Source organism: Candidatus Zixiibacteriota bacterium (assembly GCA_029860345.1).
GTDB lineage: Bacteria > Zixibacteria > MSB-5A5 > GN15 > FEB-12 > JAJRTA01.
In genome coordinates this window covers 1-115,343 of sequence record JAOUBJ010000004.1, presented here as the reverse complement: position 1 = coordinate 115,343, position 115,343 = coordinate 1, and the positions used below count along the sequence as shown (strand labels likewise).

Sequence of the window (115,343 nt, the reverse complement as noted above, 5' to 3'; positions counted from 1 at the left end):
TGATTAGAAAAACCGATAGCATCGCCGGTTCTTGCTGTGTTCAAGGGGGGGACTGATGGCCGACCGGAAGAAGGATGCTGCCAAAAGAAAGGAGTTTGAGGCCGAGGCGGTGCCTCACATGGATGCTCTGTATCGTACGGCTTTGCGACTGGCAAAGAATCAAAGCGATGCCGAGGATCTTGTACAGGAAGCATTTGCCAAGGCGTACCGGTTCTGGGATAAATTCGAGACGGGCTCCAATTGTCGAGCCTGGTTGTTCAAGATCATGACCAATATCTTTATCAACCAGTATCGCTCCAAGTCCCGCTCTCCAATGGCGGCCAATATTGACGATATAGATGAAAACTACCTTTATGGGCAGTTGGCCGGATTCGAACAGAGTGATAATCCCGAACAGGCTCTATTCTCAAAGATATTTGACGACGATGTTAAGAAAGCAATTGAAAACCTTCCCGATGACTTCAGAATGGTCGCTGTCCTATCGTTCCTTGAGGGCTTTTCCTATCAGGAGATTGCTGCTATCGCCGACCTCCAACTCGGCACGGTTAAAAGCAGGCTCCATCGAGGACGAAAGATACTGCAAAAGCAACTTTTTGACTATGCTGTGAAGAATGGGTACATCAAGGAAAAAGCATAATGAATTGCCAGGAAGCTCTGGACCTTCTTTATGACATAATCGACAAAGAGGCTAACGAAATTGATGCCGCCGAAGTCCAGCGGCATGTCAATAGCTGTCGTGATTGTTTAAAGATCTACCGCCTGGAAACAAGCGTTCATGATTTGATCGCCGAACGCCTGAAAAACAACGGTGCCGAGGGAAACATCGAAGGCCTCAAAGCCAAAGTCATAATGCAACTTGACGCCATCGACAAAGAGAGTGTACCCGGTGCGCCACCGCGCTCTTACAGTTTGATTGCCAAAACGATGGTTGCCGTGGCTTCAGTTGTAATCGTTATCGGCGCCGTGTCGCTGGCTTCTGATTACTATCGGCACGTGAATCTGTATGTACCGTTTGAGGCCTCACATTATCAGGTTCTGGAGCCGGACTTTCAGCCCGGTATTGTGCCTGATGGCAGCTACCTCGGCCTTGACTTTTCCAGCCTGGGTAAGGAGTTGGGCTTTCAGTTGATCTCCAACTTCACCGAGGATTTTGATGGTGTTCAGATGGCTCACTTTGTCTTTCATAATGGTGAGCAATCGGTCTCGGTGTTCGCCGCCCCCAGTAGCGAGTTTACTATTCCGGACGATCTGTCCGATGCCGCGGTAACACGCGATGGTACCGTGTTCTTCGATCACACTTGCCACGACTGCCGTCTGCTTTTTCATCAAGTTGGCAATGCTGTGATAATAGCCGCTTCCGAGCGGGAGGGTCTCGATCTTTTCGATTTCACGCCGGTCGAGGAAATGGTTCTTACTAAGTTATTGTTGCCCTGACCGCCGACCAAAACTAACCTGACCGGGATGAGTTTCTTCCCGGTTTTTTTGTGCCCGACACCGTGGCTTCGGGGTCTGATTCGGGGCTGGTGTGGGGCGACCTGGTCGGACGTCTCAGGCACTGTCACCGCAAGCGACCAAAGCCGGCGCAGCAATCTCTTCCGAAAACCACTCTTGGACTCGGCTCAGGGTGAGGTCAGGCCAACCGTTAATCGTAGCCGTGCTATCTCGTATTCTCTTTCAATACTGTTGTTCCTTGTGTCGGTGCCCTCGGTGAGTGCGGCCGATAGCTATCTCGACAACCACAAGAAGAGTCTGGCCGTTCAAGTGCAGCATGCAATCTACAACGACAATTTCATGGCGGCTGATTCTATGGGTCGGCAAATGCTCGATCTATACCCCGGCGATCCGCTGGGTCCGTTCTGTCTTGCAGCAACCTTGCTGGGGAGAATGTTTGATCAGGAACAGGCCGAACCGCGCGATTCGTTGTTTGCCTGGTTGGATATGACTGACCAACTGGCCGCACAGATTATGGATACCTGCAACACCAACAGCGCTGCGTGGATGAGCTTTTTTCGCGGACATGTCCGCTCCTACCGTGCCATGTGGGAGTCCAAATTCGGGTCCAAGTTTCGGGCCTTGCGTTTGGGCTTTGATGCCCGTTCCCAGTACGAACAAGGTTGGAAGCTCGACAGCGGTTGTTATGATCTGTGCTTGGGCCTCGGTCTGTATCATTACTGGAAGTCAGCCAAAGGGGGATTGCTGAGACGACTGCGAATTCTGAAAGACGAGACGGAGCGCGGCATAGACGAACTGCGTCTGGCAGCCGATTCATCATCGATCTCGTGTGAGGCTGCTCGCAATTCGCTTATATGGATATGGCTGGACAGCAATCAGTACGATTCTGCGCTGGTCCTCACCGAGCAAATGACCCGACAGTTTCCTAAAGGCAAGTTGTTCCTGTGGCCGTTGGCTGAAACTCATTTTCGGATGAAGCGATACGGCCGGGCGGTCGAAGTCTACACAGATATACGCGGCAGACTCGAACGAGACGTTGGGAACTACTACAACCTGATCGAGTGCGACCATCAACTCTACCTCTGCTTTGATGAATTGGGCATGCAAGAAAAAGCGCGCAAGGTCGCCCTCCGTTTTGGTGAGTACCGCGAACAAATTCCGAAAGAGACGAATCGTCGTCAGCGTCATAAACTGAAACTTCTCAGCCGGGCATCGAGGCCATAAATGGCTTTTGCGCTTCGCGGCGATAAATCGCTCTTTCGTGCAAGTCCACGCTCAGGTACCACGTGGCGAAGCCACAAAAACACGGCTTGACCGTGTCACACTGAGCGGAGTCGAAGGGTGAACCCGCCCCAAACAAGGTTTGAGGCGGCCACCCGACGCCCTACGGTTCTGTCATTCTGGCGAAGGCCAGAATCCAGGCTATGCTCACCTGCCTGGATTTCTGCTTTTGTAGGAATGACTCTTGCCGAGCTACGCGCGTAGTAGCAATTTATCGCCTGGTTGCCGGATCAAGGTCCGGCAGGACAATATCTGTGAGATTGCCGCGGCGCGTAAGACGCACCTCGCAATGACGGTCCGGGCGGGCAGCGCAAGAGAGCCATTTATGGCTGACATATCACCGCGCAGCGCAAGAAACAGGCTTGCCTGTTTATCGGTCGATTACCGATTCCATAACTTTGGTGAGAAAGGTCGTAGTACTCCAGTCATTCCGTCCGGTGGTCGGATCGTTGCCGACACGCACGATGACCATTCTCTCTTCGGGTATGACAATGATCTGTTGCGTGTAAATCCCCCAGGCGATGAAAGTGCTGTCGGGTACGATTGAATTCTGATGCTCGGACAAGACCGGTTTGAGCCACCAATGATATCCGTAGTGACTCAAATCGTTCGAGATCGGTTGCACCGACTCATTGACCCATTGGGCCGAGACAATCTGCACTTTGTCCCAGCGCCCTTTGTTGAGATAAAGATACCCGAACTTGGCAAACTCACGCACTGTTGCCCGGACACCCGAGCCGGTGTGGGTTTGTCCGGTGGCATCGTGGTCCCAGCCGATCTCCTCGATCCCCAAAGGTTCAAGCAAATTTGGCCGGGCGTATTCGTACACAGTCTGGTCGGTAGCGCCCTGGACCACTCCGGACAGAAGTTGAGAGTTGCCCGTCGAATAATACCACACTTCACCCGGCGTATCTTTCATCGGCTTGTCCAGCACATACTGATTCATGTCCGACCGGCGATGCATGATGAAAGCATCGTTTTGGGATGGGTCCGAGTAGTAGTCGTCCTCGTTCCATTCGATCCCCGACATCATGGTTAAGAGATGCCGAATGGTAATCTGCTGTTTGCGCGGATCAGTGTTCGGCAGTTGCCACTGCGGGTAGTATTGAAAAACCTTTTCATCGATCCCGGTGATGAATCCATTGTCAATGGCCATCCCGACCACGGCCGAGGTAAAACTCTTGGCTACCGAGTAGCTGTAGTGACGGTCGTCAATGCTGAAATCTCTGAAGTATCCTTCACCTACTATGTAACCCTCCTTAACAATCACCAGTCCCTCGGTATTGAACTCAGGGTCTGCGGCGTAGGCATGAACCAGAAGTAGCGCCGCAGAATTCATGCCGACTTCCTCCGGACGACACTCACGCCATCCGTCGGTCGGCCAGTACTCACCCAGATACTCCCCCTCACCGAGAAACTCGTGCCTGAGAGTGCCCGGACCAGGCTGCTGCGAACTGTCGCGACAGGCGAGACAGATCAGCACTGCCGACGTTAACCACGGAGCGATTCGTCGAATCAAACGGCGTCGTCTTGTTTTCGTCAAAAACTCCATACACTTTTATGGACGTAACCGGATGCTCTCAGGTCTAAACATTTTTGCATAAGATATCCAGATCACCGGCCACTCAAATGTCGCTACTCAAATGTCAGCCAGTCCAACCTTGACCGAGAGCCGGATGAAGCTAATTTGTATACAGACTTGAGATTCAAACGGATAAGGAACCTGCTTGTCACTTGATGAACTGTTGTTGGTCACGGCCGGAGGGATCGTGGTTGGTTTTCTGGGTGGATACTCAGGTATCGGCGCCGCACCCGTTCTGGTGTTTGTGTATGGATACTTTTTGGGTTACACACAGCACATGGCGCAGGGGACGGTGGCAGCAATTATGTTGGGACCGTTGAGTCTGCCCGCCGTGATCGTAATGTGGGACCGGGTGCGGTGCAACTTAGTGTTCATCACGATTGGCCTTCTCACATACGCCATCTTCTCGTATCCGGGCGCACTGTTGGCGTATGGCTTGTCGCATGAGACTCTACGGTTGGCTTTCGCTGCCTTCTTGCTGATCCTGGGGGTGAGATCGGTGGCCATGGAACTGGTGAACGGTTTGTCAACAGCGGGTGTGGGCACGCCGGACGGACGTATTCGGTTGAACAGGTTTTCGATGACGCTGCTTGGAATCGTGGTCGGTGTGGCCGGCGGGTTCTTTGGTATTGGCGCCGGTGTTTTGATGGTGCCGGTGATGATCTGGTTGTTCGGAGTGAACAAAGACGACGCCCGCGCTATCTCGCTGGGTATTTTGCTTCCGCCGTTGAGTGTTGGGTCGGTGATCAAGTATCAGGCGCACGGCGACATTGTCTGGCCGGCTATGTTGGTGGGACTGCTTGCATACATGGCCAGCAATTACTTCGGCGCTCGACTGGGACGCAAACATTCCACGCGTCGGTTCAACATCGTGCTGGGCGTACTATTGTTACTCATGGGGCTTGTCTACGGTAAGGATTTGTTGTTTTAGTTAGTAGGGTGGGTCCGTCTTCGCCTGCACGCCACGGCGTGGACCCGCCGATTCTGTTCTGTGGGCGGCAGATGTCCACATCTGCCGTTTGTGCTCATACCTCGACTCCGCACGGCATGACATACGGTCAAGCCGTGTTTCTTGCGCTTCGCGCGTTGCAGGCTTGCTTGACAATACGGAGAGGAGCGGCTATTTTCACGACCAATAGCGAAGGCATAACGTGACAAGGGACCTGCGAGGACTATTGCATGAGTGACGACAAGCCAGCCATTGGAATGTTGAGGAAGCACAGGAATGGGTTCATTGAGGTCATCAATTCCGGACCATTAGATCTGGGCAGGTTCGAAACGGAGGAACGCAAGATAGGCCCCAGACACTGCTTCATTCTTGGATACAAGGCGACACCCTTTGAATTCGCAATCGCAAGAATGGGACATAGCTTCGACTCTTATCAGTGGAATTACACTCGCTTCGTTCCGGACTTCCGTGAGGGTGCTTGGAATCCGACAAATGGCGGATCAATTGACACGGCATATTCAGTATTCAAGAAGTGGATGATAGACCATGTAAAGCGATATATTGATGAACTTCAGGAACCTGACCTCTGGGCACAAATCCAATCACAGACACCTGTCGTTTCCGATGAACCCGTTGGAAGTGACGACCGCGAGCCTTTCACGCAACCAGAGCAAGTACAACTGCGAATGGCCATTAAGGAGTTCAGGCAACTCGTTATCGATAGGTTCGAGACTACAGATGAGCATATTTCGCTGGTCGATGATCGGCTTGATTATCTAGCTGAGCAGGTTGGACTGCTCAACCGTATCAACTGGCGGAGCCTTGCTTTTTCAACTCTCGTATCGATAACTATTGCGCTGAGTCTTAACAACGAACAAGGCAAGGAGTTGTTCGAACTGTTTAAGCAGGTCTTCTCAAATATCGTGCTGTTGTTGCAGCAATAGCCGCAGAGAATCCGCCCACAACAAAACCCCCTGAATCAAATCAGGGGGTCTGGTTTTTGTGCACCCACCTCCGAATCGCTAACCAAAAGATCCTCCGCCCAGTTAGCTCAGATCGGGTGACCCTGCAACACACAACAGTAACTACTTACGGCTGCTACCTTCCGGTCCTGACCGGGTTCATAGGCTCTTGTTGTACAGGACCCGACCATCAACACCACTTAAGCATCGAATACAATCGGTCGCATAACCCTCGGGTGGGAATTCAATCCCGGTATAGCGGGTTCCGGGTTACAGGGCACCGCTAACTCCCCATCTAGCACACACTGATAAATCAGTTCTTGCGCCTTCGGCGCGGCGATAAATCGCTTTCTCGCGCTTCGCGGCCATAAATGGCTTTTTTCGCGGCGCGCGCCTGCGAGTTTTCGCAGATACTAGATAACCCAATTGCCTTTTGCGCTCAACTGTTCGTCGAGTCGATCACTCAAGAGGTGCGAAGCGCAAAAAGCAAGCTTGTCTTGCTGTCAAAGAGCCAAAAAATGACGGCCGCAAAAGCCGCCAGAATCGAAAACCAGTTGGTCAGGACCCTAGTGGTCCCGACGATTCCCACAGTCCCGCTGGAGACGGGATAGGTCACTCGACACCGATGTCGAAACCGCAGGGGTATCGACCTACGAAGAGTGGATTCCCGCCTGCGCGGGAATGACAGACAATAGGGTGGCCCGGACCATGGGGCTTGTTGATAAACCCCTGGATCGCGGGGTGGTGTTGGGCGACCCCGCCCGACACCTGCCGTCAAACCCACCGGCTGTCAGGCGAGTCGCCTGACAGCACCGACACCGCAACGCGCGGCATCTGGCGACACAAAACAGACAATAAGGTGGCCCGGACCTTGGTCCGGGTCTCAGTCTTATTTCAAATGGAGCAGATGGGGATCGAACCCACGACCTCCACGTTGCGAACGTGGCGCTCTCCCAACTGAGCTACTGCCCCAAGACATAAATGTCTTTCGTCCCGGTCCGAGCAGGCTTCTACCCACACCCGGAGCGGACTAACGATAATATAATATGATCGGACGGCCAAGCGAATTCTCGCAGGCGAGCCTGTCTTTGAACGCCGCGTACTCGGTCCAGGCACCCAATTCGTAATCGCAAGTCACGCGCTGGGCGTAGCTCGGAAATTTCATTCGAGCCCGCCCCCCGACAAAGCCCGTGATGATGAGTATGGAGCGCGCCTTCGCGGTTCTCCACCTATGGGAGTGTTGAAAAAGTGCCTTTTGCCCGTTGCGGTGGGTCCTGTCCGCCGCGGCGGACGCCGGCGAATCCGTGTGACCCGCCGCCCATGTCTGACAAGCAGTTGCGTGTCGGGTCACAACCACGCCTTTGGCGCGTTCAGGACCCGACACAACGTAATCAGGGTTTGTCAACAAGCCCCTATGGGCAGGGTGGTGGTGTCGGACCGCCCCTGAAAGCATAATCGATCAAGTACACCAGGTCCGAGATATCAAGCAGCGGATTGCCGTCACCATTTACATCACCCTCGACGTGGCAGACCGGTGGCGGACCTTCGATAAACAAGTAACTAACCAGGTATATTATATCGCTGATGTCGATCGGCGGCGAGTCAACATGGTTGATATCCCCGCGCAACAGGCAGCAAGTCGAAGGTGCGTTCAGATTCTCTTTCATGTTCGTGATCGAAGCCAGCCGGTCCTCTCCCTGTCCGACTGCGAGCTTTATCAGGAAGTACTGACTATCGTTGGCTGGGAAATCAAACGGTCCTGTGCTCCCCAGCATCCTGCGATCAGACGGATAGTGATCCAAATCACCTGTTCCCGTGACTGGATCACCGGGGACCATGTACCGAGTGCCGTTGGGCAGAGGGTCGCCGAATCTGTCCAGTCCCTGCAAATAGTTATAGGCTTCCGGGGGATTGTTGGGGTCGGTGCCGCCAAACAAATTGATGAACGATGTCAGCCCCAGGTTGTGATAGTCCGGCCACCAGGTATCTCCGAAAACAGCTGTCGATCCGGCCGCCGGAACTAATGGCCCGGCAAGTATTTTGAAGCCGACAGCCGGTGGTTTATCCAGGTAATAACCGGCGTCGTCGTTGTCGTTGTTGTAGCAGAAGAACAGATTACTTAGAGTGTCGCAACCAACCAAATCGTCGCCGGCGTCGCCCAGGTCCGGGTCCGACCAAATCGACAGATAGCAGTCTTCGATGTCGTTGCCGCCTTTGTTGTACAGCTTGTATTCCATGTAGATCGACAATCCCTCGCCACCGCAAGTCAGGGTGTCAGGTGCGGCGGCCACCAAAGAGAAAGTGTCCATCGGCGTGTTGCTGTACTCATGCCGAGGGATGATCAGGAATTCATCCTCATCATTCCAGCCTTCGTCCATGCGACGTGCCCAGGTAGCCCAGTACATGATCGGCATGGAATCCTCAATTGCATCCCCTTGAAATGCAGGGTTGGCTGTTTCGCTGTAGTCATCAAGATAGACCCACAGCCATTCGCGCGGACCGTCACCGGCTGTATTGTCCGCATCGTCAAAGTACGGCGGCCAATATTCGCCGTCCACCATTCCGAATTCGGCGTTGTTTTCGAGATAACCCAAAGTCAAGCGCTGAGGTGGGTCAACATCGACATTCCAAGCCGAAATCGGCATACTCTTGACAAAATCCTGGAATGTGTAGCCGCCGTTGGCGGTGTTAATGATGTACGGAGCGAATTCGGGTTGGGCCGGTGGAGAAGAGAAGCCGCGTCCATACCGATAGGCGAAAGACAGATCGGGGTGCGACGGGTCGACGTTACCCTCGGCGTCGGTCGGAGCCAGTTTCAAAAGCACTGTCGGAAGATCATAGTATGGGACCGGATCGTTGAGACCGAAGCCATGGGTATCACCGGGACCGCCCCAACCCAGGGCTCCATTTAATCCCTCCCAACCAAGATTCCCGGCTCCACCAGCCCAGGTGAATCGACGAATACCGTTAGGGATTACCCACCCGCCTACGCCGAGCGGACCACCATTGACGGCTATGCTCATGCCGACCGGCGTCGGCACCGATGTGCCATTTTGGTCGGTTTGATTGTGAAGAATCACCGCACCCGACACAGCATCGATAAGACTCCAGGTTGACCCAAGAGTGTCGTCCGGCTCGAATACCACCAGGAGACTATCTCCGGTCAGTGCTCCATAGTCAGTTATAGCCACATCCACACTGCCCGGCGAACTCCCGGCAGTATGGACAGCCGACCATCGGTCCTTTGTCGGTGTGACAATCTCCCCCGGTTCATCGACCGCCCAACAGGTCATCTGGACCTCCAGGCCAAGGGGGACCGTCTGTCCGGCATCGTGGGTGTGTTGGGACGGATCGGCGTCATTGAACACCGCCCACAACATCTGATCACCTTTCATGAGAGGACTGCCCGCACTATCCACCGGAGCACCCTGATCGACGGGCCAGTTCAGAAAGTCGTCATTAGGGTTGTCCCCAAGACTGTCGCGGTACAGCTTGTACACCCTGAAGGCCGGATCATCCGGCTGAAAGGTACCTCCGGCCATTGGTCCGGGGACGTACTCGTCAATGTATTCGCTGATGGCAACTCGTGTTTGTCCATTGACCTTGCCGCCGACCCAAAGCCCCGCGGCGTAAATCAGGAAGTCATTGCGCAACCCGCTATGGATATCCTGGATAGTCGAGTAAGGATAGAATGTGCCTGCATAAAGATCGAAGACGCCGGCCAGGTCACGGCCGAAGTTGCCGTGGTTGGTAACAAACATCAAGACCTTATTGGCGTCGATATACGTGTCATCGTCAATGGTTCGGCTGTCTCTCAGTGCACTCTGTAGAATGGGATCGGACTTCTCTGGTGGCTTTGATGCAACCGTTCCGACCATACAGATCAATCCCATGAGCACGAGGAGTTTTGATTGTGTTTTCACGTTGACCTACTCTGTCGACTGGTTTGACCGTTGCGACTTTGTCTATAAACTACCGAATTATCTACATCTGTCAAGGCCAGGTTGGCTATTGTCGACTAAAACGTCTGTGCATCCGCCTGTGGTACGCGGCCCGAGCAAAAAAGAATTGTCGGCCTGACCACCGCCGTCTATATTGCCTGCATGGATCAACTCAGGCAACAGCAGTTCATGGAAATGGCCTTGCATGAAGCATCACTTGCTTTCGAGGCCGGTGAGATTCCGGTAGGCGCCCTGGTTGTCTTCGAAGATCGTGTTATCGGACGCGGCCACAACCGAACTCGACAGCTTCATGATGCGTCCGCCCACGCCGAGATGATCGCTCTGTCGGCTGCTTATAATCACTTCGGCGACTGGCGGCTGGAGAACTGTGTCCTGATCTCAACTTTGGAACCGTGTCCGATGTGCGCCGGGGCGGCGATGTTGTCACGAATAAAAACGATCATCTACGGCGCAGCCGATCCGAAGTTCGGCGCCTGCGGTTCAATAATCGACATCCCTGCCGAAGACCAATTCAACCATCGCATGGAAGTCGTTGCAGGGGTCAGAGAGGATGAAGTTTCGGCTCTAATGAAATCGTTCTTCAAGAAACTGCGCGACGATAAGGAGAGGGTCAATTGATGGATGTGGGTAAACTTCTTGGCAATAGGTGGTGGTTAATACCTCTAATGTCGGTAAACATCCTCGGCCTGGCGCCGTGCATGTATCTATGGATCGCATTCTTTCAAAGCGAATCCGCCGCCGCCCGCTTTCCAGACGGTGGCCACAACGACATTATGTTCTACATCTTGCTCATAATCGCTGTAATACTGCCTTTCTATATAACGTTGTTTGAACGCCTTCTGATTTCTGCCTATCGTAAAGGCAAAACCAAGGATATGTCCCGAGACCACCTGGCATACACCATGCTCATCACCAGGCTGGCTGTAATTCACGTGACTTTCATACTGGGGTTCGTCAATTTCCTGGTTGAAGGTGGTCTGTGGCGGCTGCTGGCGTTCTACCCGATCGGCGCGGCATGGTCGATTATCTATTGGCCGTCACGAATAAAGTTCACACGGCTCCTTCAACGCCTGGAGGCTCCATGAGTTTGTTTTCCGATGACTTCGGTGTCGATCTGCACCGCATACTGGCCAAGTCTCTGTACTTCGCACTGGTGGTCAACGTTCTCCTGCCGGCCGTCGGGCTGTATCTATGCCACTACCTGGCCACCAACCACTTCCCCCCGAACCGCATCGGCGACTCGGCCAATCCACTCTTCTATGTCTTCGCCGTGCTGACAGTGGCTCAAGGTGGATTGGCCTGGTGGTACCGTCGCAAACTGCTCGACCGACCGATGATCAAAAGCATGGACACGATTCAGGAAGACTTGAGGATGGGTCTATTGCGTGCTTCTCGTCCGATATCGCTGCTGGTGGCGGCGATATCACTGTATGGCTACATCTATTTTGCCCTGACCGGACGGTTTCGCGCGACACTTATTCTGGTCGTGTTTTCATTTGTTGCCTATCAAGTTGTTCGCCCTCGCTTGGGATCACTTGGGAAACTGGTCAAACGCCAGAAGCAGATGGCCGAGTTGGGCGAACCCAAACAGGACTAGACAAATCTGTCATTCCCGCGTAGGCGGGAATCTATCTTCGGAGTCTCCGTCATACTGGCGCAGGCCAGTATCCAGTCTTGGAATACAGAACTGGATTCCGGCCTTCGCCGGAATGACAGAAGGGGAGCGGTCTTCAAAAGTAGGTCGACACCCCTGCGGTTTCGACATCACGCCCTTGGCGTGATACTTTATTGGTGCCCCACCCAGAGCGGCAGCGTCGGGAGGGACCTAAGTTTTCACAGAGGGACCCACCTGTCGCAAGGCTTTAGGTGGGGTACCGAAGCGATAAATCGCCCTGTTGCGCTTCGCGCGTTTGTAACCTCACCCTGAGCGGAGTCGAAGGGTGAATTACTGCAGGTTTGGCCCATGCTTCGACTGCGCTCAGCATGACATAAGTTTGACTCCGAGTATCCTCACCGCCGGAACTTGCGACGTAGCGCCAACAGAAACAACGGCACGAGGATGACATGCGCGAAGCACAAGAACCCCTTTATGGAACTAATCCTTGAACAAGTCGTCGAAGCCTTTCTTGCGGTCGTCTTTCATGTCCTGGCCCTGATGGATACCACCGGGACGTTTCACCGCATCGCGCATCTGGAAAAAATCACAGAAATTGTTCTTCTCTTTGTTGACCACGTTCGTCTCGACCGACTCCATACATTGAAACCGTCGCCCCGGTGCATAGTGCCGACATCCATGACAACATCGCAAATCGGCCAGACAATTTTCGCACGAATCGGAACGCATCACCCGCCCGGTGATCCCGGTAGCGCGGCCGCAGTTCCAGCACAGTAATCCTTCGTCTGCCATATCATTCTCCCGCAGTTTTGTTGCAGCAATATAACACTCAGATAGCGGTCCGCAACCGGTTGGTTGGATATCGCGGGGTCACAATTCCGATTTCGTCGAAATCAGGACCTGCGAAAGTGGCAGATGTACGTTGTGGTGGTCGAGTCTTCAGACTCAGCCACAATCCCACGCGATCTGAAGATCACGTGGGCACAACACAGGCAAGCCTGTTTCTCGCGCTGCGCGCGTTGTCTGTATAAACGGCAGATGTGGACATCTGCCGCTCACGAGAAGAGAGTTCTGAAGTAGGGTGGGTCCGTCTTTGCCTGCGCGCCGCGGCGTGGACCCGCCGTGATTGGCAGGTCTTCAAGAGAAGAGAGACCTGCCCTACGAAGAATGGATGCCGAGGGTCCTGATACCCCGGACGAACGTCCGGGCCACGTCGGCCGTAATCCCACAGCAAGCTGATGGGCTACCCAATAGGACCGGGCCCGGTACGTGACACAAAAAAAGCGGAGAAGGCTTGGCACCTTCTCCGCTTTGTAAGAATCGTAATAATCAGTACGTGCAACGTTCGGAACTAAATGCTGCCGAGCGCCTTCTCGACACTTTCCGCAAGAGCCGCACCGCGGCAATCTTCACCGGTCGCGAGCAGCGAACCATCGGGGCCCACCAGGAAAGCGGCCGGAATCGAACTGACAAAATACTTTTTGACCAGGGGTGTATCCCATCCCTCGCCGTCGTAAGAGTGACGCCAGTTCATATCATGCTCATCGATCCATTTGGTGTAAGCCTCTTTGTCGACGCGGTCAGCATAGTCCAGCGATATCGACACAATCTCGAGTCCCTTATCGTGATAGTCATTGTACACCTGCACCAGGTTGGGCAGTTCAGCGCGGCAGGGACCGCACCAGGTCGCCCAGAAATCGATCAGGACCACTTTTCCCTTGTAGTCATCCAGAGAGATCGCCTTATCGACAAGGTCGGGTTTATCCAGGGCCAAAGGCCAGAGTGTCTCGACAGCTCCGGGCCCGAACTGGGTAGAGATAACACGGTAGGCGAACTTTTCATCCATGTACTTGTCGGCAACCATTGTGAGCTCGGCTGCAAGCTTCACCTGGTCGGCGTCTGGTTGGCGCAGTTGATTAACCACCGTCAATGCTTGCGCGGCACCATAATAGTCGGTCCCGTCCTCGACTTTGGCCAGATAGGCATTGGCCTGAGTAAAGGCTCCGTTTCTTTCAGGATCATCCTCGCCATACTTCATGGATAAAGCCAGGCCGGCGCGAAAATCCACTTCGCTTTGGTTGGGACCCTTATAATTCCCGACCTCTTTCATGGTCAGATCGGTCACCGGTCCCCATGCTTCATACATGGATGACAGAGCGGCCGCCTCGCGCACGCGCTCCAGGAGGTAGTCATACTCCGGATCGCCTGCTTTGAGTTGGCGCAGGGCAGCGAGTTTCCGCGCAGCCAGATCGATCCTTGCTTTGGTGTAGTCGGTCGATGTCCAGAACATACTATGTTTGCGTATCCGACCGCTCTGCGATTTAGCCCATGCCTCGTATTCTTCTTCCGTGGTAAAAGTCGTCTCGGCCTTGGCATATTCGGGCATACCGGCCGCCAAAGCAGCGCTCAGAGTAGCGGCATTACTTTTGGCGTCTTCGTATACTTTATCGAAACGAGGATCCTCTTGCAGCGATTCCAAATCGGAATCATACTTCAGATTCTCGGCTTTGTCATAACCGTTCGCAACCAACTTATCCAACCAGACAAAGGCATTGTCCTTGTCTCCCGTTCGACCGTAGACACAAGCGGTATGATATTCCTGAATCAGACCGCACTTTGTCAGTTCGCTGATCCTGGCAAACTCGGCCACGGCACTTTCGGTATTGCCGGAATCCAGAAACTCATACCCCTGATTGACATGATTGCGTACCTGTTCGACAATAGTATCCGCATAGTAGGTCGGCGCTTCGAGAACGGCCGCCTCTTGTTGTGAACAGGACAGAGCACCTAACAGCAGGGCGACCGCCCCCAGGACTATCAGTGTGCGTGTGACAATGTGTATACTCATCAGTATACCTCCGATGTTTGGCCGGGCGGCGCCAGAGCGCTACCACAAGAGTAATTTCCTAATGACCAAGGTACTCCAAAACCGGCCTTTAATCAACGTAAATTCAGGCTTTCGCATTCAGAATACAGGGATCAAACCTTAGGGGGTGGCTTGCCTTCTATCTGCGCTTGGACCGATTCTTCCGACCGGAGCCCTGGCCCGCAGATTTCTTCCGAGCGGGACGGTGTTTCTTGAAATTAGTCCAGAAAGGGCTTTCACCTTTGGTGTCATCTTGGTTGAGTTTGGCCGGCTGTGATCTTTGAGGAGTGGAGACTCTGCGCTTTGAGCCCCCCGGATGCGAATCTTCTCTTTTGGACTCTTTCTGTTTTGACCCAGTCCGCTTCGCCGAGAGTTTTCGGGGACCTCTTTTGTTGAAACTCCGACGAGCTGATGGGGAGTCTTTTTGAGAATCTCGCTTCGAGCTTTTCTCACCTTTTGAAGGCTCGCTTCCAAAACCCGGTTGATCGGCTTTCGCCGGGAGACGCATCTCGGAAGGCAGTGTCGGTGGCGCTGATATGGCCAGCTCGGTCTTTATGAATCTCTCGATGTTTCTGATCGACCCTTCTTGATCAGCAGTCGCAAAAGAAACAGCGTGGCCTGTTTTCCCGGCCCGCCCGGTGCGACCGATCCGGTGCACATAATCTTCTGAATTGGCCGGCATATCGTAGTTGACCACCAGTTCGATTCCCGAAACATCGATTCCGCGGGCGGCAATGTCAGTAGCTATCAGGATCTGATATCTTCCCCGTCTAAAACCCTCCAGGGCGCTACGCCTTTGCTCCTGGCTTCGATTGGAATGAATCTGGGCCGTGGCAAAACCCATGTTATTCACTTTGGCCGTGAGTTTCTTGGCCATCCACTTGGTCTTGGTAAAGACCAGTACCGGACCGGAACACTGCTTGAGCTGGAGGGCCAAAAGCCGGCTCTTGTCCTGCTTATTAATGATAAACATCTCATGACTTACCTCCGCCGGAGTCGCGCCGGAACGGTCAATCTCGATGCGGGTCGGAGCCCGCATGAGCTTCTCGGCAATAGCTTCGATTTCTTTCGGCATGGTTGCTGAGAACAACATTGTTTGGCGCTGATCGGGAATCGACTTCATTATCTTTTTGATGTCAGGGATGAAGCCCATATCGAGCATCCGGTCTGCTTCATCCAGCACAAAAACTTCAACCCTGGATAGGTCCACGGTTTTTTTCTCGAGATGATCCATTAAACGTCCGGGCGTGGCTATGATAACCCGTGGGTTCTTTTTGAGGACATTCCGTTGGACCGACATCGATGCGCCGCCGATTAAAACCGCCGAACGAATATTCACAGAACCGCTGACAGCATGGATTGATTCTTCCACCTGCAAGGCCAATTCGCGGGTTGGGACAACAACCAGCCCGGTGCCTCTTTTGCTTTTTGACAAACGCTGCAACATCGGAATACCGAAGGCCAAAGTTTTGCCTGAGCCTGTTTGGGCGACGGCTATAATATCGTCGCCGCGAATACCGATCGGTATCGATTCCTTTTGAATAGGCGTCGGACGTTCAAAGTTCAGTCGGTCGATTGCCTTCATCAAGCTCGGTGCTATACCCAGGTTATCGAATCCGCTGTTGGATCGTCTGGTTGTTGGGACACTTTTTCTGTTTCGGCTTGCTAAGGCAGTGTCGTTTAGTATTTGGTTCAAGTTCAACTGATTCTCTCTAATGTAATAAGTTTACCGGGTCTCTCGATTCGATTGAAACGATAGTTTTCTACGTCGGTGACATACCTGCCGGACTCTACGCGGAAAGTCTTGAGCGTAATCCATTGGTGCTCTCATCCAAAGCGAGCAGTTTTTTCTCGCCGCGCTTTCGTTCATCGAAATCCAGAACCTGTTTTCTGATCCGAATAGACTTTGGAGTTACTTCCACCAGCTCGCTGTCTCTGATCCACTCCATCGCCTGCTCCAGCGTCATCTTGCGGGGGACATCAAGTTTGACACCCATGTCTTTATTGGACGCACGGTGATTGGTCAATTGTTTTCGTTTGGTCGGGTTGCAGGTCATATCCATATTGCGTGAATTCTCACCGACAATCTGACCGGTATAGACTCTATCTGTAGGTTCGATAAAGATGACCGACCGTTCCTGAAACCCTTCCAGAGCATAGGCGGTGGCCGTACCTGTTTCCATGCTAATGACAGACCCTTTGCTTCGTGACACTATGTCACCACGCCACGGTCCGTAACCGACAAAACGGGAAGCCATGACGCCCAGACCACGGGTATCCGTCAAAAACTCCGACCGGTATCCGAACAGACCACGGGTAGGGATTTCAAATTCGATGCGAATAGTCTTGGTACCGGCGTTTTCAACCGATGTCAATTCGCCTTTTCGTTTGGCCAGTTTCTCAATGATGATCCCCTGATGTTCTTCGGGGACATCGATGATAAGCGTCTCCATGGGCTCCAGAACATTATCATCTTCATCGAGATGGGTGATAACCTCGGGGCGGGAGATGCAGAACTCGAGGCCCTCACGTCGCATCTCCTCGATCAAGATAGCCAGGTGAAGTTCGCCGCGTCCGGAAACCTTTACACCGTCCGGACGACCGACATCTTCCATTCGAAGGGCGACATTCACACGAAGCTCTCTTTCCAGCCGGTCCTTTAACTGGCGGAGCATAATGGCGGTGCCGTCCTGGCCCGAGAATGGTCCGTTGTTGACCAGGAAGAACATTGAAAGAGTAGGTTCTTCTATCTCAAGCGGCTCCAGTGCTTGGTTGGTATCTTCGTTTTTGGTAAAAGTATCGCCAATGCCAATCTCCGGCGGTCCGGCTATCCAGACAATATCACCGGCTGATATCTCATCGGTTTCCACCCGGGTCAGGCCGCGAGTAATCCACATGTGGATGCCCTTCGCTTTTGAAGAGGAACCTAACACCCACCCTTTATCCTGCGATAATGGATCGTTCAGCTTTGTAACCATGCGAGTAAATTCTTCGCCCTTCTTCAGGTTGCCCCGAAGAACCCTTCCGCAACCGATCTGACCGATATAGTCATTCCAGTCAAGAGAACTCACCTGCATCAAAAAGTCTCCGTCATGATTGACCTGGGGCGGCGGGACTTCGTCAATGATTGTCTGAAAGAGTGGACCCATTCCCTTATGCTCTTCTTTGTCCAGGTCATTGACAAACCATCCGTCCAAACCGGAGCCATACAGTACCGGGAAGGCCGCTTGTTCATCGGTGGCCCCCAACTCTATGAAGAGATCGAATGTTTTGTTCAGGGCATAATCCGGGCGGGAGTTGGGACGGTCAACTTTATTGACTATGACAATCGGGCGAAGACCGAGCTTCAAGGCACGCATAAGCACATACCTGGTCTGTGGCATCGGTCCTTCGTTGGCATCGACCAACAAGAGAACCGAGTCAACCATCGAGAGTACGCGTTCTACTTCGCCGGAAAAGTCGGCGTGACCGGGCGTGTCTATGATGTTTATCAGGTAGTCATCCCATGACACGGTGCAGTGTTTGGAACGAATGGTAATACCGCGCTCACGTTCGAGAACGTTGTTGTCCATGAGCCGTTCGGCCACTTCCTGGTTTTCACGGAAAGTCTGAGTGGCTTTGAACACAGAGTCTATCAGGGTAGTCTTGCCATGGTCGATATGGGCGACAATGGCGAGATTCCGGATGTGAGCAATATCTGTCATTTATCAATACACCTTTCAAGCACAGAACCATTCAAGACGTAACCTGGTTCACCAAATCTACCGATTAAACTTTCAGGGAATAATCACGCAGAAAAAACCCGACCAGCTTTTTGGCTGCCCGGGGGGTTACACAACCCGATGATTATACTGTTTTATTTCGTTTTGTCAATGAATTGTTTTCTGTTTGGTAAGTTTGGCGGATGGCTTGTCTCCGGGGGAATCGACAGATGGCGGGTTCACGCCGCGGCGCGCAGGCGAAGACAGACCCGCCCTGCCCCTCAAACAGGATTTACCCCCTCGCCACGACCGTGCCGACTCCTATTCACCAATTCTGATCGGAATCGACAACGGTATTGAATCGGGCGGAAAACAAGTCCGATCGTTGCAACTTTGAAAAACAATCTGACCCTCAAGAGCCCCCTGCCACGAGCCGGCGCCTGAGCTCACAGAAAGATTCAGAGTCGTTGCCACATCCCCGGAATAAACTCGCCACGGACTGTCACTGCCGACAAAATCAAAAGGTTCGCTTTCAGGATAGGTCAACTCGTCAATAGTGACATACTGATTCGGAGCCAGGTCGATTCGAAGCGGTATGAGTGTCTTCTCTGTACCGCCGTCGGCCAGCACGTGGAAACCATCCTTTACCGTAATCACAATTGTGGTGACAGCGTCGCCGCCCTTTTTGAGCGTAACGGATTCAGGTTTGTTCAGAGAGATCGCCTTTGTGACCACCTGCGCCCCATCGGTTGACAGTTTGGGGCTTTCGGCTGCGATAAGCGCATAGAGCTTTGCTCTCAGCGCAACCAGCTTGGAATCAAAGTTCTTCGTGTCCAGCAGTGAATAAAACTGAATCTTCCCATCAGGATCGATTAAAAGGTTGGAGCCTATCGGTATCTGGTCACGGGGTAACTCAGGCAATAACCCTTCGGGCGCGAAACTTGCCGACACCTTACCATCGGTGTCCAACAATACCGGGAAGGTCAGGCCATGTCCAGCCGCCCAAGGTCCACCGACCGACTTATCTTCATTAACATCTATGATAAATACGCGCACTTCATTGCCGGGATGTTTCCGGTGTAACGCTTCCAAATGCGGAGCCTCCGCATTACAGAACGGTCACCACGAAGCAGCGACGTGGATGACCAGATAGGAACCTCGCAGGTCATCGGAGGAGATTCTCTGATCGTCCAGGTCCAGCAGAGAAAATGATGGCGCCGGTTGGCCGATCATGGGTTGATCCGATTCCTCAGCCGCGATGGGTACGTTTGCCCACAGACTGCCGATAACGAACAAGAATCCAGCCAGCCACCAAGCCCTTTTCGATGCGTTAACTCTGTTCATAACAACTCGCTCACTTGAAGGAGGAATACTACCGAGAGAACCGGCATAACGGTTCTCGCTTTCTATTACAGACTATATGGGTCCAATATCGACCAACATAGACACGCTGTCAAGTGGTTTGTGGTTGGCTTTGCTGGGACAAGCGGCTCAGGAAGGAGCGGTAGTCGTAAGTTATGTGGCTGCGTAACTTGGGGAAAAGCGGCCGGAAATGTATGGTCCCCGACTTTCACTTGACATCGACCATCGCATTCGCGATATAATGGCGGGTTTCGATCTGCTAGTTTTCATTGTCTCTCATCATAGCCTGTCTATGAAGCCATCTAAGTACGCACACCTCTTCGCCATCGAAGATGGGAAGGCTCTGTTGTTCAACGGGGCCAACGGCGCTCTGGCCGAAATCGACTGCGAATCTTATCCGCAAATCAAACAGTATCTCTCATGCGACCGGCCTTCGCAGGCTGCCGGCGACCTGAAGTTATGGCCGGCTCTGATTGAGAACGGTTTCCTGGTCGATGACGACACCGATGAACTGTCCGCTATCGAATCCCAGAGCCTTTCCGAGCGGCTGGGCGGTGATTGTCTGTCCCTGACCATCGCACCCACGCTGGCCTGCAATTTTGGCTGCGATTATTGTTTTGAGAGCCAGTCGGCCCTTCGCATGACCGGCGAGACCGAAGAGGCACTGATGGATTTCGCCGTACGCCGTCTGGAGAAAGCCGATAGCCTGATGATAACCTGGTTCGGCGGCGAACCAACTCTGTGTCTGCCCACGATAGAACGGTTGCAAGCCGGTTTTTCCGCCCTGGCGGCTCGGCTTGGCGTTACGGTCGAGCCGAGTTCGATCATTACCAACGGTTACCTGCTCGACCGCGAACGAGCTGCGCGCCTTAAAGCGGCCGGGATCACTACCGCCCAGGTGACACTCGACGGTCCCCGCCGGACGCACGACCAACGGCGGCGATTGAAAAACGGCCGAGGGACGTTCGACCGCATAGTTGACAACATCGCTCAATCGTGCCAAACACTCGACATCGTGGTACGGATCAATATTGACCGGGACAATCTCGATACGGCCGTGGAGGTTCTCTGTGAACTGAAGGATCGCTCGATACTCGACCGGTTGGGTGTTCACTTTGCCCAGGTCACAGCCTCGGGTGCCGCTTGTGCTTCGGTCAGAGACCGATGTTTCACCGACCGGGAGTTTTCCCGGTACCTCGTAAAACTCTATCAGAGACTTTTCGCAATGGGCATACCGATGGTGGATTATCCCGAGGTTTTCTCCGGCGGACACTGCGGCGCCGTGACAGAGAATTCCTTTGTGGTCTCTCCCACCGGCCGGTTGTTCCGATGCTGGGAGGAACTCTCCACAGAGGCTACCGAATCCACGGGGAACCTCTTCACCGAACAGATCGACAGCGTACAACAAGCCAACCTTGAAAAGTACCGCGCCTGGGACCCCTTTGCCATGATCGAATGCCGAAAGTGCGACATCCTCCCGCTCTGCATGGGCGGATGTCCTCTCCACGGACTGAAGAACAACGATGCCGACAAAGGCGCTTGTTCACCCTTCAAGCATAACCTTGAGGATATGCTTGTTCTAAGATACCTTTACGACGCACGAAAGGAGGTGATTGCATGAAGTTGATCGAGAACCCAAAAGGCATTACGCCCCGCAAGCCATGTCCTTGCTACCGGAGACTATTTTTGATTCTGCCGCCGGGACCTAAGTGATGGCTATAACGAAGGCGTCGGCACCAACTGCCGACGCCTTCGGCAACAATTGGATTAACGCATTGGAAAGTGACCAGCGATGACCGACACCGAACCGAGACAACCGATGATGTTGGGTTGGGAGATTACCAACTCCTGCAACCTGCATTGTCCTCACTGCTACAACCCCGAAGCACGTCAAACTGAAGCGGAACTGACCAGCCTGGAATGCCGCCGAGTCCTCGACGCCGCCGCCGAACTGGGCGTAAAGATGATCGGATGGACCGGGGGTGAGCCGCTTTTGCGGGCCGACCTTGCTGAATTGATAGAATACGCTATGACAGAACATCAGATCAACTCAGGCATCACCACCAATGGCGTACTTCTCGACCATGAGCGGGCTGTAGAGTTCAAAAAAGTAGGGGTGGCCATGATCCAGATTAGTCTGGACGGCACCTCTCCCGCCAGAAGCCGGCGGATCAGGGGTACCAGCGACGAGGAGTTCCTCAAAGTCATCAACGCCATCCGGGTTTGTAAGGAGCTTGAGATCGAAACTCACATTGCCATGCTATTGGGCGCTGAAAACCTCGATGACGGACTTGAGATGGTCAAACTGGCCAAGCGCGAAGGCGTGGCCGGGATCAGGTTCTGTGGCTTCACGCCCGAGGGGCGAAGCAAAAGCGACGCCATTAGACGCCGGTTCCAGTTTGGAGAGGACCTGTCGCGGTTGCATGATTTTATCGAACAAGTGAGTAGTGACGACAGTCTCCAGACGGTTTTCGATCCCGGCTTCGGACCGGTACCGCCGGATTATTGGTTTCACGAATGTGTCGCCGGTGTCGCGACATGCTATATCAAGGCCAACGGCGATGTCTATCCCTGCACGGCCATGCTGTATGATAGATTCGTGGTCGGTAACGTCAAGAGGCGCTCGTTGGTCGAACTCTGGCACGATCCGGCTATGACGGTTATGCAGTCGTTTCCACATGATCAGATCGAGGGTGTCTGCTCGGTCTGCGATAATGCCGATAACTGTCACGGAGCCTGCCGCTGTCTCTCTTATGCCCACACCGGCAGCCTCAACGAGTCGTTCCCGGTCTGTCTATATCAGATGGCGAGTGCTACGTCTTCCTGAGCTTCACTAAAACCTCACCCTGAGCGGAGTCGAAGGGTGCATGGTCAAGCGTTCATGGTTCGACTCCGCTCACCATGAGGTGATAAATCACTTTCTTGCGCTCCGCGCCGGTGACGTTTTCAAGCAGGTTTAAGTGGAGGGCGCGAAGCGCGAAGAACAGGCTTGCCTGTGGTTCGACTCCGCTCACCATGAGGTGATAAATCACTTTCTTGCGCTCCGCGCCGGTGACGTTTTCAAGCAGGTTTAAGTGGAGGGCGCGAAGCGCGAAGAACAGGCTTGCCTGTGGTTCGACTCCGCTCACCATGAGGTGGTTGGAGGAGTCTGTTAGCAGACTCTCCAATTGGTGGGCGGGATGCTTAGTGATCCAGGCTGTGATCCCAGTTGCGGACCAGAACGACTTTTGATTTCGATACGGCCTGCACATTCTGATTCACCAGGAATCGTTGACCGTCTTTGGTGACGTCGTAAACGGTACCGGGCCGGGACCCATTGATCTCAAACAGCTTGTTGACTTTCCCAACCCTGAACGAGGCCGTACTTCCGTCGACCTCTGCGACCATAATTTCTTCTTTGTTGTTCAGGTAGTACAGTTCCTTGCCGTCGCCACGCCAAATCGGACGATCCCCTTCATTGGTAGATACCTGCCACTTGCTGCCCGGACCGGGGAAAGGTGTCACATAGATTTCTTCCTTACCGGTTTCATCCGACACATACGCCAGCCATCGACCGTCGGGCGATATTTCAGGGTACCACTCATCAAAGTTAGTACTGACGGCAGCGAACGCTTCCTTTTCTCCGTCAACTGGAACAGCCCAGATATCGGTTCCCTTGTCGGTTACATCCTTCATTACGATGATACTCTGACCATCCGGCGTCCAGCTATAAGGCCACACTTCCTTATCACCCTCCAGAATCTTCTCAATCTCGCCGAGTCCGGAGACATTCTTAACAAATATGCCTGGCTTGCCTGATCTATCGGAGCGGAATACAATTTGTTCGCCGTCAGGAGACCAAATCGGCATCGCATCCATGGTGGAGTCGAAAGTGAATCGTGTTTTGATCCCTCGCTCAATGTCGAATGTCCAGATATCCTCGTTGGAGTTCGCCTGGTCGTCGACGCTAATGGCAATGAACCGTTCGTCCGGGGAGAGTCGCTGAGAGAACTGAACCAGCTGATCACCTATGGTATCCAGCACTTCACCGTTTCTGTCAAAGAGCATCAGTTGCGAGCCGATGTTCAGTTTGCCGGAGCGATACACCAGTGTCCCGTTGTTCGAGACGGTAAAGATAGACCGGCTCCAGTTCTGTAGGTATGACACATCCTCCACCAGTGGAAAAGCATCTGAAGTTAGTTCAAGCGAAGCAGCATCGAACGGATGAGCCATAAGAGAAGACTCCCGTTGGTAGATTATATGTCCATTGGCATAATCCAGAGTTGAACTGGCATGAATGATGCGATCAACCCTGTCTGAATCCAACGAGCCGATGCAGATAGCATCCTTCTCACCCCCGGAGCCGGAACCGGTGCGAGCGTAGAAAAGAAAGTGATTCCCATCCGGCAGGAAGCGCACCCAGCGGTGGGTCTTGTCACCAAAACTGCTGTCCAAAGTCGTGACCGGTGTGGACTCACCTCCTGCTGCCGAAACCCGGTGAATAGGTCCGATGTGGCTCGGCGTAAACAGGATGACGTCTTCTGAATTCCAGCTCCCGCTACGTCCGTTAGGTGCGTTGCAAATAGTCAAAGTGGGTCCGCCGGCAGCCAGTATCTTTTTCAACTTAGCATTCTTGAAGAACGCGATGTACTTGCTGTCCGGTGACCAAAACGGCAGGAAGGCGTTCTCGGTACCGGGCAGCGGCAGGGCGGCCAGTGAGTTGAGCGGCCTGACCCAGATCTGAGTCTTGTTCGTTACCGTGTCCGACGCACTATAGGCGAGCTTCTCACCGTCCGGCGACAAAGCGAAACTCCCTCCGGCAAAATCGCCGTACTCGTTGTCCTCCGGCGCCAGCAGATGCGCCTTGACGACCGGTTTAGGTTCGTTGGTCTTCTGCCAGTACAGGTAACCGGCCACCGATGTTGCGATGATAAAGAAAATCATGCCGATCATGGTGATCGTCTCACGAGTCGATCTGTTTTGCGGAATGAGGCTTGATGTTCTCGTACCCATCTTGCCGTCGGCTATCCACTGGAGCGAGCGTTTCAGATCTCCGGCGGTTTGCCAGCGCTGGTCGGGGTCCTTCTCCATGCACTGGCTGATTGTCTGCTCCAAGATTGGTGGCAGCATCGGCTGGACTTCCGACACCGAACGGGGCTCTTCTTTTAAGATAGAGGCAATCAACGACGCCTGTGAGCCGCCGGAAAAGGCACGACTACCGGTAGCCATTTCATACATAACTGCACCGAAGGCAAAAATATCCGAGCGGGCATCGGCTTCCTCACCTTCGAGTTGTTCGGGCGCCATGTACTGCATGGTCCCCAGGAGTGTTCCCACGCCGGTCAGTGGGGTGGTTTGAGTGATGCTCTTTACCTCGGGACCAGAACCGTCTATTTGTAGTTTAGCCAGTCCGAAGTCCAACAGTTTGGCGCCTGTCTTGGTCAGCATAATGTTGCCCGGTTTCAAATCCCGATGGACAAGTCCCTGGCGGTGGGCTTTATCGAGGGCGTCGGCGATCTGAACAGCTATTTCCAGCAGCTCTTTCATCGGCAAGGGACCTCTCATGATTCGCTCAGTGAGCGTCTCGCCTTCGATGAACTCCATCACCAGGTAGTCGATGCCGTTCTCCTGGCCAACATCGTAGAGCGTGCAGATACACGGATGGTTGAGACTCGATATGGATTTTGCTTCGCGCTCAAAGCGCGATTTGACATCCTGATTCAGGGCAAAGGTCGACGGCAGCACTTTAACCGCCACTGTTCGTTCAAGACGGGTATCGATCGCTTTATAAACTTCACCCATCCCACCGGCGCCGGCTTGCTCGATGATTTCATAGGGGCCGAGTTTCTGGCTCTTAACTAAGGTCATTGAATATCTCTTCGTTTGGTTTTGGCTAAAAACATATACGCATGTTATACACATCCTGCTGGGCCAACATAGACCATTTAGGTCGATTTGGCAAGAATTGGTTTTCGAGGAACCATGCAAGCTTCCAAGCGCTGTCAGGCGACTTGCCTGACAACCGATAAGTTGAACTGCAGGTGTCGGGCGGGGTCGACCAACACCACCTGAATGGCGCGCAGTGCGAAAAACAGATTTGCCTGCCGCCCCAAACGAGGTATGAGGCGGCCACCCGATGCTCGTGCCTCGACTCCGCTCGTGCATGAGGTTGGCAGGGGCATGTTCGGGGTGCCCCACCCAGAGGCTTGGCGTCGGGTGGGATTGTTGGTGATCACAGGGAAACCCACCTGTCGCTTCGCTTTAGGTGGGGTACCGAAGAAAGAATGCTCGTGCCTCGACTGCCCTCGGCATGACGTGGGTGTCATCTTAGAAGGCAGAGTAATAAAAGCCACTGGCACGGCGGGCTTGACAAAACCGGACAATCAGGTATATTTGCCAACACGGGCAATGTAGGTGGAGATAGACCATCTTGCTGTGCTCCACTGCGATTCTGCCCTGAATATGTACTTGCCAGAGCCACGAAAATCATGTGCTTGTTTTTTGAAGGAGAGTCCTATGTTCCGTCCAATCGTAATCTGCGGAGTTGCTGTTTTCTTGTTGGCCGTTGCAGCCCTTGCTATCAGCCCGACCGCTATCAACTACCAGGGTCGACTGACCGATGCCGTCGGTGATCCGGTGGCCGATGACAAGTATTCTGTTACCTTTACTATTTACGACGCCGATGCCGATGGAAACTCCAAGTGGACGGAGACACAGAGCGTGGATGTCGTCGACGGTCTGTTTTCAGTATTGCTGGGATCGGGCAATCCGATATTGGATACCGTGTTCAACGGCACCGAGCGTTATCTGGGTATACAGGTCGGTGCCAACCCGGAGGGAACTCCGCGAGTTAAACTGGTAACGGTGCCGTATGCATTTCATGCCAACAAGGCCGACAGCGCCCGCTACGCAGACAACGCCGTCTTCGCCAACAACGCCGATCTTCTTGACGGAATGAATTCAACAGATTTTCTAACCGGTGCGCACGATCACGATGAAGATTATGTCAATGTCACTGGCGATGAGATGACCGGACCGCTTGGGTTCCACAATGGTACTACGCCGATGACGTATATATATCATGCAGGCGTCACCAATCCTCCCCGAGCTGTCGTGGCGCATTCTCCCGGTTTCCCTGACTGGGGATTGATGTATGACGATGTCGGCGATGAGTTTGTTTTCACCGGTAACGGCGACACGAACATGGTGGTCAAACCAAACGGTGACGGTGACAACGCTGTGCGCCTGGGCGAAAGTTCTATCAACGCGCTGGAGATGTTCAACGAACCGGGTCTGTCGGGAGACTCGGCGGTTTTCGTGACACTCCCCTACAGAGGTGTGGGGTTTCGTTTCGATACCGTTATAACTTCGACGACAATAGTAGCGCCCAGCGACGGGTTTGTTTTTGTGATTGGCAGTGGACAGGTTACAGTGGAACATACGACGTCAGGTGTGACGGAAAGCTGGGCAAGAATAAGCGTGGGGAAGAATGGTCCGGGAGACCCCATTGATCAGACCAATCTCGCTTTCTTCAAAATAGGATTTAGAACTGCAAACGGGAGTTTCCAGTCCCCGTTTAGTGTCACGGCAGTAGACGCCGTCACAGCCGGATCGCACACCTATTACCTTCGTGGCGCCAGAGAAGACAACACGGTTTCGTCGGTGGGTCATACAAAGATCACGGCGATGTTTTTTCCAACCGCTTATGGGACCGTGAATACAACGATGGCGCCACCTGCGCAGACAGGCGGGTCGCAAGAGGCCACGAACTAATGAGATTGTGGGATTGTGCGTGGTGTACGTCCTCGTGCGCCACGTGGATTCTGGGCAGACGAGGACGGCCACAAGCGGCTTCTACTTGGTACCCCACCTAAAGCGTAGCGACAGGTGGGTTGCTCTTAACGTTTTCAATCCCACCCGGCGCGAAGCGCTCTGGGTGGGGTACCAAGGAAGGACGTTCATGCTTTGACTCCGCTCAGCATGAGGTGATAATTCGCTATCGCGCGCTCCGCGCCGGTAAAGTTTCCAACGAGGGTTATATGGAGGGCGCGAAGCGCGAAGAACAGGCTTGCCTGTGTCGGCCGGGGTCGCCCTACACCACCCTACACAAAGGTAAACTTGGTTTGACAATGGAGTCCAGAGTGGCCTGGGTCACTGCGATACCGAACTTATCTTCGCCGAAGGCAAGTATTCCGGTTCCACTCCATCGACGAGCCAGGCTACAGCTCTTGATTCCCAATCGGGGTACTTCCTGGCATCGATCACTCGATCCTGGTTGGCCATTTCCGGTTTGTCGCAGCCCTGTTCGGCCATGTTTCTTGCGATAGGCGACTCAACAATGATAGCCACCCGCCGACAACTCATGCGCCAGACAATCTCATGCAGTTGAGCAAACACTTCCAGAACGTCACGGGTTGGCAATACTAACCTGCGAGAGTCCAACACAAGCGAGAACGGTTGATCGTGCCGAGCGAGGGTGCGCACGACATCCGCCTTGTAACGTTCAACCTCGTCCATGCCGAACCGGCCAACCTGAGTGATCCTGAATCCGTAAAATGTTTTCTCTATGCTGTACATTAGTGCTGTCGATCCGGTTCTTATTGCTTACTCAAATATATCGACAAGTCTGGTATTCTTTTGAGTTTCCGCGATTAACTACTGGTGCTGTGATCTCCCCGGATCGCTGGGGTAGTAGACCAATCTGGATGGCCGAGCCTCCCCCCTCCTCATTAGCCACCCGATTGATCTTTAGGTGGCGCGGAAGGACTCTACTATCTTCATGCGTGAGGCTCTCACGGCCGGCAAGAAGCCTCCGACGATTCCCATGGCAAGCGAAAATATCATTGCTGCTATAACGATGTCGTTTGAAATCTCGAAGTTGAAGGCGATTTCCGAGAAGGTATCCCAGTTGGTTGTCGAAACTCGGACGAATCTCAAAAAGAAAGCGCCGAAAACGCCGAGCGTTCCACCCAACAGCGAGATGATCAGCGACTCCAACAAGAATGAAAGCAGAATGTTCATCCGTTTGAAACCCAGCGCCCTGAGTGTGCCGATCTCTTTGGTACGATTGGCCACGGCGGCATACATAGTGATCATGGCCCCGATAATCGCACCAAGGCTGAAGATTACGCTGATAACGTTTCCGGTAATGCCAATGAAAGTGCTGAAAGTTTTCGACTGACGCTCATAGTACTCTTTCTCCCATAGTATCTCAAGCGGCAAGCGACGGTCATCCTCGATCTTGGTCTTCATTCCTTCAAACTGCAAGCTGTCGGCGATCCGGAAAGTCAGCGAAGAATAAACCGGGCGGCGAAAAGCATCAGCCGCTTGTTCGACATCGCACCAGATTTCAGAATCATTGCCGGACTCCTGGGCGTCAAAGATACCCACCACCGTCCAGTCGCGGGCGCCGAATCTGATCCGGCCGCCGATGGTACACTGCTCGAACCTCTCAGAGAGCGATCGCCCGACTATGATCTCCGACCCTTCGTTTTCACACATGCGCCCTTCGACCAATGTGATCATCGGCCTTAGTGTCATGGAGTTGTCGGACACGCCGCGCACAACCACGTTGCCTTCTTCACCGCTGTCCAACTTTTTCAGGGTGATCAACACGTAAATCTCGTTGGTGATTATCGGCAATCCCTCATCATCCTGAGCGATTTCTGGAAAGGTACCAACGATGCGAGCCTGTTCACGGCCAATAATCGATTGCACCTCGGTTTGCGATGCTTGCCGAATGACGGTGACGTTGCCGTCGGTGCCCGACGATACCAGAGTCTCGGTGAGTCCGTGGGTGAGCATCATCGAAGCGCAAAAAACGAAAACCACCAGCCCGATACCGAGTATTGTTAAAGTCGAAGTTATCCGATACTTCAAGATGTTTCTAAGGGTGTAACTTGCCGGAATCATATTTCACTCCACTAATCGACCACTCTAAGTCCATCGACGATTTTGATTCTCAAGGCCCGGCTGATAGGAAAGAGGGCAGCCAAAAGGCCGACGATGACGGCCGTCCCGAATGAGAACATGAAGGTCAGGCTATCAGGCTGAAAACCCGGGAAAAACTGGCTCAAGGCCACACTAACTCCGTTGGCCACCAGCACCAGCAGACCCATACCGACCAGTCCGCCCAGGACAGCGATGAACAACGATTCGCCCAGTATCAGTCCGATCAGATGATATCCCTGGAAGCCGATCGTTCGCATGAACGCATTCTCGGATACTCGTTCGCGAGCCGTCATGGCCATGGTGTTGGCCAGTACCATGAGGATGATTCCGATGATCAGGTAAGAGACAATTCTGAGGCCGAGGATGATAGCACTCGACATCTGGATGAAGCTCATCTGGAATTCTTTTTCGGTTTCGGTTCGAGTCTCCGCCCAGGAGTTGTTGAACCGTTCGTCTACCGTGTTGCTGATAGCGGCTGCTTGACCCGGATCGGAGATTTTCAGTCCGTACCAGCCCGTTTGTCCAGCCCGCCCCGGTGACTCAGTTTTCATCCGTTCATCGAGGCAGTCGAATCTGAAGATGAACAAGGTTTCATCGGTTGACTCTTCTTTGCCGGTGTAAATCCCGCGAATGATAAACTCCCAATCGCCGGGGTAGATCGTTCCGATCAGGGGTACTTTGTCGCCGATCCGCCAACCGAACCGATCAGCCAGCCCTTGTCCCACAATGGCCGCGTTGCGTTCTTTGTTGAAGTTCTCCAGTTGATCAGCGGAAATAACTATCTCCGGGTAGATATCAAAATAGTTGGAGTGATCAACGGCGAAATTGGCGAAGAAGTTACTGGGGTCCACATAGTACCCGCCGAACCAGGTGGCGTAGGTGACATCCTCGACTCCTTCGATCTTCAAAAGCTGCTCACGGTAGGCGATCGGTAACTGAAAGATAATCGACACCGCGTGACGGGTGATCAGGCGGTCCGGCGCCGCCGCTCGGGCTCCGGCATACCAGGCGTTAATGAAAGTGCGAATCAATCCGAAGGCCATCACAGCCAGAGCCAATCCCAGGATAGTGAGGAAAGTTCGCAGTTTGCGCCGGAACGCATTTTTACCGATCAGCTTCAACGCTTTCACGCCAGCAGTTCCCCTTTGTCGAGGTTGCGGATAACGCCTGCTTTTTCGGCCGCGGCCGGATCGTGGGTTACCATCAGGATAGTCTTGTTAAACTCTTTGTTCAGGCGGCTAAGCAAAACCATGATCTCTTCGGCCGACTGTCTATCGAGATCACCGGTCGGTTCATCGGCCAATATCAAAGTTGGATCGGAGACAATCGCCCTGGCAATCGCCACCCGCTGTTCCTGCCCGCCGGAAAGCTGGCGTGGATAGTGTTTCATGCGATCGGCGAGACCGACAATGGACAGAGCCGTTTCGACATGGTGGCGTCGTTCCTTCTTGGACAGGCTGGTCAACAGAAGCGGCAGTTCCACGTTTTCAAAAGCGGTCAGAACAGGCATCAGATTGTAAAACTGAAACACGAAACCGATATGTTGCGACCGCCATTTGGCCAGTTTCCCGTCGTTGAGGATGCCGATGTCCTCCCCGGCTACTTTCAATGTCCCGGCCGTCGGCTGGTCAATGCCGGCAATCAGATTGAGCAGGGTGGTTTTTCCGGAACCGGACGGACCCATCAGAGCCAGGAACCAGCCGGTCTCCACACTCAGATCGATCTCGTGCAATACCGGGATTTCCATATCATCTCTAAAGTACGATTTACTTACTTTCTTTACCTCTACAACGGAGTCACTCATGTCAATTCCCTGATACTATTTGCTCACACTTACTTTATCACCATCCACCAGCGCACCGGGCGGGTTGAGGATCACGCTTGTGCCCGAGGCCGGCCCACTCAGGACTTCCGTCACCGAGCCGAGTTTACGGCCAAGCGACACCTCGGTAAGGCGGGCGTATTCATTGTCCAGCCGAAACAGTACCCCTCGTCCCTGGCGCATCACCACGGCGTCGTTATCAACCACCAACACCGGTTCCGGTTCAAGCGTTGCATCGTTGTCATCCGGCGGCATGAAGTTAACACGCGCCGACATTTCCGGAAGTACGCGGTCATCTTTGTCGACGAAGGCCACTTTGACCATGACCGTGGCGCGACTGCGGTCGGCCGTGGGTACTATCTTCTTTACAAAACCTGTGTATTTCTGAGAGGGATAGGCGTCGAGGATTATCTCGCACGGTTGGCCGACGATTACTTTTTGAATGTTGGACTCGGAGACATCGGCCTCAACTTCCAGCGACGACATATCCGCGATGGTCACCACGGCGCCGCGCGATGATGCCGAAGCCGCCATTGGTGCGACCATCTCGCCCACATCGGCATCCTTGGTCAACACGGTGCCATCGAACGGTGCTCTGATGATGGTGTTTTCCACGGCCACTTCAGCTGCTCTCACCTGTGCCAGACCTGCTTCCACATTGGCCAACGCTCGGTGGTAATCGGCGGTCGCACGTTCCAGGATTTCGTCGGTGGCGCCACCGGTCTGGTGTAGTCTGCTCTGACGCTTGTGGTTCAGCCCGGCAGCCAGTGAATCGGCTTGATGCTGTTTCAGGTAAGCTTCATAGAGACTCAAATTGGCAATCATGTCTTCGTTTTCGAGCCGGGCTATTACCTGGCCGGCCACGACCGTGTCTCCCTCTTCGACTTTCAGAGTCGCCAAGCGGCCGGTGCCTTTGGATGACACCGCAGCTTTGATCTGAGCAACCACGTAGCCGGTCGCGACAAGTTCGGCCGCGGCATCGGAACCGGCCAGGTAACGTATGGTGGTCAGTTTCACTTTCTGGGCGGGCGTGACTTCTTTGAGTGTGTACTGATAACCAAAATACACAACTACCGGCACCAACAACCAGAGAAGATGCAGCCATCGCTTCCACCGCCCGGGGACGCCGGACTTCCGACTGCGATCTATTTTTAGCGCGGACAAATCTGCATTGTGCGCATTCGATTCCGACATTCCAACAACCTACTGTACTTTCGCTTTTCTCAACTCACATTATTCACGGCTTTTGCCGATGCTCGTCAATATCCAGACTACGACGAAAACTGCTGCCAAAAGTTTCTAAATCTATCCACAAAACCTGTCAAAGGTAAGGGAAAATCAAAGTGAAGGCCAGCCAAAAAGGATCGAGCTGTCATACTTCGGGTGCTCTCTACTGCGCTTTGGTAACCGTGAGCCAAGGTATCCAGAGAATAAATCGGTGTCAACTATGAACCCTGATCTTCACACTGTCGCAGGCAAAGACTCGGTTGACGTAGTTCGCCCGAATTGTTACTGTTAGGCAAGAGGTGGGGGCAACACGTTGATCTTGAATGAAAGGAACGAGCCCCGATGGACCTTTTCCACATTACAGACCCTTCCTTTACCGATCAGCGCTGGCAGGCATATTATGCACTGATGGAAACATTGCACGAAAAGTACGATTCCTCCATGGCCAAGGTGGGGTGGGTGCAGACCAAGGAGAGGTTCCTTTCGCTTATGGACTCGGATCCGGATTACTACCGGTTTGTCCTGTTCGACCAGCAAACGGCCGTTGGATGGGCCGACTTAAACGTTATGTCGCCAAACACACCTGACCAGTGCGTATCGGTGCGGGTCGACTCTGTTTATGAGGATGCTTCCGGCGAGTTCGAACGGATTGTAGCTGCCGAGTTTTTGCGTCTTCTGCATGAGTGCAAGTCGCACAGCGCCCATATCATGGCTACCACCCGGCGGATATCCAATATCGCGCGGCGATGGTCGGGGACAGAGCTCAACCGGCTTGATCGGTTTCGGCTGATTCGCAAGAAAGCCAACACCTCGCTTATGAAATCATGGCTCGATGACATTCCCCGGCAGAACCCTGCTTTGCGGCTTGAGTTTTATCCGGAGATACCAGATCAACACCTCATCACTCACACCAATCTGTTTATCAGGTACATGCACGAGATGCCGACCGAGCGGGAGTCCGACAAGCAGTTCAAGATGACCATCGATGAAGTCAGGCAGGATAGAGAGTGGCGGCGGCAGAACAACGCCTACGTTTATGTCTATGCTCTTTTCGATACCGACGGCGAAATGATCGGTCACAGCAACGCCTTTGTTACCGGTGCCGACTCAAGCGATGTTTACCAGGCCATGACCGGGTTGAATAGCGAGTACCGCGGACGAGGTTTGTCACGATGGTTGAAAGCCGCCCTCTTTTTCAAAGTAGGTGAGGATTTTCCCGACAACAAAACAATGACCACCGACATGCGGGCGGCTAACGCACCCATCCAAAAGGTCAACGCCGAGATGGGTTACAAACTTCTGAGTTCCGGCCACGAGTTTGAGCTTTCGGTTGAAGGTCTGGGGAAGTTTATAAGCCGCTAAGGGTCTATTTGCGGTCTGGTGGTGTGGGTCCATCTTCGCCTGTGCGCCGCGCCGTGGACCCGCCTTTGTGAATGTCATCCTGGCGCAGGCCAGAATCCAGGGTTCTCTTGTTTGTGATGGTTGAGTCTTCAGACTCGGCCATTCTAACCCACGCGATCTGAAGATCACGCGGGCACAACGAAATGTCATTCTGGCGAAGGCCAGAATCCAGTCTTCTCTTGTAGGTCGAGACCCCTGCGGTTTCGACAATGCGTCAGGAGCACAAGGCTCCTGACCTACTTCTGCGGGCAGGTCTGCGGAGAGACCTGCCTTACTGAAGGCTGGATGCTGGATCAAGTCCAGCATGATAGAAACGGGGCAGCGCGTGAAAATGGGTTTGTTTAGGTGGTGGGGCATTAATCCGTGTGGTCGGGGTTGTCGGTGTTGGGTATGGGGTTAGGTGGAGCGGGACTGGTGGAGGAAATGGTTTCGTTCGGTTGGATTTCACGAGTGTCTGTTAAATCTTGCAGTGTTTTTGAGGACTGGGCGAGTTGCAGTTGATAAAGAAGGCGGAAGGCACGGGTGAGCTGCCGATCAAGGCGCATCTCATAGGTCATGAGGGAGTCGCGAAAGGATTGGTCGGGGACGGAGTTGACGCCGACGAGATTGGTTTCGTGGCGAGCGAGGATTCTGTCATCGGCGTCGTCCGGATCGGTCACAAAGCGGAGGTGGTCGCCGCGTTCGATGTCGTACGCGGCAGATTCGAGTTGGCGGTTGATCTTTGAAGTTTCGGCGTCAATGACACGGCGGTAGCGCCACATGATGTTAACGATTTTGAGGACGAGGTGTTCCTGGATGATGCCCTGCGGTTTGAGTTCATCGTACAGGGTATCGAGGAGGCGTTTGTACTCTTCGGGGTTCTCGTTGAGGTGGGGGGATTTGAGGATGGGGTCACGGGCGCGGAGGCCGTGCTTGACGGCGTTGCGACTGGCGACTGCTTTGCCTTCGGGCGTTCGCGGACCGGTTGACTTTTTGGCGTTGCGCCGGTTAGCAGCTATCTGTTTCTCACTCGTAGACATACGACTGTCCTTTTACAGACTGTCCCGCACAGTTTTTTGCGGTGATGTTGTGGGGAAAGTGTGTGGGGACCTACCAAACAGTGCTGTGGGCCTGGAGACCCACCCCGACCCGGCGGGGATGGGCCACGCGGCAAACTTTGGGTCATGATTGGATTCTTGGCAAGAAAACACAATTAAGGTGTCCATTTTTGAAACAAAAACCTTGACACGCCGTTCAAATAGTTGGACTTTTTTGCTAATTGACGATATATTAGGTGGAGAACCGTCTAAGTGTGTATGGCTTAGTGTGATTTTAACCAGTCCTGAACCAGAAATCTCAGGAAGTCTTCTGTGATTGGTGGATTAAGCATCACATACAATTAGATAAGTCACATTAGGTCTATAGATTGTTGGAGCGAACATGGAATACTCAATTGAACTAGCCAAGGTTTGCGGAGCTTTTCGCTCAAATCGATGGGGGAATAGCCTTGAGGGAGAGGACTATTCATATCAGGGTGATTCTATTGTTATTCCTTTGCCTGAATTATTGCGAGTTACCAGGTCTTATGTTGATGACTTGAAAGCTCAAATTGAGCAGGAAAATCCCCACTTGAAATCATAGCCACAGGAAGTCAATTGTCAGATTTCCACTATAGGAGTGATTCAGTCAACTTGGGAGTTGGTTAATCAGAGCAGGAGAATCACTCACAATTGTCTTTAACACCCACGGACACTGTTCATATAGAATAGGGAACGTATAGGCACGCGTGTTGAATCAGCTACAAGAACCTACCAATAACGAAGGTACATTAGGTGGCAAGCTTCATTGCTAATAAAGGGTTGAAGATATCGCTTCTGAGTTCTGCTCCAGGCTCACTTGTCGATGTCGCAGATAAACTGCATGACGCAATATTGGAAAATACAGGGTCTGAGCCGGTTGCCCTTCTTCAGCTCTTTGGTAGATATGATGTAGGCGCAATATATTACACGGACGATTTTCTGAGTGGACCTAGTAAGTCAGGATCAATTGACAATATTAGGGGCGGAAATCAGATATTTGCCTTCCCTTGGTCGCATAGTCGAGACGAAGAATTCCCTCGCTGTAATGATGATGCCGGGTATGTGTGGGGTTTATTGTTCTTTAAGACGGCCGAGATGCTGTCCGGACAATACGGCGCGATAATTGATCAAGTCCTTTCTGACCAGACCGCAGACTCCGAGAAAGTTCAAGTCGACGTACTTGGAACAACGGGATGGGCCGAGCTCCTTTTTGTAGTTCGTGGCCACTCCTTCAAAGATGTAACAGACGCCCTGGCAAGACTCGGCCGAACAAAAGTCTCTCTCCCGAGTTCTTTTGATTCCGAGGCCACAGATACACTAGTTGTAGCTAAAACCTTCTCGATGGTGGGGATTGATTTCAGTTTGGTGAAGAATGGAGACTTTGACACCATTCGAAAATCTTTTATTGAACCGATTGATATGTCATCCGGTGTATTTCCTCGATGGAATGTGGCCTGTATTCCGGGGAACATGCAGCAAGTATATGACTCAGTTACTGAGAAGATCGGCAATGGCTACTGCTCATATGGTGGATTTGACCTTTCTTTTGACGCTACAAACAGCCGCACGTGGGGCGAGTTTATAGCAAATGTGTTGGAGCTTAGGCGAGACTTAGGCAAGTTGTTGTATTCGACATCGGTACACATTCTTGGGCACGATGGAGCAAGATTGTTCCCAACTACACAATCGACACTCGTTGATCGCAAGGCAATAACTGTAGATTCTGAACGGATGGATTTGTTCAATAAGTGGGGCCCCGTATTCGAAAGTATTCTGTTTAATTTGTATTTTGGCACCAATACGCTGGTCCAGGATCCTCTTATTGGAAGCTGTTTCTCCGATCTCCGACTTGTTCTTGACGAAACTTTGCCAAGATGGCTTGTAGAATTAGATCCAGAGGATAGTAAGGACAGGAATTTTGTCGGGGCAATAATCGAATTGATTACATATGCCTCAGTTGAGAGAGCTCACGGGGCTTTCATGGCCCTGGAATATCCACAAGGCTTTTTCACGCCAACGAAGGGGGGGATACAGCGGATTTTGAAAGCGGTGAGTAGCGTTGTGAGGACCGTATTGTCTCGCGTTGGAGTAGAGTGGAACGGGTTTGTTGTGGTTGGATACTATGAACTGGGCTTCAGTTCATATAATGAACCGGTGAATTTGCCATCCGAATACATGTTCAAGCCGGAAGGATGGTGGGGGTTATTTCACGAGGCGGGGCACGTGGCGATGATGCGAACAGACTTCATCGATTTGTTATCCAATCCCGCAACTGAAGATGTGATTCGTGTTCGGTCATTTGATACAAGTGACCCTCATGTCACAGGACTAACAAAAAACTTCATTTACGAAATCGGGGCCGACGCTTTCGACCTATACTTCTGCCACAGAGGAGACTTCGATCTCTATCTGACAAATATCTGGAGATATATTAAACAGAGGACACTCCAGATAAACCATTACATAAGATATTTTCTGATGTATTTGTATTCCTCACGCATTCTGAATAGTGAGGACAATAGATTCTCGAAGTCTCTAAGTGTTCGCACGGAGTTGGAGGGGTTTAAGGAGAAGTTGAATTCTCTAGATCTTGATTGTCCCGACGAAGCTCGCTATGATGACGCAGTATTGAGTGACGCCGCAACTTTCTTGCCCATAATTGAGTTCTTGCACGAATCTTTCTTGGAGAAGACAGCTTTCAACCCTGCGGCGGAAGAGCTCGAACCACCGCCTATCGTTGAGGCAATTGAAAGTGTGCTCAGCGGGCAGGTTTACACTAAGTCTACAGTTGCTCCGGACCTCTTTGTTATCGCGCTAAACAAAAGGAATGGGCAATTGACGCTAGCGTCCAGGATCGCTGCTTTATTAACTCTTTGGCACACTGAAACATTATCTGAATCATAGATTACAAGTATATGTAAGAACGAATTGTAGACAGGCCTTTGTGAATTGTGGTAGGCCGCCGTAAGGAAGAAGATACCTGATGCTGGGTGACAAAGATAGGTTCTTGTCAGATCATTCCATTGATGAAGATAATTACGTGAGCAGCAGATTGGACTGGCATGACTTGGAGACTATTTACAGCGACTATAGGCCAAGAGTGTCGGCTCTCAGGGCCGTCGGTGACTCAGTAGCAAAGCTCTGCCGCGATATCGACCATGTGCATGCAACTAGAAGTCGGGCTAAGGACCCGGCTCGTCTTATTGCGAAGATCATTCGAAGATGTTACAAGGCAGGGAACCCTTACATCACGCCATCTAATTACCTAACCACCGTTAGTGATTTGGTTGGTGCCAGAATACTACATAAGTTCAAGAAGGAGTGGACTTCTATTCATGGTTTTGTAATGAAGACTTGGGAGCACAACGAAAACCCAACCGCAAAGGTCCAAAACGGTGATCCAGATTACTTGATTCAGCTATATGAGAAGAATGGATGCACTATTGAAGAGGCTGAACACGGGTATCGATCGGTTCACTATCTTGTTAATCAGCCGATGGGCAAGAGCAATTACCAGGTAGAGATTCAAGTGCGCACATTATTCGAAGAAGCCTGGGCAGAATGTGATCATGCGATTAGGTATCCTGAACTCGCGGACCACGATCTTCTGTCAGAGTTTATGGGCAAAATGGCCCTATTTGCCGGTTTGTCCGACGAGCTGAGTGGATTAGCACTAGAATTCAAGATAATTAAGGCACTCGAGTATACGGCTTCCACAGATGAAGAAAAGCTTGAGCTACTTAAGGCGGCGGAGCTCTTTCAAGATCAAGATGAGACTATCAAGAAGCTCTATGAAGAAAGATTAAGAAACGCATATCCCCAACTCAAGGTTGATTCATGAGGTGCCTACATCACTGCTGTACGTTGTCAACTAATTCGAACACGTCGATACCTCTTAGAATACAGTCTGCCTCTCGCTAAGGCTCCCCCCCCACAAGAAAAGGCCCCGGCGCGAACGCCAGGGCCTTGGGGGGCAATATATGCAGGTTTGCAGGTTGCTCCGCAATCGCAGAATGAACTGCAGTTGCAGAGTGTTCTGCAAATAAGGGGGCTTAGTACATTCCGCCCATGCCGCCGCCCATGCCGCCCATGCCACCACCACCGGGCATCTCAGGCATAGCCTTCTTGTCGTCCGGCTTGTCGGAGACGACCGCTTCTGTGGTCAGAAGCAAACCGGCGATTGAAGCAGCGTTTTCCAAAGCAGTACGCGTGACCTTGGTCGGGTCGATGACACCGGCCTTCATCAGGTCTTCGTACACGTTGGTCTGAGCGTTGAATCCATAAGAGTCTGTCTCAAGGACCACTTTGTTGACCACGACGGAACCCTCAAAACCGGCGTTCTGAGAAATCTGACGGATCGGCTCTTCGAGAGCCTTGCGGACAATGTTCACACCGACCATCTCGTCTTCGGTGCACTTGATCTTGTCAAGACATGAGATACTGCGCAGAAACGCCACGCCGCCACCGGGGATGATACCCTCTTCGACGGCCGCACGGGTAGCGTGCAGAGCGTCTTCGACGCGGGCTTTCTTTTCTTTCATTTCGGTCTCGGTCGCCGCGCCAACATTGATCACAGCCACACCGCCGGCCAGCTTGGCCAGACGTTCCTGCAGCTTCTCGCGATCGTAGTCGGAGGTAGTGTCGTCGATCTGTTTGCGGATCGAAGCGATACGTCCCTTGATAGCATCTTTTTCGCCGGCGCCTTCGACGATGGTCGTGTTGTCCTTGTCGATCGTGACCTTCTTGGCCGTACCGAGATCGGACAGCACCGCGTTCTCAAGCTTAAAGCCGACTTCTTCGGAGATCACCTTACCACCGGTGAGAGTAGCGATGTCGTCGAGCATAGCCTTACGACGGTCACCAAACCCCGGAGCCTTGACAGCCGCGATTTTGATCGTGCCACGCAGCTTGTTGACAACCAATGTCGCCAGCGCTTCGCCTTCGATATCTTCAGCAACGATCAGCAACGGACGACCAGACTGGGCGGATTTTTCGAGCACCGGCAGAAGGTCCTTCATGTTGGAGATCTTCTTGTCGTGGATCAGAATCAGCGGCTCTTCGAGGACTGCTTCCATCGAATCGGGATCGGTCACGAAGTACGGTGACACGTAGCCGCGATCAAACTGCATACCTTCGACGACGTCCATCGTCGTCTCGGCGGTTTTGGCCTCCTCGACCGTGATGACGCCGTCTTTGCCGACTTTTTCCATAGCTTCGGAGATCAGTTCGCCGATCTGCACATCGCTGTTAGCGGAGATCGAACCGACCTGTGAAATCTCGACCTTACCGGAAACCGGCTTGGACATCCCTTTGATCGCCTCGGAGACAGAGAGTACGGCTTTGTCGATACCGCGTTTGATCGACATCGGGTTGGTGCCGGCGGCAACGTTTTTCAGACCTTCGCGATAGATCGCCTGGGCCATGATCGTTGCGGTAGTGGTGCCGTCACCGGCGATATCGGAGGTCTTGGAAGCAACTTCCTTGACCATCTGGGCGCCGATGTTTTCTACGTTGTCTTCAAGCTCGATCTCTTTGGCCACCGTGACGCCGTCTTTGGTGACGGTCGGCGAACCGAATTTCTTGTCGAGCACAACATTGCGGCCCTTGGGGCCAAGTGTAACCTTGACCGCATTGGCCAGTTTGTCCACGCCGATTTTCAGTTTGGCGCGGGCATCGGATTCAAAATCGATTAGTTTTGACATTCTGATAATTCCTCAGCGCGTTTAGCTGTTCTGGATGATGGCGAAAATATCGGACTCACGCATGATGAGATACTCTTCGCCGTCGATTGAAACTTCGGTGCCGCTGTATTTGCCGTACAGGATGCGGTCACCCTTTTTGACTTCGGGGGCAACGACTGTGCCTTCGTCGGTCTTGCGACCGGTGCCGACTTCGATGATTTCGCCTTCCATCGGCTTTTCTTTGGCGGTATCGGGGATAATGATCCCGCCCTTTTTGGTTTCTTCAGCTTCGAGCGCTCTTACGACTACGCGATCAGCTAATGGTTTTACGTGCATCACAAACCTCCAATTGTTTATTGAATGCGTTCTGTTGTTTTTTGTACTTTTTGCTACTTCTTCTAACTCTTTGCCTTGGTGACTCTTTACGTTATTGTTATCGGCATTTGTTAGCACTCATCGTCAGTGAGTGCTAACAATACATTATAACGACTGAGTTGTCAAGAAGTTTCCTATTGTTTTGTGAAAAAAGTGACGAAATGTTGGGTATTGCTGGGTTATGGTGAGGAATGGCAGGGGGGCTGCCATATTGGCGGGAACCCGGTTTGTCCTTCTCTCGCAGGCAATAATCCAGCAATTGATTCGCGATGGGTGTGTTTTTAGTTTGACTTCTTGTTTGAGAAATCAACAGATTGATGCCTGAAGATAATGGTAGATGGGTTGCAAGAACCAACCTTTCGACGAATAACAGTTTTTTCCAGGAGCCAGTAAACCCCCTCGTTGGCTGTGTTGGCTCTAGGAAGGTTGCTGGTCATTGAAACACCGAGATTTAGGCAAAAAGGCTAAAATAGTCAAAGTTCTCCATAACGAATATGCAGCCTTTCGATCCGAAATAGTATCATGGGCAGTAGAACATGTTCTAAACCCCACCAAGTCAATTCTCGATCCCTTCGCAGGTACGGCGAGGTTGCTACCGTACGTTGCAACTAGGAAAATGAAGGGACACTTCAATGATCTGCTCCCCCACCACAAGTTAATAAATGAGGCAAAGCTACCAGAGGTGTTTATCGCGTTGCAATCGTTGGCACCAGATTACTGGACTGCGACTCGCGAGGAGCTAACGAAGCACCTTAGTCCACTGAGGCGTAGCAACCTCAAAGTAACCTCCCATTGGATGAGAGATGATATCGTGGAGCGATTTCGTCGTTCTTGGGACAACATAGATACGATTCCAGGCAGCATTAGGCCACTTTTCCGAGCCGTGTTGATTCTCTGTGTTCGCCCCCTCTCCGGAGTAACACCTTCTGCCAAAAACAGGACGTGGCTTCGACCAGGTGGAATGACTACCGAAGTACCTCTGTCCGACCTCATTATTGCCTTCCTAAGCCGGTATCGGAAATACTATGAGACGTTCTACAACGGCATTGATCCAAAGACAAACTCGCGATGTGAATTCACTTGCTTAGAAGCGTCCAAGATCAGTAAGAAGCGAAAATACGATGCAATCTTCACATCACCCCCTTTTCCAAATAGATTTGATTACGCTGTAACATATGCCCCTGAACTTCATATGTTATCGAGGATCTCTCTTGAGTACGATCCAGATATTGTTTCGAATGGTATGCTTGGGACAAATCGCGTCTCAGATTATCAGGACCCCGGTGCCGATATAGAGTGGCTCAGAATGAATGCGCCGGCCACCGTCAAGTTCCTTAAGGAAGTGAACAAATTGGCACCTTCTGATGAGGGTAGTTATTATCTGCGATACTTCACACGGTATTATGCTGATTTGTATCGCTTCATTCTTGATGCTTTCAAATTGCTGAGACAAAATGGCTCTCTATATATGGCTGTCCAGAATAACATTCACCGTGGCGAGCTCAACAACCTTTCGGCCTTTTTGAAGGATTTTGCTCGACGCAATGATCTTACTGCTGAGAAGGTCTTTCGACAAATGAAGCCTCATCAAGGAAGACGCAATATTTCGGCAGAACATCCGATCGTTTTGCGAAAACATGAAGAGAGTATTGTCAGGATGGTGAGAAGGTGATCTATAGGCGGAAAGAACGCTGGGGACACATTGGCTATGATACCGCTAGGCACGATTTCTATCTGAATGTTAGTGGCAACAGCGGTTCAAGACCGTATGTGAAAGCGCCTGTTGTACTGAATGTGGATCTGACCTTTCGCTGCAATATGAACTGTTGCTATTGTGTTGCCAAAGATACTTCCAAAATCTTGGGAAAACCAAATTCACTGGACCTAAAAGTGTCGAGAGAAGTGCTAAAGGCCATCAATACATCGGGCTTTCTGCTAGTAGTCATTACTGGCGGTGAGCCATTCCTACCTGAGGTAGAATCTTCGCTCACGGCCCTTGTTTCGGGCATACAGAAAAAGGGCATTGTTGTGGATACCAATGGTACCATAAAGCCTTCCGTGAAGACCCTTCAAATCCTTGTGCGAAAGCATGCGATGGTACGTGTATCTTGGGATAGCCCAACACCCAGCAGGGAGACGTATTTTCGGAAATACGGCTCACTATTCAAGTCGGATCGTGACTATATGAAGCGCAAGGAGCAGGTTATCCGCTTGTTGTCCAGGCAGGGGCTTACGGTAGCCGTCCAATCTGTGGTGAGCGGGGTCAATTACGCAGACTCAAACTTTCACAAGCTGCCATATCGTCTGAAGGAGTTGGGTATCAACAAGCTGTACTTGCAGCGCATTATTCCCTCGCACAAGGTGTTGTACGATACCCAGAGGAAGAAACACCTGGTAACTTATCCCGAGTACAGTGAGTGCGTCGCAAACATTGAAAAGCACGCCCAACTCTGCGATGTAAAGTGTATCTCTAAGATGGATCGGCGCCACAACTCAGTGTTTCTTCTTGTTCATAACGGAGACATCTACACTCAAAGTGATGAAGAACCTGGCAAAAAAGTGTGGCTAGGACCGATGGCTCGGATTGAGGACTACTTTGAATATGTAAGTAGCGCAGACCACGCGTCACGCTATTACGCACAGAAATGCTAACGGCAGGGAGATTTAGCTATGGCTCGTTTTTGGCCTCAAATTGAATCACGATCGATTCAGGGGTGGACTGAAGGTTTCCAAACTCTGTATTCAAAACCTGATGCTTCGAGACAACCCGAGGAATTCTGGAGCGCTGTTATGGCTCATGTTAGTACCGTGGGTGAGGCAATTAGAAGAACCAATTACAGGGATCTTGTCCAGAGTGCAGCTCACGCCTTCTGTTGGATGTGCTGTTACGTTGGCAAGTGCAGCAACGGCAGCGATCACCTCTTCAAGATAAGTGACAACCTCTCCGATATTGTAGCACTCAAATTTCCCGGAGAATGTGGACACTGCATCAAATCTCCCTGCAGATGTTCTCCTGAGGAAATGGATGAGGATGAAGATAAAGACGCTAAGTATCCACAGTTACTCGAGCGAAAGAAGAACAACTCCTACAAAGACCGATCCATTGACAACTGGCTTTTTGACTTTTGGAAGATATATAGCGGGCAGATTCATCTACAGACGCTCGAGAGCGTAGGGTTTCACCTCTTGGAGGAAGCTGGAGAAGAAGCTAAAGCGGTCCGGAACTTAATTCAATTTCGTGGCATTCTGGAGGCCAACATCACGGGTGTTGACGAAGCATATCTAAAGCACATCTCATCGATCGAAGGCCTCGTGACAGAATACAGCACTACCATGAGCGAACTCAAAGAGCGTTACGATAAACCCAGAACCAAGGACGCCATGAAGGATATCGATCTGACATCTAACGACCCTCTCCTCATTAGGTCCAGAATCGTAAAGGCCAAGATGGATTTCGTGGTTGAGCTGGCTGACACCTTTTCATGGCTATGTGCAGTTCAACTCAAGTTGTTTGAGATATTGACGCATGAGAAAATAGACGATAGTGTTGTAACGGAATTCCATATTGAGGAAGTACTTAAGGACCGCTATGAGTCATCGACTGTTGAGCAACCAATGAAGTGTTATGCCTGTGAACACGAATCATGCGAATGCTTGTTCTATCCAGCAATAGAGTTGGTTGCAGAAGCAAGCTTGGAAGCTGCGGCGGAAGAATCCAATAAGCCATGATCAATGCCCCTTTGACCGAATGATCTTGAAGGATAACAAAATGAAAATGACAAAAGAAGATTACTACTTGTCAATAGCCGAAGCGGTGTCACGCAAAGGAACCTGCCTTAGACGGAACTTCGGTGCGATAATAGTAATTGATGATCATATCATAAGCACTGGATATACGGGATCCCCTAGAAAAGCACCCAACTGTAACGACATTGGCCAATGTCTCCGGGAAAAGTACAACATACCTCATGGTGAGAGATATGAGCTCTGCAGATCAGTACACGCAGAGATGAACGCTATAATCCACGCCTCCCGTGAACAAATGATCGGTGCGACCATGTACTTGGTAGGTTTCGACTTTAAGACGAACGATATCGTAAGCGATGCTGAACCGTGCAAAATGTGCAAGCGAATCATCATGAACTCAGGGGTGGAGCGTGTGATCGTCAGAAGAGGACCCAAGGAAACCGTGACCCTAACTCCTTGGGAATGGGTAGAAAACGTGGAAGAGATTTTTGCTGGCGAGTCAGAGTATTAATCAACATCCCGACAACTCTTCCGCTCTCAGCCTCCCCCCAACTAATTCCCCACAACATCACGGCAAATCGCAGGTGACTCCTTTATGATAAAGGACTGTCGTATGCCTACGAGTGAAAAGCAGATCGCAGCCAACAGGCGTAACGCCAAGAAATCGACCGGGCCGAAGAGTGTCAATGGCAAAGCGGCCTCAAGTCGTAACGCCATCAAGCACGGTCTCCACGCCACAGACATTGTCCTCAACTCACCCCACCTCAACGAAGACCCCGAACAATACCAACAATTGCTCGACTCCCTCATCGAAGAACTCAAACCGGAAGGTATCCTCCAGGAACACCTCGTCCTGAAAATCGCCAACGCCCTGTGGCGCTACCGTCGCGTCATCAACGCCGAGAAATCCAAAATCAACTGTCAACTTGACCAGGCCGCCGAAGACATTGAGCGCGGTCGCCAGTTTGGCGTCTTTATCGATCCCGATGACCTCGATGATGACACCGTTGAACGACGCAACGCCGACATTCTCGGCTCCCAGTCAATGCCCAGTGAGTCCCACCGTGACACCCTGCAACGCTACGAGATGCGTTTGGATCGCCAACTCACCCGCTGCTATACTCTCCTGTTCCGCCTCCAAGACCGCCAGGAAAGTAAAAAAAAGCATAACAAACCCATTTCGAACACCCCTCCCGAACCGGTTAAGCCAGTGTCTGACACCAACAACGCGCGAAGCGCAAAAGAGTGATTTATCACCAAAACAAACCCATTCCAGATTCCCGTGCGCGGTGGATGTCCCCGTCTACCGCGAGTCGACGTCGTCGGCGCACGGGGACGTACGCCGACCACAAAACAAAAAAAGAGGCAGGTGAAAAACCTGCCTCGGATAAACCAAAATCTGTGCTGCCGTCTACAACGAGAGTTGGGCACCCATCGTAAACTGGAACATCATCGGCGTGGCATCGGTAAAGACCACGTGCATGCGGGGCATGCCAAAAAGATGGACCGATTCTGAGACCTGGTGGCGCCAGAACAGGCCGGTATTCAAACCAAACTCGAATCCGCCAAAGTCATACATGCCAGGCCCTCCCATGAGGAAAATGTCTGACTTGCGGGTCTGTTTTACACCGTAGAGTCCGTTCACAATTACATTGGTCTCGGTAGTGCTCTCCGACATATCGATGCCTGGAAAATTCAGGGCCAAATTGGCTGGAGCTGAAATGTCAACAGTATATCTCTGCATCATCACCTCACCGCCAATAAGGAAGTTCTTTTTGAGGCCATAGTAGAACTGGCCACCGAAACCAAGACCGGCACCTGTCGAGAACTCAACATTGGTGATCGGCTCCGAATAACTTGCGAAGGCATCGCCGGTTCCCACAGCGTATCCCAGATTACCGGATACCCAGCTCTTCCCTGAGAAATCGCGCATCTGCGCGGAGAGCGCGGATACGACGAACAGAGAAGCGATTGCTACGATAAGCAGAGTTTTCTTCATAATCGACTCCTGTGTTAAAGTGTTTAACTCTCCGATTGAACCAGAATTCATCTGCACTGTATGAACTCTGCACACCTGATAGTTATCGGTCGGAATCGCTGTGAGTTTAGGCCCGATGGCCCGCCCGTCTGCCGCGATGCCTTTGTCGGCGCACGGGGACGTACGCCGACCACATGCGGTGGGTCACCGCAAATCGCAGGAAGGATAGGCCTGCCCCACAAGACTTGACATTTGCTGCTGAGAGTTGTAAGAATACAGCGCTAAGTCCGACCAATCGCTACAAACCTATCGCTGCAAGGAGGAACCAACATGAAGAAGTATCGTCTAATCGCGGCTCTCATCCCGGTGGCACTGCTGGCCGTGGTCCTTGTCGGGGTCAATGTCGGCGCTAAGAAGCCCGGTGGTGGCGGTCCGCCGTCCAATTGTGACGGCCTGCCGATCGAAGTATACCTGGAGGACCTGTGCGGGTCAAACATGTGGATTCAGATCGAAGACAGTACCACCGTCTGTCAGGTGACTTGCTGGATGACCACTAACAAGCGCAAGTGCCCGGTGCGGGTGTTCTGGATTGGCGGCCATGTCATCGCGGACGAAATGGAGCCGAACGGGTTCAAGTTCGATGCGGCTACAGTGCGGGTGGCCGAGGTGACCGAAGAAGGGAGTCAGACAACGGTCTGTCAGATTGCCGCAAATCCGGGATTCTATGCCAGTCCGCTGAGAACCTGGTGGGTGACCGCTACCCTGACCGATCACCGACCGCTGTAGGCTTGTCGTCAGCTTGGACGGCCTGTATGGTGGGTCCGTGTGGCCGAGTCTGAAGACTCGACCACCACAACGCTGTGTGAAAGTAGTAGCGGGCGCATCGCGAGAGAGTGATTCATCACCTCATGCTGAGCGAAGTCGAAGCATGAATCCCGTTAGGCGGGATCCCTGCGATGCCGCCGAAGATGGCAGGAGCACAGAGCTCCTGACCTACTGTTGAAACCACAGGGGTTTCGACCTACAAGAAAGGACCCGGCTTGACCGGGTGGCAGGTCTCCAAGAAAAGAGAGACCTGCCCTACAAGAGAAGACTGGATGCCGGATCAAGGTCCGGCATGACACCCCGCGCCTCGCGGAGTGTCTCGCCATTCGGGCGTTGTCGATACCCGGCTATCGACCGTGCTCAGGGTGACACCGATGAATCGGTCCTTGGCGCTCCGCGCCCTGCTCCATTTACAGTGGCTTCGGTGTGACGCCCCAGCAACTGCGATCAAGGTGACATCAGGGTGACATCAGAATTCGATCACCGAGCCGAGGCCGGCCAGGTGGTAGCGCTCGCCGAAGGTCTCGCCGAAAATCTTGAAACCAAGATGCCCGGTGCAATGCGCAGGAGCGACCCGTTTGACACCGAAGAGATCCTTCATCTTGGTGGCCATGTCGGTAATCTCCTCTGTGCCATACGGCAACAGATGAAAACCACCCATCACCAGCGCGATGTCGTTGTCGAGTTGTTGCTTGGTCGAATCAACAATCGTTGTCACCAACGAATGCGAACAACCGACTATAACAACCTCACCGTCGTCGGTACGGAGACTCAACGACAGTTCCGGCAAACCGATTTTTTTGAGCGACTCATCGTCCACTTGTTCACCGGTCAGGGCGACATTCGGATAGCTGGTAAAGTAACCCATGAACGGCGAGCGCGTGGAGATAAGGTTGACACCATGCTGGACCTCTTTCGAGCCTTTGACATACTCGATGTTCGCACCCCAAAACCGACCGCTTTGGTTGAACGTGAACTTGGTGTCGCCGCCACCGAAGTATTTTTGTTCTCTGGGCAGATGTTCACACTGTTCGTGCTCCTGTCCGGTTACATCGAACGGCAATGGCGCGCCCCAAAATGGATCGTAGGGGAAGTAGATTTTGACATCCGGATGGACACTCAAAAGATAGTCGAAGCCATTGATATGATCAAAATGGCTGTGCGAAGCTACGGCAAAATCGACTTTGGACAGGTCCACGCCCAGTGCTTCACAGTTGGATTTGAGCAGATCGGCGTTGGTGCCGCCATCGAACAGAATAGTCAAGCCGTTGTACTTCACCAGCGCCGAAAAGCCAAAGTCCTGAGTGAGCCCGGGCTGTTCTTCGCCAAAGGCATCATAGAGGTTGAGAATGTAGTTATCCTTGGGCAGTTCGGTGGCTATCGACTGTGCCGCGCTCAGGGTAATGAGTAGAGCAGGTATTGCGATTTTTCTTAACGACATTTATTTCTCCTGAGTTTCGACGGTTTCCGGACGTCGCACCCTGAAGACACAAAGCAGGGAGCGATTGGATTTCATACCAGTGATACGTGGTCGAGGAATAGGATGGTTGAGTGTGTCAATATAGTAGGGTGGGTCCGTTCCGCGGGACCGCGGTTTGTGTCAGAAGCACAGGGGTCCTGACCTACAAAGATGTTAAACCAGGTCTCCAAGAGAGAAGAGCGACCTACCCTACAAGACTTGTCGGAACCGCTGGGAGGGTCCCGACCTAATGAATTGGGCAGGCGCCTGGAGGCCAGCCGCCGTTGAACATGTAGTCGACGAGGAAGACCAGATCGGCGATATCCAGGAGACCGTTGGGATCGCCGTCTACATTCGCCTCCTCATCACACTCCGGAGCCGGTCCCAGATCGAACATGTAGCTGACCAGAAAAACCAGATCGGAGATGTCGGTCTCGTCGTCCGGGTCACTATCGACATTTCCGCGAATGCCGTTACAACAACCCGCGAAGAACACCATACCGGGTTGTGAACGAGCCAGGTAGGTGGCGACACGGCTATACATACGCGGCAGGTAGTCCGAGTAGCCATCGAATTCGATCGTTGCATCCTGACCCGGCTGAGGTGCACCGTCCGGTTTCAGGTACAGTTTCAACACCGGCCCGTCTCCGACCGGCAAGTCCGGCCGGACGATGGCGCCGGACGCTTCGAGCCTGATGTTAAGTCGACTGTTCACCGGTGAGTAATTCTGGAGCCGAGCGACCTCAAAGTACTCGGTGCGGCAACCCTCGGTCGAGAAGGTGTCGTACATCAGGCTGAGATCACCATCGAACTCCACCGGAATATCGAGCCGACTGAGCGGTACGGTGTTGACGGCGTACACAACAATCTCAACCGACGTGGCGCTGTCTGTGAGCTCAACCGAATCGGTTCGCATGGTGTCGGCAAGAACGGTCACAGCCGAGCGTCGTTGGTAGTTGTAGGTTCCCTCGGTTCCGACACCACTGACGGTGACGTCGTAGATGCCGCCTTCGGTGTAAACGTGAACAGGGTTTTGTCCGGAGGCCGAGTCGCCGTCGCCGAATTCCCAACTCCATTGGTCGATCGGGTGCGATGTCCAGCCCTCGAACGAAACCGTGCAGGGTGCTTGTCCGGCGTTCAAGTCACTGTTCGGAAAAATCGCCTGGTCAGTCTCGATCCATGTCGCGGCCGCTTCAACGACATCGTCTCGCCCTTGCGCGACACCCTCCGGCGTCAGCCAGACAGTTTCGTCAACCGGGATGTAGTCGTGGGTCAAGTAATGCCCTGGATTGCTGACCAGCCAGGCATCCGCTACGGCCACGCCCATCCAGAATCCATCGGCGAAGGTGCCCATCAGGGGGCCGTTAAAGGCGGCGGCGGTCGGTTTGCCGAAGGTTCTGGCCTTGGGGTGAAAGGCCATGGCCAGTGCGATCTGATCACCGGAACTCACCGCGCCCGGACCGGTCAGGATGGCAATAGGGCGATCATAAAACGAACTGGAGTCACCATCGATTCGGTATCCGGAAGGATCGGCGGCCAGGCACATCAGATCATGGTCGAATGGATCGCAGCGCTGATCAAATCCGATTGTCCACACTGTGTCGGCAAACAGACGTTCCAAACCCGGGTAGGCCAGGAACATATTGCCGCCGTAATTGGTGCGGAAGTCGAAAATCAGCCCGAGTGTTTCATGGTCGATCAGCAGTGTGTCGATAGCGGCCAGGAACTCAGTTTGGGCATTGTCCCCCCAGTAGAGGCCATAAACATAGCCGATCTGGGTACCTTCGATTATGCCCCATGTGATCGCCGTCGTATCAGGCATGGGTATGCCCGGTACCGGAAGTTGCTCCCTACTTTCGATGTGTCGCGGCACACCGTCGAGTACACCGGTGGCGAGATGCAGAGTATCGCCGGATACAAACTTGACAATGTCGATGGTGTCAAACAGATGCCAGTTGAGTCCGGCGGCCATCATTACAGAGTGGTCAAAAGCCTCCTGGGAGCTTCCCCACATGCTCCACGTGGTCGGAAGTTGGGCTGCCAACAATTCCCGGCCGAGTTCCGCCCAGGGGACGCCGTCATAGCCGAGAACTCGATCTCCCGGAACCAACGTCAGTACGTGGGCCGGCGTTGTTTGATATACGAGAAGAGTACTGTCCTCAAGCGGTGTCAAAGAGGCGCCGAAATGAGTGCTGGAACCCCAGTCACCAATCGTCATGATCGGTACCCCCGGTAACGGCTGAGTCAGGGCCAGATTGTAATCAAAGCAACGAGAATGACTCTCCATGAGAGCCATACTGGCATAAGTTAACATGGCGGCAAAGCGACCCCGACTAACGCCCGAAGCGAGTTCGTTCAATGCGGAAACCTGGATCGAGTCCCAATCGTCGTCGATGTCCTGCCAACAAGCGTACAGGCTGTCGGTGATGCCCCAGTACTCGGCCCAGACGAACTCCTTGATCTCTGCTGGTTCGCCACTTCCCCAGGTGTAGTCGATGGCAGCGGCCCAGTCGTCTCTCGTGTAATGACCGGGTGTTTTGCTCATGTGGTTTGGTGGCGGTTGCTTTGGCTTGTACTGCGCCTGCAACCAGGCTGGAAGTTGGTCTAACTGCTCTGTCGAGGTCGGACGCCAGAAGGGCGTGTTTGCGGGCGATGAGGGCCAGTCGATCCGAGTTGTTTGCGTGTTACCCTCGGTTGGTAACAACATCAAGACTGCAATAATGCAGACAGTTGGTAGTTGGCGCATAGGTGTCTCCACTGGCGGTGAAGAGTACTGATTTCAAGATACGGTCGAACGACGATTCGTCAATGTATTTGTGTCCAAGCGGCGGCCCATAAATGGGTTTCATGCGCTTCGTGCGCGGCTGCACGGCACTGCACCCAGAGCGTTTCGCGGCGGGTGGGATTCCGTTGATCGAGAGAACCACCTGCCCATAAATGGGTTTCATGCGCTTCGTGCATGGGTTCATCCTTCGACTGCGCTCAGGATGAGGTTGTGCCGAGTGTGAAGACTCGGCCACCACAACGCGGGTGCTGTCAGGCGACTCGCCTGACAGCCAACGGGATGGTAGGCAGGCGTCGGGCGGAGTCGCCCAACGCCACCTGAACAGGGTCAAGACGCCCATAAATGGGTCTCATGCGCTTCGTGCGCGGCTGCACGGCACCGCACCCAGAGCGTTTCGCGGCGGGTGGGATTCCGCTGATCGAGAGAACCACCTGCCCATAAATGGGTCTCATGCGCTTCGTGCGCGGCTGTCTTTCAACACGGCACTGCACCCAGAGCGTTTCGCGGCGGGTGGGATTCCGCTGATCGAGAGAACCACCTGCCCATAAATGGGTCTCATGCGCTTCGTGCGCGGCTGCACGGCACCGCACCCAGAGCGTTTCGCGGCGGGTGCGATTCCGTTGTGTTTCTGTAGCTTTGCCACTTGCTTTTGGAACTCCAGGCACCGTTGGATGGTTAATCACTGTGTCTAAGCAGAAGTTGAAATCGATTGTGTCAGGAGCACAGGGCTCTTGACCTAAGAGAATGAAGTCGATCCTAAAAAGGAGTATCAAGATGCCGGTAAGAAAAGCTCATGCTGTGTGGGAGGGGAATCTGCCAAGTGGAAAAGGAACCATCGCGTTCGGAAGCGGCGCCTTCGAAGGTGCCTACTCGTTTGGATCGCGATTTGAAGGTGCCTCCGGCACCAACCCGGAAGAGCTGGTTGCGGCCGCGCACGCCGGCTGTTTTTCCATGGCCCTATCGCACGAACTGGCCGTCGGCGGACACAAACCGACTAGCGTGAAAACCGACGCCAAGGTTCATCTGGACAAAGTTGAAGATGGGTTTAAGATCACTTCGATCGAGTTGATTTGTGAAGCGGTGGTGCCGGATATCAGCGAAAGTACATTTATGAAATTCGCCAACAACGCCAAAACAGGTTGTCCGATATCGCAGGCACTAAGTGCTGTGGAGATCAAACTGGATGCCAAGCTGGTAGCGTTGGTGTAATCTGGCAGGATAGGTTCGCCTTCGGATGCGCTAGGGGACGACACGGCTAAGCCGTGGTTCTCGCGCTACAGAACAGGGGTCCCGACAGTCAGAGAAATCGACTTCGTCGATGTCAGGACCCGCCTGCGGCCATAAATGGCATTCATGCCCTTCGGGCCAGGGGCCCTGACCTACTACTGCTAGTCGGAACCACTAAGAGTGTTCCGGCCTACGGTTGACCACCGATAGAAAGTCAATACCCCCGCTCGGGGTCCACCCGATCTGGCAAAGGGTGACCGTCTGCGAGGCGGTTCAGGAGCCTGGCCAAGGCTTGGATGCGGTGCGTCTCAATGTCGCTGCAATGTCCGGCCAGATGAGGGGTCATGACAACATTTTCAAGTTCATGGAAAGCAAATTCCGACGGTGGCTGGTCGGAGCGCGAAGACTCATCCTGTGGATAGAGATACCAGGTATCCAGACCGGCTCTGATACGACCGCTCTTCAAGGCGCGGTACAACGCCGCTTCGTCGATCACCCGTCCGCGCGCGATATTGATGACAATCGAATCATCCGGAAGCAGGGACAGTTCGTGTTCACCGATAAGTCCTTCGGTCGCCGGCGACAGCGGCAGACAAACAAACAGGGCCGCCGCCTGCGGCAGGTAATCATTCATGGAACGTGAATCGTGAAGCTGAGGGATACCCAGGGGTGCAAGGCTGGTTGTAGGATCGTCTATGCCTTTGAAGTTTCGTTTCACAGCGTGGACTTCCATGCCCAACCCGGCACAGGCTCTGGCGATGCGTCGTCCGATAGCGCCGTATCCCAGAATCAGCGCCGTCTTTTTTTCCAACAACGGTGATGAACTCGGTTCATACCGTGGTGTCCAATCATTCTGCCTGAGACGGCGATCGATAGGCACGATACTCTTGGACGCAGCCAACATCAGAGCCACAGCATGTTCGGCGACCGCGGCGGCATTGTGGTGCAGGTTGTAAATCGCAATGTGAGGCAAGTCGAGCATCAGTTCGCGGGTCGCTTTCGGAAGTCCGGACCAGGGGATAATCAGGCTGTGCAGGTTGTGGCAGGACGTGATCTGCTCACGTGTGGGTAGCCCGGCCACCAAAACATGACAATCGTCCGGGATAGGTATCTCCTTGCCGTGGCTCAACGTTGTGTTGTTGTCGAGCTCGGATGCAAGTTGTTGTATCCATAGATCGTCGAAATCGGAAAGAACGTGAACATGCTGTTTCATGCAGTGGCCTCGGGTTTCGGTGTTCGAGGTCAATCTATGCTATTGGTGGCCGTTGTTCAAGCGGCAGATGCGGACATCTGCCGGACGCCCTACGGTTGTCGTCGGGTGGCCGGTCCAAGCCTCGTTTGGGGGATAAGAAAAAAGACCTCCCCAAACCGAGTTTGAGAGTGCCACCCGACTCTTTCTCGGCTCCCACGACATTTTCGCTTGCCATTGCTGTTGTCGAAACCTGCCTTCGGTATCCCTCCGGGCCAGGGGTCTCGACCTACAAGCGATGCTTCGGCGCAGGGATGCCGGATCAAGGTCCGGCATGACCGTGTGTCGTCTTGTGGAACCTCACCCTTCGACTGTGCTCAGGGTTAGGTTACAATCTGGAGAGCGATTCATCGCCGCGAAGCGCAAACAACCCGGCTTGCAGGGTTGCCACTACTTCCTGATAACATTTTTGTGGACAACCGTGCCACGTTCTGAATCTATCGTCTCGAAGCAAACATCGGAATCCCGCTGTTTAATCAATAGTCGGGTGGCATCGTTGACCGACTGGCTGGTCGCGTCGGCGTTGTCTGTTTCATTCAGCCAGGTGATGAGGTCGGCGACGGTGAGAGAGTTGTCGTTTTCAACATCAGAAGACTTCGAAATCGCTTCGATGGCCGCCGCCTCGATCAACTTCGGCCACAACTTGGCAAAGAGCACCGGGCTATGATACAAGTCCGCGCTGTTGATTCGGCCGTTGATAGCGAAAGCAAAACCGGTGACGTTATCATAGCGTTCGACTTCTGAGGTAATTGCGTCGACATACAGCCCGGCCCGAGAGTGGACGGCCTGATTTTCGAGGGTCAATTGGAGGCTGGATGCCGACCGGCCGCTTCGGACCGAGACCTCGGCTGCATCGGTGAGCATGTCCTGCAACTGGCTTACTTCAGACCAAACCTCTTTCTGCGATCCGGCAAGCTTGGCGGCCAGTTTCAATTCTCTGGATGCAGCCATATTGTTGGAGCTACCAAAACGAGTGGCTTCCTCTCCGTCACGCTGGGACCAGCGACCCTGCTCCACGCAGAACGAAGGCAACGGCATCTTGCCCGAATGCGCCTTGATGATCAGATCGTAGCGGAGAAAGCGGTCCTGTCGACCTCCTTTGACGATATCACCGGCCTGGATGAAGACATCCCATTCCGACAAGTTTTCGATCTGCAATTGGCCGACACTGCCGGTTTCGTGCACGATTACGGCTCCACTTGCAAGCGCTTCTTCGAGCGTTAGAATGTTGTCACCTACCGTTAGATCACCTCCGTGAAAGAGAAACACCGATAGATTTTTGCAAACATACGGACCGGTAATGCGGTGGCCGTCTTTTGCTGCATCGTTCGATTCTACCGGCGGCGCCGAGGTTAGAATAGCTGCCGTTACGATAATCGTTGCGAAGAATCGGATCATCATCCACCTCCGTCGGGTTTGTGGTTTCGGGTCATTCCGGTGCGGTCCTCCAAGTCGTAAAGTGGAACAGGCCGGCACGGGAATCTGATTTCACCTTGGATACAACTCGATGGAGAGTTTCTTCCCGGGCTATTATCGGATTTCCCAAGCCACGGGACGGGACATTTTTCAACAGTACTTTGTCGACATGCTTGCGCAGCCGGACCCGAACATGTATCTTGGTGTAAACATTAACGAAGACAACTGGAGCCAACAGTGGCTTGGTACCGACATCATGTTTTTGCAGCCCTGATCTGCCTACTTTCCATATTATCACCGGCGACAGATTTATCCGCGGCCATTCGCGCCAGAAGAGGCACTGTGGTCCTGGTGTCCGGGGAACGGTTTGAGCGCGTCCGGATAGAGGTCAAACAGCGGTTCCGGGTCATCCGGTTTTTCTATGAAGGTGATGAGAGGATCATCGGTTTCCAGAATATCGAGTCGATTCTCAATTCCAGGGGCGAGGATGTCACAAAGGACTTTCTTGGTGAACCCAAACGCATCCGTAACGAACCAAGGCTTACCCTTCCCAATCGAGCACCACCGCCTACCGAAGAGACCTGGCTGTCTGAAACCGACCCGCTGATAACACAGACTCGGATCAAGCGCTGGCAATTCGCATTGTCGGCGGGATCGAATTACAGTTTCCCGGTCGGTAGCTACTACGACGGTATCCAGCGTGGTGTCGGTTTTGGCGGTCACATGGTGATAGCTGCTTCCTACAGGTTCGGGGTGAGACTCAGTCTGTCAAAATCCGGTATCGACGTTGATCCTGATCAGGTGTTCCACACACCTTTTCCGGACTTACGAGTCGTAGACCAGACGGCTCGGATGAAAGCCTGGCGGTACGAACTGGCCGTTCAGTATTACTATCATCCAGATCGAGACGGACCTGACAACAGCATGTTCTACTTCTATTCCGGCGCGGGCGCTATCAGCCACAGTGTATCCGGAGACTTGCTGGTGCGGGATATTGTTACCAGTGAGGAGTTTATCGTTCCGCTGGACTGGTCCGAGACCAAGTTTTTGGCCAGTACCGGTTTGGGTTGGTGTCAAATGCTCGCCTCCAATTGGGGCGTCGATCTGGGCGCGCATGCTGATCTGATATTCGTGGGAACGAAAGACACTCCCGGTTACACCTATTACGGCGCCAACATCCAGTATGCGTTGGTATTTGATCTGAGGCTTGCAGCTTTCGCTGTCTTCTGATAGGACGCTCTGGTTCGACAAACAACGAGGAGAGGTAATGAACAAAGCACTGGCCGGGCTGGTCTTGATACTGGGTTCAGTCCTTCTTTTGACCGGGTGTCTGAAGAACTACATGGTTACCGTCCCTATGGAGGAGTCGCTCAATCCTCCGGCGGCCATGAGTATGGGGAATTTCGTAGATCAACTTCCGCCCGATATGAAGCCTGAGGACAAGCCTACGGCCGAAGAGATCGCCAAATTCAAAGAGTACATTATAACTGAACTGGAAAAGAAGCAGTTCAACACCATAACCAGCGACGAGACGGTCGGCGTACAGTATGAATTGCGCGCCGGTGTCCTTGATTTCAGCCGGGGCAGCGGTCTGATGCGTTTTCTCTTTGGACTGCTTGGCGGCGCGGCCAGGCTGAAGGTGCACCTTTACCTCGTAGACCTCACTTCCGATTCGATTGTTTTCGCCGGACACTTCACATATCAAGTAACCGACTGGATGGAATCGGGCGACCAGATTTATAAACGGATCGCCAAGGACTTCGCCCGGGAACTGAAGAGTCAGACTAAGAAAGTCGGCGGCTGAGTCAGACGCTCTCTCCCAAATCACCCAGTGTCCGGAACCGAGTAAAGACCCGGCAATGACCCACCGAGGGTTCAATGTTTGTCTGGAACCACGGCAGAACACAAACCTGGCCGGGCAACTGTGCATCGTTCTCCGACCCTGTCGGCAAAGGTCACATTAGCGGGGGTCCGACACACTTTATCCTTGCTATCGACGATGGCTGCGGGTAATTTGAATTGGTAAAGTGTAGCTGTTTTTGGCCATAAAAAGGCGCTGGGTTTGCTGTTATGACCGCCAAAAGAAGAATACTGAGCGGCTTGTCGATCTCCGGCGGCATCGTTCTCGGACAGGCGAGAGTGATCCTGCCGGGTGAGGTTCAAGTGGCCGAAATCGCGGTGCCGACCTCTCGGCTCAAGCATGAGACCGAGTCGCTGGACCGGGCCGTCGAACAGGCCCTCCGCGAACTCAGGCAGTTGCGTACATCAGCCGGTACCAAGATGGAAGGGCCGGTGGCTAAGGTGTTCGACGCCCAACTGCTGATCGCCGGTGACTATGAGTTTCTCAAAAAAGTCAAGGAAGAGATTCACCTTCAAAAACGCAACGCCGCCTATGTCTATGATCAGCTGGTCAAGCTGACCATGGCACCGTTGACGAAATCCAGTGACTTCTATATGCGCCAGATGGGAGAGGATATCAAAAGCGTGGCGGCCCGGGTGCTGTCCTATCTTAGTGGTTTTGAGAAAAGCGAGTCGAAACTACCACCCGGCACCATTCTGGTCGGCAAGACATTCACCCCCGGCGATGTGTTGCTATTCCGTCAGCGCAAGGCAACCGGTTTTTTGATCAGTAAAGGCGGGCCTGACTCGCACATGGCCTTGATTGCCCGCTCACTCATGTTGCCGGTGGTTTTGGTCGAGGGCTCTTTCCTTGAAGTGGCCAACAATAGCCGGCTCATACTCAACGGAACGGCCGGCGAAGTGATTATCAACCCGACCGATGAAGATTGGGTTGAGTACCAAAAACTCAAGAAGCGCCATGGACCGGCGCTGGTCACTCGCATCAGAAGGCTGACCCAAGTACCCCCGATCACACGTGATGGTGTCGAGGTTTCAATTGCGGGAAACCTATCCCTAAGCGGACCTGTTGATGACATACTGGCGGAAAGAGCTTTTCCGATCGGGCTTTACCGGACCGAGTTTCTCTTTTTGGATGACAACCGCTTCCCCGATGAGGAGGCACAGTTTGAGCCTTATAAACAGATTGTCCAGAAATTCGCCGGTCAACCGGTGGTGTTACGAATGTTCGACTTGGGTTACGATAAAATAAGACAGGACGCAGCCTGGCCGGTGGAAATGAACCCGGCGCTGGGCTGGCGCGGTATCCGAGTGATGCTGGATCGCACGGCCATTTTCAAAACACAGGTCAGAGCGATTTTGCGGGCCTCGGCCTTCGGTAAAGTCAAGATCATGTTGCCGATGGTGACCGTGTTGTCGGAAGTGGAGCGAGCCCGTAAACTGATCTCGCAGGTCAAGCTGGGTCTGCGCCGTAAGGGCGTTGCTTTTGATGAGACTGTTCAAGTCGGCATCATGGTGGAAGTTCCGGCCGCCGCTCTGACAGCCCATGCTCTGGCCGCCAAAGTCGACTTCATGTCGATAGGCTCAAACGACCTGACCCAATACACAATGGCCACCGACCGTATGAACAACCGAGTGGCTGACCTCTACACACCTTATCATCCGGCCGTTCTGAACCTGATCCACAAGACCGTCGAGGCGGGCAAAGCATGCGGCAAACCGGTCTCGATTTGTGGCGAGGTGGCCGGAGATCAGTTGGCCCTGCCGCTTTTTATCGGCATGGGTGTGGATCAACTTTCGATGAACCCAAACAGGATCTTTGATATCTGTAGATTGGTAAAAAGAATTGACTCGCGACTGGTGCGTCACCTGGTGGCGCCGGTACTCGCGGCCGGTTCGGAGCCTGCCGTAAAACAGATACTTGAGAATTTCAAATCGGAATCGCAAAAAACAAAACTTCAAGCATAAGGACCACAAAATTGACGATACTTGACGACGTTGAAAGCATCCGCAAAGCCGACCCGAGCAATATGTACAATCGGATCTTCGACTTGCCGGAACAGATGGCCGATGCCCTGACCCTGGCCCAGCGATGGCAAATTGATCCTGACGATTTTAGCGGCATCAAGAACATCGTGGTGATCGGCATGGGTGGCTCGGCTATCGGTGGTGATCTGACGCGCACCTATCTTTCTTCAAAGCTGCTGGTACCGTTCGAGATATGTCGGCACTATGTCCTGCCGGAATATGTTGACGATGAGACCCTGGTGATCGCATCCTCGTATTCCGGCAATACCGAAGAGACCATGTCGGCCGTCGAGGATGCGCTGTCACGCAAAGCCATGATGGTGGCCATCTCTACCGGCGGATTGCTGGGGGAAATCTGCGAGCTCAATCAGATACCTTTGGCCACACTGCCGGAGGGATTGCAGCCGCGGGCGGCCATTGGCTACTCGTTCATACCGCTGGTGATGTTCCTTGAAAAAATCGGACTGGCCAAGGACGTGGCCAAGGAACTTGAGACGGTAGTTGACAGCCTGCAGAAGTTCCGTGATGGTTACATTGAGGATCAACCAGTCGAACAGAACCCGGCCAAGAAATTGGCGCAAAAAGCGCATGGTCGCATTCCTATTGTTTACAGCGGCCCGACCTTGATGGATGCGGTCGCCGTAAGGTTCAAAGGACAGTTGTGCGAGAACGGGAAGAACCTTGCCTTCGCCAACCATTTCGCCGAGTTCAATCATAACGAATTGGTCGGCTGGTCCAAGACGATCGAGCCGTTTAAGGACAAACTGTTGGTGATTATGCTGCGCGATGCGGGCGATCATCCGCAGATTCGCAAACGGATGAACATCGTAAAGGAACATATCCAGAGTCTGGATGTGGAACTGGTTGAGGTTCATTCCAAGGGAGCGGTGCGGCTGGAGCGGATGTTCAGTCTGATTCAGATCGGTGATTTTACATCGTACTACCTGGCCGTCCTCAACGAGGTCGATCCGACGCCGGTGGAGGTGATTCAGGACCTCAAGAACGCCCTGGAGATGGACAAGGTGATGACGACTTAAGATGAGCGTTCGTTCAACGCAAACTATAAGCCCACCCCTTTTTGGGGTGGGCTTTTTGTACGTTGCACGGTTACTTCAACCTAAGAGTTCGTTGCGGTGGGTCTTGCGTATTCGCGTCAGCGATTTCGTGTGACCCGCCGGCCAGTCAAGCCGGCTATTGTGCGCAATGCCACCTGGCGCCAAAGTGTGTTCAGCGCAAGAAGCCGGTTTATCGGTGTCGGGTCACACCGCCGATTTCATCGACGGCAAGACCCGACACAATGGAACCTGGGTTTTTCAACAAATCCTTTGCGGTGGTTTTTCTTGATCTGATCGAAAGCACTGATGGTGCGGTTCTGATCAGTCCAGAACGAAATCCACGCTGTAAACCACCCAGACGGAGACCGGTTTGCCGGCCTGCATGGCTGGTTTGTATTTGCATTCATACGCCGCTTCGGCAGCCGCTATGTCCAGAACCAAATGTCCCGACGAAGTGCCGATGCAGGCGCCAATCACCGAACCTTCATCGCTCACAAGGCTTTTCACCCACACGGTCCCGGTTATTCCAGCCAGTTTCGCCAGGGGTGGATAGTCCGGAGTTGCTTGTTTGATCATCTGCGGGAAAACATCAACGGGGACAAACTCCGTCATCGTAGGCAGATAGTCGCCGCCGCTCCTGCCTTCTTCGGTCAGCCCGTTGATCACGCCTCGAAAGTGCTCGGCCTCCTTTGTGCGAATATCCAGCTTTAGCATCCGATTGAAATACACTGCCGCCCGATCCTTATTCCCACGTCCGACATACAGCCAGGCGAGCGCCCGATAGGCGGGCAGGCGTTCATTTTCAGCCCGCCAGGCTTTGGGTGAATCCAAAACTTGTGCCAGTCTATTCCGGCAGTCACGGGTGCGCTCGTTTAACTCCAGGGAGTCCGCCTCAGGGTCATCTTGCAGCACCCTTTCGTAGAAGGAGAGTGCGATACCATACCGGCCGGCGACAAAATAGTTGTCCGCACGCTGACGAAGTTCCGGGGCGGTATAATGCGGGATATCCAGATCAACGGTATGTTTTGATTCGATGCGATGTGATTCAAGGCCCTCGATCAGCACCGATGATTCGAACTCCGAGACGTCCTGAACATGAGCCTGGGCCACTTTCGCATCTCTTTTACGTTGCCTGCTTCCGGACTTTTGGATAAGAATTTGGCCCGTCATGCCTGGTTCGTGACCGGCTGAGTAGCCACCTTCGACAAGCGCCACATAGCCGGACCCTTCGAGTTGTTTTGAGTCTTCAAACACAAACAGGATTTCAAATGATTCAGCCCAGGTCATCGCGGGAGTGATTAACGGACAAATCACCGCCGCAAAGAGGGCGGAAAACAGCAATGTTGATTTTTGCATATCACCTCTCCTCGTCGTTGTTGGCCAATAAGCTAATGCCTTATCCGAACCGATGCAACTGATTGTAGCACCAGAGCTGTCTGAACCAAACCTGGGCTATTTGAAAGAAACTAATCCAGAACGAAATCCACTTTGTACATAACCCAACAGAAGACAGGTTTACCCTTTTGCATGCCCGGCTGGAAGCGGTTGAAGTAAGCAGCCTCGGTAGCGGCTCGATCGAGAGCCATCCAGCCGGACGATTCCGCTACACTGGTTTTCAGGACAATACCCGATTTGTCAACCAGGGCTTTGACCCAAACCAAGCCAGTGACTCCGGCTCGCTTGGCTTCCTCCGGATACTCCAAAGGATGCAGGTAGATCATTTCTGGAGGTGTCTCAACAGCGGCGAACCCTGCGGGTTCGGGAAAGTCGCAGGGGACCCCATCTTCTATGATGCACAGCAGGTGCTTGGCGTGCTTTCGACGCTCGTCGGCCCGTACAGCCCGCTCGAGGTAGTGGCGAGCGGCATCGTAATTATCGTTGTTGAAGAAGTATGCGCCGAGCTTGTGGTATATCCCAGCTCGTTTCTTCTCGACTTTCTTCTCTTTCCTGGTTAATTTGCGGTTGTCCTCCCGTTCAACCTCTTGGCGGCAGTGTGCCAGCAGTTGTTGAACGGACGAGTCCGCATCCAGACTGTCTACTCTGGTCAGTTCTTCAAAGTAATGCGCGGCTCTTCGATACTTCTCCACTGCCAATGCCTCACCAGCTCGTTCGCGAAGCTCCTGTGAGGCCAATTGGGGAATGTCGAAAGTCACGATGGACCCGGATTCGATTTCCTCACGTTCCGCCCCTCGAATCAGACAAGCCGACTCATAAGCGGTAACGTCCTGGACCTCGACATCCAGCATATCGAATGCCGGGATAACCGTCTCCGAGGTGTCGGTAGGCTTTATCAAAACGCCAACCATGCCCTCTTCCAGCCCATTCTTGTAGCCGCATTCTACCAGAGCCAGGGTGGCCGGGCCGGTGTATTCCTTTTCCGGTTTGAGCAAGAGAATAATCTCAAACTCGTCGGCCGTTAGCGGCTGGACCGGCGTCATATCCAGCTGTAGACTAATCGCAATCAGGAAACATAGTAGTGTAGCGATGGCTCACCTCCCGGTTGGTCTGGTACAGGTCGGGTCTGCTGTGACCGTGTTGTCTGGAGAGTCATATAGTCGTAACGGTGAATTAAACATCAGAGACCTCCTCGTCGTTGTCCATAGGCAATTTAACAACTGTTCTGGTACTTGGCAATCGCTAAAACGTACCCCCCGCAGTCCTCATTATTCAACAGTCTTGGGAAGAAAACCGTCTCCAAGTTGTACCCCACTCAGATGCAAGAACAGAACCAAACAACTCTGTCCGAAAGACGAGGAGGTCAGTCATGTACAAACCAATGATGTTAACCATCAAAGTCACTTGTTTCGTAGCGCTGTTAGGAATGAGTGTCCACGCATCGGTGCAGGAAGTCCAAGCTCCGATAAAGAAAGTCACTGTCTACCCCGGACGAGCCAAAGTATCGCGCATTGTCTCGATGGACTTCGGGGCAGGTGAACAATCCTGTATCATCAAGGACCTGCCGCTGTCGGTCGATGTAACCTCGTTGCGCGCCTCCGCCTATGGTGTGAAGGGCATCACCTTGCTGGGGTTCAACCATCGAGAGGAATACCACATACAATCTTCTCAGCAAAACGTCGCGGAACTCGAAACGAAGATACGCTTGTTCGACGAGAACGATTTGCAACGGATCAAAGACAGGATAGCATCCTTCGAGGAGCAGAAGAAGTTACTGGCGTTGATAACAAAAGGCGCCGGCGAGCAGGCATCCGAAGGAGTCGAGCGTGGCGGACTCGATGTCGATCAATGGCAAGCCGCTTTTCGTTTTGTGGGCGACCGTCAGCTTGAAGTCAACGATTCAATCAGATTGGCGAAGGCGGAGCTGGGTGTGAAAACGAACCACTTACAGAAACTTAATGCTCAACTCAGTTCAATTCGCTCACCTCAACGCCGGACAACGCGCACCGCCCAAATCGATCTCAATCTCGAAACAGCCGGTTCCGTTGTGGTGACGCTCGAATACATGATCCCCGGCGCCGGTTGGACACCGTTGTATGATGCCCGGCTGTCGGAGGAAGACACCAATGTCCGGCTGGACTACTTTGCCGAAGTGAAGCAGCGCACCGGTGAGGATTGGTACGATGTGGAGTTGACCCTGTCGACAGTCGAACCATCGCACGGCACCGGACCGGCCGAGTTGGACCCCTGGTATCTGACTCTGGCAGCACCCCCACCCGTACCGGTAATGGACGAACTGACTTATGGAGCAAACGGAATCACTGTCGGAAAAAAGGGAGAGGTATACATCCGAGGCGGTCGTGCGGGAGAGGTTGCCTTTATTGTCGACGGTGTATCGGCAGAGGAGCCTCTTAGCGAGCTGGGTTCAGCGGGCGCCAAGTTGTCACTGGTTACCGGAATGATCAGCACCTACGCCACGGAGTACCGGGTGCCTCGCCCAGAGACGATTCCATCCAGTAGTCAGGGGGTGCGCACGACGATTGCCAGCCTGTCCCTGCCCGGCCGGCCGGACCTTGTCTGTCGTCCGACCTTGATGGAAGGGGTGTATCGGTTTGCAGCCATCACCAATAACGAAGAGACTGTTCTGATGCCGGGTCGGGTATCGGTTTTTGCCGAATCAAATTACCTCGGCACCACGGCCTTAATTGATCCGGTTGTACCCGGTCAGGAGTTCGAACTGCCGTTTGGTCTGAACAACTTCATCGAGGTTGACAGAGAAGTATATAGTGAGAACCAGAGTCAGAACGATCATTGGCTCAGCGGTGATACCAAGGTTCGCCATGAAACCGAAATAGAAATCAAACTGACCAACAACGGCCGTCAACCCGCCCTGATCGACCTGGAGGAAGCGCTGCCGGTCAGTCAGGACGAACGGGTTAAAGTCAAGGTGGATGGCGTAGCACCCGACGCCGTGATTTCCGACAACAAAGAAATAGTGAGTTGGAAGCTGCGGCTTGAGCCGGGGGCCGAGCAAATCGTGACTTTCCGTTATCGTATCGAGCACGCGCCCGGTTTGACAATCGTCGGGTTGTAGCACCCAAAACTGTAATTAATCTAGCCGGGTCCGCAGTCCTGACACAGGGTTGCGAGCCCGGCCTTTTTGTGCTCGAAACAGCCTATATTATAGTGGTTTTCAGGTGGAGTACGGCTGATTATTGCGTTTCCCTGATAAATATATCAATATCATATGATAAATATGTAACAAATATTAAGATTTTGCGTTATAATACTTAAAATAATCAATATGGAGACAGAATGAAAAAAGACTGGGAATATCTAACCAGGATTACCGGTAACCGGCCGCTGACAGTTCAAAGGGTAGCGATTGACGGTGAGAATGTCGCGGTCGAGGGCCAGTTTGATTTGCCGCCGCTGGCCAGGCTGAAGGCTGATGATCAGGTGTTTGTGGCTGTGTTCGTCAAATGCCATGGATCGATCAAACAGATGGAGAAGCATTTTGGCATCAGCTACCCAACGGTCAAAGGGCGTCTCAACCGAATCTCCGAGCGACTGGATTTTGTCGAAGTGGAAACGGTGGATGAACCGGCTGGGTCCTCAAGTGTGCTGGAGCAGCTTGAGCGCGGGGAGATAGCGGTGGAGGATGCGATTGAACAGTTGAGCGGCGGAGGTACAGATGAGTAGCATGGCCATGCATGTACTACAGGAACTCGATCGGGGACTGATCAGTGTCGACATTGCGGAGCGGTTGTTACTTGCGGGGCAGCCAAGGACCGAGATTCCCACACCCTTCGCAATGACTCTGCCAACGATGTTCACCAGCGAGTCGTCGGTCCTTTGGATGTAAACAGAACAATGAGAGAAACGTAGGTCGAAACCCCTGTGGTTTCGACAGAGCGACAGGAGCACAATCCGCCGCGGCGGACTGACATACAACAGGAAGAATGCAATTAGAAAAAGAAACATAAGGAGTAAACCATGAGTGAAAACAGAACGCGAATCCTGCAAATGCTGGCCGAGGGAAAGATCAAAGTCGACGAAGCCGAACGGTTGTTGGCGGCTCTTGAGAATGCGGAGAAAGCCCAGGAGCCGGAACATGCAGACGACAACGGCCCCAAGAAGAAACCGAAGTTTCTGCATGTCAAAGTGGAAGCAAAGCCGGGCAGCAACCGTCGCGGCGAAAACGTCGATATCAAGATACCGCTGATACTTTTGAAAGCCGGCGTGAAGCTGGGTTCTGTAATGCCTGACAAAGCGCACGGCGTGTTTGCATCGAAGCTGTCGGACAAGGGGTTGAATATCGACTTGAAACAGTTGGAGTCGAAGGACATCGATACGCTGATCCAGGCGTTGGCGGAGACTTCGATTGAGGTTGACGAGGAGCAGGAGAAAGTCCGCATCTACTGTGCGTAGGTGATAAATCACCCATAAATGGGCCTCAGGCGCTTCGCGCGTCCAGTATCTGTCATAGTTGAAGCTCTGTAGGTCGGGACCCCTTGTGGTCCCGACTTTTTTTGTCAGGGGCACGCGGGCTGTTGGCCTACTGTAAAGAGGCTGAAGGCTGGATTCCGTGTCAAGCACGGAATGACCGAGAATAAAAACCCTACTTGACGACGGGCGCGAAGCGCCAGAAAGTGATTTATCACCGCTTGCCTGTGCGGCGAGTGTGTGTTACTATGGGCCGGTAACGCCAACCCCGAATGGAGAGTCCTGACATGGCGGAGAAGTTTATCTTCAACATGTACCGCGTAAACAAATTCTACGGTCAACAACAAGTCCTCAAAGAAATAAACCTCAGTTTCTTCCCCGGCGCCAAGATAGGTATCGTCGGTGAGAACGGCTCCGGTAAAACCACCGTGCTGCGCATCATGGCCGGTGTGGACAAAGAATTTCAGGGGGACGCTTTCATCACGCCCGGATTCCGCGCCGGTATGGTCGAGCAGGAACCCAAGCTCGATCCCAAGCTGACCGTGCGCCAGACAATAGAATCCGCTTTCGGTGAAACCAAGGCGTTGCTTGACGAATACAACAGTCTGGCCGACGCTATGGCCCAGCCGATGGATGATGACGAGATGCAAAAAACCATGGATCGGATGGGTGTGCTGCAGGATAAGATCGACACTGTCGACGGTTGGAATCTGGATCAAAGCATGAACATCGCCGGTGATGCTCTTTGCCTGCCCGATGACGACCGTATCGTCGGTACGCTGTCGGGTGGTGAACGTCGGCGGGTGGCTTTGTGCAAGATTCTTTTGGAACGTCCCGATCTGCTTTTGTTGGACGAGCCGACCAACCATCTTGATCCCGAGACGGTCAACTGGCTGGAGGAACAGCTTCGCGAGTATCCCGGCACGGTTATCGTCGTAACGCACGACCGCTACTTCTTGGACAATGTCACCCAGTGGATTCTGGAACTGGATTCAGGTCATGGTGTGCCCTGGGAAGGCAACTACACATCGTGGCTTGAGCAAAAGCTCACAAAGCTGGCCGGAGGAGAGAAAAAAGACTCCCCGCGATCCAAGGCGTTGGAACGGGAACTGGCCTGGATTCGCATGAGTCGTGGTGATCGCAATGAGATGGCGCGCTCCCGGATTCGCGAATACGAACAACTGGTGGCGCGCGAAACAGCGCGGGGTAAATCCGCCGGTACGGTGATACAGATTGCACCGGGACCGGACCTGGGCAGCCAGGTGGTCGAGTTCCACGATGTTGCAATGGGCTTCGACGATCAACAATTGTTCGAGGACCTGTCTTTCATGCTTCCACGTTCGGCCGTGGTTGGGCTGGTGGGACCGAACGGGACCGGTAAGACCACACTGTTGAAACTGGTCACCGGCGACCTTCAACCGGGCAACGGCAAGATCGTGAGCGGGTCGACGGTGCAATTGGCCTACGTGGATCAGGAGCGGGAGTCTCTCGACGGCGAAGGGAGTTTGATCGACGAAGTGGGCGGCGGACTGGCCGACATCACTCTCGGAGATCGAAAGATACCTATCCGCCAGTATCTCTCCCAGTTTGGATTCAAAGGCGCATCGCAGCAGAAAAAGGCGGTGGAGTTGTCGGGCGGTGAGCGCAACCGTTGTCACCTGGCCAAGGTTCTCAAGGTGGGTGGTAATCTGCTGTTGCTGGATGAGCCGACCAACGATCTCGACGTCAATACCCTGCGCCTGCTCGAAGAAGCGATCATGGATTACTCCGGCTGCGTGTTGGTCATCAGCCACGACCGGTTTTTTCTGGATCGTATCTGTACGCATCTATTGGTGTTCGAAGGTGAGGGGAAAGTCCGTTGGTTCGACGGCAATTTTTCGGCCTATCAGGAATGGCGCAGCAAAGAACTGGGTGGCCGGATGTTCGAGAACCGCCGCAACCGCTATCGTACAATCGTCAAGGCGTGATCTCCGCTGATCCGGTGGGCCACCCAGTCGAATTATTCACTTGACAACCTATCGGGGAAGAAGCTTATTTGGACCTGAAGATAATCAAAACCTAACACAATGCTCTCAGGCTGCAAAGAGGTCGAACTTTGTGTGACAGACGTGAGTCTCTAAAATGTCTTAAATGGGTCTTTGCTTGCTTGTTGTTTCGACGGTAAACCTTGTGCGACTTTATGAAAGCGAGGGAGAAGATGAAGAAGAAAAAGAAACGCATCAAGATGTCCATCCCGGTGGAAGTCCCGTTCTCACTGCGATCGGTAATCCAGGAGGCTATGCGGAGCGATATGGCCTTCCGTAAATTCGTGGAATCACCGGTCACAGCTTTGGTCGCGGGCGGTGTGCCGATTCGGCCGGAAGACCTCACAAAGCATGACCTGGACCGGCTCATCGACGTCATGGCAAACCTTCGCAGACTGACCTATGGCGATGTGTGGACGGGACCGTTTGTTTTCGAGGATGTGTTTGACGTCCTGACTCCTGAAAACTGTGACCCCTATCAGAACAGAGAGACCGAGCAGGAAATCGGTTGCAACACCAGTTTTGATGATGATTGTGAAACGCACTCCAGTACCAACAATAGTGTTTCAACCACTTGGGGTGGGATACGCCCTCAGTGGGAAATCATCGACGGGATACTAATGGGACCACTATACAGTCCGGGTGATTTGGCCAGCCTGGTTACTTATATGCACGAGGGAATTCGGGCACTCAAGATTCCACCGAGATGATAGGTCTGAGCATTCGCAAACCGTGATGACAGTATTGGAGCCGGTGTGCCGGCTTGGTAATAGATTGGACAATTCCGCCAAGAGCGACAGACTACGGAGTGTGCCATGAGAGGGCTGCGTGAGTTAGTGTTCAGCACTACAAATCGATGTACGGCTCGGTGTCAGGACTGTCCGATTGTCACCGATGGGGCATCCAGCAACACACTGACTTCCCAGCAGATGATTGACATCGTGGAAGAGGTGCTTCCTTGGGGTACCTTGAGCTTAGTTGTGTTTACGGGGGGGGAGCCTCTCCTTCTTGGTGACGAACTGGTCAAGACTGTGGCCTATGTCAGCAAACACGACATTTCCACGCGGATCGTTACGAACGCCTATTGGGCCCATTCCGAAGCGGCAGCAAGGCAAACGCTTGAGAGGTTGAAGGATGCCGGGCTAACGGAGATAAATATAAGTTGCGATGATTATCACCAGGAGTTTGTCCCGTTGGAATATGTGAGGAATGCAAACATAGCTGCGACCAAGTTGGGGATTCCTGCCTTGATAGGACACCGGATTAAGCAGGGTGGGAAGATCACCAAGCAGTCGCTCTCCAAATATCTCGGAGTCGAGTTGCACAAATTCGAACGTGGCAAGAAAAACCCTGACCATAACGTGATCAACTGTGGACCGAACGTACCCATTACGACTCAGATCGAGTCATACTCAGATACCTCTGAAACGGGCGACCTCACTTGGCGTGGACCTTGCGCCTCGGTTCTCAAATCGATTATTGTTTCGTCGGACTTGCGCGTTCAGATTTGCTGCGGGATAATCTCAAATAGTGTGGAGGAGCTTTACATAGGCTCCCTGAAAGACGACAATCTGCTGACCATAATTCAACGTGGAAACGAAGACTTGATCGCCAACTGGTTAGCTTTGTCGGGCCCCTCTTCCGTTCTCGAATTCGTTCGCGAGAAGGCGCCGGAAATCGATCTTCCCACCCAATATGTTAATCGCTGTCACTTATGTAACGAGCTTTTTACCCGGCCAGACGTTCGGGAAGTACTGCACGAACACGCAGCGGAACGAGGCAGTATGGTGGGCTTGATGAGGGGTGTTTTGGATTGGATGAGTGATGATTGGGCTCCCCAGAGATTGGAGACACGAAACCAGTCTCCAGGAACAACCTCGGCTCCGGATAACCGAGAATCGTAAGACATAGGAAGATTCCACGGTGTTGGTCTCGGACCGACCTGCGTTCAGCCCAGGGTCCAGATGTAGGCGCGGCCGGGTCCCTTCTCTCTTGAAAGTCCGATGTCAGTTTCCATTCGGTTTACCCAGGTCGGGCAGGGGCGGTCATAGGGCAATTTGAGCCGGACTTTCAGTTCGTTCCAGGTGAAGCCTGCGGGGTTCTTGCGAAGTTCATTCGCAATGCGATCTTTGAATTGAACGTATGTCATGCCAACCTCGATGTCATGGTTAACAACCCGCCGGAGCCGGCTTTAGTTGGCGTCGACAAGCTGCCCCAGGCCGGTTACCGTTTGATGTATGGTGGGGTGACCATGGTAATATATCGATCCTTGCCCGGTGAGCACGGCGGTCAGCACCTGATTCACCCAAACCTCGGCATCTCCAACACCTGACAAAGTAACGGTGGCCGTGTCGGCCCCGAAGTTAAACGTCTTCAGGCTCCCGGTCCCGGACATTATAGCTGTGTACCTCAGTGCGTTGCCGGTCAACTCAATGCCGCCAACGCCCGACATAGTTGCCGTGACATCCGGCGCCACCAGCTTGATATCGATTTCTCCGACACCCGACACCAAGAGGTCAACTGTGTTCGAAACAACAATCCCATGGGTGGCCCGAATGTTTCCCACGCCGGCCAAAGTCAGACCCTCCAGCCCGGCCATAGTGAGGTTGACGGTCAGGTCGAATTCTCTGAGGTTTTTCGATCGATCGGAATCGATAGTTAGAACGTCCTGCGAAACACTCATGATGATAAACGGCATAATGTTGTCGTCGACCGTTATTGATGCTGTCTGAGTGCCATAATCGAGATCAACGTCGCCGACTGTGTTCATGACTACAGATGTGAACGCCTCCAGCGTTCTCGACTCGGTAATGAGATTGCCGGAGCCGGTGACTGTTGGTTTACCGCCGGAGAGCGGGTTGTCGTCACTTGAGCAGGAGGCCAACAGCAAGATGGCGATGGACAAGGCTGGTCGGATGACTCTGTTGAACATTTTTTCACTCCCTCTTTTGCCGGAAAGCGCACATCTTCGTTTGGGTGAGCTATCAATTCCGGGTGACGATCTGCGCATTGCCGGAGTTAGAATCTGTGTCTTCTATCTGCTTTACTATATACAATTGTACCTATAATAGCTACTGGAAATCCATACACGGAATAACCGATGGCTCCAGATTATACGATACGAAACTGTCGGATGTACCTGAATCGCCTCGACCGGCCAGGCCGTCAGACAAACTTACTTGCAACAACAGCGATTTCCGTGGCATCCGGTTGGTATGGAGTCCCGGCAATATCGGAATACTCCTCAACAACGCGAAGGCCGTTTTCTTCGAATTCGTTCTTCAGAGATTCGAGGCTGAAGTACTGGAGCCAGTTGTATACTTCCCGGGTGCGCGACTTCTCGACAATCGTGTACTTGTCCAAAAGGACTTTGTCGTTGTCATATTTGAAGGTGTTCATGAAGCCGAAGTAATCGTCGGCCGACCAGAATCCGTCCAGCAACTGATGCTCCCAAGTCGCCACCTCATCTCGTTGGTTGAACGCATGCAGCGAGAAGACATCGAGGACAATACGCCCGTCGTCATTCAGACAGTCGCGGAACCTGCCCAGCAACGTTCTTCTTTGGGCTGGACTCAGGGCACAGTAGTCGCAGTAAATCAAACTGATGAGGTCAAACCTGTGTTCCGTTGTGAAATCCAAGTAGTTCTGAAGGACATAGTCTATGTCAAGTTTCTTCCGCCTGGCTATATCCTGTGCATATTGAATCGATCTCTCAGAGAAGTCGACACCGGTGACTTTGGCCCCTTGTTCGGCCAACGGCGTCGTATACAAACCGGGACCGCATCCAAAGTCGCATACCTTCGTGCCGTGTCCGATATCAAACCGATTGATCATCCAGGCAACCGACTTATCCAGGAAGGCCTTGTTTCGCGAGGCTGGTTCGACTTTTTCATTCAAGTGGAATTCGAGCATTTTCCCTGATATGTGTTTATCATTCCAGAGAGTTTCAGCCGTGTACGCCCCCCACACTTCAGGTCGCGTGTTTATTCGCTTCAAAAGTTCATACATATTACGTCCTCAAGCAGTTCTGGATAGCTATCTACACAAACTCCACTTCGTCCACCCGGCGCAGGAAGACGAATGCCAGCCCGATAAACCAGGCAGGGACCAACAAAAGCGTTGCCGGTAGAAGAATGATAGATACCTCACAAGCTCCAATGATCAGAGTCAGAATAGCCACCGTCTTGATAGATGAACTGAACTCTCCCCAGCGTCGAAGAAGTACGATCCCAAAGATGATATCGATGATGCCGAACACCGCCATGCCGATGATCCAGAAGCCTGTCATAATCAAATCAGGTCCGATGTCGTTCGGTGACCATAAGCCGTCAAGCGACCATTCGAGCAAGAAATTACCGCTGAAGAACAGTATATGCCACACGATGGTTATGTTTATGATGAGCCCGATCTCTTTGAAGCTATAGTACTCATACATCAGTTTCTTAAACGATAGATACACGTAGATCGACAGCGCTGCGAGAACGAGGAAGAGGAAATCTGCCGGACCGACACCGACGGGTCGCTCCCATGCTCCCAGTTCAAAGACTGCTTCCTGTATACCTGCAACTATCCACGCCGAGGTGAAAACTGCCACGCTGGCAATCGCTGCCCACCCGGCTGCTGTAAAACGGTTTTCATTCATTTTTCTATCTCCATCTTTGACTATCAAACCCTGCCTCGACATGGCGGGCAATCCGCCTATACGCTCTCCGGCTGGTATTCAAGTATGTCCCCCGGTTGACAGTTCAACTCACGGCAGATTGCGCCCAGAGTCGCGAACCGAATGCCTTTGACCTTACCCGTCTTCAACAGGGATAGATTGGTGACCGAGACACCGACACGGTGCGACAACTCGGTCAGGGACATCTTGTTTCTGACCAACATCATATCTAAGTTTATCCTTATCACCATCGTTTGATTTCCATGTCATTGATCAGTACGGGTCTGGTTCTTTTATGTTTCACGTAAAAACCATTATGTTTTATATAATGCAGTTTCTTAGATTGTCAAGGAGTAATGTGGGTAAGCCAGCCTGGGGCTTGTTGACAAACCCTCTGCGCCGCCAAGTGACGCGCCTTGCGGCACCGGTGCTGTAAGGCGACTCGCCTGACAGCCAGTGGATTGGACGGAAGGTGTCGGGCGGGGTCGCCCAACACCACCCACGTTTTGGACCTTTATCAACACTCCCCCGATGTTGGGCGGCATGTTTCATATTGCATGAGGCTGGGAGTGGTCATATCATGCTTGTAGTTTCAAGTTTGGCGACCATTGAACCCGAAAACTGGTGGGTCAGATGTCTGAGCGTGATCCCAAGAGTAAGCGAACGGCAAAAGAGTCGTTGCAAGATCGTTTGCACCTTCTCTCGATGGCCGTCGAGCAAACCAGCGAGGGTATAGCGGTGGTCGACCTGGAGGGCAACTTGTTGTACGTGAACCCAGCCTTTGCCGGAATGCATGGCTATACACCGGAAGAACTCCGGGATAAGCACTTGTCGATCTTCCATTCGCCCCAGCAGATGGAGGCTGTTGTCGAAGCTAATGAGCAACTCAAGGATTCAGGACGATTTGAAGGAGAGGTCTGGCATCTGCGCCGTGATGGTGAGGTTTTTCTGACATACATGCGCAATACAGTCCTCCATGATTCCGACGGTACGCCGGTTGGGATGTTGGGTACGATGCGGGACATCACGGAGCAAAAGGAAGCCGAGGAGAAGCTCAAGGAGAGTACGCAGCGGCTGGTGAAAGCGGAGCGGGTGGCAAGAATGGGCTTTCTGGATTGGAATCTGAAAACCGATCAGATCTACTTATCAGACGGGATATATCATCTGTTCGGTTTGGAGCCGGGTGAAAACCTGACCGCTCCCGAGCTTATCGAAAAAGCCGTACACCCCGAAGATGTTGATTTCGTCCGAGAGAAACTGGAGGCGGCGGCCCAGGGGTCCGAGCAAGTCGACTTCGATCACCGCATTGTGCGTCCCGATGGCGAGCTGGTGTGGGTGTACTCCCTGGCCGAATTGATCAGAGACTCAGACGGTAATCCCGATTCTCTGGTCGGAACAGCCGTGGACATCACCAGCCGTAAACAGGCTGAGGCGCGGTTGCAGCTTCTGGGCCAGATCACCGAGCAGGTAACCAATTCGGTCCTTACAACCGGTCCGGACTTCGCGGTTACCTACACCAACCGCGCCTTCACCAAACTGTATGGATACACTATGGCCGAAGTGTTGGGTAGATCGCCTGACCTTCTAAACGCCGAACCGATGGCCAAGGAGATTCAAAACGACATTTATCAGACGGTGACTTCCGGTCGGGCCTGGACGGGTGAGGTGATGAACCGGAAGAAGGATGGCACCAAGTTCCCTTGCGAATTGATGGTGTTTCCGCTCCTTGACGAAAACGGGAGTATCTTCGCTTATTCCGGCAGCCAACGGGACATTACCGAACGAAGACAAGCTGAGGACAAACTGAGGAAAACGACCGATGAACTCCAAAACAAGCAGAAGGAGCTTCTGGACAAGAATACAGCCCTCACCGAAATCCTTGACCACATTGAAGAGCAAAGACAAGACTACAGACATCGGATTTGCCGCGAGATCGAGCAGGCCCTGCTGCCGGTTTTGAAAAGGGCGCGCCATGGAGCCCGACCATTAGCCGGTAAAGCGCTTGATGCCCTTGAAGAGAATGTCAAGGAACTACTAAACAGAGACATTGACCTGTTCAAAGATTACCTTTCCAAGCTGACCCCCAGAGAACTGGAAATCTGTGACTTACTGAAAAAGGGGAAGAGCTCGAAAGAGATCGCCGCCGGCCTGAACATGGCCTTGGTGACGGTAAATACTCATCGCCAGCGGATAAGAAAAAAGCTGGGGATTAACAACAAGGGGATAAACCTAAGCACTTGGCTGCGGATGTATTAGAGCCGTTCTATACTCATTAAGTACCCATTAAATCATCATTGACTAATTATTATGACAGGACTATCTTGCGTCGATAGGCCTATAATAGAGGCAACCAGATTAGACATCATGTGGTTACATCAGAGTTGCCCAAGAAGTCCCGTGTCGTTCCCCTCCCCCGGCTCGGGGCTTCGCTTTTATTAGGATCATTTTTCCACATTAGGAGCGGTTCACATCGCTGGGCGCATTGGTCCACCCATGCTGTATTTTGCCGTATTTTGCCGGAGCGTGAGAAATCGCCGAGTGTGTGATTGACATTCGTTTTTGTCCAGACTAATTTGCGCGCCTCTGAATGAACAGTAGTATCAAGCTCTATCAAGGAATTCTGCCATGACCCCACAAGAACCACCGGTCGGCGAAAAGGGAATCGACCTGGTTAGACAGGCGCTGAAGAGTCAATATCACGCCTCGCTGGCCACGCTGCGTCAGGCGATTGAAAAGTGCCCCGACGAACTTTGGGCATCCGACGACTACCTCAATCCGTTTTGGCGGATTGCTTACCACTCGTTGTACTTTTTGCATCTGTACATCCAACCGCACGTTTCTGATTTCTGTCCCTGGGAACATCATCAGGAGGGCGTCCAGGACATGGACGACTATCCGTCGCCGCCTGAGATTGAGGCTCTGTTTACGCCGCATGACCGACCGAAGTATGTCGACAAAGTTTACAGCAGGGCCGAACTGCTTGCGTATGCCGACTTTTGTGAAGAGATGATCGACGACGCTGTCGATGTGCTTGATCTCTTGAGTCCGGAGAGCGGGTTTGTTTGGTACAAGATAACCAAGATAGAGTTTCAGTTTGTGACCATTCGTCACATGCAGCACCATGCGGCTCAGCTTGGAGAAAGGCTGCGCACGTCGTCGGACATCGAGCTCAGGTGGGTGGGCGCTCGCGGACGTAAGCAGGGCGGGGGGGCGTGAGTGTGCGTGTCGAAACCTCGTCGTTCGATCGCGTTCAGGACGACACGGTAGAGTCGTGTTTTTCCAGATTCGGCGGGTCCACGCCGCGGCGCGCAGGCGAAGACGGACCGGCCCTACTACGAGACGATGGATTCCCGCCTTCGCGGGAATGACAGGGTGTGATACCGACCTACACTCCGTGGGCGGCAGACGTCCTCGTCGGCCCATAGACCCTCGACTGTTTATTCGTACCCGATGGCCTCGACCAGATTTGAGGCACCGGCCCGCAAGGCTTGATAACCAACGGCCAGCATGGCCACGACCAGGGTCAGAAATGCGACCAGGGCAAAAGTGCCAAAGCTCATATCAATATGATAAGCGAATTCCGAAAGCCAGCGATCCATCGCATACCAGGCCAGCGGCCAGGCCACCAGATTGGAAATAAACACCAGGAGAAGGTACTCTTTGGAAAGCAAGTGCACGATTCTCCCTACCGATGCCCCCAGCACTTTTCTGATACCTATCTCCTTGGTCCGTTGTTCGACCGTGAACGAAGCCAGACCAAACAGGCCGAGCCCGGCCACCAGGACAGCCAATAGTCCAAAACATGCAGCCAGGTTGGACAATTGATCCAAAGACTTATAATTGGCATCGAACTGTTCATCGAGAAACGAGTATTCAAACGGATGGTTGGGCAGAACCTGTTTCCATGTATCCTCGATGTAACCCAGCGCAGATTCGACTTGGTTCCGATCAATCCGTACCGACATAGTGTTGACTCTCATGAATCCGAAGCCGCCCTCTTGCACCATCATTACCACCATCGGATCGATTTCATAATTGAGCGGACGGGCGTTGAAGTCCTTCATGACACCGATGATTTGGTGTTGATTCCAGCAGTCTATTTCGCTGCCCACGATGTCGCTTCGGTTTATCATACGGGCCAGGCTTTCGTTGATCAGGCAGGCTTGCTGGACATCGGTTTTATGGTTGGGGTCGAAGTCGCGGCCGTTGCTTAGTTCGATTCCAAACGTCTTGGTATAGTCATAGTCGACGAAATTCATCTGAACGCTTTGCCCCTCTTCGGAATCCATTCCCTCCCAGGTGGCACTGGTGTAGGCGCCCCAGTTCGGCAAACCTCCCATGGCGCCGGTCACGGCCTGGATATCCGGATTCTTCAGCAGTTCGTTTTTCATGGTGGCGAAGTGATTTCTGCTGTCTCCTCTGAGCGGGATATTGACCACGTGTTCCTTGTTGTATCCGACGTCCATAGACTTCATGTGATTGAGTTGCGCATACACCAACGCCGTTCCGATTATCAGAACGGCCGTTACCGAAAACTGTACCACCACCAGAATTCTTCTCAGGTTGACATTTCGTCCGGAGGAAACGAAATCGTTTTTGAGCGCTTGCACCGGATTGTAGCGCGACAGAAAGAGGGCCGGGTAGATCCCGGACACCAGGGCCACGACTGCCGCAATGCCGGCACCGATCAGCACTGTCGATACCCTATTGAACAAGTCCAAAGATAACTGAAGTTGAAAATGAGCGTTGAACATGGGGAGAGCTATCTCCAGCAAGCCCAGTGCAAGGGCCAACCCAACCGCCATAAGCATGACAGATTCACCCAGGAACCTGACAATTAGGCTGCCTCGGTTGGCGCCGACCACTTTTCGCACGGCGGTTTCTTTGCCCGCTGTCTTGAACCGGGCCGTGGATAGATTGATGAAATTGAAACAGGCCATTAGTAGTATCGCGAGCGCTATCGCCGAAAAAATCTTAATACCTTTTTTGGCGTCGGAAAAAGTGAAATACAGATCGCTCAGATTGATGACACCAAGAATCAGTTCATCCTCTTCAATGCGATCCTCCAGGACGTTGGTAATCTTGTTCGTCAGAACGCCGGCTGTAACTCCGGGTTGAACTTTTACGAAGGTCCGGGTAGTCGCAAGATTCCATAAGTCGAACTCAATGCCGTCGTTTTTGAATATCTGTTTTTTGTAGTCGATCGAAACCAGCAGATCAAACCTGAGGGTCGAGTTGGGTTCTATATCCTCGAACAACCCGGTGATGGTGTAGTCCGTCTGGTTGTTAAACGACAGGGTTTTGCCGATGGCGTTTGACTCGGGATAGAATTTCTCGGCTATCGCCCGGGAGATAATAATCGAGTTCGGTTCGTTCAGTGCCGTTGACGGATCACCGGCAACAAATTCAAGTGACAACAGATCAATAATGGCCGGATCAGCTGGTAGAACCTCTTCGAATGAATTCAGCGAAGCGCTGGATATCAGGATTTCACTTTGGCTCTCCACACGAGCGACATGCTGAGCCTCCGGAAGGTGTTCGGTCAGATGAGGGCCCAGGGCGTTCGGCGTAATGAGGGACTCGCCGTCCACTTGAACGGCAAAGATGCGGTCGACATCCGGAACATGCCGGTCGTAACTCATTTCGTTCGCGATCCAGAGACCAATCAGCGTACAGCAGGCTAAGCTAATAGCCAGACCGGTTACATTGATGAAGGTATAGCCTTTTCGCTTGTTGAAGCTTCTAAGGGCGATCTTGATAAGGTTCCAAAACATATTGACATTCCTGTATTTTGGTATCTTACGTCTTCAGTCATCATACGGTCAACTTCGAGATCGCATTTCTACGGGCTACGATGTTGCCACTGAAGGTGTTAAAAGCAAGAAGAATGCCGCGTGCGCAGCCGGTTGTTTTTCAATGGTTTAGTGTGATGGAGTTGGTTGTCGACTGTCCGCATGTATGGCAGTTGGTGTTCGCTGGCGTACAGAAACGACTCAGGAAACACCTCGATACCACACACAGAGCGAAGCGTCGGGTGAGTTTTTTCGTGGGGTGACAAAGTCTCATGCAGCGACTCCGCTCATCCTTCGACTCCGCTCAGGATGAAGTTGAGGGGTGCTCAGGATGAAGTTGAGGGGTGCTCAGGATGAAGTTGAGGGGCGCTCAAGATGAAGTTGAGGGGTGCTCAGGATGAAGTTGAGGGGCGCTCAAGATGAGGTTGAGGGGTGCACGGGGTGAGGTTGTCGACAAATGTAGGGTGGGTCCGTCTTCGGACCCGCCAAGATGTCAGGAGCACAGGGCTCCTGACCTACTTTTATCCGGCCTTTGCCAGTATGACTGAGTAACGCGCGAACCACCGTTACAACGTCGCGTCCGATGTAGCCGATAGTTTTCCGATGGCTTTCTGCAAATCGTTCACTTTAGATTCAAGATCGCTCAGTCGGTTCACGTCCTCTTTGAGCTGTTCGTTTTCAGCCTGAAGTTCTTTCACTGCCTCGATTAGCACCGCTGTCAGTTTTGCATATTCAATGGCCTTGTAACCGGCGCTGTTGGTATTCACAACCTCCGGGAGAATTGTCTCTACTTCCTGAGCAACCAAGCCAAGTTGGGTCCCTTCCGGGAATAGCATCTCTTGGTACTCGTTCCCACGCCATTCGTACGACACTCCACGAAGTTGTGATATCTTGTTCAACGCATCGTCGATAGTTGCTATATTCTGTTTCCACCTGCGATCACTATGATACAGTGTAGTGTTGCTGCCTATAGTGCCACGGACGTCCAGCGTGTAGTTGGGGCTGTCGGTCCCGATACCAACCTCGCCGGTACCCTGTTCCATGGCCAAAGTCCAACGAGCAGCTTGCTCATCGAAGAAGCCCAGCTTATGAGAAGCCCAGGGCCTATACAACAGCGCCCATCGCAAGGTTCCGCCGTCGGCATATCGAAGATTGCTGCCGCTACCAGCTCCACCATCGAGTCGAACGAACCCGGCAACTTCGAGAGCGTCTTGAGGACTTGTCGTGCCGATGCCGACATTTCCGTCACCCAGGTATAAGGTCCCAAAAGTGCCCGCGTCACGGTCGTAGGTCTGGATGATACCCTGATTGATGTCGGGATCGTAGTTCATCTCCAATCCTTCTCCAGTACCCGGCCAGTTGACATTTGTAATCCTGGTGCCACCGTCGATGTCCAGTTTCATTTTGGGATCGTGCGTGCCTATGCCGACTCTCCCCTGTACTATCAGGCCGTCATCCGGAGCCGCATACAAGCCGGCATACTGCCAGCCGACGGAAACGCCGCCCTCTACATCCAGATGGCTTTTGGCCGAGGCGCCACCGATGCTCACACGTTGAGCACTGTCGATGAACAGTCCGTAGTCCGATCCGGACCGCATTACGAACGAACCACCGGGCTGGGTGATAAATGACATCCGTTCTCCAGAATTGGATTCAATGGCAAATTCACCGCCGGAGTATTGGGTCATTTCGGTGGTGGCTCCATATTTGGTCAGCTCCAGGATGGGGCTCCCCGTGCCGTTGCATTCGATTTTCAATCGCGGCCATAAACCGCTTTCAATATGCAGATTTGCTTGGGGCACAGCAGTGCCAATGCCAACGCTGTCAGAGTTCGTAGCCAGATGGACGTAATTGCCGTCGTCGACCCATCCGCCGATACCACCGCCGGACCCGGACCAACTCAACTGGCCACTGCCGTCGGTGGTCATGACCTGACCAATGGTTCCGTCAAGCGGTGGGAATTCGTAGCCGTTAGTTTCATCGCCGAATCGGATGTGCGGCAGGTCGACCATGAAAGTTGAATCCTGGGATAGCACGCTTTCGATGCCGAACAGGTAAGAGTAGTCTGCACCGGCTTGGATTGTATCCCCAAGGCCACCCAGTATAGCGGAGAATTTGCTGCCGACGTAGTTGGCTGCACCTCCGGCAATTGTTGATGCCCGTTCGAGGACCACGTTGTTCTCGCCGCCGCCAATGGCGGCACCGGCAAATAGAGCATGATTGGTAAAGCCGCCGGCTACGGTCGCGCTGGTTCCCTGGGCGATGTTAAGTTTCCCGCCGCCGATGGCGGAGTACATTCCGCCTGAGGTGAAGTTGTCCAGGCCGCCTCCGATTGTACTGTAAGCGGCTAAGGCAGTGTCGTATTGGCCGCCTAACACCGAGGCGTATCTGCCTTCGGCCGCGTTTTCATAGCCTCCTCCGACGAAGGCGGCCGTGTCCTGGTTCCAATCGCCGGCGCGGTTGTGGTATCCGGCTGCGACGCCGCTCCATGGGCCTTCGACCGAGTCTCGTTCGCCGCCGCCGATGGTAGTGGCGTGACCGTCGGCGCGATTGTGGTAGCCGCCGCCTATCGTACTGTACCCTGAACCGGCGTAGTTGGTGTAGCCGCCCCCGACTGTCGAAAAGTCCCAGCCACCAATATTGTACTGACCGCCGCCGATTGCACTCGCAGTGCCGCCTACCTCGTTCTGAGCGCCGCCGGAGATAGTCCCCAGGTGCCCGAAGATTTTGTTGTGGCTGCCGCCCCCGATAGTGCCGTGGGAGATGTCAAACAGTTCATCGCCAATCTGGCCGTACAACCCGAGATTTACAAAGGTGTGTTTGTCGACACCGTAGTTTTGGTTGAAGGACCCGCCGCGCGAAATGCCGAGTTGGCTGCGCGTGTAAGCGATTGAATCGGTAACTACCCAAACACCGCCGTCACCGCCGGTCGTGGACCAACCCAGTTGACCGCTGCCGTTGGTCGTCATCACCTGTCCAGCCGTGCCGTCGTCGGTGGGGAATTCGTAGCCGGTGGATTCATCGCCGAAATGGATGTGCGGCATGTCGACCATGAAGGTGGAGTCTTGAGTGAGGTTGGAAGCAATCCCAAAAAGATAACCAAAATCTCCAGTGCTGGTAATACTGTTTTGATAACCTCCAACAACGACAGAGTAGTCACCCGCCGCCATGTTGCGCGCACCGCCACTGACGACAGCAAACGGAGCTGTACCTGAGTTGCTGATGCCGCCACCGATCACGACTGCGGTGTCGGCTTCTTCATCACCGGCCAGATTCAGTTGGCCGCCGCCAATGGCGCCGTAGTGCGACTTGACACTGTCGGCGTCACCTCCCGCGATTGCGCTAGCTTGTCCCATGGCGGCATTCCTGTTTCCGCCGCCAACGGCAGAGTAGTGTCGGGGTCCCATGGTGTAGTTGTCGCGGCCACCTGAGATCACGCTATAGGAAGCGTAAGCGTTGTTGTCTTTGCCGCCAGCGATAACACTCCAGGAGCCCTGCACGGTATTACTTGTTCCGCCTCCAATTGTAGTCGCGGTGTTGGCTGTGGAGTTACTGTCGCCACCTGCTATTGTGTTGAAAGGATGGATGGCTTGATTGCTCAGACCACCCCCAATGACCGAATGATTTCCGGAACCGGTGTTACTCTCTCCGCCGGAAACAACGGACCAGTCCCCCATCGCCCTATTGATCCATCCACCTCCAACGGTTGCGTGCGATCCACCGGCTGTGTCGCTTTCACCACCGCCGACTGTTGCAAACTGCGCCATGGTGGAGTTGTCCTTTCCACCATCGACACTCGAATGATTGCCAAACGCCACGTTGCCCTGGCCACCTGCGACGGACGCCATTTGTCCGATGCTTGTGTTGCCTATGCCACCGGCTATCACTGTGAAGGGACCGCTTGCAGTATTACTCTGGCCGCCACCGATGTGGGAACTGGTACCGTCGGAACTGTTCGAGCTGCCGCCGCCGATTGAGGAGTTGTTGCCGTCGGCGGTGTTGCCGTTGCCACCGGCGATATGGGCATAGTTGCCGAAGGTTGAATTGTACGTACCGCCGGAGATAGTACCAGCATATCCACCGGCCGTGTTGCCCGATCCACCGACGATACTCGCGAACTCGCCACCGACAACGTTATCTTTGCCACCGCCGATAGTGCCGAACTTGTTGCTCTCACTGTCGCCGTCATCTGAACCGACACTATTTCCGCCGCCACCGGCGATCGTGCTGTAGTCGTCGAAAACGCGGTTATTGCTGCCGAGGGGATTGCCGATATCCGAGGGTCCACCTCCGGCGATGGTTGCGAAGGTTCCGCCGGCTGCATTCAGGTTCCCGCCACCCACAGTGCTGTATTGGCCGGAGGTTTGATTGAACTCGCCACCACTTATGGTGCTTGACGATGCGGAAGCATCGTTGCGAACGCCGCCGCTTACAGTAGTGCCGAAGGCAGTCGCCTTGTTCCAGTGACCGCCGGAAATAGTCGCATGGTTTATAGGAGCTTCGTCTACTCCCGTTGTACATTCGGTACCGAAGTTCACATGTGACTCGACGACCGTACCGAGGATAGCGTTCCCGGCGTTTCCACGCGTAAGTCCCCAGGCGTCGTTGGTGGACAGGATCGAACCACTGAGTGTCCAGTGGCCGCTGCCGCCCGGTGCAGTGTGGGCATAGTCGGCCGTATCAGATTTTCCGGCGCGAATCGAATAAGCAACGCTGGCGATCGGTATAAACGGCGCTCCCACCGGCCCGTCGCCGACCTGGACACCCAGAAAACGTCCGACGCCGTTAAAGACGGAATCGTCGAATGAGACGAAGGACCCCAGCTGGACATCAAAGAGTCCGCCGATCACGTCGACATCAGGGTGTGTCTCGCTCCATATTTCCGGCCCGCCGCCCGGCATGGCATAAAGATAGAAAGTCACATCGACGGTTGTGTCGACCGGGTTACCGCCTGCGTCGGTGAGTCGACCCTGGTAGTTGATAAGCTGAGGGACATCGGCAATGGCCAGTCTTGAGGCAGCCAGAACTATGACAAGGGTTATTGACGAGATATGTATGAGCCGTTTCATGAAAATCCTCCAGAGATGGACGAGGTTTTGCTTTTTACTGATATCGGCGATGTAAGTACATTCGTTCAATACCAGACTAATATAGCTTCTTTGCCATGATAGTCAACGCCTTAGCCGATTCGCATCAACTCAAATGAAGTGGCTGACAGATCAGACAGGAGCAAGTCGGTATAAAAAGCACGTCAACCTGTCGGCAGATATCCCCCGAGGGCCTGTTGATCAGGTCCAGATTCTCGTCATTGCGAGCGATGCCGCGTTTCGCGGGAGAGCGCGGCAATCTCATACTACATGCTGTACAACGAATTGAGATTGCCGCGGCACGCAAGTGTAAGCCACTTGTGGCCGTGCCCGCAATGACGGCTGATGGGGTTTTTCAACAAGCCCCGAAATATGGGCCACTTGAAAAACTTCGAGAAAAACAAAACAATCTGTTGACAATTGCGTATTTAGATACTAAACTCGAATATGGCAAGGAAACAGGAAATGGTCATAGAAGAACTTCACAAAGTCATTAACAAGATTCTCTTTTTGAAGAAGAAGAGTCTCTTTCAATACCGGGGTGTCAGGTTTTTCCCCTCGGAGATCCATCTGATGCTGGTAATTCGAGACAAGACGGCCACCAATGCCACCCGAATCGCGGAACAGCTCGGTGTCACCAAAGGCGCCGTATCTCAGACGTTATCGCGTCTGGAAAAGAAAGGAGTTCTGCTTAAGTCAAAAGACCCATACAACAAAAACGAGTTGACCCTGACCTTCACCCCGGCCGGCACCAAGGCATTGGAGCACTACCGGCGCTCCACGGCGGATCTTCTGAGGCAACATGAACGCATTATTAAGAGCTTCACTCTTAAGGAGCGAGCAATCATCCAAAGGTTCCTGGTTCGTCTTGGGAACACATTCGACGAGGTTGAGTAGTTTTTTTTGCTTTCAGTGTTTAGTATGTACACACTGATTAGTACGAGAGGTTGATTACAAAGGTGACCAGCAACATCAAGCGCTGGGTCCACCAAACTGAAAGATGAAAGGAGAAACAAGATGAACACGCAAAGATCGGACCAAGTCCAAAAAGAGTGGTCCCGGACAATCAATCCGTTGAAAAGAGCAACGGCTGTCTGTCAGAGGACCTTCATGACATCGGCGGAATCACTTTTCGCACTGCTTTGTCCGACAACCGAATACGACTGGCTGCCCGGCTGGTCGTGCGAACTGCTGCATTCGGACTCCGGTTATGCGGAGTATAATGTAGTCATCAGGACCAGTTTCTTCGGCGCCGAGGAGATCTGGGTATGCACACGCTATGAGCCTAACAAGGCCATAGAGTATGCCAGAACCTCCGAAAACCAATGCGGCAAGATGGAAATAAGTCTTGTCGACCACGGCGATGGCACGGTGACAGGGCGGTGGGTCCTGACGGCGTCGGCCCTTAACGAGGACGGAAATGAGGCTGTCGATGAGTTGGCCTCAGCCGGGAAGCAGATTGACGAGATTCTCGGTGTGCTCGATCACTACCTAACGACTGGCGAAATGGTCTCATAGGGCAATCGGTAGCCGGAATGAATCGAAAGTGCCGGGCGTTTGCATCAACGCCCGGCACTGATGCAAGAGTTGCCAGTGTTAAGCTGATAGACAACCAACTTGACACAGGCCATGGCCTGTCTTACTTAACATAGAAAGCAATAACCGAGAGTAGGATAGGAATCTCAATGCAAGCAAAGCAAGTATCTCAATCACGGACGGTGAAGGCAATGCTGGTTCTGCCGCCGGACTCCAACGCTCTGGGTACTATGTTCGGTGGTATGGTGATGAACTATATCGACGACATCGCATCGATCTCGGCTTTTCGGCACGCCCGACAACAAGTAGTGACAGCCTCGACCGATTCGGTTGATTTTCTCTACCCGATCAATATCGGTCAGATGATTTGCCTGGAATCGTTCGTTACCTGGACGCATAAGACGTCGATGGAAATTTACGTCAACGTAATCAGTGAAGACCTTAAGACCGGGGAGCGTCGGACGTGCGCTTCTTCGTTCTTGACGTTTGTAGCGATTGACGAGCACGGCAAAACTCAAGAGGTGCCACCGGTGGTCCCGGACACCGAGTTTGAGAAAGAGCTACACAAGACGGCCCCCGACAGGTTCAAGCGTCGGATGGAACGGAAAAGCCAGTCCAAGATGTTGGCTGAGAAGTTTCCTTCGCGGAGACTTTGATCGGATCGGTGAGCGTTCTGGTTCTTTCGTAAGAGTTCTTGAACGCACAATGTCGTGCGCCACAGGGTGGTGAGTCTCATAACGACATTGGGGAGCAAGGGGCTATCCACGACTTTTTTCTCCATCTAAGCGAACCGAGTCAGAAAAACTCGGACTAACCGAATGTGACAAAGAAAAAGGCCTGCGATCAGGCGAGGAGCGCCTTGCCGGTGTGAGCTCTGGGTCTGAATCGCGAACAGAAGAGAGGTAGAAGAATGTTAGGAACACATCGAATCAAAAACATGGCGGCGATGTTGGCTGTCATGATGGCCTGCGGCGTACTCATCGCCTCAGCCCAGGGAGCCAATGTTCCCGAAATGATCAACTACCAGGGATACCTGGAGGATGCCAATGGTGATCCGGTTACCCAGAAGACAGATATGACCTTCAGGATTTATGACGACCCGGTTCTTTCCTCAGCCGTTAACTTGAAATGGGGTAAGGAAGACCATAATCAGGTTACATTTACCGGCGGGCATTTCAGTGTCATGCTTGGTAGCATAGCGCCGCTTGAAGCGGACGATCTCAATGGTCCCGAACGCTGGCTGGAGATAGAGCTCGACAATAGCGGTGTTCCCCTGACTCCGCGCATCCAGCTCACCTCGGTGCCGTATGCCTACAGGGTGGCCACGGTGGACGGGGCTACCGGTGGGGATATCTACGGCGATGTCGCCCTCCACTCCGATTTTACACTCAACGGTCGCATCGGCATCGGGACGAGATACCCATCGTGGGATCTGCACATTGCAAGCCTTGACCAGACCTGTGGGATCCGGTTGCAGTATGACGTCACGGATATTACGGGTTGGAAGGACTGGTACATCCTGAATGACTATGGCGCGTTAAAACTCAATTATGGCCAGCAATATAGCCAACCTGGAGGGTACCCGCCAACGATGACGCTAGGGCCCACTATGGTCGGCATCGGGACGGAGAACCCTCAGTACACTCTGGACGTGGACGGAGATATCCGAGCCACCGGTACTATCCATGGAACCCTCGAAGACAATCATGTGGAATACACGCAAGTTGATTTCAGCAGCACCCAGTACATCGTCAATACTTCCTGGATCAAAATATCTACCTTTGGAGCTTCCGACTTCCTGAAGATCGAAAACCCAAGTGGAAGCGGGAGCGTAGCAACTATTTTCCACTCCGAGAATTTCGGTGGTGCCGTCGGGCAGAACGCGCTACCAGGAGATGTGGGCACTTTCCCGATTAACGGAGGAGTAGTTGACATAAGAATCGTCAGTGATACGCACCTCTTGACGCTTTCCGGGGTCAAACACCAAGGAGCGCTCCATGGGCATGTTATCTACAATGACTAAGGGATACGTCAAGAGACAGATGACAATAGTGCGCAGTTTGGGACCTTGTGTGCGCGCACGTGACAGAAAGATAGAGAGTAAAGGAGTAATATCATGATTAAGATGATTTTGAGATTGCGGTCACCCGCGCTGAGTGCCCTGCTGATAATCTGTCTTCTGGCGATAGTGTCGGCAGGAGTGTTGACGGACGAGACTATTACGCGCAACGTTATCGGCGCCGGGGGTGGAACGTGCAGTGACGGCCAGGCAACAATGAAGTCGGTGGTCGGACAAGGAGCCATTGGTCACTCAACTGACGGTTCTTATCAGCTATATTCCGGCTTTTGGCGAGCAGAGCCTTCGATGACCTGCGCCGGGTCGGCTGTTTGTTACCCCGACACACATTGGGTATTCGAGGCCCATGCCCTCGATTTCGCACTGGACACCGTGTATTGCGGCAATTTCGGGCTCTGCTCCGCGGACGATATCGACACGTCGACCATTCGAGTCAATGAATCCATCGTGCCGTCAACGATCGAGGTTCTGGATGAAGAAGAGTGTCCGCCCGCGGTAGGGTATGCCGGTCGCGTATTGCGGCTGGAAGTTCCCACCTGCGATCTGGTGCTGAGTTTCGGATGGTTGTACGATGAGAGCGTGCAACAGGTCTATGTGTCGGGAAACACTTTGTCCGGTGCTCCCTGTGCCGCGGTGGCCGAGGTTCTCCTGTTCGGGCATGTCTCCGGCGACGTGAACAGCGACGGACTCGTGGACATCGCCGATCTGGTTTACATGGTGAGTTTCCTGTTTACCGGCGGTCCCCCGCCACCGTTTGATCTTGCGGCCGATCTGGATGGTTCGTGCACTGTCGATATCGCTGATCTAGTCTATTTGGTCGACTACATGTTCAGCGGTGGACCGGAGCCGTTGGCGCCTTGTGGTGGCAATGACGTGGATTCGAAATAGTTCGACTCACTCGATGAGGCATGGTGACAAACGCCGTTTATGTTGTGTCGGGTCCTGAGCGCGCCGAAGGCGTGATTGTGACCCGACACCGATAAATCGGCTTTTTGCGCTTCGCGCTCTTGCGCCCCATGTACAGAGACACGAGCGAGTCGGCTTGACCGACCGGCGGGTCACACGAATCCGCCGGCGTCCGCCGCGGCGGACAGGACCCACCGCAACATGGAATCTCGATACGTAGTTGGAGGGCCACCCTTCAACGGCGCTCAGGGTGACAGAGGATGAGATTGCCGCGCTCCTAACGACCGGAGTGTCTTCGGTCGCCCGCAATGACACGATCTGGGCCTATCAACCAGTCCGAAGAGTGGAATACTGGTATTAAACTCTGCCTGCCTACTGAAGCCTCGGCCCACCATATCGTGGGAACCCGGGGCCGGTTACAATGTTGGACAACATAAGTAACGCACAAATCTCCAGGAGTTAAAATGACGCTCAGTCCGGGACAGAAGCTCGGTCCGTATGAAATCGACTCGCCGGCCGGCAGCGGCGGGATGGGCGAGGTGTACAAAGCCAAAGACACGCGCCTGGACCGAGTTGTCGCAATCAAAGTTTTGCCGGAGCGCACGGCTCAGAACGAAGACATGCGGGCACGGTTTGAGCGCGAGGCTAAGACTATCTCCAGCTTGAACCATCCCAATATTTGTACCCTCCACGACATCGGCTCAGAAAACGGTCTTGACTATCTGGTCATGGAATACCTCGAAGGTGAGACGTTGTCCGAGCGGATCAAGAAAGGTCCGCTGCCGACCAATGAGGCAATCGAAATCGGTACCGAGATCGCCGATGCTCTGGACAAAGCGCACGGTCAGGGATTGATCCATCGCGACTTGAAACCAGCCAATATTATACTCACCCGCGAAGGGGCCAAGCTTCTGGATTTTGGTTTGGCCAAGCTGAAGATATCGGGTGGCGTGGTGGAGGGTATCAGCGGTATCACCCAGACCACGCCGCTTACCGGCACCGGGACCATAGTCGGCACCATCCAGTACATGGCGCCGGAGCAACTTGAGGGAAGCGAGGCTGACGCCCGCAGTGACGTGTTTGCTTTTGGTGCGGTGCTGTACCAAATGGTCACCGGGGCACGACCTTTCGACGGCAAGAGTCAGGCCAATCTGATAGCCGCTATTCTTGAACGCACGCCGACGCCGATTTCTTCGGTTGTGCCGATGACTCCTCCCGGGCTTGACCGTCTGGTGCGAAAGTGCCTGGAGAAGGATCCTGACAAACGCTGGCAGTCGGCGCGGGACTTAGCCGATGAACTCAGGTGGCTGGCTCAATCGGGATCGCAGGCAGGTATCCCAGCCCCAGTTGCGGCCCGTAGAAAGTTCAAGCTCAGACTCGGTTGGCTGGTAGCATCGCTGACTTTTGTCACTGCTGCATTCTATGGTTTCAAATGGCACACACAACCGGAACCGGTCAAAAACGTCATCCGGTTCGAAATCACACCGGGCGAGGATTTCCAATCGATATACTGGCCACAGATATCTCCCAATGGTAAGTATCTCGCCTTTAAGGCGACCGATGCCGCCCGAAAGTCCGGCGTTTGGGTCAGACCGCTAAACTCCAACGAGTCTTTTCTGTTAAACGGTACCGAGGCGGCGCTGAGGCCTTTCTGGTCGCCGGACAGCCGCTACCTTGCTTTCTCGGTCGGTCGCAATCAGCTCAAGAAAGTACCTATCAACGGTGGACCCGCTCAGTTAGTCGGGGAGTTTGAAAGGGTGGCCGACGGAAGTTGGGGTTCTGATGGAATCATTATCTTTGACGGCAGTGACAGAGACAGTCTGCACACCGTTGCAGCAGGAGGTGGAAGCGCTGTGGTCGTCTCACAGTTGGACCAGGCGAGAAGTGAACGTTATCACGCCTGGCCGGACTTTTTGCCGGACGGTAAACATTTTTTGTTTCTCGTTGCGAGTGACTCGACGCTCGGTTCTTCGACGTTCGATTTGAAACTGGGCCGTGTAGACTCAGATGAAACAGTTGATCTGTTCAAAACGACATCCAGAGTTGTATACTGCGAACCCGGATACCTTGTCTATGTCAAAGACAAAATACTGCTGGCTCAGGCGTTTGATGTCAGTGGATTGAAAGTTGTCGGTGAGCCTATTCCAGTTGCCGAGAACATTGCCAGCCTGTCCCAGTCGGCTGTTTCATCGTTCGATGTTTCCGATGAAGGCACCCTGGTGTATATGACCTCCGATGCATCTATCAAGAATGAGTTGGTCTGGGTGGATCGGACCGGCAAGGAACTGGCCAAAATCGGTGAACCGGGTAGATACGGAGATGTTGCCCTCGCAACTGACGGACAAAGATTGGTCTTTGGACTTGAAGATCCGCAGACGGAGACAATCGACCTCTGGATGCACGATATAAAGCGTGGGGTCAGCTCGCGCTTTACGTTTGAAGAGGGTGAAGAGTTTGCCCCCCTCTGGTCACAGGACGGCTCAACTGTATACTATAATCACGGCTCTATACCGGCAATACTACCCTTTTGGAAACCGGCCAATGGTACCGGGGAAGCATCTCTGCTTTTGGACTCGGCGGCGGGACCCTTCAACGTTCTGACCGATATTTCAAGAGATGGAAACAGGTACTGCTTCACTGGTGCCTCCGAGGGTCAGCCGGACATAAAAATGATGAATCTGGCGACCGATTCCATACCGGTGCCGCTGATCAAGACACCGTTGGATGAGTATGGGGGGATATTCTCACCCGATGGCACATACCTCCTTTACGCAGCCGAAGAAACCGATATCACAGAGTTGTATCTGCTCAAACTTGACGGCGCCGGCGGCAAATGGCAGATCTCGACATCGGGAGTTAGGTCGGCTGTTTGGAATCCAGCCGGAGGGGAAATTCTGTATTTCAATCGTGAGTGGGAAATGATGTCGGTGCCGATTAAGACCGACGGTTCTGTTGAAATAGGCAGTCCCACCAAACTTTTCCAGCACCGGCTGTCCACGCTCAAGTTTGGATTCCGTCCTTTCGACGTCAGTGCCGATGGCCAGAGATTTCTGTTGGTATCGGCCATGGATCAGAAAGTCAGCCCAAAGTTCAACGTCGTTCTCAATTGGCCGAGCCTGATCGAGGAAGACAGATAGTCGCATTGCAGGTCAGTCCGTCGCGGCGGACTGTGGTCCTGACACAATTGGCGGGTTCACGCCGAGGCGCGCAGGCGAAGACGGACCCGCCCTACAGGATTCATGGTTCGGGGACCTTCTGTCATACCGGGCTTTGACCCGGAATCCGGTTTGGGTGGTGTAGGGCGACCTCGCCCGACACCCTGTGCTCCACCTAAAGCGCGGGTAGGTTCTTCTATGGATGAGATTGCCGCGTCATCCCGCAACTGGGTGGTCGTCTCAAACCTTGCTTAGGGCGGTACCCGCAGAGAAGGGTCAGCCCCAACGCGGCATTGAGGGTGCCACCCACCTAACGCCAGGTTGGACAGTCGCGGCGGGTCACACGAATTCGCTGGAGCGATTACGCAGGACCCACCGCAACAGGCTATAGGATCAGCCCCAAAGCGGCATTGAGGGTGCCACCCGTCACGCGATCACCTTTCGCAACTAATCCGATGCAGTCCGCGTAGTCTATCGTATGGTCCACGCCGTTGTGGTGTGGTCGTGGTGCGGTTGCGAGAGGCTTTATTCAGAAGGGTGTTATCTATGATTTCTCGATCAATGTTCCGATCAGGGATGGGGAGTCTGCTATTCGTTTTTGTTCTACTTCTTTCGGCCACAGCGGTCGCGGCCGACGATGACTGGACGCCGATATACAATCCGACTATCAATATCAAGACTGCTCCCGGTGAGATTAAAGTCGACGGTTACCTGAACGATCCCGGCTGGCAGGGTGCGGCGGTAGCCGATCACTTTCACGAAAACGGACCCGGCGATCAGATTCGTCCGCCCGTGGATACCCGTGCTTTCATAACCTATAACGAAACGCATTTGTTTGTGTCGGCTGTCTGTTATGACAATCCGGATGATCTGCGAGCGGCGTTGAGCCGGCGTGACCGTTACTTGGGCGACAATATTGGATTTTTCTTCGACACTTACGGCGACGCCGCCTGGGCTTACACGCTCAATGTCAACCCGTTCGGTATCCAGGCCGATGCCCTTTGGAGTAATGGATTCGGCGAGGACAGCATGTTCGATCTGGTATTTGAATCAGCCGGACAGGTGACCGACTCCGGATACCAGGTGGAGATAGCTATCCCTTTTGCCAGTCTGCGGTTTCCCGACAAAGAAAAACAAACCTGGCGAGTTCAGTTTTGGCGCCATCATTTGCGCGAAAGTCACTATAGTTGTGTCTGGTCGGCTGTTGACCGCAACGAAGCAATCTGGCCGAACACATGGGGCACGATGACCGGACTTGAGAACGTGACGCCCGGTAAGGGAGTCGAGATTATCCCGGCCATCACCGCATCGCAAGCGGGGGCGCTCAATATCGACACCTCGGGGGCGTTGAGTTTTGACAACGATGACGCCGATGGTGACCTGTCGCTTTCGGGTAAGTACAGCATCTCGTCCAACATGATCGTCGATGCCACTTACAATCCGGACTTCAGCAATGTCGAATCCGATGCTTTTCAGATCGATGTGAACTCTCCAACGGCCTTGTCATATCCCGAAAAGCGACCGTTCTTTCAGGAAGGCAGTGATCTATACCGAACGCAACTGAGCATGGTCTACACGCGGTCAATCAACGAGCCCGACTTCGCGGCCAAATTCACCGGCCGATTGGGACGGACCAGTGTTAGCTATTTGGGGGCGCATGATCAGAACAGCCCGTTTATTATTCCGTTTGAAGAAACCAGTTCCGGACTGATGATCGGTGGTGAAAGCTACTCCAACATTTTGCGCGTGCGACAGACCATCGGGTCCGGATCGCAAGTAGGGTTCCTGCTGACCGACCGTCACTGGGAAGGTGGCGGCAGCGGCACGACGTTTGGATTGGATGCGGTGATCCGGCTGCACCAGCGGGTCACGTTGAGAACGCAGGTAGCCGGCAGCCACACTGAGGAACCGGACAGCAGCCTGCTGACCGAGCATCTTTCCGATGTAACATTTGATAACGGCAAGCACACGGCGGCCTTCGACGGCGAGTCTTTCTCAGGCTACGCGACCACCGGACGGGTGAGTTATAACAGCAACAACTTCTATATCGGCGGTGGCTATACCGAGACCGGTCCCACCTTCCGCGCCGACAACGGATGGGTTACGCGCAATAGTCGACGCAGCAGTTCACTCAATGCGCAGTATCAGATTCGGTTCGATGAGGGTCTGGTGGAGCGGTTGGTGCTCAACATGGATGCCGTGCGAATCTGGAACACCGATGGTCACAAGAAGGATGAAGCGATTTTTTCTGAGGTAGGCGTACCGCTACGGTATGCCCAGACCTGGCTGGAACTTGAGTATATGATCAGCACCGAGGATTTCGGCGGGACTTACTACGATGACATCTGGAACTGGAGTTTTTCCATGTCGTCGCAACCGAGCGAGCTCCTGAGCTTCGGCGGGACTATTAGCTATGGGAACCAGATAGCATATAGCTACCAGAATATGGGCAGGCAAACCAGACTCAGGGGTTGGGCCGATTTGAGTCTGGTCGACAGGATTTTTATTGAGAACTGGTACACCCATGTAAAGAGTCATCTGGTTGACACCAAGGAGGAACTGTTCAACGGATACATAGCCGGTTCGCGGCTCGGTTTCCAGTACAACCGCCGGTTGTCGCTAAGGCTGCTGACTCAATACAATGATTTCGGTAAGACCTGGAATATAGATCCCCTGATCACTTACCAGATCACGCCGTTCTCGCTGTTTTATATTGGCACTACCTACTATGTGCAGCAGTACGACGGCTTGAACAAGAGTGGTGACGGTTTGGCGGCGGACGATGGTGTTCGTTTTGGCCATTACAAACTGGACTCGCGTCAGTTTTTCATGAAGCTGCAGTACCTGTTCCAGTTGTAGGGTATCTCAGAACTCCATACCCTGCCACTTGGCTACATCGCGTGCACTGCACTTAACTAGGCGTGATATCGTCACAAAGAGTGAAGTGCGGCAGAGCTATTATTCGCATTCTGGTCTACCACTCCCAAACAGAGTTTGAGGGTGCCACCCTCCGCGGGCGATTGCCGCGTCATCCCCCGCCGTTGGCGCGGCCTTCCTCGCAGTGGCTGGGGATGGGGGCCTTTTCGGCGCTCTCCCTGAGTGAAGCGCCTGTGCGCGAAGGATTTGAGTCCCGGTGGCGGGCAGGCTTGCCGATGTGGAGCGGGGGTAGCTAAACAGCATGCTTGATTAATATGGCATAAATATATCCATGAAGGCCATTTTTTTATCGTTTTTGGACTCCAATTGCGTATCATCTGAAACAGTAGATTAGATACTATCTGAGATTTGCCAAGCGAGTATTCACTGCACGGCTTCGTGGGTATCCCTCACGACCAGGAAGTAGATGTAGACTGAAGAAAACCAATAACCTTTTTAATCATTAATCTCCCAAAAGTACAAGGAGGCACAATGCGTTTTGTAGTAACTGCGGCTCTCGTGCTCGCACTGGCTTTGTCGGTGGGTGCAGCAGGCGAGAAACTCGTGCGCGTTGAACGCGACTTGAACGTTCCGTCGTTCGTCGCTTGGGACAATGAGAACATCATTGTTGTTCTAAAACCGAATGTGGCTGTAGATCACGCTCGTGATCTACAATCGCCGAAAGCGCTTTCCAATTACCCCGACTTCGCGCCCCTGTCACGACGCTTTGACGTGGTCAGTTCTCGCCCCCAGTTCCCTGGATCGGATCTGAAAGTGGGCGCTTCATCGTTGGCGCGCCACTACAAAGTAAAGATCGGTAAAGGTACCATCGATGAGGCTGTCGCGGCCTATTCGCGCAACCCGATGGTGGAGCGAGTCGAAAAAGATGCTATCCATACTCTTCACGCTGAAGCCAATGATACCTATTACAAGAACTTTCCTGCTCCCGAGTTTCCATTTAATCAATGGCACTACTTTGATACATACAGTGTGATGGCCGAGACGGCCTGGGACACCGAGTCCGGCGATGCTACTGTCGTAGTCGGTATTCTCGATTCCGGTACCAAATACAATCACAGTGATATTGGCGGCTCCAATCCGCCCGGGCCTGCGGACAATTCGACCAACGGTAACATCTGGGTCAATCCCGGTGAGACGCCGGGTGATGGAATCGATAACGACGGGAACGGTTACATCGACGACGTTATCGGATACGACTTTGTGGAGACAACCGGCGGTTTTGGTGTCGCATGCACGGACGCCGACTGCGGCACCAGAGACAACGATCCGGCCGATTATAACGGTCACGGAACTCATGTTTCGGGAACCGTTGCGGCTATCACCAATAACGGTAATCGAGTTGCCGGTGTGGCCGGTGGATTTGCCGACGGCACGCCGACCGGAACAGCCAATGGTGTCAAGATCGTTCCCTGCCGAATCGGATACAACGGCAAGTACCGCGGGCAGGACGGCCTCGGCTTTGTTATCATGTCGGCGATCGCCGAAGCAATGTATTACATGGGCGACCTGGCCGCATCGGGCGTCAACGTGGCCGCCATCAACTGTTCATTCGGAACCTCAAACTCAGGTGGCCTGGGCGCTGCCGCCGATTATCTGCTCAGCCAGGACGTAATCATCTGTGTGGCTGCCGGGAACAGTAATTCCTCGTCGGCTGATTATCTTAACGCCCGTGGTGATTGCCTCGATGTTGGTTCCACGGACAAATTCGGTGATCCGTCGGACTTCTCCAACTATGGATCGTGGGTTGATATTGCCGCTCCCGGCACCGAGATTCTCAGCACCTACCATGTCGGGTCCGACCCGGTGCCGGACTACATCGCTGTGCTGGACGGTACTTCGATGTCTTGTCCGCACGTAGTGGGCGTGGCCGCTCTGCTGGAGTCTTTCGACCCGTCGCTTTCGGCAGCGGATAAGATTTCACTGATGATCAACAACACGACCGCCTACAATCCGGGTAAAGACGTCGGTGCCGGTATCGTGAACGCCCGCGCCGCGATGGATGCGATCGCACCGTGCACCGAGACCACACCGGTGGCCGAGTTCAGCGGATCGCCGACCAGTGGCGATGTATCTCTGAGCGTTGATTTTACCGATCTGTCAACCAACAATCCGGACACATGGGCGTGGACCTTTGGTGACGGCGGAAATTCATCCGCCCAGAATCCGAGTTACGTCTATACGTCGGCCGGCATCTATACCGTGACACTGACCGCATCCAACTGCGCCGGTTCCGATGGCGAAACCAAAGTCGCCTACATTACGGTCAACGAAGCGCCGTGTACCGAGACGACTCCGGTGGCCGACTTCAGCGGCTCGCCAACCAGCGGTGATGCACCCCTCACAGTGAACTTCACAGACTTGTCAACCAACAACCCGGACACCTGGGCGTGGACCTTTGGCGATGGCGGTAACTCATCGGCGCAGAGTCCGAGTTACGAGTATACATCGCCCGGTACATATACCGTTACTCTGACCGCATCCAACTGCGCCGGGTCCGATGGCGAAACCAAAGTTGGATACATTACGGTAACCCAGCCCCCCGGCAACAACATGCATGTGCATGACATTGTCGTTACCCGTGAGTCCAAAGGTCCCAACTGGAACGGTCGCGGCGAGATCACGATCTATGATCAAAACGAGCAGCCGGTGGCCAACGCCAACGTTACGGTAGTTGCGACCGGTCCCACCGGCGGTACCGGTACAGCGGCCACAAACGGTAGTGGTGTCGTGGCTTTTGTGACTTCCAAGATCAAGAACCCCTCGGGTGAATGGTGTTTTGAAGTTACCAATGTAACACATGCCACCGACACTTATGATTCCGGCAGCAACCACGTCACCAAGGCGTGCGAAAGCGGTCCGGTGTTCAAGAGCGAACCATCCGCAGTCACTTTGCCGGAAGGATACACTCTCAACCAGAACTACCCCAACCCGTTCAACCCCTCGACCAGTATTTCGTACACTCTGCCGCAAGCGGAACATGTAACACTGTCGGTGTTCAACATCCGCGGTCAGAAGATCGCAACGTTGGCCGATGGTATCCATTCGGCCGGACAACATACCATCGAGTGGGATGCTTCTGCGTATGCGTCGGGCGTTTATCTGTATCGTCTCACCACTTCCGAGTTTGCCGAGACCCGGAAGATGGTATTGATGAAATAGACTCTTGTTACCAAGTTGTCACACAGGAGGACCGAACAGTCGGTCCTCCTTTTTTTGTCGTGGGTTCTTAGTTGCGTCGGGTCTTGCGAACCACGCCTCTAGCGTGGTTTGTGTGACCTGACGGCCTTGTTCAGTATGCGGTTATGTGTCGGGTCACACCCACGCCTTCGGCGCGTCCAAGACCCGACACAACATTCAGCGGTCAGGCGGATTCCCGCCCGCGGCGGACCTTCGGCGCAGACGAACCCACCCTGCTACTTCTAATCCGGGCTATTTCGCTTTGACGCTCTCGCTCAACACGCTGTTTTCGTCATCGAATCTATGGTCCTCCAGCACGATATCCTCGACGGTGAGGGTGTAGGTGCCGCGGGGTACGTTGTTGATTTCAAAGTAAGCATTGCCACTGCCAAATGTAACACTCTCGGCAGTCTGAGTGCTTCCATCGGGATACGTCCAGCGCGCGTACACCGTCGCTCCCGACGCAGCAAGGTGCGCTTGATTTCGCACTCCTACCCAGGCGCGGATTTGACGTTTGCCTTTGACCTTATTCGCCAGCAAGTCAATGTTATAGACATAGGTGATTTTTTCGGGCAGCGGAGGCGCCTCACTTGGGTAAAAAATCTGCATGCGCACATGTACTTCACCTGAAGAGTAGAGGATCCAGGGTCTATAGATCGCGATGCCTTGCTCATAGTCTACGATGCTGTAGATACCTCCCCATTGGTTGTAGGTGACGCGGGCATCGGGGTACGCGGCAGCCGCTGCTTCAGGGTTCTCATCAGCAAGCGTGGTGTTGACCCCGGCTGTAGTCACCCAACCGGAAACAGCTTCGAACCAGCTGACGCTGCTCACAACGTCATCGGGTGTGCCGTCGGCTGTGCCGCCATCAGCGCCCGCAAAGTGCACGTCTACCTGTCCACCGCCACTCACAGCCCACGCACAAAAACCATTATTGCCGGGGACACCGGTACTCTGGCACCATAGGACAACATCACCGTAGGCATCCTCGACCTCGGCCCGTGTGTATCCCAGGGCAACGCCCGGTACGCTCACCCCTTCAACGACGATACCTTCGGCGGGTGGAGCCGGGTCGCCGAGGGCGAGCGTGATGTTGTCACCGCTGCGATTGTCACCCGTAGCTGTTTGAGTAGTCGCGTCATTGTTTGGTGATGTCGGCGCGACCGGATTGTCATTCGAACATCCAATCGCCATCACTGTGAGTGCAATGGCCATGAAGCCAAGAGCCGTGTTCCGGCCAATTCTGATGAACATTTCAACCTCCTGGGTTGATGGTGATAGATACAGTCCAGCGTCGTTCCCAATCCACACCGCTCAGCCGGAGCTCCTATTACTCCTATGCAATTAAATACAAAAACGATTTGTTAAGAAAAAGGTTCCCCGTGACCATAATCATTGTGGAGGTGGGGGATCGAATGGGCGGGGACTCGTAGGTCAGGAGCCTTGCGCTCCTGACACAAATGGTGGGTTCCCTCCTACGGCGGACCTTCGGCGATGACGGACCCGCCCTACGGTGACAATGCGCATCCTTCGACTCCGCTCAGTATGAGGTTATTGAATCCCGGACTGAATGGTTTGTTGATAAACCCACTAACAAAGTGAAGTGCTTCGCGATGAAGGTGCTGTCAGGTGACTCGCCTGACAGCCACAAGACTGGTTCCGAGGGTTGTTCGGCAAAGCGTGATCCTGAATGTCAACACGAAGCGCGAAAAACAGGCTTGTCTGTGTCGGGCGGGGTCGCCCAACACCACCTGCAAGCCAGGCCTTTCTCAACAAGCCCAAAGGGGAAGGGCTGTCCGTCCGGCTCAGTGCTGGCGGAACTCTTCGGCCCAGTTCTGAACGACGACAATTTCGCCGGGGTCAGAATCTGAAAGTCGGGCATTCACCAGAAATCTCTGTCCGTCGGCAGATACATCATAAGGGAAGTTAACCCGGCCGGGATACTGGAAATTGAGTTCAAACAGTCTTACCGGATTCTCAGCCTCGAAATCCCCACTGGTACCGACTTTGACCGCCATGATCTGATTATCATTGGTCAGGTAAAACAGCTCGGTACCGTCTCCGTTCCACTCGGGATTCATGGCGTGGTCGGTGGAAATCTGCCACTTGCCGCCAGTGCCGTCAAGCTGCCTGACATATACTTCACGTCGGCCCGACTCCGTGCTGACATAGGTCAGGTACTTTCCGTTAGGCGAAACTCGACCCATCGCTTCAAAGAAGGAGCTGTTGGCCACCATACCGATCCGGTTGCTGTCGGCCAGAGAGAGGATTCCAATGTCATAACTATTGTTCACCTCACGGAAAATGAGCCTGGTCCCATCAGGCGTGAAGTCGTTCGGAACGCTATGGCTGCTGTCTGTGGCATAGACCAGTTCAGCATCGCCAAGTCCATTGGCGTCCTTGCGGTGGATTTCGTAAAACTGTCCACGGCGGTTAGTGGTAAAGTAGACAGTGTTTCCGTCTGGATTCCAGCGCGGCCTGCCGTCATCGGCAGCATCGAAGGTCAATCTGGTCGGCACGTTACGCTTTAGATCATAAATCCATAAATCTGTGGCGCTGGACCCCTCATCGATCGCTGAATAGACTACCTTGGATTCATCAGGCGAAAGCGCGATGTCAAAGTACTTGCCCAATTGACCGATGGATTCAATTTTCTCGCCGGCTCTGTCGATCCAGGCAAGTTCGCTCTGCGATGACTGGTTGTTGGTTTGATACAAGAGCGTTCCGTTATCGGAGACTGAGAAGGCATAGGTGTTATCGGCGGTGCCAACGCTCATCGCAATCGGTTTCGGCTCTCCGGTCACTTCAAGCTTGTCGGCATCGAAAGGCAGGCCCATCAGATTGTCCTGGGATACGAAAAGAATGTATCCTTCGTTGGTGTACTCGATGCGGTCGAGATTGTGATCCATTTCAAAGAGAGTGATGGGACTGGTTGAGCCGACAGAGCCGAGTTTTATCCGATTCCTTGGTCTGGTGTTGTCAGCATCCCGTCGAACGTTGGCTGTAAAGATGAAATGCTCCCCATCGGGCAAAAACCAGGGCCATGCGTAGTAAAAGTCACCAATGGCGGTATCAGCCAGGGCGGCCGGTCGTGCCTGACCGCCACCGGCCGCTACGATTTTCATAGTGTCAGTACTGCTTCCATCGAATATTATCAAGTCAGTACTGCTCCAGCAACCGTCGGCTCCCGACGGCCCCTGACAGACAAGTTGGGCCTGGCCTCCGGTAATTGGAATTCGCTTCAACTGGTTGCCGACAAAAAAGGCGACGTGTTTGCCATCAGGTGACCAGAAAAATCGCTTGGCGTCCTCGGTATTCAAGAGTGGATAGGCTTCCAATGAGTTGATCGGTCTAATCCAAATACGGTTGGCGCCGGTAGAATCATCGGCATGAAAGGCAACCGACTGACCATCAGGTGAAATGCGTGGCCAGAAGATGTTGGTCAGTCCCTGCTTGATATTCACGGTGTAGCGGGCCACCGGCAGCTCCGGGGCCGGTTTTGTTTTTTCAGCGTAAAACAGATAGGCCAGGACAAGAGTGCTTATTATAGCACCCAAGCCAATAGCGCGAGCCAGATCAAATTTGAACTTCCGACGGGCGGCCAGGTGAGCGGGCAGTCCGACCTGTGACCCGGCCTGGGAAATCCAGTGAAGTTCATCGGAGAGGTCTGAAGCGGATTGCCAGCGCTTGCGTGGGTCTTTTGAAAGACACTTCTTCACCAATCGTTCAAACAAGGGCGGAGTCATGGGCATGATGACCGAGATCGAGACCGGGTCCCGTTCGATAATGGCAGCTATTAATGTGGCGCTTGAATTGCCTTCAAAGGCTTTCTTGCCCGTTGACATCTCATACATGATCGCCCCGAAAGCGAAAATGTCCGAGCGAGCATCCGCTTCCTTCCCTTCGAGCTGTTCCGGGGCCATGTATTGCATGGTGCCAAGAATAGTATTCGCTCCGGTCAAAGGGGTCGTGCGGGTAACAGCCGCCATCCCTTGGGAGCCGTTGTCAAACTGGGCCTTAGCCAGGCCGAAATCAAGCAGCTTGGCTCCTTCCTGAGTAAGCATGATATTGCCCGGCTTGAGGTCTCGATGGATCAAGCCTTGCTGATGGGCCGAATCCAAACCGCTTGCTATTTGGACCGCAATCTGGAGCATCTCCTCGTATGGTATGGGACCTTTGGACAAGCGTTCGGCCAGCGTCTCCCCTTCGAGGAATTCCATAACCAGATAGTTGGTACCGTTTTCCTGACCGATATCATAGAGCGTGCAGATATGGGCATGATTCATACTGGAGATGGCCTTGGCTTCCCGGTCGAATCGCTCTTTGAATTCCGGGTTGGCGGCAATACCGGCCGGTAGGATTTTTATGGCTACGGTGCGTTCAAGGCGAGTGTCCCTGGCCCGATATACTTCGCCCATCCCACCTTTGCCGGCCTGTTCAATTATCTCGTAAGGGCCCAGTTTCTGTCCAATTTCAAGACTCATCCAAAATCCCCTTATGATCACTTTCACATTTCAAAACACAAAGCGCACAGCCCTGCAAGAATCGCTCAGCCATATTTCCTCCGTCTTCAGTTCATATTTCTACAACACACTTTTACAAAAATGGTTCGATTTAGTCCATCTTGCAAATCAGTAATTGTGACCAAGAGGGGGGTCACCTTCTGGCAGATTCGATGGTTGGTCGAGACCCGTGACCCGAGAGGTGAGAAACACGGCTTGACCGTGTCGTCCTGAGCGCAGTCGAAGGGCGGATTTCGACATCATCGACAAATCCCACAGCCCCGCCTAAGGCGGGGTGGGCCACCCGTGATCAGGCGGAGGTGCGAACACCAGTATCCCGCCGGGAAAATATAGACAAAATTGACCTATTCTTTGCGTTTTTGCGACTGTCTGCGTATCGCTTATAAACAGATCGTTACAGGCAGCGGGGCGCTCGCGCCTTGCTATCAAAAGAGGAGTACAAGTGGCGAACATTATGACAATCGTACCCGAGCAAGTGAGCGGACTGCGCAAACTTTTCTTCCGCTGGGTCCGCGGAAAATATGGCGGAATTGTGCCGGGTATTTTTCAGGTGCTTGCAGTCGACCTCCGGGTGGCACGTCCGACCGGGGCGATCTATAACCATCTTCACCTTAGAGGGGCCTCGCCTCTCAGCCGACTTCAGCGCGAAATGGTAGCCACGGTGGTCAATGGTAAAGTCGGCGGCGCGCCGTGACTGGGACTCCACGTGGCGGCAGTTCGCCGTCTGACCGGTGATGAACATCTCAGTGATGATTTCGCAACAACCTGGTCCACATACGAACTGGATACCAAAACCCGGGCTTTGCTGGCTTACGCCGGTAAACTGACTGAAACGCCGAGCCTGGTGAGCGAGGAAGATACCACGAAACTGGCCGCTGCCGGTTGGTCTGCGAAAGCGATCTGGGAGATGACCGCTTTGATTTCATTCTTCAACTATAGCGGGCGATTGGAAGCAGCGTCAGGCTTGCCTCAAGACCAGATTCCCGAAGGAGCAAAGATGGCCGAAGCGCAAGTTGCTTGATGGCTGCATGCTTGGAGATTTACAAGCTCACAACTGCTGATCGGGCCGACGACACAAAATTGCTGTGGCTGTCGTGACCGTTTGTCACGTCGGGCTTTCTGACATTAGGGCGAAAATGTGATCGGCAATCGCGAGCGACCCATCCCAATCATCCAGGCCGTCTTCGAACGACCACACCGCGGACAAGACAGCCTGGCAATATGCCCATCCGATTATTCGCGACCGGTCGAATCCGAGCGTCTCAACCATTATGTCCACTCGTCGCGCAGTGATCTTTGTCAGGTGCGGCCAGTCCAGAATCTGAGGAAACGGATTGCGCAGCCATGCCCCTACCTCATAGGCTGGTTCGCCCATGACACCTTTGGGGTCCAAAGCCAGCCACGGTTCAGGCTCGGCCGACAAGATGTTCCAATGATGAAGGTCGCCATGCAGAACGACCGAATCGGACATTGAACTGAGCAGCTCAGACATCATTCCTTCCGCGCGATCAAAAACCGGCTTTGGAAATGGTCCTGTTTTTCCGTTAAATTGATTTCGCAATCGTTCAAACCCTCTGGCCCAATCGGAAACGCTCGGGAAGCTGTTATTGTCCGGCGGTGGTTTATCTAGCTGACGCATCACATGCGCAAAGACAGATGTGGCCCGGTCATCATCCGGCGTATCCATGAGAGGTACGCCCGGCAGTATACGCTCCAATAACATCAGGCCTGAACCTGAGTCGGCTTCGATCAGTCGAACCGTACCCTGTCCGTTGTAATGACGCAGGGCATCGATCTCGGTGGAGAGCTCGCGACGGGGAACGCCCGTTTTCAGGACAACCGGCTCTCCATCCGGTCCGACGGCGGGCGCAACATAGTTGTATGACAACGGTTGAAACGGCGGCAGGAGTCTAAGCGACCATCGGTTGGCAGCTTTCTCAAGAATTTGGGGTAATTGATTCAACCATTCAACACCGTCTTGCCCAAAAGCACCGGCAATCCTGGCTGAAAACTCCTCGGTTAGTTGACTGTCCATGGTACCGCGCACCGCAATCAGAGTGTTACAGCCTGTACTCTTTGTTTACCAATGTAATCCGGAGACACTTCCAGACACCAGTAAGAATTCTCGAATACAAAGGTGCATCATCCAGACAGTCAGACTGATGCTCCTATTTGACGGCAGATGCGGCGAGGCCCCCGATGGATCGCAATCCTACTCACCCGAGGTGGGATCGATAATCGAACCGACTTTCGCTATGCTGGTAATCGGGAACTCACCCTTTGAGGCGTGCTCGCGCAGAAGCTCTTCATTGGGCGATATGTAGACACAGTAGATCATGTCATCGGTGACATAACTTTGCACCCAGTTGATTTCCGGCGTCATGGTTCTCAAGACATCGCAGGATTTTTTTGAGATGGCCTGAAGTTCATCAGAACCCAGCTTACCGGCTCCCGGCAGCTCTCTTTCGATGACGTATTTTGGCATGGCAGTTTCCTTTCCCCTTGAGGGGTCGACAATTATGTTATATCATAGACTTGTTACATCCCTTTTATACGGCTGGGCAAACTACGTTGTTTGACTCTTTGTCACTCGGACCCGCGCCGAAAACCACTTGACTAATAGACTTATTTATCTATGTTATAAGCAGAGTATTGCACCACAGCGTGAGTCAACGCAGAGTAACTCGATACCCAGGAGCCCAAGATGAGTATACTCTTCAAGCTGCTCGTGCCCATGGTTCTGTTGGCGACCATACCACACAAAGCGCCTGCGGCCGATCGGGCTGCCGACCACGAAAACGGTGGACACGGTCAGATCAGGCACAATCAGGGCCTTAATCCGAAAACTGAGTTGACGATAGCGAAGGCTTTGAGCGATATGTTCCCGGCCCAGACTTGCTGGGGGCAGACGTTTGATATTCATATCAGCGGTCTTACCGGTGATCTCGAATCTTCCTGCCACGGAGCTACTCATGTTTGGATCAGTATCGCTGTCTGGGAAGAGGATTCCGGTTGGCTTAACCCCGACGACCGGGTTGAGGAACTGTGGATTGAATTCGAGACCGGAGGTCTCACGTCGAGCGTTCCCTACAGTCATACCTTCGAGGATGTCCATCTGGCTGAAGAGTGTAACGAATGGGATTGGGTGGGCGAGTTTTATGTCGAGGTGAAAGGTCCTTGTCTGGCCTCCACCCTTGTCAGCCCGGTAGAAGATGTCAGCCTGATATTCACTCCCACGGCTCCGGAAGTGGTCTCACCGGCTGACGGAGCTGTTGAACAAAGCCAGCCGGTCACCCTTCAGTGGAATGGCAGGACCAATGCCAGTTTCTACCAGGTTCAGCTTGATGACGAGGAAACTTTTGCCACTACCATAGTGGATGAGCAGACCGGCAACCTCACTTTCGATGTTACCGGTCTTGATGTGGGGGCCGTCTATTTCTGGCGCGTCAGTGCCCACAACAGCACTTGTGGCGCCGGCAATTGGAGCACCCACCGGGAATTCACCACCGAGACCTCGCCTACAAGCGTTACCGAGGTCCCACCGCCTGAACTCCCGAGAAAATTCGCGCTGGGGCAGAATCATCCCAACCCTTTCAACATGAATACCACTATCGAGTTTGGCCTGCCGCGCGCTTGTCATGTTACGATAGACATCTACAACATCTCCGGCCGGAAAACCAAGACGCTCGTGGACGAGCAACTGACCGCCGGATACAAGGTTGTCCGTTGGGACGGCACCAACTCTGAAGGAGTTGCGGTGGCATCGGGTGTATACTTCTATCGGATTGTGGCCGGTGATGATCTGGCCGGCAGGAAGATGATCCTTCTGAAATAGAAGCAGCACATAGCGCAGTGTTTTCAGGGTGCGGGGCAGGTTTGTTTTCAAACCTGCCTTTTCTTTCAGGGCGGCGGATTCGAGGGCGTATACGCCCTACTTCAGAACCGTCAGGCGAGTCGCCCGACGGCACCGACGCCCTGTCGACCGGGTGGCCGCCTCAAACCTTGTTTGGGGCGGTTGACAACGTACCCTCTCACTCCTGCACGATCTGGATGAGATTGCCGCAGGTGTCATCGAAGACGGCGATTGTCACCCCGCCGGTTTCCGTCGGCTCTACTGTGAACTTCACGCCGAGTTTCTTGAGTCTCTCGAATTCCGCCTGAATGTCGTCGACAAACAGCGCCGTCGCCGGTATTCCCTGAGCGAAGAGAGCGCTCTGGAAGGTTTTGGCAGCCGGGTTATCGTTCGGTTCCAGCGCCAGTTGAGTGCCATCCGGCTCCAGCGGCGAGACGACCGTGAGCCATCGGAACTCCCCCACCGGGATGTTGTCCTTTACCACAAAGCCCAGGACCTCTGTGTAGAACTTCTGCGCCTTGTCCTGGTCGTCTACGATAATGCCCGCGAGTTTTATTTTCATACCGTTTTTTGCCTTCTCCTGTTCAGTTTCCTGCGCCCAAAGTCCGGACCATCCACACATCAGCGCAATGATGAAAGTTGCTATCACGATTCTTCGCATAACGATATCCTTTGTACGATGGTTGTCTCATACGCGCGGCCACAGCCAACCGAAAACACCCGCCGTTACCAGGGCGTACAAAAACCCGTCGAACATCGTCTTGAGCGTTGTACCCCAGTTGCGTTTGTACCAGATTGAGTTTTGCAGGAGGGCCAGCGAGTAGCCAACAAAGGCGGTGGCCCCGGCGAATCGAAACACGGTCAGATAGTAGGCATCCGGTCCCAGTGCTCGGCCGCTTATATAGGCAGCGAAGATTCCGACAAGCAGGCTATAGAAAAACCATAGCGTTAGACTCCCGCCCATTTTCATCGGACCGTTTTGCAATACAGTCATGAAAGCCACAGGACCTTTGGTACACTTATCTTTGAACTCATCGGAGCCCATAACTTTCATGCTATCGGCGCATGGGATAACATAGTCGCCGGGTGGAATATTGAACTGGCGCAACGATTCCATCACATCGTCTTCCGACGGGACTTTCTTGAAGTCGTTTCGATGGTAGGGGATGAGCATGTGTATTATGGAACTGACAATGAACACTCCCACTGCGGACAGCAGTATCGGTAGCCACAGAGCGGTTAGTTCTACCATGAATATCACCTCGTTTGTTAGACTGTTTGACAAACCTGCTCACACGAGCTTGTGTAGTTAGTATAAACCACACGGTAGGGTAAGGTGTTTCTCAAATATCTTTGAAGGCAAGCATTTTGTTTTCACCAAGTGTTTGTGACAACAGATGGATGGGATTTGGTGGTAGCTTCACCTGCTGCGGTCGCTTGGAGTTCCCCTACATCGCTTCGGGGAGAGCATACTTGGCGATAAGCTCTTGATAGCGCGGGTGGTCGCGGAGGGGGTCGATCCAATGTTTGAGTTTCAGGGTGTTCGCTGTAATATACGTCTCCAGAGAAAGCACTAATTCAAGTTCATCGATTGCTTCGTCGTACTTTTCGCAGTTAGCGTATATTCTGGCCATGACCATGGCCGTACCCTCGACCGAATGTCAGGGGGAGCAGTCGGTGGTTTCGACCAACTCCTTGTCTCTTAAACCGGCTTCAATCGCCTGTTCACAATCTCCGGCGAAAGAGAGAAGTAGTCCTTGCCACCCGTCGAACGTACCGTCGAATCCTCCGGCTCGTTTTCTTGCTTCTTCAGGCTTGTTTTCAAGCATGTCAAGATGACCTAGACCATACGAGGATAGTTCTGGAAACATGCCTCCCTTGGAAGTATCCTCAACTTCCATCTGGAAGAAACCTGCAATGACCGAATCAGTTTTAAGGTCAGGGATGAATCTCGTCCATGCTGAGTTTTTGATGACGAACTTGGATGTATCACAATACTCGAGTGCTTCGTTTACAACCGGCTTTATTCTCTCTATATCGCCGTATTGTGCTATCAGGCCTTCGATCTTTGACTCGTAATAGTATTGAGCTTCCGGATTCAAAGCTATGGCGCGATTAATTGACTGTTCAGCTTCACTGAATCTGCGCAGGGATCGCAGTACTCTAGCCAGATTGGAGTGTCTTCTGGGGTTTAGAGGGTCGAGGTCAGCCGCTTTGCTACGATTAACCAATGCCTCTTCGAGGTAGTTCTGTTCTATCTGCACGTTTGAGATCGCATTGAGCAGTTCGGGGTCGTTATAGAGTTCAGATTTGGCCCTCGAAAAGTGCTCAAGAGCCTTTTCGTTATCGGCGGCAACGAAGTAGTAGTATCTGCCCAGGGCCAGGTGACCCTGCGAAAGTCCGGGCTGAAGCTCCAGTGCTCGTTCAGCCGCTTCGAGCGCCGTTTTGCCATTCTCTGTTTCAGGTAGACCGCCGGCAACGTTGGTATAAGACTCTGATCGCAGGGCGTGAGCCAATGCGAAAGATGAGTCAAGAATTACGGCACTATCGAGAGCAGTCTGAGCGCCCTTAGAGTCTGAATATCCGGTACTGCGTCTCACATGTTGTAGTGCTTGGAGATAGAACTTGTATGCTTCAGGATTGTCGGTCGGTATGCTGGCGAGATTCTGACGATCGGATTCAAGCAGGGTCAGTCCGAGTTGATCGACTATCTTCTCTGCAATATCAGCCTGGACCGCGAACACTTCCATCAAGGTGCGTTCGTAGTTGCTTGCCCAAAGATGCCGGTCATCCGATACCTGAATCAATTGTGGTGTGATCCGAACTTTCAACTGGTCGCCCACCTTGCTCCAGCGAACCGTACCCTCAAGCACATAATCGATCCCATGGTCGCGACCGATTTCCTGAAGAGTCTTATGGCTCTCTCTGAGTTTCACAGAACTCATGCGCGAGATTACTCCCAGCCCCTTGATCATGGCCAGGCGTGAAGTTATCTCTTCGGTTATGCCATCTGCGAAATAGTCATCTTCGGGCGAACCAAGGTTCTCGAACGGCAGCACGGCGATCATTGGAACCGCATCGTCCGAATGCGACCCGTCACCGACTGGTCTAAACTGAAAGTAAAGCAGCGCAGCCGCCACTACCATCAGAACAGCCGTGACACCGACTACGGTCGGTGTTTTGCCTGATCGCCTGGCCATTCGTGTGTAACCGGTCTGCTGCGAGTCGTACATGAGACGCTTGAGATCGGCGATGACACCTTCGGCTGACTGGTACCTCAGTTCTCTGTCCTTTTCCAGCAGCTTGAATACTATTTCTTGGAGCTTCTCCGGAACGTCCGACTTGTACCGAGTCAACGGCTCCGGGTTGTCTTCGATGATCGCTTTGAGAGTAGCACCTTCGTTGTCCCGTTTGAATGGAGTCTGTCCGGCTATTAACTCGTAAAGCACGACTCCGAGTGAAAATAGATCGGAGCGATGATCGATGTCACGTCCCGATACCTGTTCGGGCGACATATAGGCGACCGTGCCGAGCGTCGATCCGGTCTTGGTCAGTTTTTCATCGCCTGCCGTGGCGGCCAGGCCAAAATCAAGAACTCGGACACGACCCTGTGTATCAACGGCGATATTGGCCGCTTTGATATCGCGATGCACGATCGATGCTCGGTGCGCCTCTCCCAGCCCCTGGCAGATCTGAATGGCGTACTCAGTGATGACATCAAACGGAAGAGTCTTTCCCTGAACGATCTCCTCAAGAGTCTCCCCTTCGACCAGTTCCATCACGTAGTAGGGGCGTCCACTGAGTTCGCTGACTTCATAGATACTGATAACATTTGGATGGTTTAGTTTGGCTACTGTTTGGGCTTCCCGCACAAAGCGGGTGCGGACCTCTGCATTCGAGATCAGATGGGAAGGGAGAAACTTGAGGGCAACTTTGCGTTTGAGCTTAGTATCTTCGGCCAGATAGACCTCACCCATGCCACCGGCGCCGATCTTCTCGACAATCCGGTAGTGCGACACCATCGCGCCTTTGGTTAGCACGACATGGGTGCGGGTGTTGTCGTCGTTATGGTCTGTCATTTCGAATCATACTTCTCAAGCAAGGCTACAAAGCGGGGCAATTCTTGCATGGGGGCAAAAATGGGGTCCGCTCTCAGCAGCGCGGGTGTACACCACGAAGGAATCGACAACACGTATTCCAATTCATCGATAGCCAAGTCGTACTCGCCGACGATAGAGTAAATCTGGGCCATGACCATGACCGCGTCCGGTCCTCACCAATGGCAGTCGTCAACGGACATCAACTCTTTGGCTTTTTTGCCGGCTTCAATCGCCTCCTCTTTACTGCCCATCAGCGCGTATGTCAGCCCGAGCTCAGCGTAAGCATGAAATTGAAAATCACCCAGATCGATAATACTACTTAGAATAATCCGTGATGAGTCATAATGGATTTGGGCCGAATCATGCTGTCCGGTTAGGTCAAATATCTGGGCAATGTTCAACTGTACGCGGTGTGGTGTTCTTTCGGTGATGGTACCTCGGATATCCCCGACCCGACGAACATTTTCCAGTGCCTCTTGGGGATCAATGCGGTCGATGATGAAGCGCCACAAACCGAGGGATGTCGCCGATGTGAGTTCATAGGTTGATATCTCTGCCAACCCGACATCAGTGACCAGTTTCTTGAATGAATTCCCCTCAACATCAACCGTGCCATGATGGAGCAGATCTACAAAGATCTTCATGTAAGCGGCATCCGGATTACTCGGATCCAGAACAAGGGCTCGAGCTATATACTTATCAGCCAACTCGTAATCACGTATCATACTCAGGTCGTTAGCCAGGTAATAATACCTTCGATGGTTCAGAGGATCAATCCGAGTCGCCTCTTCAAATAGCAATAGAGCTTCCTGCCACTCTCCCTGGCGCATCTTAACAACTCCAATGGCCTCGGAAAGATCAGCATTGCTGACAACTTCGGATTTGGCTGCATATAATGATGCCAGTGCATTATCATAATCTCTCTTAACATAATTATGGTAGGTTCCCATCGCGATATTCGCTGACGGCAGGATCGGGTCAAGCTCCATGGCTTTCTCGGCGGCTCTTAGAGCTTCTCTTTTATGATGTTTAACGTCCACGGTCGTGAAAAAGAAATTAAACGTGGAATGATTAATAGATTTTTGTGCCCAGGCCAAAGCGAAACTTGAATCCAAAGCTATGGCCGAGTCAAACATTTCGATAGCACTATTAAAATCAGACAACGTAAAGGTATGACTGGAAATCTCAAGACCACGCAGGTAGAAATTGTAGGCCGCCATATTGGTTGTCGGGGCCCCATCGGGGGCCAACTTTCCGGTTTCCACCAGTGTCAATCCCAAGGCGATCACGATTTGATCAGCTATCTTTGATTGAACTTCAAAGATCTGTAGGAGCACTTGTTGATAGTTATCCGACCACATTAGGTAGTTATCACTGGTCTTGGTTAACCTCGGCGTCATGCGAATAAGGTCAACTTCGCCGGATTTATCCCATCGAATGGCAGCTTCAAGGATATAGTCGGCGCCCGTTTCCTGGCCGATCTGTTCTGCGCTCTTGTCGGTTTCTTTATATTGGTCAGCACTTCTTGGCGAAATCACTCGTATGCCGTTAACAGTTGATAGTCGTGACCAGATTTCATGCCGGATACCATCGGAGAAATACTCATCCGTATCTGAACCAAGATTCTCAAATGGCAACACAATCAAAACGGGTAGCTCAGTTACGGCTACAGTTTTGGGTTCCTTCATTAAGACTGCAATGAAGTATCCCCCAATGATCAAAACAAGTGCAGCGGCTGCCCACAATGCAAAACGGTTTTTCCTGGGCGGGGCTGTCTCAACGGTTAATCTCCTCAGGTCGGCCAGCATTCCGTCGGCATGTTGGTATCTGAGCGATGGGTCCTTGGCCAGTGCCTTGTTGATTACCTGTTGCAACTCCCCAGTCACGCCGGATTTGAATCGGGCGATCGGTTCCGGAGTCGACGTTGTTATCGCGCTGATAACGGCGGCATCGTTGTCCCCTTCGAAAGGACGACGACCGGTCAACATCTCGTACAGAATCACGCCGAGGGAAAATAGGTCTGACCGTTTATCAATTTTCCCGCCGGATATCTGTTCCGGCGCCATGTACCCAACGGTTCCAAGGGTAGAGCCGGTCTTGGTCAGTTTCTCCTCCCCTGTAACCGTCGCCAACCCAAAATCCAGCAGGCGGGGTTTGCCCTTCGTGTCTATGATGATATTGCCCGGCTTGATATCCCGGTGAACGATCCCTGCATCGTGGGCCTCGTGGAGACCTTCGCAGATTTGCATAGTCAGGCCAACAGCCTCAGCAACCGTGAGCTTACCAGCTTTCGTGATTTCGCGAAGTGGCTCGCCTCCGATGTGGGCCATGGCAAAAAACGGACGTCCCTGAAACTCCCCAACTTCGTAGACCGGGACGATATTCGGATGATCGAGTTTGGCCGCCGCTTTGGCTTCACGAGTAAACCGAGTGCGACTGTCTTCATCCTGACACAAGTGTGTTGGCAGAAACTTAAGTGCAACATTACGAGACAGCTTGCTGTCCTCAGCCAGATATACTTCACCCATGCCACCGGCGCCGATCTTCTCGACTATGCGGTAGTGTGAAACCATCGTGCCCTGAGTCAGGACCACGTGGGTGCGGGTGTTGTCATCAGGTTCTTGGTCGGCCACAATCTCCTCAGAACTGGACTCGCCACAGGGCTATCGCTAAGGACAAATAATAGCGATATAGAATCCATATTGCAAGGTTTCTGATGTGAGACAACTGGGGCGTCGATTTGCTTTGCCGCCAAGGCACCGAATCTGTGTGGGCTGTCGCTGGTCGGACTGAGACAGTTGATGTCGGAATGTCCGGCTCATGAACCTTCGGTTTGTGGACAAATCAATACAAAAAAGACTCCGTAAGACTGAAACATCCCCACGAAAGGCGCGTAAAGCATACCTGGACTCTGCGTCTATCCCCTTCGTTGAATCTGCGACTGCGAAGACCACGGATTCGGACAGAGTTTAATCGCCCGCTGCCACCGCACCAAAACGAGTCTGACTGGCCGACAAAGTTACGCGTCGGTGAAGTTGCACACAGCATGAAGCACGAAGACAAAGTGCTGACTGAAAAGTAAACGGGCCGGAAAACAAATAAAGGACCGCTTCGCGACGGCCTCAACAGAGAAGCGAACTGACGATGCAAGATTTGATAGATTGATACACCGGTATATATAAAGGAGAAGAAACATGTACGTATTCAAGACAATTGTATTGCTGGCTTGCTTGACTCTCACTCTTGCAGCCGTGGCCGATGCCAATCAACTGGAGAACCGGCACCAGATCGGTTTGCAGTTAGGTGTCTGGAATCAGGTAGCAGATGTTCGAACCGAAATTGGAATTGGTGGTATGACCAGCTCGGTGGGAAGCTCCGGCTTTCTCGGTGGGCTGAAATATGGATACAACTTTTCGGAGCATCTGGCCTTGAACATCGACATTGGCGTAATGCGCGCCAAAGTGGAAGCCAAGTTTGGATTCCTTCGGAGTTCTTCAACGGCGGCCTCCGTTACCCACCTGCTGGTCAAGGCCAAGTGGTACTTACCGAGTGTGACCGGCAAGTCATCGATGAGGCCGTACCTTAGCGCCGGGGTTGGACCTTTTGTGGGTAGCCAGGCCGAGTTGCTTTTAGGCCAGACCTTGGTAGAAAAAGCTACGACCGAAACTGTGCTGGGCGGTCAGATAGGCGGCGGTGTTGATTTTATCACTGGGCGCCATTTCATGACCGGGGTCTCGGTTTCATACAATCTGATGTCCGATTTCGATAAACCTATCGGAGGCAGCTCAAACTATAGCGGCCCGGAGTTTAGCTTCGGTGTCAGCTATGTTTTCGGACAGGGTCGTGACCCTCAGTAACCCAGTAACCCTGTAACGATGTAACAAAAAACGTTTTTGACAAAAGGAAACATAACGATGTATACCAAGCAGGCTGTCTTGATGGTAGCCGTCATAGCAATGCTGTGTGTGTCCTGCAGCGAGGATAACCAAAGCAACCCGCTAACTTCTTCAACGATCAAGGGGTCCGGCGTGTTGGAAACGGAAAGCCGCACCGTAGGCGACTTCGACGAACTTACATTGAGTGCTGCCGGTAAGGTCAATATCACTTTCGGCGTTCCGCAGTCGGTGACTGTTACTGTCGACGACAATATTATGCCGTACCTTCAGACCGGTCACTCAGGAAGTCACCTGGACATCCGAGTTCAAGACGGCATCGATGCGAGAGACTACGATTTGGTTGTTGATCTTGTCGTGGCCGACCTGAAGGCACTGGAGTTGGCAGGTGTCGGGAGCATGGGTGGACACAACACTCTCCAAACCGAGCACATTGACCTGGCCCTTACCGGAGCCGGCACAATAGACCTGGATGTGGAAGTCTCAACAGTCAGTACGCTGTTTAGCGGACCGGGTAGCTTGACACTGACAGGTACAGCCGACACCCACACCTGTGAGATGTCATCGGCCGGCGACCTGCACGCATTTGAGCTTTCCACCGGGACAACCGACGTGACACTCAGCGGTGTCGGCAGCGCCGAGGTCAATGTATCCGAATCTTTGGATGCTAATCTATCCGGTCTCGGTTCCGTCTATTATCGTGGTAACCCGACCATCACCGGCACCGACACCGGCCTGGGCGGGGTGATCGACGCCAATTGAGTTTGTGGGTTGGTTATTTATCTGGGGCAGGATCTTTTGAGGGTGCTGCCCCTGTCTTTGGATAGTCGTCGTCTAGAGTGCGCCGACAAGGTCGAACAGAGGCAGGTACATAGCTACCAGTATGAATGCAATGACCACACCAAGTATGACTATAATGACCGGTTCAAT

91 protein-coding genes, 1 tRNA gene, 1 other RNA gene and 1 pseudogene are annotated in these 115,343 nt (G+C 53.1%); 49 read left to right on the top strand and 45 right to left on the bottom strand.

What is annotated here, in order from left to right; genetic code table 11:
• Positions 1–55: 55 nt before the first annotated feature.
• The 3 genes from OEV49_05670 to OEV49_05660 all read left to right on the top strand — a co-directional run bounded on the left by OEV49_05670 (position 56) and on the right by OEV49_05660 (position 2,676).
• Positions 56–637: a sigma-70 family RNA polymerase sigma factor gene (locus OEV49_05670; protein MDH3890551.1), complete on the top strand. Its 582-nt coding sequence runs from the start codon at positions 56–58 to the stop codon at positions 635–637.
• Positions 637–1,434, top strand: coding sequence for a zf-HC2 domain-containing protein (locus tag OEV49_05665; GenBank protein MDH3890550.1), 798 nt, complete (start codon positions 637–639; stop codon positions 1,432–1,434). Before OEV49_05670 ends, OEV49_05665 begins: the two co-directional genes overlap by 1 nt.
• 273 nt (positions 1,435–1,707) lie before the next feature.
• Positions 1,708–2,676, top strand: a complete 969-nt coding sequence (locus OEV49_05660) for a hypothetical protein (GenBank protein MDH3890549.1) — start codon at positions 1,708–1,710, stop codon at positions 2,674–2,676.
• A gap of 427 nt (positions 2,677–3,103) precedes the next feature.
• Here the strand turns inward: OEV49_05660 and OEV49_05655 are convergent, their stop codons facing one another.
• Positions 3,104–4,276 (bottom strand): beta-lactamase family protein, encoded by a 1,173-nt coding sequence (locus OEV49_05655; protein ID MDH3890548.1) that lies wholly within the window; start codon positions 4,274–4,276, stop codon positions 3,104–3,106.
• 184 nt (positions 4,277–4,460) lie between these two features.
• Between OEV49_05655 and OEV49_05650 the strand changes: the two genes are divergently transcribed.
• Together OEV49_05650 and OEV49_05645 are read left to right on the top strand one after the other, a co-directional pair.
• Positions 4,461–5,246, top strand: a complete 786-nt coding sequence (locus OEV49_05650; protein ID MDH3890547.1) for a sulfite exporter TauE/SafE family protein — start codon at positions 4,461–4,463, stop codon at positions 5,244–5,246.
• A 248-nt stretch (positions 5,247–5,494) separates the two neighbouring features.
• Positions 5,495–6,208 carry a hypothetical protein gene (locus OEV49_05645; GenBank protein ID MDH3890546.1) on the top strand — a complete coding sequence of 238 codons (714 nt, stop codon included), beginning with the start codon at positions 5,495–5,497 and terminating at the stop codon, positions 6,206–6,208.
• Positions 6,209–6,264: 56 nt separating this feature from the next.
• On the opposite strand, the gene ffs is transcribed toward OEV49_05645, so the two are convergent.
• From ffs to OEV49_05630, 3 genes are all read right to left on the bottom strand, one after another.
• An RNA gene (ffs, locus tag OEV49_05640) (signal recognition particle sRNA large type) lies at positions 6,265–6,530 on the bottom strand.
• Positions 6,531–7,125: 595 nt separating this feature from the next.
• Positions 7,126–7,198: transfer RNA gene (locus tag OEV49_05635), tRNA-Ala, on the bottom strand.
• Positions 7,199–7,638: 440 nt separating this feature from the next.
• Entirely contained in the window at positions 7,639–10,149 is a 2,511-nt protein-coding gene (locus OEV49_05630; GenBank protein MDH3890545.1) for a hypothetical protein, read from the bottom strand.
• A gap of 180 nt (positions 10,150–10,329) precedes the next feature.
• Between OEV49_05630 and OEV49_05625 the strand changes: the two genes are divergently transcribed.
• From OEV49_05625 to OEV49_05615, 3 genes are read left to right on the top strand one after another with little or no spacing between them, the layout of a single operon-like run.
• Positions 10,330–10,806, top strand: coding sequence for a nucleoside deaminase (locus OEV49_05625; protein ID MDH3890544.1), 477 nt, complete (start codon positions 10,330–10,332; stop codon positions 10,804–10,806).
• Between the two features lie 47 nt (positions 10,807–10,853).
• A complete protein-coding gene (locus tag OEV49_05620; GenBank protein MDH3890543.1) occupies positions 10,854–11,273 on the top strand; it encodes a hypothetical protein in 420 nt (139 codons plus the stop codon).
• Complete coding sequence (locus OEV49_05615) at positions 11,270–11,785, top strand: hypothetical protein (protein MDH3890542.1); 516 nt, start codon at positions 11,270–11,272, stop codon at positions 11,783–11,785. Before OEV49_05620 ends, OEV49_05615 begins: the two co-directional genes overlap by 4 nt.
• A gap of 498 nt (positions 11,786–12,283) precedes the next feature.
• Here the strand turns inward: OEV49_05615 and OEV49_05610 are convergent, their stop codons facing one another.
• The 7 genes and pseudogenes from OEV49_05610 to OEV49_05580 all read right to left on the bottom strand — a co-directional run bounded on the left by OEV49_05610 (position 12,284) and on the right by OEV49_05580 (position 19,714).
• A complete protein-coding gene (locus OEV49_05610) occupies positions 12,284–12,595 on the bottom strand; it encodes a hypothetical protein (protein MDH3890541.1) in 312 nt (103 codons plus the stop codon).
• A 559-nt stretch (positions 12,596–13,154) separates the two neighbouring features.
• Positions 13,155–14,651 (bottom strand): TlpA family protein disulfide reductase, encoded by a 1,497-nt coding sequence (locus OEV49_05605; GenBank protein MDH3890540.1) that lies wholly within the window; start codon positions 14,649–14,651, stop codon positions 13,155–13,157.
• Between the two features lie 157 nt (positions 14,652–14,808).
• Positions 14,809–16,254, bottom strand: a complete 1,446-nt coding sequence (locus OEV49_05600; protein MDH3890539.1) for a DEAD/DEAH box helicase — start codon at positions 16,252–16,254, stop codon at positions 14,809–14,811.
• Positions 16,255–16,459: 205 nt separating this feature from the next.
• Positions 16,460–18,373: a translational GTPase TypA gene (typA, locus tag OEV49_05595; GenBank protein MDH3890538.1), complete on the bottom strand. Its 1,914-nt coding sequence runs from the start codon at positions 18,371–18,373 to the stop codon at positions 16,460–16,462.
• A 318-nt stretch (positions 18,374–18,691) separates the two neighbouring features.
• Positions 18,692–19,000, bottom strand: a complete 309-nt coding sequence (locus OEV49_05590; protein MDH3890537.1) for a protein-disulfide reductase DsbD family protein — start codon at positions 18,998–19,000, stop codon at positions 18,692–18,694.
• A gap of 207 nt (positions 19,001–19,207) precedes the next feature.
• Positions 19,208–19,471 (bottom strand): annotated as a pseudogene (locus tag OEV49_05585) (redoxin domain-containing protein).
• 18 nt (positions 19,472–19,489) lie between these two features.
• A complete protein-coding gene (locus OEV49_05580; protein MDH3890536.1) occupies positions 19,490–19,714 on the bottom strand; it encodes a hypothetical protein in 225 nt (74 codons plus the stop codon).
• A 310-nt stretch (positions 19,715–20,024) separates the two neighbouring features.
• On the opposite strand from OEV49_05580, the gene OEV49_05575 reads away from it, so the two are divergent.
• Together OEV49_05575 and OEV49_05570 are read left to right on the top strand one after the other, a co-directional pair.
• Positions 20,025–21,353 carry an SPASM domain-containing protein gene (locus tag OEV49_05575; protein ID MDH3890535.1) on the top strand — a complete coding sequence of 443 codons (1,329 nt, stop codon included), beginning with the start codon at positions 20,025–20,027 and terminating at the stop codon, positions 21,351–21,353.
• 171 nt (positions 21,354–21,524) lie between these two features.
• Complete coding sequence (locus OEV49_05570) at positions 21,525–22,559, top strand: radical SAM protein (protein ID MDH3890534.1); 1,035 nt, start codon at positions 21,525–21,527, stop codon at positions 22,557–22,559.
• 52 nt (positions 22,560–22,611) lie between these two features.
• Here OEV49_05570 and OEV49_05565 read toward each other — a convergent pair whose 3' ends face one another.
• Positions 22,612–22,863: a hypothetical protein gene (locus OEV49_05565; protein MDH3890533.1), complete on the bottom strand. Its 252-nt coding sequence runs from the start codon at positions 22,861–22,863 to the stop codon at positions 22,612–22,614.
• Between the two features lie 52 nt (positions 22,864–22,915).
• A complete protein-coding gene (locus OEV49_05560) occupies positions 22,916–25,579 on the bottom strand; it encodes a serine/threonine-protein kinase (GenBank protein ID MDH3890532.1) in 2,664 nt (887 codons plus the stop codon).
• Between the two features lie 648 nt (positions 25,580–26,227).
• On the opposite strand from OEV49_05560, the gene OEV49_05555 reads away from it, so the two are divergent.
• On the top strand, positions 26,228–27,484 hold the full coding sequence (locus tag OEV49_05555; GenBank protein MDH3890531.1) for a hypothetical protein: 1,257 nt from the start codon (positions 26,228–26,230) through the stop codon (positions 27,482–27,484).
• Positions 27,485–27,862: 378 nt separating this feature from the next.
• On the opposite strand, the gene OEV49_05550 is transcribed toward OEV49_05555, so the two are convergent.
• From OEV49_05550 to OEV49_05530, 5 genes are all read right to left on the bottom strand, one after another.
• Complete coding sequence (locus tag OEV49_05550; protein ID MDH3890530.1) at positions 27,863–28,288, bottom strand: hypothetical protein; 426 nt, start codon at positions 28,286–28,288, stop codon at positions 27,863–27,865.
• Between the two features lie 171 nt (positions 28,289–28,459).
• Positions 28,460–29,623, bottom strand: coding sequence for an ABC transporter permease (locus tag OEV49_05545; GenBank protein ID MDH3890529.1), 1,164 nt, complete (start codon positions 29,621–29,623; stop codon positions 28,460–28,462).
• An 11-nt stretch (positions 29,624–29,634) separates the two neighbouring features.
• Complete coding sequence (locus OEV49_05540; GenBank protein MDH3890528.1) at positions 29,635–30,792, bottom strand: ABC transporter permease; 1,158 nt, start codon at positions 30,790–30,792, stop codon at positions 29,635–29,637.
• Positions 30,789–31,466 (bottom strand): ABC transporter ATP-binding protein, encoded by a 678-nt coding sequence (locus tag OEV49_05535; GenBank protein MDH3890527.1) that lies wholly within the window; start codon positions 31,464–31,466, stop codon positions 30,789–30,791. Before OEV49_05535 ends, OEV49_05540 begins: the two co-directional genes overlap by 4 nt.
• 15 nt (positions 31,467–31,481) lie before the next feature.
• Positions 31,482–32,678 (bottom strand): efflux RND transporter periplasmic adaptor subunit, encoded by a 1,197-nt coding sequence (locus OEV49_05530; GenBank protein ID MDH3890526.1) that lies wholly within the window; start codon positions 32,676–32,678, stop codon positions 31,482–31,484.
• 375 nt (positions 32,679–33,053) lie between these two features.
• On the opposite strand from OEV49_05530, the gene OEV49_05525 reads away from it, so the two are divergent.
• Positions 33,054–34,073, top strand: a complete 1,020-nt coding sequence (locus OEV49_05525) for a hypothetical protein (protein MDH3890525.1) — start codon at positions 33,054–33,056, stop codon at positions 34,071–34,073.
• A 395-nt stretch (positions 34,074–34,468) separates the two neighbouring features.
• Here the strand turns inward: OEV49_05525 and OEV49_05520 are convergent, their stop codons facing one another.
• A complete protein-coding gene (locus tag OEV49_05520) occupies positions 34,469–35,131 on the bottom strand; it encodes a hypothetical protein (protein ID MDH3890524.1) in 663 nt (220 codons plus the stop codon).
• A 400-nt stretch (positions 35,132–35,531) separates the two neighbouring features.
• Here OEV49_05520 and OEV49_05515 point away from each other — a divergent pair, with 400 nt between their 5' ends.
• The 3 genes from OEV49_05515 (at position 35,532) to OEV49_05505 (ending at position 39,011) form a co-directional block, all read left to right on the top strand.
• Positions 35,532–35,732: a hypothetical protein gene (locus OEV49_05515; protein ID MDH3890523.1), complete on the top strand. Its 201-nt coding sequence runs from the start codon at positions 35,532–35,534 to the stop codon at positions 35,730–35,732.
• Positions 35,733–35,923: 191 nt separating this feature from the next.
• The gene (locus OEV49_05510; GenBank protein ID MDH3890522.1) at positions 35,924–38,074 is read left to right on the top strand and encodes a hypothetical protein; all 2,151 of its coding nucleotides are present in this window, start codon (positions 35,924–35,926) and stop codon (positions 38,072–38,074) included.
• A gap of 79 nt (positions 38,075–38,153) precedes the next feature.
• Complete coding sequence (locus tag OEV49_05505; GenBank protein MDH3890521.1) at positions 38,154–39,011, top strand: GTP pyrophosphokinase; 858 nt, start codon at positions 38,154–38,156, stop codon at positions 39,009–39,011.
• Positions 39,012–39,222: 211 nt separating this feature from the next.
• Here OEV49_05505 and groL read toward each other — a convergent pair whose 3' ends face one another.
• Together groL and groES are read right to left on the bottom strand one after the other, a co-directional pair.
• Positions 39,223–40,872, bottom strand: a complete 1,650-nt coding sequence (groL, locus tag OEV49_05500; protein ID MDH3890520.1) for a chaperonin GroEL — start codon at positions 40,870–40,872, stop codon at positions 39,223–39,225.
• Between the two features lie 21 nt (positions 40,873–40,893).
• Positions 40,894–41,187 (bottom strand): co-chaperone GroES, encoded by a 294-nt coding sequence (gene groES / locus OEV49_05495; GenBank protein MDH3890519.1) that lies wholly within the window; start codon positions 41,185–41,187, stop codon positions 40,894–40,896.
• 475 nt (positions 41,188–41,662) lie between these two features.
• On the opposite strand from groES, the gene OEV49_05490 reads away from it, so the two are divergent.
• The 5 genes from OEV49_05490 to OEV49_05470 all read left to right on the top strand — a co-directional run bounded on the left by OEV49_05490 (position 41,663) and on the right by OEV49_05470 (position 46,222).
• Complete coding sequence (locus OEV49_05490) at positions 41,663–42,898, top strand: hypothetical protein (GenBank protein MDH3890518.1); 1,236 nt, start codon at positions 41,663–41,665, stop codon at positions 42,896–42,898.
• Between the two features lie 122 nt (positions 42,899–43,020).
• Entirely contained in the window at positions 43,021–43,878 is an 858-nt protein-coding gene (locus OEV49_05485) for a radical SAM protein (protein ID MDH3890517.1), read from the top strand.
• Between the two features lie 138 nt (positions 43,879–44,016).
• Positions 44,017–44,955: a hypothetical protein gene (locus OEV49_05480; GenBank protein MDH3890516.1), complete on the top strand. Its 939-nt coding sequence runs from the start codon at positions 44,017–44,019 to the stop codon at positions 44,953–44,955.
• Positions 44,956–44,995: 40 nt separating this feature from the next.
• Positions 44,996–45,484, top strand: a complete 489-nt coding sequence (locus tag OEV49_05475; protein MDH3890515.1) for a dCMP deaminase family protein — start codon at positions 44,996–44,998, stop codon at positions 45,482–45,484.
• Between the two features lie 102 nt (positions 45,485–45,586).
• Complete coding sequence (locus tag OEV49_05470; GenBank protein MDH3890514.1) at positions 45,587–46,222, top strand: hypothetical protein; 636 nt, start codon at positions 45,587–45,589, stop codon at positions 46,220–46,222.
• 162 nt (positions 46,223–46,384) lie between these two features.
• On the opposite strand, the gene OEV49_05465 is transcribed toward OEV49_05470, so the two are convergent.
• The gene (locus OEV49_05465) at positions 46,385–46,972 is read right to left on the bottom strand and encodes a hypothetical protein (protein MDH3890513.1); all 588 of its coding nucleotides are present in this window, start codon (positions 46,970–46,972) and stop codon (positions 46,385–46,387) included.
• Between the two features lie 309 nt (positions 46,973–47,281).
• Here OEV49_05465 and OEV49_05460 point away from each other — a divergent pair, with 309 nt between their 5' ends.
• Entirely contained in the window at positions 47,282–47,737 is a 456-nt protein-coding gene (locus OEV49_05460) for a hypothetical protein (protein ID MDH3890512.1), read from the top strand.
• Between the two features lie 508 nt (positions 47,738–48,245).
• On the opposite strand, the gene OEV49_05455 is transcribed toward OEV49_05460, so the two are convergent.
• Entirely contained in the window at positions 48,246–49,217 is a 972-nt protein-coding gene (locus tag OEV49_05455) for an MBL fold metallo-hydrolase (protein MDH3890511.1), read from the bottom strand.
• A 265-nt stretch (positions 49,218–49,482) separates the two neighbouring features.
• The gene (locus tag OEV49_05450; GenBank protein MDH3890510.1) at positions 49,483–51,981 is read right to left on the bottom strand and encodes a PKD domain-containing protein; all 2,499 of its coding nucleotides are present in this window, start codon (positions 51,979–51,981) and stop codon (positions 49,483–49,485) included.
• A gap of 813 nt (positions 51,982–52,794) precedes the next feature.
• Here OEV49_05450 and OEV49_05445 point away from each other — a divergent pair.
• Positions 52,795–53,229 carry an OsmC family protein gene (locus OEV49_05445; GenBank protein ID MDH3890509.1) on the top strand — a complete coding sequence of 145 codons (435 nt, stop codon included), beginning with the start codon at positions 52,795–52,797 and terminating at the stop codon, positions 53,227–53,229.
• 232 nt (positions 53,230–53,461) lie between these two features.
• Here OEV49_05445 and OEV49_05440 read toward each other — a convergent pair whose 3' ends face one another.
• Together OEV49_05440 and OEV49_05435 are read right to left on the bottom strand one after the other, a co-directional pair.
• Positions 53,462–54,460 carry a hydroxyacid dehydrogenase gene (locus OEV49_05440; protein ID MDH3890508.1) on the bottom strand — a complete coding sequence of 333 codons (999 nt, stop codon included), beginning with the start codon at positions 54,458–54,460 and terminating at the stop codon, positions 53,462–53,464.
• Between the two features lie 426 nt (positions 54,461–54,886).
• On the bottom strand, positions 54,887–55,897 hold the full coding sequence (locus OEV49_05435; protein MDH3890507.1) for a hypothetical protein: 1,011 nt from the start codon (positions 55,895–55,897) through the stop codon (positions 54,887–54,889).
• 106 nt (positions 55,898–56,003) lie between these two features.
• Here OEV49_05435 and OEV49_05430 point away from each other — a divergent pair, with 106 nt between their 5' ends.
• From OEV49_05430 to OEV49_05410, 5 genes are all read left to right on the top strand, one after another.
• Entirely contained in the window at positions 56,004–56,186 is a 183-nt protein-coding gene (locus OEV49_05430; GenBank protein MDH3890506.1) for a hypothetical protein, read from the top strand.
• A gap of 68 nt (positions 56,187–56,254) precedes the next feature.
• The gene (locus OEV49_05425) at positions 56,255–57,142 is read left to right on the top strand and encodes a hypothetical protein (protein ID MDH3890505.1); all 888 of its coding nucleotides are present in this window, start codon (positions 56,255–56,257) and stop codon (positions 57,140–57,142) included.
• A gap of 37 nt (positions 57,143–57,179) precedes the next feature.
• Positions 57,180–57,716, top strand: coding sequence for a hypothetical protein (locus OEV49_05420; GenBank protein ID MDH3890504.1), 537 nt, complete (start codon positions 57,180–57,182; stop codon positions 57,714–57,716).
• A 266-nt stretch (positions 57,717–57,982) separates the two neighbouring features.
• Positions 57,983–59,737: a phosphoenolpyruvate--protein phosphotransferase gene (gene ptsP / locus OEV49_05415; GenBank protein MDH3890503.1), complete on the top strand. Its 1,755-nt coding sequence runs from the start codon at positions 57,983–57,985 to the stop codon at positions 59,735–59,737.
• A gap of 11 nt (positions 59,738–59,748) precedes the next feature.
• Positions 59,749–60,834: a bifunctional phosphoglucose/phosphomannose isomerase gene (locus OEV49_05410; protein MDH3890502.1), complete on the top strand. Its 1,086-nt coding sequence runs from the start codon at positions 59,749–59,751 to the stop codon at positions 60,832–60,834.
• A gap of 339 nt (positions 60,835–61,173) precedes the next feature.
• On the opposite strand, the gene OEV49_05405 is transcribed toward OEV49_05410, so the two are convergent.
• Both OEV49_05405 and OEV49_05400 read right to left on the bottom strand, forming a co-directional pair.
• A complete protein-coding gene (locus OEV49_05405) occupies positions 61,174–62,208 on the bottom strand; it encodes a TonB family protein (protein MDH3890501.1) in 1,035 nt (344 codons plus the stop codon).
• Between the two features lie 110 nt (positions 62,209–62,318).
• Positions 62,319–63,290, bottom strand: a complete 972-nt coding sequence (locus OEV49_05400) for an energy transducer TonB (protein MDH3890500.1) — start codon at positions 63,288–63,290, stop codon at positions 62,319–62,321.
• Positions 63,291–63,616: 326 nt separating this feature from the next.
• Between OEV49_05400 and OEV49_05395 the strand changes: the two genes are divergently transcribed.
• The 7 genes from OEV49_05395 (at position 63,617) to OEV49_05365 (ending at position 70,621) form a co-directional block, all read left to right on the top strand.
• On the top strand, positions 63,617–65,341 hold the full coding sequence (locus OEV49_05395) for a mucoidy inhibitor MuiA family protein (protein MDH3890499.1): 1,725 nt from the start codon (positions 63,617–63,619) through the stop codon (positions 65,339–65,341).
• A gap of 221 nt (positions 65,342–65,562) precedes the next feature.
• Positions 65,563–65,949: a DUF2089 domain-containing protein gene (locus OEV49_05390; GenBank protein ID MDH3890498.1), complete on the top strand. Its 387-nt coding sequence runs from the start codon at positions 65,563–65,565 to the stop codon at positions 65,947–65,949.
• Positions 65,942–66,112, top strand: coding sequence for a hypothetical protein (locus OEV49_05385; protein MDH3890497.1), 171 nt, complete (start codon positions 65,942–65,944; stop codon positions 66,110–66,112). The genes OEV49_05390 and OEV49_05385 overlap by 8 nt, the downstream gene beginning before the upstream one ends.
• Before the next feature lie 131 nt (positions 66,113–66,243).
• Positions 66,244–66,678, top strand: a complete 435-nt coding sequence (locus OEV49_05380; GenBank protein ID MDH3890496.1) for a hypothetical protein — start codon at positions 66,244–66,246, stop codon at positions 66,676–66,678.
• Positions 66,679–66,980: 302 nt separating this feature from the next.
• On the top strand, positions 66,981–68,660 hold the full coding sequence (gene ettA / locus OEV49_05375; GenBank protein ID MDH3890495.1) for an energy-dependent translational throttle protein EttA: 1,680 nt from the start codon (positions 66,981–66,983) through the stop codon (positions 68,658–68,660).
• Positions 68,661–68,890: 230 nt separating this feature from the next.
• Complete coding sequence (locus OEV49_05370; GenBank protein ID MDH3890494.1) at positions 68,891–69,427, top strand: hypothetical protein; 537 nt, start codon at positions 68,891–68,893, stop codon at positions 69,425–69,427.
• Between the two features lie 105 nt (positions 69,428–69,532).
• Positions 69,533–70,621 carry a radical SAM protein gene (locus tag OEV49_05365; protein MDH3890493.1) on the top strand — a complete coding sequence of 363 codons (1,089 nt, stop codon included), beginning with the start codon at positions 69,533–69,535 and terminating at the stop codon, positions 70,619–70,621.
• Between the two features lie 44 nt (positions 70,622–70,665).
• Here OEV49_05365 and OEV49_05360 read toward each other — a convergent pair whose 3' ends face one another.
• The 5 genes from OEV49_05360 to OEV49_05340 all read right to left on the bottom strand — a co-directional run bounded on the left by OEV49_05360 (position 70,666) and on the right by OEV49_05340 (position 73,628).
• Entirely contained in the window at positions 70,666–70,866 is a 201-nt protein-coding gene (locus tag OEV49_05360; protein ID MDH3890492.1) for a hypothetical protein, read from the bottom strand.
• A 42-nt stretch (positions 70,867–70,908) separates the two neighbouring features.
• Positions 70,909–71,649: a DUF2807 domain-containing protein gene (locus tag OEV49_05355; protein MDH3890491.1), complete on the bottom strand. Its 741-nt coding sequence runs from the start codon at positions 71,647–71,649 to the stop codon at positions 70,909–70,911.
• 233 nt (positions 71,650–71,882) lie between these two features.
• A complete protein-coding gene (locus OEV49_05350; GenBank protein MDH3890490.1) occupies positions 71,883–72,725 on the bottom strand; it encodes a class I SAM-dependent methyltransferase in 843 nt (280 codons plus the stop codon).
• Between the two features lie 31 nt (positions 72,726–72,756).
• Positions 72,757–73,359, bottom strand: coding sequence for a hypothetical protein (locus tag OEV49_05345; GenBank protein MDH3890489.1), 603 nt, complete (start codon positions 73,357–73,359; stop codon positions 72,757–72,759).
• A gap of 56 nt (positions 73,360–73,415) precedes the next feature.
• Complete coding sequence (locus OEV49_05340; protein MDH3890488.1) at positions 73,416–73,628, bottom strand: helix-turn-helix transcriptional regulator; 213 nt, start codon at positions 73,626–73,628, stop codon at positions 73,416–73,418.
• Between the two features lie 382 nt (positions 73,629–74,010).
• Here OEV49_05340 and OEV49_05335 point away from each other — a divergent pair, with 382 nt between their 5' ends.
• Positions 74,011–75,633 (top strand): PAS domain S-box protein, encoded by a 1,623-nt coding sequence (locus tag OEV49_05335; GenBank protein ID MDH3890487.1) that lies wholly within the window; start codon positions 74,011–74,013, stop codon positions 75,631–75,633.
• Positions 75,634–76,002: 369 nt separating this feature from the next.
• Positions 76,003–76,593, top strand: coding sequence for a DinB family protein (locus OEV49_05330; GenBank protein ID MDH3890486.1), 591 nt, complete (start codon positions 76,003–76,005; stop codon positions 76,591–76,593).
• 221 nt (positions 76,594–76,814) lie between these two features.
• Here OEV49_05330 and OEV49_05325 read toward each other — a convergent pair whose 3' ends face one another.
• Both OEV49_05325 and OEV49_05320 read right to left on the bottom strand, forming a co-directional pair.
• Positions 76,815–79,151, bottom strand: coding sequence for an ABC transporter permease (locus OEV49_05325; protein ID MDH3890485.1), 2,337 nt, complete (start codon positions 79,149–79,151; stop codon positions 76,815–76,817).
• Between the two features lie 584 nt (positions 79,152–79,735).
• Positions 79,736–84,238, bottom strand: a complete 4,503-nt coding sequence (locus tag OEV49_05320; GenBank protein MDH3890484.1) for a tail fiber domain-containing protein — start codon at positions 84,236–84,238, stop codon at positions 79,736–79,738.
• A gap of 483 nt (positions 84,239–84,721) precedes the next feature.
• Between OEV49_05320 and OEV49_05315 the strand changes: the two genes are divergently transcribed.
• The 8 genes from OEV49_05315 to OEV49_05280 all read left to right on the top strand — a co-directional run bounded on the left by OEV49_05315 (position 84,722) and on the right by OEV49_05280 (position 98,026).
• Complete coding sequence (locus OEV49_05315; protein ID MDH3890483.1) at positions 84,722–85,153, top strand: MarR family transcriptional regulator; 432 nt, start codon at positions 84,722–84,724, stop codon at positions 85,151–85,153.
• A gap of 120 nt (positions 85,154–85,273) precedes the next feature.
• Positions 85,274–85,774 carry a hypothetical protein gene (locus tag OEV49_05310; protein ID MDH3890482.1) on the top strand — a complete coding sequence of 167 codons (501 nt, stop codon included), beginning with the start codon at positions 85,274–85,276 and terminating at the stop codon, positions 85,772–85,774.
• Between the two features lie 167 nt (positions 85,775–85,941).
• Complete coding sequence (locus tag OEV49_05305; GenBank protein MDH3890481.1) at positions 85,942–86,448, top strand: acyl-CoA thioesterase; 507 nt, start codon at positions 85,942–85,944, stop codon at positions 86,446–86,448.
• Positions 86,449–86,702: 254 nt separating this feature from the next.
• Positions 86,703–87,815 carry a hypothetical protein gene (locus tag OEV49_05300; protein MDH3890480.1) on the top strand — a complete coding sequence of 371 codons (1,113 nt, stop codon included), beginning with the start codon at positions 86,703–86,705 and terminating at the stop codon, positions 87,813–87,815.
• A 93-nt stretch (positions 87,816–87,908) separates the two neighbouring features.
• Entirely contained in the window at positions 87,909–88,757 is an 849-nt protein-coding gene (locus OEV49_05295; GenBank protein ID MDH3890479.1) for a dockerin type I repeat-containing protein, read from the top strand.
• Positions 88,758–89,239: 482 nt separating this feature from the next.
• Positions 89,240–91,912 carry a protein kinase gene (locus tag OEV49_05290; GenBank protein ID MDH3890478.1) on the top strand — a complete coding sequence of 891 codons (2,673 nt, stop codon included), beginning with the start codon at positions 89,240–89,242 and terminating at the stop codon, positions 91,910–91,912.
• Positions 91,913–92,476: 564 nt separating this feature from the next.
• Positions 92,477–94,789: a carbohydrate binding family 9 domain-containing protein gene (locus OEV49_05285; protein ID MDH3890477.1), complete on the top strand. Its 2,313-nt coding sequence runs from the start codon at positions 92,477–92,479 to the stop codon at positions 94,787–94,789.
• Positions 94,790–95,338: 549 nt separating this feature from the next.
• Positions 95,339–98,026 carry a S8 family serine peptidase gene (locus OEV49_05280; GenBank protein MDH3890476.1) on the top strand — a complete coding sequence of 896 codons (2,688 nt, stop codon included), beginning with the start codon at positions 95,339–95,341 and terminating at the stop codon, positions 98,024–98,026.
• Positions 98,027–98,296: 270 nt separating this feature from the next.
• Here the strand turns inward: OEV49_05280 and OEV49_05275 are convergent, their stop codons facing one another.
• Both OEV49_05275 and OEV49_05270 read right to left on the bottom strand, forming a co-directional pair.
• Positions 98,297–99,298, bottom strand: a complete 1,002-nt coding sequence (locus OEV49_05275) for a hypothetical protein (GenBank protein ID MDH3890475.1) — start codon at positions 99,296–99,298, stop codon at positions 98,297–98,299.
• 551 nt (positions 99,299–99,849) lie between these two features.
• Positions 99,850–102,528 carry a protein kinase gene (locus tag OEV49_05270; GenBank protein ID MDH3890474.1) on the bottom strand — a complete coding sequence of 893 codons (2,679 nt, stop codon included), beginning with the start codon at positions 102,526–102,528 and terminating at the stop codon, positions 99,850–99,852.
• A gap of 481 nt (positions 102,529–103,009) precedes the next feature.
• Between OEV49_05270 and OEV49_05265 the strand changes: the two genes are divergently transcribed.
• Positions 103,010–103,261 carry a hypothetical protein gene (locus tag OEV49_05265; protein MDH3890473.1) on the top strand — a complete coding sequence of 84 codons (252 nt, stop codon included), beginning with the start codon at positions 103,010–103,012 and terminating at the stop codon, positions 103,259–103,261.
• 12 nt (positions 103,262–103,273) lie between these two features.
• Complete coding sequence (locus tag OEV49_05260) at positions 103,274–103,588, top strand: hypothetical protein (protein MDH3890472.1); 315 nt, start codon at positions 103,274–103,276, stop codon at positions 103,586–103,588.
• An 84-nt stretch (positions 103,589–103,672) separates the two neighbouring features.
• Here OEV49_05260 and OEV49_05255 read toward each other — a convergent pair whose 3' ends face one another.
• Both OEV49_05255 and OEV49_05250 read right to left on the bottom strand, forming a co-directional pair.
• Positions 103,673–104,602, bottom strand: a complete 930-nt coding sequence (locus OEV49_05255; GenBank protein ID MDH3890471.1) for an aminoglycoside phosphotransferase family protein — start codon at positions 104,600–104,602, stop codon at positions 103,673–103,675.
• A gap of 177 nt (positions 104,603–104,779) precedes the next feature.
• The gene (locus OEV49_05250; protein MDH3890470.1) at positions 104,780–105,052 is read right to left on the bottom strand and encodes a DUF4242 domain-containing protein; all 273 of its coding nucleotides are present in this window, start codon (positions 105,050–105,052) and stop codon (positions 104,780–104,782) included.
• Between the two features lie 219 nt (positions 105,053–105,271).
• On the opposite strand from OEV49_05250, the gene OEV49_05245 reads away from it, so the two are divergent.
• Positions 105,272–106,402: a T9SS type A sorting domain-containing protein gene (locus OEV49_05245; protein ID MDH3890469.1), complete on the top strand. Its 1,131-nt coding sequence runs from the start codon at positions 105,272–105,274 to the stop codon at positions 106,400–106,402.
• A 196-nt stretch (positions 106,403–106,598) separates the two neighbouring features.
• Here OEV49_05245 and OEV49_05240 read toward each other — a convergent pair whose 3' ends face one another.
• The 6 genes from OEV49_05240 to OEV49_05215 form a co-directional block, all read right to left on the bottom strand.
• On the bottom strand, positions 106,599–106,982 hold the full coding sequence (locus tag OEV49_05240; protein MDH3890468.1) for a VOC family protein: 384 nt from the start codon (positions 106,980–106,982) through the stop codon (positions 106,599–106,601).
• Positions 106,983–107,108: 126 nt separating this feature from the next.
• Positions 107,109–107,672: a hypothetical protein gene (locus tag OEV49_05235; protein MDH3890467.1), complete on the bottom strand. Its 564-nt coding sequence runs from the start codon at positions 107,670–107,672 to the stop codon at positions 107,109–107,111.
• Positions 107,673–107,868: 196 nt separating this feature from the next.
• Positions 107,869–108,054: a hypothetical protein gene (locus tag OEV49_05230; protein ID MDH3890466.1), complete on the bottom strand. Its 186-nt coding sequence runs from the start codon at positions 108,052–108,054 to the stop codon at positions 107,869–107,871.
• Between the two features lie 27 nt (positions 108,055–108,081).
• Positions 108,082–110,499, bottom strand: a complete 2,418-nt coding sequence (locus OEV49_05225) for a tetratricopeptide repeat-containing serine/threonine-protein kinase (protein ID MDH3890465.1) — start codon at positions 110,497–110,499, stop codon at positions 108,082–108,084.
• Complete coding sequence (locus OEV49_05220) at positions 110,496–110,672, bottom strand: hypothetical protein (GenBank protein ID MDH3890464.1); 177 nt, start codon at positions 110,670–110,672, stop codon at positions 110,496–110,498. Before OEV49_05220 ends, OEV49_05225 begins: the two co-directional genes overlap by 4 nt.
• Positions 110,673–110,693: 21 nt before the next feature.
• Complete coding sequence (locus OEV49_05215; GenBank protein MDH3890463.1) at positions 110,694–113,153, bottom strand: tetratricopeptide repeat-containing serine/threonine-protein kinase; 2,460 nt, start codon at positions 113,151–113,153, stop codon at positions 110,694–110,696.
• A 561-nt stretch (positions 113,154–113,714) separates the two neighbouring features.
• Here OEV49_05215 and OEV49_05210 point away from each other — a divergent pair.
• Positions 113,715–114,377 (top strand): porin family protein, encoded by a 663-nt coding sequence (locus OEV49_05210; GenBank protein ID MDH3890462.1) that lies wholly within the window; start codon positions 113,715–113,717, stop codon positions 114,375–114,377.
• A 57-nt stretch (positions 114,378–114,434) separates the two neighbouring features.
• Positions 114,435–115,175 carry a DUF2807 domain-containing protein gene (locus OEV49_05205; GenBank protein ID MDH3890461.1) on the top strand — a complete coding sequence of 247 codons (741 nt, stop codon included), beginning with the start codon at positions 114,435–114,437 and terminating at the stop codon, positions 115,173–115,175.
• Positions 115,176–115,343: the final 168 nt, after the last annotated feature.

Excerpts from the sequence above, each read along its gene's own strand:
- OEV49_05670 (MDH3890551.1), top strand. The coding sequence starts at position 56 with ATGGCCGACCGGAAGAAGGATGCTGCCAAAAGAAAGGAGTTTGAGGCC.
- OEV49_05665 (MDH3890550.1), top strand. The coding sequence starts at position 637 with ATGAATTGCCAGGAAGCTCTGGACCTTCTTTATGACATAATCGACAAA.
- OEV49_05645 (MDH3890546.1), top strand. The coding sequence starts at position 5,495 with ATGAGTGACGACAAGCCAGCCATTGGAATGTTGAGGAAGCACAGGAAT.
- OEV49_05625 (MDH3890544.1), top strand. The coding sequence starts at position 10,330 with ATGGATCAACTCAGGCAACAGCAGTTCATGGAAATGGCCTTGCATGAA.
- OEV49_05620 (MDH3890543.1), top strand. The coding sequence starts at position 10,854 with ATGTCGGTAAACATCCTCGGCCTGGCGCCGTGCATGTATCTATGGATC.
- OEV49_05615 (MDH3890542.1), top strand. The coding sequence starts at position 11,270 with ATGAGTTTGTTTTCCGATGACTTCGGTGTCGATCTGCACCGCATACTG.
- OEV49_05610 (MDH3890541.1), bottom strand. The coding sequence starts at position 12,595 with ATGGCAGACGAAGGATTACTGTGCTGGAACTGCGGCCGCGCTACCGGG.
- OEV49_05605 (MDH3890540.1), bottom strand. The coding sequence starts at position 14,651 with ATGAGTATACACATTGTCACACGCACACTGATAGTCCTGGGGGCGGTC.
- OEV49_05600 (MDH3890539.1), bottom strand. The coding sequence starts at position 16,254 with ATGAAGGCAATCGACCGACTGAACTTTGAACGTCCGACGCCTATTCAA.
- typA (MDH3890538.1), bottom strand. The coding sequence starts at position 18,373 with ATGACAGATATTGCTCACATCCGGAATCTCGCCATTGTCGCCCATATC.
- OEV49_05580 (MDH3890536.1), bottom strand. The coding sequence starts at position 19,714 with ATGAACAGAGTTAACGCATCGAAAAGGGCTTGGTGGCTGGCTGGATTC.
- OEV49_05575 (MDH3890535.1), top strand. The coding sequence starts at position 20,025 with ATGAAGCCATCTAAGTACGCACACCTCTTCGCCATCGAAGATGGGAAG.
- OEV49_05570 (MDH3890534.1), top strand. The coding sequence starts at position 21,525 with ATGACCGACACCGAACCGAGACAACCGATGATGTTGGGTTGGGAGATT.
- OEV49_05565 (MDH3890533.1), bottom strand. The coding sequence starts at position 22,863 with ATGGTGAGCGGAGTCGAACCACAGGCAAGCCTGTTCTTCGCGCTTCGC.
- OEV49_05560 (MDH3890532.1), bottom strand. The coding sequence starts at position 25,579 with ATGACCTTAGTTAAGAGCCAGAAACTCGGCCCCTATGAAATCATCGAG.
- OEV49_05555 (MDH3890531.1), top strand. The coding sequence starts at position 26,228 with ATGTTCCGTCCAATCGTAATCTGCGGAGTTGCTGTTTTCTTGTTGGCC.
- OEV49_05550 (MDH3890530.1), bottom strand. The coding sequence starts at position 28,288 with ATGTACAGCATAGAGAAAACATTTTACGGATTCAGGATCACTCAGGTT.
- OEV49_05545 (MDH3890529.1), bottom strand. The coding sequence starts at position 29,623 with ATGATTCCGGCAAGTTACACCCTTAGAAACATCTTGAAGTATCGGATA.
- OEV49_05535 (MDH3890527.1), bottom strand. The coding sequence starts at position 31,466 with ATGAGTGACTCCGTTGTAGAGGTAAAGAAAGTAAGTAAATCGTACTTT.
- OEV49_05530 (MDH3890526.1), bottom strand. The coding sequence starts at position 32,678 with ATGTCGGAATCGAATGCGCACAATGCAGATTTGTCCGCGCTAAAAATA.
- OEV49_05525 (MDH3890525.1), top strand. The coding sequence starts at position 33,054 with ATGGACCTTTTCCACATTACAGACCCTTCCTTTACCGATCAGCGCTGG.
- OEV49_05520 (MDH3890524.1), bottom strand. The coding sequence starts at position 35,131 with ATGTCTACGAGTGAGAAACAGATAGCTGCTAACCGGCGCAACGCCAAA.
- OEV49_05515 (MDH3890523.1), top strand. The coding sequence starts at position 35,532 with ATGGAATACTCAATTGAACTAGCCAAGGTTTGCGGAGCTTTTCGCTCA.
- OEV49_05505 (MDH3890521.1), top strand. The coding sequence starts at position 38,154 with ATGCTGGGTGACAAAGATAGGTTCTTGTCAGATCATTCCATTGATGAA.
- groL (MDH3890520.1), bottom strand. The coding sequence starts at position 40,872 with ATGTCAAAACTAATCGATTTTGAATCCGATGCCCGCGCCAAACTGAAA.
- groES (MDH3890519.1), bottom strand. The coding sequence starts at position 41,187 with ATGCACGTAAAACCATTAGCTGATCGCGTAGTCGTAAGAGCGCTCGAA.
- OEV49_05480 (MDH3890516.1), top strand. The coding sequence starts at position 44,017 with ATGGCTCATGTTAGTACCGTGGGTGAGGCAATTAGAAGAACCAATTAC.
- OEV49_05475 (MDH3890515.1), top strand. The coding sequence starts at position 44,996 with ATGAAAATGACAAAAGAAGATTACTACTTGTCAATAGCCGAAGCGGTG.
- OEV49_05470 (MDH3890514.1), top strand. The coding sequence starts at position 45,587 with ATGCCTACGAGTGAAAAGCAGATCGCAGCCAACAGGCGTAACGCCAAG.
- OEV49_05465 (MDH3890513.1), bottom strand. The coding sequence starts at position 46,972 with ATGAAGAAAACTCTGCTTATCGTAGCAATCGCTTCTCTGTTCGTCGTA.
- OEV49_05460 (MDH3890512.1), top strand. The coding sequence starts at position 47,282 with ATGAAGAAGTATCGTCTAATCGCGGCTCTCATCCCGGTGGCACTGCTG.
- OEV49_05455 (MDH3890511.1), bottom strand. The coding sequence starts at position 49,217 with ATGTCGTTAAGAAAAATCGCAATACCTGCTCTACTCATTACCCTGAGC.
- OEV49_05450 (MDH3890510.1), bottom strand. The coding sequence starts at position 51,981 with ATGCGCCAACTACCAACTGTCTGCATTATTGCAGTCTTGATGTTGTTA.
- OEV49_05445 (MDH3890509.1), top strand. The coding sequence starts at position 52,795 with ATGCCGGTAAGAAAAGCTCATGCTGTGTGGGAGGGGAATCTGCCAAGT.
- OEV49_05440 (MDH3890508.1), bottom strand. The coding sequence starts at position 54,460 with ATGAAACAGCATGTTCACGTTCTTTCCGATTTCGACGATCTATGGATA.
- OEV49_05435 (MDH3890507.1), bottom strand. The coding sequence starts at position 55,897 with ATGATGATCCGATTCTTCGCAACGATTATCGTAACGGCAGCTATTCTA.
- OEV49_05430 (MDH3890506.1), top strand. The coding sequence starts at position 56,004 with ATGGAGAGTTTCTTCCCGGGCTATTATCGGATTTCCCAAGCCACGGGA.
- OEV49_05420 (MDH3890504.1), top strand. The coding sequence starts at position 57,180 with ATGAACAAAGCACTGGCCGGGCTGGTCTTGATACTGGGTTCAGTCCTT.
- ptsP (MDH3890503.1), top strand. The coding sequence starts at position 57,983 with ATGACCGCCAAAAGAAGAATACTGAGCGGCTTGTCGATCTCCGGCGGC.
- OEV49_05405 (MDH3890501.1), bottom strand. The coding sequence starts at position 62,208 with ATGCAAAAATCAACATTGCTGTTTTCCGCCCTCTTTGCGGCGGTGATT.
- OEV49_05400 (MDH3890500.1), bottom strand. The coding sequence starts at position 63,290 with ATGACGCCGGTCCAGCCGCTAACGGCCGACGAGTTTGAGATTATTCTC.
- OEV49_05395 (MDH3890499.1), top strand. The coding sequence starts at position 63,617 with ATGTACAAACCAATGATGTTAACCATCAAAGTCACTTGTTTCGTAGCG.
- OEV49_05390 (MDH3890498.1), top strand. The coding sequence starts at position 65,563 with ATGAAAAAAGACTGGGAATATCTAACCAGGATTACCGGTAACCGGCCG.
- OEV49_05385 (MDH3890497.1), top strand. The coding sequence starts at position 65,942 with ATGAGTAGCATGGCCATGCATGTACTACAGGAACTCGATCGGGGACTG.
- OEV49_05380 (MDH3890496.1), top strand. The coding sequence starts at position 66,244 with ATGAGTGAAAACAGAACGCGAATCCTGCAAATGCTGGCCGAGGGAAAG.
- ettA (MDH3890495.1), top strand. The coding sequence starts at position 66,981 with ATGGCGGAGAAGTTTATCTTCAACATGTACCGCGTAAACAAATTCTAC.
- OEV49_05370 (MDH3890494.1), top strand. The coding sequence starts at position 68,891 with ATGAAGAAGAAAAAGAAACGCATCAAGATGTCCATCCCGGTGGAAGTC.
- OEV49_05365 (MDH3890493.1), top strand. The coding sequence starts at position 69,533 with ATGAGAGGGCTGCGTGAGTTAGTGTTCAGCACTACAAATCGATGTACG.
- OEV49_05360 (MDH3890492.1), bottom strand. The coding sequence starts at position 70,866 with ATGACATACGTTCAATTCAAAGATCGCATTGCGAATGAACTTCGCAAG.
- OEV49_05355 (MDH3890491.1), bottom strand. The coding sequence starts at position 71,649 with ATGTTCAACAGAGTCATCCGACCAGCCTTGTCCATCGCCATCTTGCTG.
- OEV49_05350 (MDH3890490.1), bottom strand. The coding sequence starts at position 72,725 with ATGTATGAACTTTTGAAGCGAATAAACACGCGACCTGAAGTGTGGGGG.
- OEV49_05345 (MDH3890489.1), bottom strand. The coding sequence starts at position 73,359 with ATGAATGAAAACCGTTTTACAGCAGCCGGGTGGGCAGCGATTGCCAGC.
- OEV49_05340 (MDH3890488.1), bottom strand. The coding sequence starts at position 73,628 with ATGGTGATAAGGATAAACTTAGATATGATGTTGGTCAGAAACAAGATG.
- OEV49_05335 (MDH3890487.1), top strand. The coding sequence starts at position 74,011 with ATGTCTGAGCGTGATCCCAAGAGTAAGCGAACGGCAAAAGAGTCGTTG.
- OEV49_05330 (MDH3890486.1), top strand. The coding sequence starts at position 76,003 with ATGACCCCACAAGAACCACCGGTCGGCGAAAAGGGAATCGACCTGGTT.
- OEV49_05325 (MDH3890485.1), bottom strand. The coding sequence starts at position 79,151 with ATGTTTTGGAACCTTATCAAGATCGCCCTTAGAAGCTTCAACAAGCGA.
- OEV49_05320 (MDH3890484.1), bottom strand. The coding sequence starts at position 84,238 with ATGAAACGGCTCATACATATCTCGTCAATAACCCTTGTCATAGTTCTG.
- OEV49_05315 (MDH3890483.1), top strand. The coding sequence starts at position 84,722 with ATGGTCATAGAAGAACTTCACAAAGTCATTAACAAGATTCTCTTTTTG.
- OEV49_05310 (MDH3890482.1), top strand. The coding sequence starts at position 85,274 with ATGAACACGCAAAGATCGGACCAAGTCCAAAAAGAGTGGTCCCGGACA.
- OEV49_05305 (MDH3890481.1), top strand. The coding sequence starts at position 85,942 with ATGCAAGCAAAGCAAGTATCTCAATCACGGACGGTGAAGGCAATGCTG.
- OEV49_05300 (MDH3890480.1), top strand. The coding sequence starts at position 86,703 with ATGTTAGGAACACATCGAATCAAAAACATGGCGGCGATGTTGGCTGTC.
- OEV49_05295 (MDH3890479.1), top strand. The coding sequence starts at position 87,909 with ATGATTAAGATGATTTTGAGATTGCGGTCACCCGCGCTGAGTGCCCTG.
- OEV49_05290 (MDH3890478.1), top strand. The coding sequence starts at position 89,240 with ATGACGCTCAGTCCGGGACAGAAGCTCGGTCCGTATGAAATCGACTCG.
- OEV49_05285 (MDH3890477.1), top strand. The coding sequence starts at position 92,477 with ATGATTTCTCGATCAATGTTCCGATCAGGGATGGGGAGTCTGCTATTC.
- OEV49_05280 (MDH3890476.1), top strand. The coding sequence starts at position 95,339 with ATGCGTTTTGTAGTAACTGCGGCTCTCGTGCTCGCACTGGCTTTGTCG.
- OEV49_05275 (MDH3890475.1), bottom strand. The coding sequence starts at position 99,298 with ATGTTCATCAGAATTGGCCGGAACACGGCTCTTGGCTTCATGGCCATT.
- OEV49_05270 (MDH3890474.1), bottom strand. The coding sequence starts at position 102,528 with ATGAGTCTTGAAATTGGACAGAAACTGGGCCCTTACGAGATAATTGAA.
- OEV49_05255 (MDH3890471.1), bottom strand. The coding sequence starts at position 104,602 with ATGGACAGTCAACTAACCGAGGAGTTTTCAGCCAGGATTGCCGGTGCT.
- OEV49_05250 (MDH3890470.1), bottom strand. The coding sequence starts at position 105,052 with ATGCCAAAATACGTCATCGAAAGAGAGCTGCCGGGAGCCGGTAAGCTG.
- OEV49_05245 (MDH3890469.1), top strand. The coding sequence starts at position 105,272 with ATGAGTATACTCTTCAAGCTGCTCGTGCCCATGGTTCTGTTGGCGACC.
- OEV49_05240 (MDH3890468.1), bottom strand. The coding sequence starts at position 106,982 with ATGAAAATAAAACTCGCGGGCATTATCGTAGACGACCAGGACAAGGCG.
- OEV49_05235 (MDH3890467.1), bottom strand. The coding sequence starts at position 107,672 with ATGGTAGAACTAACCGCTCTGTGGCTACCGATACTGCTGTCCGCAGTG.
- OEV49_05230 (MDH3890466.1), bottom strand. The coding sequence starts at position 108,054 with ATGGCCAGAATATACGCTAACTGCGAAAAGTACGACGAAGCAATCGAT.
- OEV49_05225 (MDH3890465.1), bottom strand. The coding sequence starts at position 110,499 with ATGACAGACCATAACGACGACAACACCCGCACCCATGTCGTGCTAACC.
- OEV49_05220 (MDH3890464.1), bottom strand. The coding sequence starts at position 110,672 with ATGGCCCAGATTTACTCTATCGTCGGCGAGTACGACTTGGCTATCGAT.
- OEV49_05210 (MDH3890462.1), top strand. The coding sequence starts at position 113,715 with ATGTACGTATTCAAGACAATTGTATTGCTGGCTTGCTTGACTCTCACT.
- OEV49_05205 (MDH3890461.1), top strand. The coding sequence starts at position 114,435 with ATGTATACCAAGCAGGCTGTCTTGATGGTAGCCGTCATAGCAATGCTG.